The organism is Nocardia jiangsuensis (assembly GCF_042650385.1).
GTDB lineage: Bacteria > Actinomycetota > Actinomycetes > Mycobacteriales > Mycobacteriaceae > Nocardia > Nocardia jiangsuensis.
Genome location: NZ_JBHSAX010000019.1, coordinates 188,222 through 298,133, shown reverse-complemented (window position 1 = coordinate 298,133; position 109,912 = coordinate 188,222). Strand labels below are relative to the sequence as shown.

General features: G+C 72.4%; 121 protein-coding genes, 2 pseudogenes and 1 riboswitch (1 of these 124 only partly in view). Of the genes and pseudogenes, 82 read left to right on the top strand and 41 right to left on the bottom strand.

Translation table 11 applies throughout. From position 1 onward, the window contains the following. Together ACFO0B_RS24370 and ACFO0B_RS24365 are read right to left on the bottom strand one after the other, a co-directional pair. Positions 1-15, bottom strand: partial view of a hypothetical protein gene (locus tag ACFO0B_RS24370; RefSeq protein ID WP_378615298.1) — the start only. It extends 1,110 nt beyond the left edge of the window; 15 of the gene's 1,125 nt are visible here — the first part of the coding sequence; the start codon lies at positions 13-15; the stop codon falls past the left edge of the window. A gap of 30 nt (positions 16-45) precedes the next feature. Then, entirely contained in the window at positions 46-2,406 is a 2,361-nt protein-coding gene (locus ACFO0B_RS24365; protein WP_378614885.1) for a PEP/pyruvate-binding domain-containing protein, read from the bottom strand. A 27-nt stretch (positions 2,407-2,433) separates the two neighbouring features. Between ACFO0B_RS24365 and ACFO0B_RS24360 the strand changes: the two genes are divergently transcribed. From ACFO0B_RS24360 to ACFO0B_RS24340, 5 genes and pseudogenes are all read left to right on the top strand, one after another. After that, positions 2,434-3,015, top strand: coding sequence for a TetR/AcrR family transcriptional regulator (locus ACFO0B_RS24360; RefSeq protein ID WP_378614884.1), 582 nt, complete (start codon positions 2,434-2,436; stop codon positions 3,013-3,015). 181 nt (positions 3,016-3,196) lie between these two features. Beyond that, on the top strand, positions 3,197-3,424 hold the full coding sequence (locus ACFO0B_RS24355; protein WP_378614883.1) for a hypothetical protein: 228 nt from the start codon (positions 3,197-3,199) through the stop codon (positions 3,422-3,424). A gap of 81 nt (positions 3,425-3,505) precedes the next feature. Then, positions 3,506-3,856: pseudogene (locus ACFO0B_RS24350) on the top strand (hypothetical protein); the annotation flags it as partial. A gap of 56 nt (positions 3,857-3,912) precedes the next feature. Continuing rightward, positions 3,913-4,461, top strand: a complete 549-nt coding sequence (locus ACFO0B_RS24345) for a class I SAM-dependent methyltransferase (RefSeq protein WP_378614882.1) — start codon at positions 3,913-3,915, stop codon at positions 4,459-4,461. Between the two features lie 658 nt (positions 4,462-5,119). After that, entirely contained in the window at positions 5,120-6,430 is a 1,311-nt protein-coding gene (locus ACFO0B_RS24340; RefSeq protein ID WP_378614881.1) for a 2OG-Fe(II) oxygenase, read from the top strand. A gap of 62 nt (positions 6,431-6,492) precedes the next feature. Here the strand turns inward: ACFO0B_RS24340 and ACFO0B_RS24335 are convergent, their stop codons facing one another. After that, positions 6,493-6,804, bottom strand: a complete 312-nt coding sequence (locus ACFO0B_RS24335; RefSeq protein WP_233021276.1) for an ArsR/SmtB family transcription factor — start codon at positions 6,802-6,804, stop codon at positions 6,493-6,495. A gap of 135 nt (positions 6,805-6,939) precedes the next feature. Further along, on the bottom strand, positions 6,940-7,299 hold the full coding sequence (locus ACFO0B_RS24330; protein WP_233017753.1) for a hypothetical protein: 360 nt from the start codon (positions 7,297-7,299) through the stop codon (positions 6,940-6,942). 407 nt (positions 7,300-7,706) lie between these two features. On the opposite strand from ACFO0B_RS24330, the gene ACFO0B_RS24325 reads away from it, so the two are divergent. The 3 genes from ACFO0B_RS24325 to speG are packed head-to-tail and all read left to right on the top strand — an operon-like array spanning position 7,707 to position 12,334. Further along, positions 7,707-11,192: an indolepyruvate ferredoxin oxidoreductase family protein gene (locus ACFO0B_RS24325; RefSeq protein ID WP_378614880.1), complete on the top strand. Its 3,486-nt coding sequence runs from the start codon at positions 7,707-7,709 to the stop codon at positions 11,190-11,192. A 47-nt stretch (positions 11,193-11,239) separates the two neighbouring features. Next, positions 11,240-11,791: a dihydrofolate reductase family protein gene (locus ACFO0B_RS24320; protein WP_378614879.1), complete on the top strand. Its 552-nt coding sequence runs from the start codon at positions 11,240-11,242 to the stop codon at positions 11,789-11,791. Positions 11,792-11,827: 36 nt separating this feature from the next. After that, positions 11,828-12,334: a spermidine N1-acetyltransferase gene (gene speG, locus ACFO0B_RS24315; protein WP_378614878.1), complete on the top strand. Its 507-nt coding sequence runs from the start codon at positions 11,828-11,830 to the stop codon at positions 12,332-12,334. A gap of 311 nt (positions 12,335-12,645) precedes the next feature. On the opposite strand, the gene ACFO0B_RS24310 is transcribed toward speG, so the two are convergent. Beyond that, a complete protein-coding gene (locus ACFO0B_RS24310) occupies positions 12,646-13,089 on the bottom strand; it encodes an SRPBCC family protein (RefSeq protein ID WP_378614877.1) in 444 nt (147 codons plus the stop codon). A gap of 118 nt (positions 13,090-13,207) precedes the next feature. Here ACFO0B_RS24310 and ACFO0B_RS24305 point away from each other — a divergent pair, with 118 nt between their 5' ends. Genes ACFO0B_RS24305 through ACFO0B_RS24295 form a run of 3 tightly spaced genes read left to right on the top strand, consistent with a single transcriptional unit; the run spans position 13,208 to position 15,471 of the window. After that, on the top strand, positions 13,208-13,651 hold the full coding sequence (locus tag ACFO0B_RS24305) for a MarR family winged helix-turn-helix transcriptional regulator (protein ID WP_378614876.1): 444 nt from the start codon (positions 13,208-13,210) through the stop codon (positions 13,649-13,651). Between the two features lie 43 nt (positions 13,652-13,694). After that, positions 13,695-14,738: an LLM class flavin-dependent oxidoreductase gene (locus ACFO0B_RS24300; RefSeq protein ID WP_378614875.1), complete on the top strand. Its 1,044-nt coding sequence runs from the start codon at positions 13,695-13,697 to the stop codon at positions 14,736-14,738. 43 nt (positions 14,739-14,781) lie between these two features. Continuing rightward, complete coding sequence (locus ACFO0B_RS24295) at positions 14,782-15,471, top strand: DedA family protein (RefSeq protein WP_378614874.1); 690 nt, start codon at positions 14,782-14,784, stop codon at positions 15,469-15,471. On the opposite strand, the gene ACFO0B_RS24290 is transcribed toward ACFO0B_RS24295, so the two are convergent. Genes ACFO0B_RS24290 through ACFO0B_RS24280 form a run of 3 tightly spaced genes read right to left on the bottom strand, consistent with a single transcriptional unit; the run spans position 15,441 to position 17,347 of the window. Then, positions 15,441-16,070, bottom strand: coding sequence for a GNAT family N-acetyltransferase (locus tag ACFO0B_RS24290; protein WP_378614873.1), 630 nt, complete (start codon positions 16,068-16,070; stop codon positions 15,441-15,443). The genes ACFO0B_RS24295 and ACFO0B_RS24290 overlap by 31 nt on opposite strands. A 13-nt stretch (positions 16,071-16,083) precedes the next feature. Then, positions 16,084-16,731, bottom strand: a complete 648-nt coding sequence (locus tag ACFO0B_RS24285) for an enoyl-CoA hydratase-related protein (protein WP_378614872.1) — start codon at positions 16,729-16,731, stop codon at positions 16,084-16,086. 10 nt (positions 16,732-16,741) lie between these two features. Further along, complete coding sequence (locus ACFO0B_RS24280) at positions 16,742-17,347, bottom strand: TetR/AcrR family transcriptional regulator (RefSeq protein WP_378614871.1); 606 nt, start codon at positions 17,345-17,347, stop codon at positions 16,742-16,744. Positions 17,348-17,396: 49 nt separating this feature from the next. Further along, a riboswitch (cobalamin riboswitch) is annotated at positions 17,397-17,581 on the top strand. Positions 17,582-17,599: 18 nt separating this feature from the next. On the opposite strand from ACFO0B_RS24280, the gene ACFO0B_RS24275 reads away from it, so the two are divergent. The 6 genes from ACFO0B_RS24275 to ACFO0B_RS24250 all read left to right on the top strand — a co-directional run bounded on the left by ACFO0B_RS24275 (position 17,600) and on the right by ACFO0B_RS24250 (position 25,997). Then, positions 17,600-19,177 (top strand): ABC transporter substrate-binding protein, encoded by a 1,578-nt coding sequence (locus ACFO0B_RS24275; protein ID WP_378614870.1) that lies wholly within the window; start codon positions 17,600-17,602, stop codon positions 19,175-19,177. Then, positions 19,174-20,157 carry an ABC transporter permease gene (locus tag ACFO0B_RS24270; protein WP_378614869.1) on the top strand — a complete coding sequence of 328 codons (984 nt, stop codon included), beginning with the start codon at positions 19,174-19,176 and terminating at the stop codon, positions 20,155-20,157. The genes ACFO0B_RS24275 and ACFO0B_RS24270 overlap by 4 nt, the downstream gene beginning before the upstream one ends. After that, the gene (locus tag ACFO0B_RS24265) at positions 20,154-22,337 is read left to right on the top strand and encodes an ABC transporter ATP-binding protein/permease (protein WP_378614868.1); all 2,184 of its coding nucleotides are present in this window, start codon (positions 20,154-20,156) and stop codon (positions 22,335-22,337) included. The genes ACFO0B_RS24270 and ACFO0B_RS24265 overlap by 4 nt, the downstream gene beginning before the upstream one ends. Positions 22,338-22,547: 210 nt before the next feature. Next, positions 22,548-23,087: a hypothetical protein gene (locus ACFO0B_RS24260; RefSeq protein ID WP_378614867.1), complete on the top strand. Its 540-nt coding sequence runs from the start codon at positions 22,548-22,550 to the stop codon at positions 23,085-23,087. 217 nt (positions 23,088-23,304) lie between these two features. After that, a complete protein-coding gene (locus tag ACFO0B_RS24255; protein ID WP_378614866.1) occupies positions 23,305-24,702 on the top strand; it encodes a decarboxylase in 1,398 nt (465 codons plus the stop codon). Then, positions 24,672-25,997, top strand: coding sequence for a pyridoxal-phosphate dependent enzyme (locus ACFO0B_RS24250; protein WP_378614865.1), 1,326 nt, complete (start codon positions 24,672-24,674; stop codon positions 25,995-25,997). The genes ACFO0B_RS24255 and ACFO0B_RS24250 overlap by 31 nt, the downstream gene beginning before the upstream one ends. Here ACFO0B_RS24250 and ACFO0B_RS24245 read toward each other — a convergent pair. Together ACFO0B_RS24245 and ACFO0B_RS24240 are read right to left on the bottom strand one after the other, a co-directional pair. Continuing rightward, positions 25,994-27,034, bottom strand: a complete 1,041-nt coding sequence (locus ACFO0B_RS24245; protein ID WP_378614864.1) for a TIGR03857 family LLM class F420-dependent oxidoreductase — start codon at positions 27,032-27,034, stop codon at positions 25,994-25,996. The two genes, ACFO0B_RS24250 and ACFO0B_RS24245, sit on opposite strands and share 4 nt — an antisense overlap. Further along, positions 27,031-28,095, bottom strand: a complete 1,065-nt coding sequence (locus ACFO0B_RS24240) for a phosphotransferase family protein (protein ID WP_378615295.1) — start codon at positions 28,093-28,095, stop codon at positions 27,031-27,033. Before ACFO0B_RS24240 ends, ACFO0B_RS24245 begins: the two co-directional genes overlap by 4 nt. Before the next feature lie 270 nt (positions 28,096-28,365). Between ACFO0B_RS24240 and arfB the strand changes: the two genes are divergently transcribed. Continuing rightward, positions 28,366-28,794, top strand: coding sequence for an alternative ribosome rescue aminoacyl-tRNA hydrolase ArfB (arfB, locus tag ACFO0B_RS24235; RefSeq protein ID WP_378614863.1), 429 nt, complete (start codon positions 28,366-28,368; stop codon positions 28,792-28,794). On the opposite strand, the gene ACFO0B_RS24230 is transcribed toward arfB, so the two are convergent. Beyond that, positions 28,780-29,241: a MarR family winged helix-turn-helix transcriptional regulator gene (locus tag ACFO0B_RS24230; RefSeq protein WP_378614862.1), complete on the bottom strand. Its 462-nt coding sequence runs from the start codon at positions 29,239-29,241 to the stop codon at positions 28,780-28,782. The genes arfB and ACFO0B_RS24230 overlap by 15 nt on opposite strands. Positions 29,242-29,270: 29 nt before the next feature. Here ACFO0B_RS24230 and ACFO0B_RS24225 point away from each other — a divergent pair, with 29 nt between their 5' ends. From ACFO0B_RS24225 to ACFO0B_RS24210, 4 genes are all read left to right on the top strand, one after another. Further along, positions 29,271-29,798 carry a cupin domain-containing protein gene (locus tag ACFO0B_RS24225; RefSeq protein WP_378614861.1) on the top strand — a complete coding sequence of 176 codons (528 nt, stop codon included), beginning with the start codon at positions 29,271-29,273 and terminating at the stop codon, positions 29,796-29,798. Between the two features lie 24 nt (positions 29,799-29,822). Then, on the top strand, positions 29,823-30,476 hold the full coding sequence (locus tag ACFO0B_RS24220) for an alpha/beta hydrolase family protein (protein ID WP_378614860.1): 654 nt from the start codon (positions 29,823-29,825) through the stop codon (positions 30,474-30,476). 148 nt (positions 30,477-30,624) lie between these two features. Continuing rightward, complete coding sequence (locus tag ACFO0B_RS24215) at positions 30,625-31,449, top strand: hypothetical protein (RefSeq protein ID WP_378614859.1); 825 nt, start codon at positions 30,625-30,627, stop codon at positions 31,447-31,449. A 141-nt stretch (positions 31,450-31,590) separates the two neighbouring features. Continuing rightward, positions 31,591-32,316 (top strand): class I SAM-dependent methyltransferase, encoded by a 726-nt coding sequence (locus ACFO0B_RS24210; protein WP_378614858.1) that lies wholly within the window; start codon positions 31,591-31,593, stop codon positions 32,314-32,316. 34 nt (positions 32,317-32,350) lie between these two features. Here ACFO0B_RS24210 and ACFO0B_RS24205 read toward each other — a convergent pair whose 3' ends face one another. Continuing rightward, the gene (locus tag ACFO0B_RS24205; protein ID WP_378614857.1) at positions 32,351-32,989 is read right to left on the bottom strand and encodes a TetR/AcrR family transcriptional regulator C-terminal domain-containing protein; all 639 of its coding nucleotides are present in this window, start codon (positions 32,987-32,989) and stop codon (positions 32,351-32,353) included. A 52-nt stretch (positions 32,990-33,041) separates the two neighbouring features. Here ACFO0B_RS24205 and ACFO0B_RS24200 point away from each other — a divergent pair, with 52 nt between their 5' ends. From ACFO0B_RS24200 to ACFO0B_RS24165, 8 genes are all read left to right on the top strand, one after another. Continuing rightward, positions 33,042-33,866 (top strand): TauD/TfdA dioxygenase family protein, encoded by an 825-nt coding sequence (locus ACFO0B_RS24200; RefSeq protein WP_378614856.1) that lies wholly within the window; start codon positions 33,042-33,044, stop codon positions 33,864-33,866. Next, on the top strand, positions 33,863-34,687 hold the full coding sequence (locus tag ACFO0B_RS24195) for an SDR family NAD(P)-dependent oxidoreductase (RefSeq protein WP_378614855.1): 825 nt from the start codon (positions 33,863-33,865) through the stop codon (positions 34,685-34,687). Before ACFO0B_RS24200 ends, ACFO0B_RS24195 begins: the two co-directional genes overlap by 4 nt. 132 nt (positions 34,688-34,819) lie before the next feature. Then, positions 34,820-35,599 carry an ABC transporter ATP-binding protein gene (locus tag ACFO0B_RS24190; protein WP_378614854.1) on the top strand — a complete coding sequence of 260 codons (780 nt, stop codon included), beginning with the start codon at positions 34,820-34,822 and terminating at the stop codon, positions 35,597-35,599. Further along, entirely contained in the window at positions 35,599-36,360 is a 762-nt protein-coding gene (locus ACFO0B_RS24185) for an ABC transporter permease (protein WP_378614853.1), read from the top strand. The genes ACFO0B_RS24190 and ACFO0B_RS24185 overlap by 1 nt, the downstream gene beginning before the upstream one ends. A 96-nt stretch (positions 36,361-36,456) precedes the next feature. Next, complete coding sequence (locus ACFO0B_RS24180; RefSeq protein ID WP_378614852.1) at positions 36,457-36,918, top strand: phage tail protein; 462 nt, start codon at positions 36,457-36,459, stop codon at positions 36,916-36,918. Between the two features lie 121 nt (positions 36,919-37,039). After that, positions 37,040-37,282, top strand: coding sequence for a hypothetical protein (locus ACFO0B_RS24175; RefSeq protein WP_233017724.1), 243 nt, complete (start codon positions 37,040-37,042; stop codon positions 37,280-37,282). A gap of 198 nt (positions 37,283-37,480) precedes the next feature. Next, positions 37,481-37,798, top strand: a complete 318-nt coding sequence (locus tag ACFO0B_RS24170) for an ArsR/SmtB family transcription factor (protein ID WP_378614851.1) — start codon at positions 37,481-37,483, stop codon at positions 37,796-37,798. After that, positions 37,795-38,343, top strand: coding sequence for an SRPBCC family protein (locus ACFO0B_RS24165; protein WP_378614850.1), 549 nt, complete (start codon positions 37,795-37,797; stop codon positions 38,341-38,343). The genes ACFO0B_RS24170 and ACFO0B_RS24165 overlap by 4 nt, the downstream gene beginning before the upstream one ends. Before the next feature lie 98 nt (positions 38,344-38,441). On the opposite strand, the gene ACFO0B_RS24160 is transcribed toward ACFO0B_RS24165, so the two are convergent. Then, positions 38,442-39,380 carry an SMP-30/gluconolactonase/LRE family protein gene (locus tag ACFO0B_RS24160; protein ID WP_378614849.1) on the bottom strand — a complete coding sequence of 313 codons (939 nt, stop codon included), beginning with the start codon at positions 39,378-39,380 and terminating at the stop codon, positions 38,442-38,444. A gap of 152 nt (positions 39,381-39,532) precedes the next feature. On the opposite strand from ACFO0B_RS24160, the gene ACFO0B_RS24155 reads away from it, so the two are divergent. Continuing rightward, entirely contained in the window at positions 39,533-40,318 is a 786-nt protein-coding gene (locus ACFO0B_RS24155; RefSeq protein ID WP_378614848.1) for an adenylate/guanylate cyclase domain-containing protein, read from the top strand. A gap of 7 nt (positions 40,319-40,325) precedes the next feature. Here ACFO0B_RS24155 and ACFO0B_RS24150 read toward each other — a convergent pair whose 3' ends face one another. Continuing rightward, on the bottom strand, positions 40,326-40,487 hold the full coding sequence (locus tag ACFO0B_RS24150; RefSeq protein ID WP_378614847.1) for a hypothetical protein: 162 nt from the start codon (positions 40,485-40,487) through the stop codon (positions 40,326-40,328). A gap of 246 nt (positions 40,488-40,733) precedes the next feature. Here ACFO0B_RS24150 and ACFO0B_RS24145 point away from each other — a divergent pair, with 246 nt between their 5' ends. Next, positions 40,734-41,141, top strand: coding sequence for a nuclear transport factor 2 family protein (locus ACFO0B_RS24145; RefSeq protein ID WP_378614846.1), 408 nt, complete (start codon positions 40,734-40,736; stop codon positions 41,139-41,141). A 145-nt stretch (positions 41,142-41,286) separates the two neighbouring features. Here the strand turns inward: ACFO0B_RS24145 and ACFO0B_RS24140 are convergent, their stop codons facing one another. From ACFO0B_RS24140 to ACFO0B_RS24125, 4 genes are all read right to left on the bottom strand, one after another. Beyond that, on the bottom strand, positions 41,287-41,859 hold the full coding sequence (locus ACFO0B_RS24140; RefSeq protein ID WP_378614845.1) for a hypothetical protein: 573 nt from the start codon (positions 41,857-41,859) through the stop codon (positions 41,287-41,289). Positions 41,860-41,870: 11 nt separating this feature from the next. Further along, positions 41,871-43,019 carry a zinc-dependent alcohol dehydrogenase gene (locus ACFO0B_RS24135; protein ID WP_378614844.1) on the bottom strand — a complete coding sequence of 383 codons (1,149 nt, stop codon included), beginning with the start codon at positions 43,017-43,019 and terminating at the stop codon, positions 41,871-41,873. 57 nt (positions 43,020-43,076) lie between these two features. Continuing rightward, the gene (locus tag ACFO0B_RS24130) at positions 43,077-43,529 is read right to left on the bottom strand and encodes a general stress protein (RefSeq protein ID WP_378614843.1); all 453 of its coding nucleotides are present in this window, start codon (positions 43,527-43,529) and stop codon (positions 43,077-43,079) included. Between the two features lie 123 nt (positions 43,530-43,652). Then, positions 43,653-43,997, bottom strand: a complete 345-nt coding sequence (locus ACFO0B_RS24125) for an ArsR/SmtB family transcription factor (protein WP_378614842.1) — start codon at positions 43,995-43,997, stop codon at positions 43,653-43,655. 110 nt (positions 43,998-44,107) lie between these two features. Between ACFO0B_RS24125 and ACFO0B_RS24120 the strand changes: the two are divergent. The 4 genes and pseudogenes from ACFO0B_RS24120 to ACFO0B_RS24105 all read left to right on the top strand — a co-directional run. After that, a pseudogene (locus tag ACFO0B_RS24120) lies at positions 44,108-44,755 on the top strand (energy-coupling factor ABC transporter permease); the annotation flags it as partial. Beyond that, positions 44,729-45,097 carry a PDGLE domain-containing protein gene (locus ACFO0B_RS24115; protein ID WP_378615293.1) on the top strand — a complete coding sequence of 123 codons (369 nt, stop codon included), beginning with the start codon at positions 44,729-44,731 and terminating at the stop codon, positions 45,095-45,097. The pseudogene ACFO0B_RS24120 and the gene ACFO0B_RS24115, both read left to right, overlap by 27 nt. After that, positions 45,094-45,849, top strand: a complete 756-nt coding sequence (gene cbiQ, locus ACFO0B_RS24110; protein ID WP_378614841.1) for a cobalt ECF transporter T component CbiQ — start codon at positions 45,094-45,096, stop codon at positions 45,847-45,849. Before ACFO0B_RS24115 ends, cbiQ begins: the two co-directional genes overlap by 4 nt. After that, positions 45,846-46,559: an energy-coupling factor ABC transporter ATP-binding protein gene (locus ACFO0B_RS24105; protein WP_378614840.1), complete on the top strand. Its 714-nt coding sequence runs from the start codon at positions 45,846-45,848 to the stop codon at positions 46,557-46,559. The genes cbiQ and ACFO0B_RS24105 overlap by 4 nt, the downstream gene beginning before the upstream one ends. Here the strand turns inward: ACFO0B_RS24105 and ACFO0B_RS24100 are convergent, their stop codons facing one another. The 4 genes from ACFO0B_RS24100 to ACFO0B_RS24085 all read right to left on the bottom strand — a co-directional run bounded on the left by ACFO0B_RS24100 (position 46,560) and on the right by ACFO0B_RS24085 (position 51,077). After that, entirely contained in the window at positions 46,560-47,669 is a 1,110-nt protein-coding gene (locus tag ACFO0B_RS24100; protein WP_378614839.1) for a bifunctional 2-methylcitrate synthase/citrate synthase, read from the bottom strand. Further along, positions 47,669-48,586: a methylisocitrate lyase gene (gene prpB / locus ACFO0B_RS24095; RefSeq protein WP_378614838.1), complete on the bottom strand. Its 918-nt coding sequence runs from the start codon at positions 48,584-48,586 to the stop codon at positions 47,669-47,671. The genes ACFO0B_RS24100 and prpB overlap by 1 nt, the downstream gene beginning before the upstream one ends. Further along, positions 48,583-50,088, bottom strand: a complete 1,506-nt coding sequence (prpD, locus tag ACFO0B_RS24090) for a 2-methylcitrate dehydratase PrpD (protein WP_378614837.1) — start codon at positions 50,086-50,088, stop codon at positions 48,583-48,585. Before prpD ends, prpB begins: the two co-directional genes overlap by 4 nt. 158 nt (positions 50,089-50,246) lie before the next feature. Continuing rightward, the gene (locus ACFO0B_RS24085; protein WP_378614836.1) at positions 50,247-51,077 is read right to left on the bottom strand and encodes a DUF3349 domain-containing protein; all 831 of its coding nucleotides are present in this window, start codon (positions 51,075-51,077) and stop codon (positions 50,247-50,249) included. A gap of 145 nt (positions 51,078-51,222) precedes the next feature. Here ACFO0B_RS24085 and ACFO0B_RS24080 point away from each other — a divergent pair, with 145 nt between their 5' ends. Both ACFO0B_RS24080 and ACFO0B_RS24075 read left to right on the top strand, forming a co-directional pair. Beyond that, complete coding sequence (locus ACFO0B_RS24080; protein WP_378614835.1) at positions 51,223-51,540, top strand: hypothetical protein; 318 nt, start codon at positions 51,223-51,225, stop codon at positions 51,538-51,540. Positions 51,541-51,679: 139 nt separating this feature from the next. Further along, positions 51,680-51,844: a hypothetical protein gene (locus ACFO0B_RS24075; protein ID WP_378614834.1), complete on the top strand. Its 165-nt coding sequence runs from the start codon at positions 51,680-51,682 to the stop codon at positions 51,842-51,844. Here the strand turns inward: ACFO0B_RS24075 and ACFO0B_RS24070 are convergent, their stop codons facing one another. After that, positions 51,845-53,743 (bottom strand): AMP-dependent synthetase/ligase, encoded by a 1,899-nt coding sequence (locus ACFO0B_RS24070; RefSeq protein WP_378614833.1) that lies wholly within the window; start codon positions 53,741-53,743, stop codon positions 51,845-51,847. A gap of 89 nt (positions 53,744-53,832) precedes the next feature. Between ACFO0B_RS24070 and ACFO0B_RS24065 the strand changes: the two genes are divergently transcribed. Continuing rightward, on the top strand, positions 53,833-54,210 hold the full coding sequence (locus tag ACFO0B_RS24065; RefSeq protein ID WP_378614832.1) for a group I truncated hemoglobin: 378 nt from the start codon (positions 53,833-53,835) through the stop codon (positions 54,208-54,210). Between the two features lie 74 nt (positions 54,211-54,284). On the opposite strand, the gene ACFO0B_RS24060 is transcribed toward ACFO0B_RS24065, so the two are convergent. Both ACFO0B_RS24060 and ACFO0B_RS24055 read right to left on the bottom strand, forming a co-directional pair. Then, a complete protein-coding gene (locus ACFO0B_RS24060) occupies positions 54,285-54,890 on the bottom strand; it encodes a carboxymuconolactone decarboxylase family protein (protein ID WP_378614831.1) in 606 nt (201 codons plus the stop codon). A 48-nt stretch (positions 54,891-54,938) separates the two neighbouring features. Beyond that, entirely contained in the window at positions 54,939-55,550 is a 612-nt protein-coding gene (locus ACFO0B_RS24055) for a TetR/AcrR family transcriptional regulator (protein WP_378614830.1), read from the bottom strand. A gap of 107 nt (positions 55,551-55,657) precedes the next feature. Here ACFO0B_RS24055 and ACFO0B_RS24050 point away from each other — a divergent pair, with 107 nt between their 5' ends. The 11 genes from ACFO0B_RS24050 to ACFO0B_RS24000 are packed head-to-tail and all read left to right on the top strand — an operon-like array spanning position 55,658 to position 65,017. Continuing rightward, complete coding sequence (locus ACFO0B_RS24050) at positions 55,658-55,948, top strand: 2Fe-2S iron-sulfur cluster-binding protein (protein ID WP_378614829.1); 291 nt, start codon at positions 55,658-55,660, stop codon at positions 55,946-55,948. 10 nt (positions 55,949-55,958) lie between these two features. After that, positions 55,959-56,708: an SDR family NAD(P)-dependent oxidoreductase gene (locus ACFO0B_RS24045; RefSeq protein WP_378614828.1), complete on the top strand. Its 750-nt coding sequence runs from the start codon at positions 55,959-55,961 to the stop codon at positions 56,706-56,708. Positions 56,709-56,728: 20 nt separating this feature from the next. Beyond that, positions 56,729-57,994 carry an aromatic ring-hydroxylating oxygenase subunit alpha gene (locus ACFO0B_RS24040; RefSeq protein WP_378614827.1) on the top strand — a complete coding sequence of 422 codons (1,266 nt, stop codon included), beginning with the start codon at positions 56,729-56,731 and terminating at the stop codon, positions 57,992-57,994. Beyond that, entirely contained in the window at positions 57,994-58,323 is a 330-nt protein-coding gene (locus tag ACFO0B_RS24035) for a hypothetical protein (protein WP_378614826.1), read from the top strand. Before ACFO0B_RS24040 ends, ACFO0B_RS24035 begins: the two co-directional genes overlap by 1 nt. 12 nt (positions 58,324-58,335) lie before the next feature. Then, positions 58,336-59,178, top strand: a complete 843-nt coding sequence (locus ACFO0B_RS24030; protein WP_378614825.1) for a TauD/TfdA dioxygenase family protein — start codon at positions 58,336-58,338, stop codon at positions 59,176-59,178. Between the two features lie 11 nt (positions 59,179-59,189). Further along, positions 59,190-60,452 carry an aromatic ring-hydroxylating oxygenase subunit alpha gene (locus ACFO0B_RS24025; RefSeq protein WP_378614824.1) on the top strand — a complete coding sequence of 421 codons (1,263 nt, stop codon included), beginning with the start codon at positions 59,190-59,192 and terminating at the stop codon, positions 60,450-60,452. Next, entirely contained in the window at positions 60,449-60,781 is a 333-nt protein-coding gene (locus ACFO0B_RS24020) for a hypothetical protein (protein WP_378614823.1), read from the top strand. Before ACFO0B_RS24025 ends, ACFO0B_RS24020 begins: the two co-directional genes overlap by 4 nt. After that, complete coding sequence (locus ACFO0B_RS24015; protein WP_378614822.1) at positions 60,778-62,019, top strand: metal-dependent hydrolase family protein; 1,242 nt, start codon at positions 60,778-60,780, stop codon at positions 62,017-62,019. The genes ACFO0B_RS24020 and ACFO0B_RS24015 overlap by 4 nt, the downstream gene beginning before the upstream one ends. A gap of 11 nt (positions 62,020-62,030) precedes the next feature. Continuing rightward, entirely contained in the window at positions 62,031-62,348 is a 318-nt protein-coding gene (locus ACFO0B_RS24010) for a hypothetical protein (RefSeq protein ID WP_378614821.1), read from the top strand. A gap of 55 nt (positions 62,349-62,403) precedes the next feature. After that, entirely contained in the window at positions 62,404-63,837 is a 1,434-nt protein-coding gene (locus ACFO0B_RS24005; protein WP_378615291.1) for an aldehyde dehydrogenase, read from the top strand. A gap of 10 nt (positions 63,838-63,847) precedes the next feature. After that, positions 63,848-65,017 (top strand): acyl-CoA dehydrogenase family protein, encoded by a 1,170-nt coding sequence (locus ACFO0B_RS24000; protein WP_378614820.1) that lies wholly within the window; start codon positions 63,848-63,850, stop codon positions 65,015-65,017. Positions 65,018-65,020: 3 nt separating this feature from the next. On the opposite strand, the gene ACFO0B_RS23995 is transcribed toward ACFO0B_RS24000, so the two are convergent. Further along, complete coding sequence (locus ACFO0B_RS23995; RefSeq protein ID WP_378614819.1) at positions 65,021-65,620, bottom strand: TetR/AcrR family transcriptional regulator; 600 nt, start codon at positions 65,618-65,620, stop codon at positions 65,021-65,023. 98 nt (positions 65,621-65,718) lie between these two features. On the opposite strand from ACFO0B_RS23995, the gene ACFO0B_RS23990 reads away from it, so the two are divergent. The 11 genes from ACFO0B_RS23990 to ACFO0B_RS23940 are packed head-to-tail and all read left to right on the top strand — an operon-like array spanning position 65,719 to position 77,779. Then, positions 65,719-66,891 carry a spirocyclase AveC family protein gene (locus ACFO0B_RS23990; RefSeq protein ID WP_378614818.1) on the top strand — a complete coding sequence of 391 codons (1,173 nt, stop codon included), beginning with the start codon at positions 65,719-65,721 and terminating at the stop codon, positions 66,889-66,891. A 1-nt stretch (position 66,892) separates the two neighbouring features. Further along, complete coding sequence (locus tag ACFO0B_RS23985) at positions 66,893-67,702, top strand: CbbQ/NirQ/NorQ/GpvN family protein (RefSeq protein ID WP_378614817.1); 810 nt, start codon at positions 66,893-66,895, stop codon at positions 67,700-67,702. Beyond that, on the top strand, positions 67,699-69,366 hold the full coding sequence (locus ACFO0B_RS23980) for a nitric oxide reductase activation protein NorD (protein ID WP_378614816.1): 1,668 nt from the start codon (positions 67,699-67,701) through the stop codon (positions 69,364-69,366). The genes ACFO0B_RS23985 and ACFO0B_RS23980 overlap by 4 nt, the downstream gene beginning before the upstream one ends. A 26-nt stretch (positions 69,367-69,392) precedes the next feature. Then, positions 69,393-70,244, top strand: coding sequence for an MlaE family ABC transporter permease (locus ACFO0B_RS23975; RefSeq protein WP_378614815.1), 852 nt, complete (start codon positions 69,393-69,395; stop codon positions 70,242-70,244). Then, a complete protein-coding gene (locus ACFO0B_RS23970; RefSeq protein ID WP_378614814.1) occupies positions 70,244-71,098 on the top strand; it encodes an ABC transporter permease in 855 nt (284 codons plus the stop codon). The genes ACFO0B_RS23975 and ACFO0B_RS23970 overlap by 1 nt, the downstream gene beginning before the upstream one ends. Positions 71,099-71,102: 4 nt before the next feature. Next, a complete protein-coding gene (locus tag ACFO0B_RS23965) occupies positions 71,103-72,317 on the top strand; it encodes an MlaD family protein (protein WP_378614813.1) in 1,215 nt (404 codons plus the stop codon). Beyond that, positions 72,314-73,351 carry an MlaD family protein gene (locus ACFO0B_RS23960; protein ID WP_378614812.1) on the top strand — a complete coding sequence of 346 codons (1,038 nt, stop codon included), beginning with the start codon at positions 72,314-72,316 and terminating at the stop codon, positions 73,349-73,351. The genes ACFO0B_RS23965 and ACFO0B_RS23960 overlap by 4 nt, the downstream gene beginning before the upstream one ends. A gap of 3 nt (positions 73,352-73,354) precedes the next feature. Beyond that, positions 73,355-74,377, top strand: coding sequence for an MCE family protein (locus tag ACFO0B_RS23955; protein WP_378614811.1), 1,023 nt, complete (start codon positions 73,355-73,357; stop codon positions 74,375-74,377). Continuing rightward, positions 74,374-75,474 (top strand): MCE family protein, encoded by a 1,101-nt coding sequence (locus ACFO0B_RS23950; RefSeq protein WP_378614810.1) that lies wholly within the window; start codon positions 74,374-74,376, stop codon positions 75,472-75,474. The genes ACFO0B_RS23955 and ACFO0B_RS23950 overlap by 4 nt, the downstream gene beginning before the upstream one ends. Continuing rightward, entirely contained in the window at positions 75,471-76,556 is a 1,086-nt protein-coding gene (locus ACFO0B_RS23945; protein ID WP_378614809.1) for an MlaD family protein, read from the top strand. Before ACFO0B_RS23950 ends, ACFO0B_RS23945 begins: the two co-directional genes overlap by 4 nt. Further along, positions 76,553-77,779 (top strand): MlaD family protein, encoded by a 1,227-nt coding sequence (locus ACFO0B_RS23940; protein ID WP_378614808.1) that lies wholly within the window; start codon positions 76,553-76,555, stop codon positions 77,777-77,779. The genes ACFO0B_RS23945 and ACFO0B_RS23940 overlap by 4 nt, the downstream gene beginning before the upstream one ends. A gap of 4 nt (positions 77,780-77,783) precedes the next feature. Here ACFO0B_RS23940 and ACFO0B_RS23935 read toward each other — a convergent pair whose 3' ends face one another. Further along, the gene (locus ACFO0B_RS23935; RefSeq protein ID WP_378614807.1) at positions 77,784-78,617 is read right to left on the bottom strand and encodes an LLM class F420-dependent oxidoreductase; all 834 of its coding nucleotides are present in this window, start codon (positions 78,615-78,617) and stop codon (positions 77,784-77,786) included. Positions 78,618-78,811: 194 nt separating this feature from the next. Between ACFO0B_RS23935 and ACFO0B_RS23930 the strand changes: the two genes are divergently transcribed. Further along, the gene (locus ACFO0B_RS23930) at positions 78,812-79,258 is read left to right on the top strand and encodes a YdeI/OmpD-associated family protein (RefSeq protein WP_378614806.1); all 447 of its coding nucleotides are present in this window, start codon (positions 78,812-78,814) and stop codon (positions 79,256-79,258) included. On the opposite strand, the gene ACFO0B_RS23925 is transcribed toward ACFO0B_RS23930, so the two are convergent. Continuing rightward, positions 79,259-80,137, bottom strand: a complete 879-nt coding sequence (locus ACFO0B_RS23925) for a TIGR03854 family LLM class F420-dependent oxidoreductase (protein ID WP_378614805.1) — start codon at positions 80,135-80,137, stop codon at positions 79,259-79,261. It lies immediately after the preceding gene. A gap of 18 nt (positions 80,138-80,155) precedes the next feature. After that, positions 80,156-80,815 carry a class I SAM-dependent methyltransferase gene (locus ACFO0B_RS23920; RefSeq protein WP_378614804.1) on the bottom strand — a complete coding sequence of 220 codons (660 nt, stop codon included), beginning with the start codon at positions 80,813-80,815 and terminating at the stop codon, positions 80,156-80,158. A 73-nt stretch (positions 80,816-80,888) separates the two neighbouring features. On the opposite strand from ACFO0B_RS23920, the gene ACFO0B_RS23915 reads away from it, so the two are divergent. After that, entirely contained in the window at positions 80,889-81,767 is an 879-nt protein-coding gene (locus tag ACFO0B_RS23915) for a helix-turn-helix transcriptional regulator (protein WP_378614803.1), read from the top strand. A gap of 61 nt (positions 81,768-81,828) precedes the next feature. Here the strand turns inward: ACFO0B_RS23915 and ACFO0B_RS23910 are convergent, their stop codons facing one another. The 3 genes from ACFO0B_RS23910 to ACFO0B_RS23900 all read right to left on the bottom strand — a co-directional run bounded on the left by ACFO0B_RS23910 (position 81,829) and on the right by ACFO0B_RS23900 (position 83,367). Next, positions 81,829-82,113, bottom strand: a complete 285-nt coding sequence (locus ACFO0B_RS23910) for a hypothetical protein (protein WP_378614802.1) — start codon at positions 82,111-82,113, stop codon at positions 81,829-81,831. A 66-nt stretch (positions 82,114-82,179) separates the two neighbouring features. Further along, positions 82,180-82,863: a GNAT family N-acetyltransferase gene (locus ACFO0B_RS23905; RefSeq protein ID WP_378614801.1), complete on the bottom strand. Its 684-nt coding sequence runs from the start codon at positions 82,861-82,863 to the stop codon at positions 82,180-82,182. 135 nt (positions 82,864-82,998) lie between these two features. Beyond that, positions 82,999-83,367, bottom strand: a complete 369-nt coding sequence (locus ACFO0B_RS23900) for an ArsR/SmtB family transcription factor (RefSeq protein ID WP_378614800.1) — start codon at positions 83,365-83,367, stop codon at positions 82,999-83,001. Between the two features lie 107 nt (positions 83,368-83,474). Here ACFO0B_RS23900 and ACFO0B_RS23895 point away from each other — a divergent pair, with 107 nt between their 5' ends. From ACFO0B_RS23895 to ACFO0B_RS23875, 5 genes are all read left to right on the top strand, one after another. Then, positions 83,475-85,400 carry a heavy metal translocating P-type ATPase gene (locus ACFO0B_RS23895; RefSeq protein WP_378615289.1) on the top strand — a complete coding sequence of 642 codons (1,926 nt, stop codon included), beginning with the start codon at positions 83,475-83,477 and terminating at the stop codon, positions 85,398-85,400. Next, complete coding sequence (locus tag ACFO0B_RS23890) at positions 85,397-85,945, top strand: NUDIX hydrolase (protein ID WP_378614799.1); 549 nt, start codon at positions 85,397-85,399, stop codon at positions 85,943-85,945. Before ACFO0B_RS23895 ends, ACFO0B_RS23890 begins: the two co-directional genes overlap by 4 nt. Positions 85,946-86,070: 125 nt before the next feature. After that, positions 86,071-86,700, top strand: a complete 630-nt coding sequence (locus ACFO0B_RS23885; RefSeq protein WP_378614798.1) for a TetR/AcrR family transcriptional regulator — start codon at positions 86,071-86,073, stop codon at positions 86,698-86,700. 6 nt (positions 86,701-86,706) lie between these two features. Continuing rightward, complete coding sequence (locus ACFO0B_RS23880) at positions 86,707-87,786, top strand: saccharopine dehydrogenase family protein (protein ID WP_378614797.1); 1,080 nt, start codon at positions 86,707-86,709, stop codon at positions 87,784-87,786. Positions 87,787-87,870: 84 nt separating this feature from the next. Further along, the gene (locus ACFO0B_RS23875) at positions 87,871-88,374 is read left to right on the top strand and encodes a hypothetical protein (protein WP_378614796.1); all 504 of its coding nucleotides are present in this window, start codon (positions 87,871-87,873) and stop codon (positions 88,372-88,374) included. A 3-nt stretch (positions 88,375-88,377) separates the two neighbouring features. Here ACFO0B_RS23875 and ACFO0B_RS23870 read toward each other — a convergent pair whose 3' ends face one another. Genes ACFO0B_RS23870 through pcaD form a run of 3 tightly spaced genes read right to left on the bottom strand, consistent with a single transcriptional unit; the run spans position 88,378 to position 90,486 of the window. Continuing rightward, positions 88,378-89,028, bottom strand: coding sequence for a nitroreductase family protein (locus tag ACFO0B_RS23870; RefSeq protein WP_378615287.1), 651 nt, complete (start codon positions 89,026-89,028; stop codon positions 88,378-88,380). 29 nt (positions 89,029-89,057) lie between these two features. Then, positions 89,058-89,687 (bottom strand): flavin reductase family protein, encoded by a 630-nt coding sequence (locus ACFO0B_RS23865; protein WP_378614795.1) that lies wholly within the window; start codon positions 89,685-89,687, stop codon positions 89,058-89,060. 31 nt (positions 89,688-89,718) lie between these two features. After that, on the bottom strand, positions 89,719-90,486 hold the full coding sequence (gene pcaD / locus ACFO0B_RS23860) for a 3-oxoadipate enol-lactonase (protein WP_378615285.1): 768 nt from the start codon (positions 90,484-90,486) through the stop codon (positions 89,719-89,721). Between the two features lie 138 nt (positions 90,487-90,624). On the opposite strand from pcaD, the gene ACFO0B_RS23855 reads away from it, so the two are divergent. The 7 genes from ACFO0B_RS23855 (at position 90,625) to ACFO0B_RS23825 (ending at position 96,967) form a co-directional block, all read left to right on the top strand. Beyond that, positions 90,625-91,671 carry a YdcF family protein gene (locus tag ACFO0B_RS23855; RefSeq protein ID WP_378614794.1) on the top strand — a complete coding sequence of 349 codons (1,047 nt, stop codon included), beginning with the start codon at positions 90,625-90,627 and terminating at the stop codon, positions 91,669-91,671. Positions 91,672-91,772: 101 nt separating this feature from the next. Continuing rightward, a complete protein-coding gene (locus ACFO0B_RS23850; protein ID WP_378614793.1) occupies positions 91,773-92,510 on the top strand; it encodes an IclR family transcriptional regulator in 738 nt (245 codons plus the stop codon). A gap of 275 nt (positions 92,511-92,785) precedes the next feature. Further along, positions 92,786-93,853 carry an ABC transporter substrate-binding protein gene (locus ACFO0B_RS23845; RefSeq protein ID WP_378614792.1) on the top strand — a complete coding sequence of 356 codons (1,068 nt, stop codon included), beginning with the start codon at positions 92,786-92,788 and terminating at the stop codon, positions 93,851-93,853. Next, positions 93,850-94,671, top strand: coding sequence for an ABC transporter ATP-binding protein (locus tag ACFO0B_RS23840; protein ID WP_378614791.1), 822 nt, complete (start codon positions 93,850-93,852; stop codon positions 94,669-94,671). The genes ACFO0B_RS23845 and ACFO0B_RS23840 overlap by 4 nt, the downstream gene beginning before the upstream one ends. Beyond that, on the top strand, positions 94,668-95,537 hold the full coding sequence (locus ACFO0B_RS23835) for an ABC transporter permease (protein WP_378614790.1): 870 nt from the start codon (positions 94,668-94,670) through the stop codon (positions 95,535-95,537). Before ACFO0B_RS23840 ends, ACFO0B_RS23835 begins: the two co-directional genes overlap by 4 nt. Before the next feature lie 20 nt (positions 95,538-95,557). Next, positions 95,558-95,872: a hypothetical protein gene (locus tag ACFO0B_RS23830; protein WP_378615320.1), complete on the top strand. Its 315-nt coding sequence runs from the start codon at positions 95,558-95,560 to the stop codon at positions 95,870-95,872. Between the two features lie 159 nt (positions 95,873-96,031). Then, on the top strand, positions 96,032-96,967 hold the full coding sequence (locus ACFO0B_RS23825; protein ID WP_378614789.1) for a TauD/TfdA dioxygenase family protein: 936 nt from the start codon (positions 96,032-96,034) through the stop codon (positions 96,965-96,967). A 59-nt stretch (positions 96,968-97,026) separates the two neighbouring features. Here ACFO0B_RS23825 and ACFO0B_RS23820 read toward each other — a convergent pair whose 3' ends face one another. Then, a complete protein-coding gene (locus ACFO0B_RS23820) occupies positions 97,027-97,452 on the bottom strand; it encodes a DoxX family protein (RefSeq protein WP_378614787.1) in 426 nt (141 codons plus the stop codon). A gap of 164 nt (positions 97,453-97,616) precedes the next feature. Between ACFO0B_RS23820 and ACFO0B_RS23815 the strand changes: the two genes are divergently transcribed. Continuing rightward, a complete protein-coding gene (locus ACFO0B_RS23815; RefSeq protein WP_084505282.1) occupies positions 97,617-97,784 on the top strand; it encodes a DUF4236 domain-containing protein in 168 nt (55 codons plus the stop codon). Positions 97,785-97,842: 58 nt separating this feature from the next. Here ACFO0B_RS23815 and ACFO0B_RS23810 read toward each other — a convergent pair whose 3' ends face one another. After that, complete coding sequence (locus ACFO0B_RS23810) at positions 97,843-98,100, bottom strand: hypothetical protein (protein WP_378614786.1); 258 nt, start codon at positions 98,098-98,100, stop codon at positions 97,843-97,845. Between the two features lie 4 nt (positions 98,101-98,104). Continuing rightward, positions 98,105-99,043 (bottom strand): MerR family transcriptional regulator, encoded by a 939-nt coding sequence (locus ACFO0B_RS23805; RefSeq protein WP_378614785.1) that lies wholly within the window; start codon positions 99,041-99,043, stop codon positions 98,105-98,107. A 115-nt stretch (positions 99,044-99,158) separates the two neighbouring features. Here ACFO0B_RS23805 and ACFO0B_RS23800 point away from each other — a divergent pair, with 115 nt between their 5' ends. Both ACFO0B_RS23800 and ACFO0B_RS23795 read left to right on the top strand, forming a co-directional pair. Further along, positions 99,159-101,240 (top strand): acyltransferase family protein, encoded by a 2,082-nt coding sequence (locus tag ACFO0B_RS23800; RefSeq protein WP_378614784.1) that lies wholly within the window; start codon positions 99,159-99,161, stop codon positions 101,238-101,240. Continuing rightward, positions 101,237-102,121, top strand: a complete 885-nt coding sequence (locus ACFO0B_RS23795; RefSeq protein ID WP_378614783.1) for an alpha/beta hydrolase family protein — start codon at positions 101,237-101,239, stop codon at positions 102,119-102,121. Before ACFO0B_RS23800 ends, ACFO0B_RS23795 begins: the two co-directional genes overlap by 4 nt. Here ACFO0B_RS23795 and ACFO0B_RS23790 read toward each other — a convergent pair. After that, complete coding sequence (locus ACFO0B_RS23790) at positions 102,108-102,815, bottom strand: endonuclease/exonuclease/phosphatase family protein (protein WP_378614782.1); 708 nt, start codon at positions 102,813-102,815, stop codon at positions 102,108-102,110. The two genes, ACFO0B_RS23795 and ACFO0B_RS23790, sit on opposite strands and share 14 nt — an antisense overlap. Positions 102,816-102,823: 8 nt before the next feature. Further along, positions 102,824-103,963 (bottom strand): acyl-CoA dehydrogenase family protein, encoded by a 1,140-nt coding sequence (locus ACFO0B_RS23785; protein ID WP_378614781.1) that lies wholly within the window; start codon positions 103,961-103,963, stop codon positions 102,824-102,826. 101 nt (positions 103,964-104,064) lie between these two features. On the opposite strand from ACFO0B_RS23785, the gene ACFO0B_RS23780 reads away from it, so the two are divergent. Continuing rightward, positions 104,065-104,643 (top strand): TetR/AcrR family transcriptional regulator, encoded by a 579-nt coding sequence (locus ACFO0B_RS23780; RefSeq protein ID WP_378614780.1) that lies wholly within the window; start codon positions 104,065-104,067, stop codon positions 104,641-104,643. On the opposite strand, the gene ACFO0B_RS23775 is transcribed toward ACFO0B_RS23780, so the two are convergent. Continuing rightward, positions 104,640-105,551 carry a manganese catalase family protein gene (locus ACFO0B_RS23775; protein ID WP_378614779.1) on the bottom strand — a complete coding sequence of 304 codons (912 nt, stop codon included), beginning with the start codon at positions 105,549-105,551 and terminating at the stop codon, positions 104,640-104,642. The two genes, ACFO0B_RS23780 and ACFO0B_RS23775, sit on opposite strands and share 4 nt — an antisense overlap. A gap of 425 nt (positions 105,552-105,976) precedes the next feature. Here ACFO0B_RS23775 and ACFO0B_RS23770 point away from each other — a divergent pair, with 425 nt between their 5' ends. From ACFO0B_RS23770 to ACFO0B_RS23760, 3 genes are all read left to right on the top strand, one after another. Next, on the top strand, positions 105,977-106,954 hold the full coding sequence (locus tag ACFO0B_RS23770) for a helix-turn-helix domain-containing protein (protein WP_378614778.1): 978 nt from the start codon (positions 105,977-105,979) through the stop codon (positions 106,952-106,954). Between the two features lie 105 nt (positions 106,955-107,059). After that, positions 107,060-107,812 (top strand): GAF domain-containing protein, encoded by a 753-nt coding sequence (locus ACFO0B_RS23765; protein ID WP_378614777.1) that lies wholly within the window; start codon positions 107,060-107,062, stop codon positions 107,810-107,812. An 8-nt stretch (positions 107,813-107,820) separates the two neighbouring features. Continuing rightward, complete coding sequence (locus ACFO0B_RS23760) at positions 107,821-109,326, top strand: PP2C family protein-serine/threonine phosphatase (RefSeq protein WP_378614776.1); 1,506 nt, start codon at positions 107,821-107,823, stop codon at positions 109,324-109,326. Positions 109,327-109,912: the final 586 nt, after the last annotated feature.

Below are 109,912 nucleotides of genomic sequence, written 5' to 3'. Positions count from 1 at the left end.
GAATACCCCGGGCACGTGCTGCACGTTCTGCTCCTCGGATTCGGTTCAGGGACGGCTGATCAGGGTCACCACGCCGCGGTCGCCGTCGACCCGGACGCGGTCGCCGGTGCGCAGCGCGGTGGTCGCCACCAGGGTGTTCACCACGCACGGCAGCCCGTACTCGCGGGCGACGACGGCGCCGTGCGACACCGAGCTGCCGATGTCGGTGACCAGCGCGGCGATCACCGCGAAGTACGGGGTCCAGCCGACATCGGTCACCGGGGCGACCAGCACCTCGCCGGGTCGGAGTTCGCGCGCCTCGACGACCGAGTGCGCCACCCGGACGACGCCCGCCACCACACCGCGCCCGGCCGGGCGGCCCGCGATCTCCCCGTCGGCCGGGACGGCGACGGCGGCGCGCGGCGGCGCGGGCTCCGGCCGCCCCACCGAGACGTCGGGGAAGTGCAGCGCGGCCTGGAACGGCAGCGCCAGGCGGCGCTGCTCCGCCCGCGGCACGAGGGCGGTGTCGCCGTCGACGAGCCGGGCGAGTTCGGCGCGGTCGAAGAAGAAGACGAGGTCGGCGTCGGGCAGGTCGCCGCGCTCGCTGAGCACCGCGCCGAGGTGCCGGTAGCCGCGCTTGAGCCGGTGCGCGACCTGAGCCATCCGGGACTTCGTCTCCTCCCGGCCCCTGGCCCCGCCCCGGGCGAGCCGGGCGAGAAGCCGCAGCGCGCCGCGGCGCGGACCGGGGGCCGCGGCCGCCTCGCGCTCCGGTGCGGGAGCGCGCAGCATGATCTGCATCATCGAGCCGAGCCCGCCGGGGTCGTCGGCCCAGGAGGGGTCGCGCATGCACAGCTCGCGGTAGCCGCGGTGGCCGTGCCGCGCCAGGAATTCGCGCAGCGCCGCCCCGGCCGGGCTCTGCGCCGCCACCAGCGACTCGACCGCGTCGGCGGGTGCCGCCGAGCGGAACGCCGCGGCGGCGTCCGGGTCGGCGGCGAGCAGGGTGATGACGCCGGTCAGCTGCTCGACCATGACGACGCTCTCCACGTCGGTGGCCCCGGCCAGCAGCCGGATCGCCTCGGCGCGGCCGTCCGCCTCGCTCGCACCGCGCCGCACGGCGGCCCGGACCAGCCGGTCCTCCAGGATGTTGGCCGCCACCGCCGCCCGCGACGAGGAGCGGACGTGGGTGAGCGTCACCCGGCGATACAGCGCGACCCCGGCCTCCAGCTGCGCCAGGACGACCCGCGGATCGCGCCCGGAGATCACCGGGAACCCGTCGATCTCCGCGGGGAGCCTGCGGATGGCCGGGCCGACGCTGAGCGTGAAGGCGCTGAGCCGCACCGTGTTCCGCAACCGCTGCGCGAACGGCTTGGGCGGCGCCGCCTCCAGCTCGTCCACCACGCGGCCGCAGATCGACATCGAGAACTGCTCGCGGGAGTTGCCGAGGATGCCCGAGCTCAGCGCGGTGCCCTCGCTCAGGTTCAGGAACATGTGGCCGTAGAAGTAGCCGACCTGCGGCCAGCGCTCCTCGTACCCCCGCTGCACCCCGCCCATGACCTGCACCATCTGCATGGCGTAGTCGATGGCGTGCCCGCTGACCGCCGCGGTGAGCGGGCAGAACGCGCCCGGCATCATCTCGCCGATATTGCAGCGGGTGTAGACGTGCCCGGCGGAGACGGGGGTGTCCATCTCGTCGAGCTCGCCGGGCAGGGTGGTGATCGGGCGGGCCTGCAGCCACCACAGCGTGCCCGCGCGGTCGATCGCCCACTCCAGGTCCAGCGGCCGCCCCCAGTGCGCGGCGGCGGTCTGCGCGCCGGTGCGGATGGCGGTGAGCTGGTCGGGCGCGAGCACCGGGTGCGGACCGACCTCGCTGGTCACCGAGGCGCCCGCGGCGGTGAGGACGTGGTGGTCCGAGTGCCCCGAGCCGTCGACCAGGCTCTCCCCCAGCCCGTGTACCGCGTCGATCACCAGCAGGTCGCGGCGCCCGGAGACCGGGTCGGCGGTGAAGACCACCCCGGCCGCGGCGGCATCGACCAGCTGCTGCACCACCACGTGCATGGCGCCGCCGGAGCCGTAGTGCGTGGCGCGGCCGGAATCGGCGGAGGCGACGCAGCGGTGCACGGCGGCGACCAGGTCGCGCTCGGTGCCGACGCCGAGCACCGTCTCGTACTGTCCGGCGAAGGAGAGCTCGGCGCCGTCCTCCCCCGCGGCCGACGAGCGCACCGCCACCGGCGTCGATCCGGCGGCCCGCATGCGCGAGAATCGTTCCATGACGGCAGCAGCAGGGACCGCGGCGGCGTCGGCGATCGCGAAGCCGGGCGGCACCGGCAGGCCGAGCCGCATCAATTCGGCGAGTCCGCTCGCCTTGCCGCCGAAGCTGTCGTCCGTGATGTCGCGCAGGTCGGCGACCACGGGTCCGGTAGTGCCCACCGGCGAAACGTTACGCGTGTCACGGAAATGACGGAGCAGAATGGGCGACCCCGCGACACCCGGATCGATTCGGCGGTCCTGAGCGCGGCGGCCGAGCTGCTCACCGAGGTCGGCTACGCCGATCTGACCATGGCCGCCATCGCCGACCGGGCGGGCACCTCGCGGCCCGCCGTCTACCGGCGCTGGCCGAGCAGGGCGCACCTGGTGCACGAGGCGGTGTTCCGCGACGCCGACACCTCGGCCGTCGCCGCCACCGGCGCGCTGGAGACCGACCTGCGCGCCGTCGTCGCCCGCACCGTCGCGCTGCTCACCTCGCCGCTGGCCCGGCTCGCCGTCCCCGGCCTGATCGGCGAGGCCGCCGCCGACGCGACCCTGAACCAGCGGCTGCTCGACCGGTTCGCGGTGCAGGGCTGGCGCGGGCTGGACGGCCACCTCGCCGCCGCCATCGAGCGCGGCGAGCTGCGACCGGGGTTCGACGGCGGCGTCCTGCTGGAGGTGGTGATCGGCTCGGCGCTGGCCGCCCTGCTCATCCGCGGGCCGGACGGGCTCACCGACGCCTGGGTGGAGAGCACGACGCGGCTGCTGCTCGACGGGCTCCGCGCGCCCTGAGGACCGATCGACGGCGGTCTCGCACCGCCTCTTCGCCGCCCGCCTCGCCGACCGCATCCTCTGCCTCGACGACGGGCGCGCCGCCGAATACGGCACCCACGACCAGCTCATCGCCCGCGACGGCCGCTACCGGCGGCTCTACGAGCAGCAGCGCGAGGCGTACGAGTGACCGAATCACCCCGTGACCGACCCCGCGCTGCTCGACCTGGCCCACGACATCGACGCCCGCTGCCGCCTGCACGGCCGGTTCACCCTGCGCTCCGGCGCCACCAGCACCTACGGCACGGGCAGGCTCGCCGAAGGCGGCGAGTTCGCGGGTGCGACGGTAACCCTGATCGAGGATGTCATCACCACCGGCGGCGCCGTCCGCGCGGTCCTCACCGAAGATCTCCTCGACCGGAGCCGATGAGGCCGCCGGAGGCCACGCCGCGGGCGATGGACGCCGCGCTCGAGACCGAGCGGATGTCGTTGCGGCTGTTCGACATCGGGGATGGCGCGGAGTTGCACGGGATCTGTGCGAAGCGCTGGAGGCGGGGGGCCGCGCGTCTGGGCGACCATCCGGCCGCACAACACCGCGTCGATCCGGATTGCCGAGAGCGTCGGGTGCGTTGCCACAGCAGCCGATCCGATGACAAGGGACCGCTTCTCCGCCTCTGCACGGCGTGAATTCCCCTACGGTGGCCGCATGGAAGAGGACAGGGTCCACGACCTCCCGTTCGGCACGGCCGCGGCCGCGTATGCCGAGCACCGCCCCGGCTACGCACCGGAGGCGGTGCGCTGGGCGCTGGAATTCGCACCGGGCTCGCGGGTGCTCGATCTCGGCGCCGGGACCGGAAAGCTGACCGACGTACTTGCCGCACTGGGCACCGAGGTGGTCGCGGTCGAGCCGGACCGGCGATGCTGGCCGAACTGCGGCGCGCACTGCCGGAGGTGCGCGCCCTGCTCGGTAGCGCCGAGGCGATCCCGCTTCCGGACGACTCCGTCGACGCCGTGCTGGCGGGCAGTGCCATGCACTGGTTCGACATGGACGCGGCGGGGCCCGAGCTGACCAGGGTGCTCGCGCCGGGCGGAACGGTGGCGGGGCTGTGGAACGTGCTGGACGACCGGATCGGCTGGGTCGCCGGGCTGGAACGGGTCAGCGGCCGCGTGGTCATCGGCCCCCGGGACACGCACAGCCGCTGGCGCACCGCGACCGGTCCGCTTCTCCCGACGGCAGGCCGGTTCGGCGAAGCGGAGCAGGCCGAATTCCCGCACGGTCAGCGCCGCACCGCCGACACCCTGGTCGCGACGCTGGCAACCCGCGCGGGCGTACTCACCCTCCCCGAACAGCAGCGAATCGCCCTGCTCGACCGCATCCGCACCTACCTCACCACCACCCCGGAAACCGCGAGCGGCGAATTCGTCCTGCCGATGCTCACCGGCGTCCAGCGCGCCCTCACGAGGTGAGCCGAACCGCTTCGCCGTGGCACGCCGACGGCGGGCACCTCGTCGCGGCAGAGATGCTCCGCGAAATTCCCGGCCCGCAACCGGATTCGGTGGTCCGGCGTGCCTCCGCAGTGGTACCGATTCGTCCTCGCCGGCGAGCTCGACCCCGAGCAGCTCTCCGCCTTCCCCGACCTGATCCGGGCGCTCGGCACTGCGGCGGGAACGACGGTGCTCTCCGGCCCCGCCGACACCCCGCGCGACCTGCAGCTCCTCCTGGCCCGCTTCCGCCAGCGCGGCCTGACCGTAGTGGGCAGCTTCCGCCTGCACGAGGCACCGGACTTCGGGACGCTGCCGGGCCGGGAGTGCGGGGGATTTCGGTGCGGATGGCGCCGGGCCGAGCTGCGTAACACATCTCGACCCGGACCACCGGTATCCGACCGCCCGGGTCGTGGCGGCTCAAGCCGAACCCGGACAAACAGAGTGTAGCCGAAAGCTAGGGACTTTGGTCCTTTAAAGGACATCAATGTCGTTGAATTTCGGCGGGTCCCTCGATTCCCGATCCACCTGCGACGATGCCGATGGCCCTGCGGCCGGGCAAGTCCCAGTTCCGGGACGACGCGAACCTGTCACCGGTCCCGGCTACGTTCCGCCGCATGAGATCTGCGCTCCGGGGGCGGCCATGACCCTGCCCGACATCGTCGAATCGCTCCGCTCCACAGTGGCATCCGGCTCCTTCGCCACACACGGCACCCTGCCGACGACCATCGCCGTCGAGGTGGACGGCGTCGGCCCGCTGGCGTTCCCCGTCCCGCCCGAGCAGGCGCGGCAACTCCGCGCGCTGGCGGCGCCCGCGCAGTTCGGCCGGGGCGAGCAGACGCTGCTCGACCCGGCGGTGCGCGACACCTGGAAGGTCCCACTCGATCGGGTCCGGGTCGACGGGGGCGGCTTCGCCGCGGTTCTCGACACCGTCCGCGCCGAGCTGGGGCTTCCCGCCGGCTGCGCGCTGCGCGCGGAGCCGCACTCGCTGCTGGTCTACGAGCCGGGGCAGTTCTTCCGCAGGCACCGCGATTCGGAGAAGGCCGACGGCATGATCGGCACGCTGGTGCTGACGCTGCCGACGGAGTGCACCGGCGGCGAGCTCGTCATCGAGCACGGCGACCGGCGGCTGCACACCGAGAGCGCGGCCGACGCGGTGGGCTACGTGGCGTTCTACGCCGACTGCGAGCACGAGGTGCTCCCGGTGACCGAGGGGTACCGGATCGCCCTGACCTACAACCTGATCGCGACCGGCGACACCCGCCCCGCCGACCCGCCCCCGGCTCCGCAGCTCACGGCCGCGCTGCGCGCCTACTTCGGGACGCCGGTCCCGCTCCCGCACTGGCGGCGCGGCGACGGCCCCGAGCACCGGGCGCCGCAGCGGCTCGTGTATCTGCTCGACCACCAGTACTCGCAGCGCGGGCTCGGCTGGGACCGGCTCAAGGGCACCGACGCGGCGAGCGCGGCGGCGCTGCGGACGGCCGCGGGGACGGCCGGGCTCGCCGTCGAGCTCGCCCTGACCGAGGTGGTCCACCACCACCGCACCGACGCCTTCATCGACGAGCTGGGCATGATGGGCAGGCGCCGCCGGTGGGAGCTCGCCGACGGCGAATGGGCGCTGGTGGACGACGAGTGGGAGTCGATCGAGGGCGACGAGGACGAAGAGGACATGTTCGGCGAGCCGAGCGACCGCTCGGCGAGCGACCACCCGGACGCCAACCGGCCCGGCGCCGAGGAGCCCGAAGTCGTCTTCACCACCCTGACCTGGCGGCTCGATGCCGGCGGAACCGGCCTGGCGGTCTCGGAGCAGGTGCACGACGACGAAATCCGCTGCGCCACACCGACGCAGGCGCTGCAGCCACACGCCTACCAGGCCGAGGGGTACACCGGCAACGAGGGTGACACCATCGAGCGGTGGTACCGGCGGGCAGCCGTCGTGGTGCGCGCCGGATAAGACCCGCCTGCGCCCGGGGCGGTATCGGCGTCCGGCTCCGCGCCGGGCGCCGGTACCTCCGGCTACTTCTCCGCGCTCTCCGGCTCGTCGAGGAGCTGGGCCTGGCCGGTGACGACGGTGGTCAGGATCTCCCGCGCCACCCGCAGCAACTCGGCGACCTGCGGCGAGGTCAGCGCGTAGGTGACCGAGAGCCCCTCGCGGCGGGCGGTGACCAGGCCGGTGCGGCGCAGGATGGCGAGCTGCTGGGACAGATTCGCCGGTTCCACGTCCACCTCCGGCAACATCTCGGCCACCGTGTGCTCGCGTTCGCTCAGCAATTCCAGCACCCGGATCCGCGCCGGGTGCCCGAGCGTCTTGAAGAAGTCGGCTTTCATCCGGTACAGCGGCCGGCGCACACCGCCCACGTCGACCCTCCAACCAGCGCACCGGCACACCGAAGATTTGCCCGCCAACCCTAGCAAATCGCCGATTCCCGGCCCCGCGGCCCCGCTGCCGCGCCGATCCGGCGATCAGACCTCGAGTTCCCTGGTGACGGCCTTGAGGCTGTGCCGGGCCAGCGCCAGGTTGCCGCGGCCGCGATCGAGCACGACGTAGACGAACAGCCCGTTGCCGGTGGGCCGCAGCAGGTGGAACTGGGTGCGCAGGGTGATCAGGATGTCGTCGATCTCCTCGTCCAGCCCGAGATCGCCGATGGTGCGCATCTTGGCCCGCACGATCTCGGTGGTGCCCGCGGCAGCCAGCTCGATGTCGAAGTCCCTGGAGCCGCCTGCCGTGCCGAGCGGCATCCCGCTGCCGTAGTCGACGACGGCCGCGGCGATCGCGCCGTCCAGCATCATCAGATCCTTCAACGCGACTTCCATGTGGGCCACAGCGATTCCTTCCGTCGGTGAGCCCACCGTACGCCAAGAGATTCGCAATTGCAGAGTTACGCAAGCAGGCAACCGAGCCTCCGCCCCTGCGCGCGGCGCGTTCCGAGGCTGATCGCCGCAGCAGGCCGGGGCCGGGTGCCGATCCTCACGATCCACAGGGTTCCGGCCGCGGAGCGAAGCTGTCCACAGCCGGGCGGACCGCGGCCCCGCGCTACCCGTGGCACGGGGTAGCATCGGCCGCTGATCCCGTCGCCTCGCGACCGGACGATTGTGCTCCACCGAGCCGATGAGGGTGCAGGCCCCGTTTCGGGCCGTCGGTTCGTTGATCTCGATGCTTCGTTGACCGGATTCAACCGATATCGATACTGGGGGCGCCAGATGTCGAGTTCTGCCGAGACGGTGCGGATATGACGCACGTCGATGATGTTCAGCCGGTGACCGATTCCGTGGATCTGGCGGACCGGTACCGGAGTGCGACGGGGCCGGTGCTGCTCACCGGCGTGCAGGCCATCGCGCGGCTGCTCGTGGAGCAGCACGAGCGCGATCGGCGTGCGGGGCGGCGGGTGGCGACCTTCGTCTCCGGCTATCAGGGCAGTCCGCTGGCCGGGCTGGATCGCCTGCTCGCAGGGCTGCCGGAGCTGGCCTCCGAGCACGATGTGCGGCTCGTGCCCGGGGTGAACGAGGAGCTGGCGGCGACCTCGGTGTGGGGCAGTCAGCTGGAGTTGCCCAAGGGCGGCAGGACGCACGACGGGGTGATCGGGGTCTGGTACGGCAAGGGCCCCGGGCTGGATCGCGCCGGTGACGCGCTGCGGCATGCCGCCATGTACGGCGCGCACCCGGCCGGCGGCGCGCTGGCGCTGGTCGGGGACGATCCGGCGGCGAAGTCGTCGTCGGTGCCCGCGGCCAGCGAACGCTCGCTGGCGGCGCTGTCGATGCCGGTGCTGTTCCCGCGCAATGCCGAGGAGGTCGTGGCCTTCGGCCTGTCCGCGGTGGCGCTGTCCCGGGCGTCGGGATGCTGGCCCGCGCTGAAACTGGTGGCCGACGTCGCCGACGGGCTGTGGACGCTGGACCGCGATTTCACCGATTTCCGCATCACCGTTCCCCGGCTGGAGTGGGAGGGCAGGCCCTGGACCTACCGTCAGCGGGTGCTCGCCGCCCCGCCGGACAGCGTGCTCGCCGAGGCGGAGCTGTACGGGCCGCGGTGGGCGATGGTGCGAGAGTTCGCCGCCGCCAACGACATCGACCGCGTCGAGGTCGACACCGGGGACGCCTGGCTCGGCATCGTTGCGGTCGGGACCGCCTACGACGCGGTGCGCCAGGCTCTCGAGGAGCTCGGGCTGGGTGCGGACGAGTTGCGGCGGGCGGGGATCCGGATCCTGCGGGTCGGCATGCCCTACCCGCTGGATGCGGGCAAGGTCCGCCGCGTGGCCGCCGGGGTGGAGACGGTGCTGGTCGTGGAGGACAAGACCGCGTTCGCGGAGTCCCAGGTACTGGAGGCGCTGTACGGCACCGCGCGGCCGCCGCGCGTCCTCGGCAAGCGCGCCGCCGACGGGCGCCCGCTGGTCCCCGCCGACGGCGAGCTGACCGCCGCCCGGCTCGTCGGCCCGCTGCGCACCGTGCTGCGCGAACGGGTTCCGCTGCGCACCCCGCTGCCCGCCGCGCTGCCGCTGAGCGTGCTCGACACCAAGCGCACCGCCTTCTTCTGCTCCGGCTGCCCGCACAACCGCTCCACCGTGGTCCCGGACGGTTCGCTGGCCGGGGGCGGGATCGGCTGCCACACCCTGGTCACCATGTCCTCGCGCACCGATTCCCAGGTCACCGGGCTCACCCAGATGGGTGGCGAGGGCGCGCAGTGGATCGGCCAGGCGCCGTACACCGACGTCGGCCATATCTTCCAGAACATCGGCGACGGAACGTATTTCCACTCCGGGCAGCTCGCGATCCAGGCGTGCATCGCGGCCGGGGTGAACATCACCTACAAGATCCTCTACAACGCCGCCGTCGCCATGACCGGCGCCCAGCCCGCCGAGGCCGGGCTCTCGGTGCCGCGGCTGACGCACAAGCTCGCCGCCGAGGGGGTGGTGAAAACCATCGTCTGCGCGGAGGAGCCGGAGCGGCACCGCGGCGCCTCGTTCGCGCCCGGTGTGCTGGTGTGGGATCGCGACCGCCTGGACGAGGCCCAGCGCCTGCTGCGCGAGGTCCCCGGTGTCACGGTGCTGATCTACGACCAGCCGTGCGCGGCCGACATCAGGCGCAAGCGCAAGCGCGGCGAGGCGCCGGTGCGGCGCACGAGGGTGCTGATCAACGAGGCGGTCTGCGAGGGCTGCGGCGACTGCGGCGTGAAGTCGAACTGCCTGTCGGTGCGGCCGGTGCAGACCGAGTTCGGCCGCAAGACCCGGATCGACCAGACCGGCTGCAACACCGACTACAGCTGCCTGGACGGCGACTGCCCGGCCTTCGTCACCGTCGAGCTGCCCGAGGTGCCCGCGCCGCGGGCCCGCACCGCGGCCCCGGCCCCGCCCGAGCTTCCCGACCCGGAGCTGCCCGAGATCGACGGCACCTTCGACGTCTTCCTCGCCGGGGTCGGCGGCACCGGCATCGTCACCGCCAACCAGGTGCTGGGCACCGCCGCGCTGCGCGCCGGGCTGCACGTGGAGGGGCTCGACCAGACCGGGCTCAGCCAGAAGGCCGGGCCGGTCACCTCGCACCTGCGGCTGAGCAGGCGCGCGGTCGACGCCGCCAACCGCATCGCCCCCGCGGGCGCCGACTGCTTCCTCGCCTTCGACCTGCTCACCGCCGCCGACGATCGCAACCTGCGCTATGGCAGCGCCGAGCGCACCCTGGTCGTCGCCTCCACCAGCCGCACCCCGACCGGCGACATGGTGCACGACGCCTCGGTCGCCTACCCGGCGGAGAGCGTGCTGCTCGACCGGCTCGCCACCGTGGGCAGGGACGTGCTCGGCTTCGACGCGGTGGCCGCCGCCGAGGTGCTGTTCGGCGACTCCGCGACCGCGAACTCGCTGCTGGTCGGCGCCGCCTACCAGGCGGGGGCGCTGCCCATCCACGCCGCCGCGATCGAGGAGGCCATCGCGCTCAACGGGGTCGCGGTGCGCGCCAACCGGAGCGCCTTCGCCTGGGGCCGGGTCGCCGTCGCCGACCCGGCGGCCTTCGCCGCGGCCACCCGCGCGGGCGAACGCTCGCACCGCAGCGACGATGCCCCGCTGCCCGCGCGGCTGCTCGCCCCGCTCGGCGTGACCGGCGCGGTCCGCGGCACCGTCGAGCGGCGCGCCGCCCAGCTCGTCGCCTACCAGGGCGAGGCGCTGGCGGCCCGCTATCTCGCGCTGGTGCAGGAGGTCTGGGCCGCCGAGCAGACGATCGGCGCTGGCAGCGAGCTCACCGCGGCGGTGGCGCACGGGCTGCACAAACTGCTGGCCTACAAGGACGAGTACGAGGTGGCCCGGATGCTGGTCGACCCCGCCTTCCTCGGCGCGGTCCGCGAGGAGCTGCCCGGCGCGGAGAATCTCACCTACCAGCTGCACCCGCCGACCCTGCGCGCACTCGGCAGGGACAAGAAGATCGGGCTGCGCTCCCCCGCCGCGCTGCGCGTGCTCGCCCGCGGCCGCGGGCTGCGCGGAACGCCCTTCGACCCCTTCGGGTTCACGCGGATGCGGCGGCTCGAGCGGCGCCTCGCGGCGCACTACGAGCAGACGATCCGCACCCTGACCGCCACCCTGACCCCGGACGGCCACGCGCACGCCGTCGCGGTCGCCGGCGCGGCCGACCTGGTGCGCGGCTACGAGGAGGTGAAGCTGCGCACCGTCGAGACCTACCTGGCCCGGCTGCGCGCGCTCGGCGTCGACACCGCGGGGATCAGGGCCGGTGGCCCCGCCTGATCGACGCGGCACCGATGAGTTTCCGGCGCACAGGAGGTCTACCCGGCATGAGGAAACTGATCTACGGCTTCGGCGTGTCCCTGGACGGCTACATCAACGACCGGGACGGCAGTATCGACTGGTCCGACCCGGACGACGAGCTGCACCAGCACCACAACGACCGGTTCCGCGAGCTCGAGATCGTGCTCAACGGCCGCAGGCTCTTCGAGCTCATGGCCGAGTACTGGCCGCACGTGGCCGCGGACGCGCCGCCGATCGAGCGCGAGTTCGGGCAGCTCTGGACCGCGGTGCCCAAGGTCGTCTTCTCCCGCACGCTCACCGAGGTCGCCTGGAACAGCACACTGGTCAAGGAGAACGCCGTGGAAGAGGTGCGCCGGATCAAGGCCGAAGGCGACGGCGTCGCCGAGATCGGCGGCGCCGAACTCGCCGCCGCCGTCATTCCGCACGGGCTGATCGACGAGTACCACGTCTACGTCTCGCCGGTGGTGCTCGGCGGCGGCACCCCGATGTTCCCGGCGCTGGCCGAGCGCATCCGGCTCCGGCCGCTGGAGTCCAGGCGCTTCGCCTCCGCGCAGCTGCTGCGCTTCCAGGCCGAGTAGCACCGCGCAGCAACTATCCAGCAATAGAATGGGGGCGTGAACATCCGGCTCCGCGCCCTCGAGCGCGAGGATCTCCCCTTCGTCCACCAGCTCTTCAACGACGCGCAGATCATGTCCTACTGGTTCGACGAGCCGTTCGAGGCGCTCGTCGAGCTGCGCGACATCTACGACCGGCACATCCACGACGAGCGGGAACGCCGCTTCGTCCTGGATGTGGACGGCGCGCACGCCGGACTGGTCGAGCTGCGGGAGATCGCGCCGGTGCACCGCAACGCGGAGTTCCAGATCATCATCGCGCCCGGGCACCAGGGGCGCGGGCTGGCGACCGTCGCGACCCGCAAGGCGCTGGACTACGCCTTCGCCGTGCTGAACCTGCACAAGGTGTACCTGATCGTGGACGTGGTGAACGAGAAGGCGATCCACGTGTACCGCAAGCTCGGCTTCCAGGACGAGGGCACCCTGCGCGACGAGTACTTCGCCGGTGGCCGCTACCGGAACGCGCTGCGCATGAGCGTCCTGCAGCACGAACACCTGGGCGGGTGAGCCACGCGAGCTCGCCGAAAGGGCGACACCGGAGTGAAACGTTTCATATTTACCCTTTCGATGCTTGCCCGAAGTTGACTCGACCCGCGAACATAGCAGGCATGTCTACCACCCGGGCAGTCCCGTTGACCGAACAGCCGGATCCGAGGGTCACCGCAGGCGTGCTGCGTTGGGAAGCAGCCCACCGCGCCGCGCTCGCCGCAGGCGACCCCCACCGCGCGGAGGCCACGCGCGCGGTGCTCGAGGGGTACCTGACGGAGGCACGGCGCCGCAGTTCGGGAGCCTGCTGAGCCCGTTCACGGCAGACCACATCAGGTGCGAAGGGCACGATCCGCAGCGGCCAGCACGCGGCCGAAGACGAACGCGATCACCGGCTTCGCCACCACCCGCGTGAGCACCCCCGCGCCGAACGGCACCCGAATCTCGGCGGTGGTGGTCCACACCACTGCCGTCCCACCGGGCACCGCGGTGAACGTGAGCTTTCCGCCCTCGTGCCGGGCGGGCGGAAAACTCCGCTCGACCAGGTACTCGAACTCGTGCGGCGGCCGGTAGGCGGTGACCCGCTCGCGGAACCAGCCGATCACCCAGACGAGTACCCGCACGGCCCCTTCCCCGTACGGCGCGCCCACGCCCGGCCGCACGAGCCGCGCCCGCAGGACGACCGGCGACCGCGGGTAGTTGCCCGCGTCGGCGAGCCAGTCGAACACCTGCTCGACGGGCGCATCGATCACGCGCTCGACCGTGATGACTTCCATTCGAGAACCCCCTAATCGACTACTACAACCTATAGTAGATCCCGGAGGCGGCCCCGGACAGCCCTGCATCGAGGCCCGGTGGCGACACCTGCTCCAGCGCGCTAGTATCTAGTGCACTATGGAATCACGCGCTGGAGAACGAACCGGCGAGCTGGGCAGGCAGCTGTCGTTCGCGCTCTACGGGGCGGCGAACCGCATGATCCGCCACCACAAGCCCATCCTCGAACCGCTGGGGCTGACCTTCCCGCAGTACCTGGTCGTGCTCGCGCTCATCGACGGCGCCCCCCGGACCGTCGGCGCGCTCGGCGCCTGCCTGGAGATGGACACCGGCACCATCACTCCCCTGGTCAAGCGTCTGGAGACGGCCGGGCTGGTGACCCGAAGGCGGGATCCGGGTGACGAGCGCCGCGTCCTGGTCGACCTCACCGAGCGCGGGCTCGCGCTCGAGGCCGAGGTCCGCGCCGTCACCGGCAAGATCGACGAGGTCTGCCCGCACACCGCCGACGAGCTCGAGCACCTCCGGCGCACCATCGACGCACTCGGCCGCCCCACCGGCGGCTGACCACCCACCGGCGACGCCCGCCGTCCGAAGGATTGGTACGACCATGGCACTCACCCTCTCCCTGCTCGACCTCGTCCCGCTGCGCACCGGCCAGACCAGCGCGCAGGCCGTCGCGGCGTCCATGCAGCTGGTCCGGCGCGCCGACGAGCTCGGCGTGCACCGCTACTGGTTCGCCGAGCACCACAACATGCCCGCCATCGCCTCCAGCTCGCCGCCGGTGCTCATCGCCGCCGCCGCGAGCCGCACCGAGCGCGTCCGGCTCGGCTCCGGCGGGGTCATGCTGCCCAACCACTCCCCGCTCATCGTGGCCGAGCAGTTCTCCACGCTGGCGGCGCTCGCGCCCGGCCGCATCGACCTCGGCATCGGCCGCGCGCCCGGCAGCGACCAGGTGATCACCCAGCTGCTGCGCCAGTCCGGCGCGACCAGCGACGTCGACCGCTTCCCGGACAACATCAAGGACATCATCGCGCTCTCGCACCCCGACGGCGCGAACCTGCGCTTCGCCTCCGGCGGCGAGTACACCGTGAGGGCCACTCCGGTCGCGACCAGCACGCCCGAGGTGTGGCTGCTCGGCTCCAGCGACTACTCGGCGCGGCTGGCCGCCCAGCTCGGCCTGCCCTACGTCTTCGCGAACCACTTCGCCGGCGACCACCTGGACCACGCCATGTCGCTCTACCGCACGCAGTACCGCCCCTCCGCCGAGCATCCGGAGCCGAAGAGCTTCCTCACCGCGAACGCCGTCGTCGCCCCGACCCACGAGGAGGCCTTCGAGCGCGCCCTTCCGCACCTGCGCATGATGGCCCGCATGCGCTCGAACAAGCCGCTGCGCGCCGCCGAGACCGTCGACGAGGTACGCGCGAACCCCTCCGACGAGGCCGAGCGGCGGATCATCGACCACCAGGCGCGGAACTGGTTCATCGGCGAGCCCGACGACGTGGCGAAGCGGCTGCGCGCCTTCGCCGCCGAGCACGGCGTGGACGAGATCATGATCTCCGCCGCCGCCGGCCAGTTCGAATCCGAGCCGCTCGACGAGAGCACCGGCCGCATCCAGACCGTCGAGCTGCTCACCGCCGCGCTGCGGCGCTGATTCCGGCGGAGGTGTCCCGGCGCGCCGACGGGGAATGCCCGAAATGGGCGGTTCACCCGCCGCCCGCGACGGAAGGAGCCCCGCCATCGAATCCGCACCGCCCGACGGCCTCGCAGGCTGGGCCGTCGACCTGATGGAACGGCTCGGCGGCCCGGGAGCCGGGCTCGCCGTCTTCCTGGAGAACCTCTTCCCGCCGCTACCCAGCGAGGTCATCCTGCCGCTGGCCGGTTTCGCCGCCCGGCTCGGCGATTTCTCGCTGGTGTCGGCGATCGTCTGGACCACGATCGGCTCGCTGCTCGGCGCCTGGCTGCTCTACGGCCTCGGCGCCGGGCTCGGGCACGAGCGGCTGCGCCGCATCGCTGGCCGCATCCCGCTGCTCGACCCCGACGATGTCGACCGCTCGGCGGCCTGGTTCGGCAGACACGGCGGCAAGGCGGTGTTCTTCGGCCGGATGATCCCGATGTTCCGCAGCTTCATCTCCATCCCCGCCGGAGTCGAGCGGATGAACTTCCTGTACTTCAGCGTGCTCACCGCCGCGGGCAGCCTGATCTGGAACACGGCCTTCGTGCTGGCCGGGTACGCGCTCGGGGCGAACTGGCATCGGGTCGAGCCGTACACCGCCGTCTTCCAGTACGGGGTGATCGCCGCCGCCGTGCTCGCCTGCGGCTGGTTCGTCGTCCGCCGCCTGCGCCGCCGTCGCGATCAGCGCGACGCGCGGACCATCGTGCGCTGATGCACCCGCGCCCCCCGGTAACGCAGGCCGGGGACGAGCGGCGTCGGGCCGTGATCGGTGAAACCCGAGCGCTCGAAGAACTTTCCGGCCCTGGTGTTCTCGACCAGGGTCTGCAGGAAACAGCCCGGCGCGCCCGCCTGCTCGAGCCGCAGGAACCAGCGCGCCATGAGTGCGTCCGCGGCGCCGGTCCCGCGCGCCTCGGGGACGAGGTTGATATGCAGGTGCGCGGGGTAGCGCGGGTCGTCCAGCTCCCCCGCGGTCGGCCCGGGGCGCATGGCATCGATGCCGGCGCGGGCGAAGAACGCCAGTGGCCTGCGCTTGAAAAACAGCCGGTGGTCGCTCATCGCCCGGCGCATGCGCTCCTCCTCGCTCGGGAACGCGGCGGTGTCGACGCAGCCGGCCAGGTACCCGGCCAGTTCCCCGCCGGACACCGCGACGAACAGCGACTCCGGCTCCAGCTCGAAGTACGGGGTGAGATACACCGCTGCCTCGGATTCGGCGTGCCCCCAGATGGATTCGGTCGGCGAGCCCGCCCCGGCGCGGCTGCTCAGCGTGAGCAGTTCGGCCCGGTCGCCGGGCAGGACGGCGCGTATCTCCATGCGCCCACCGTACTCAGCGCAGCGCGGCGGTGACGCTGCCGAACATGGCGGCCTTGATCCCGGCAACGGTCGCGGGATTCTTGCCGGTGAGCGGCGCGAGCCGGGCGAGCGCCGCGGTGAGCAGCTCGGGTTCGGCGGCGGTGCCGTCGACGAGCCCGGCCGCGAGGGCGTCGCCCGCACCGAAGCGGTGGCCGGTCGTCATGGCGGTGAGCGCCGCCTGCGGGGTGAGCTTGGCCTGGATGAGCGCGGCCATGCCCGGGGTGAAGGTGATGTCGATGTCGACCTCGGGGAAGCAGTAGTAGCCGCGGTCGGCGCGCATGAGGCGGTAGTCGTGCGCCAGGCCGAGCATGGCGCCCGCGCCGAAGCTGTGGCCGTTGACCGCGGCGACGGTCGGCATCGGGAAGGTCAGGATGCGGGCGAAGAGTTCCTGGACGCGGGCGAGGTACTCCTGCGCGTGCTCGCCGTTGGCCAGCAGCCACTCCAGGTCGAGGCCGTTGGAGTAGAACTTGCCGGTGCCGATGGTGATCAGGCCGACGGCAGCGCGCTCGACGGCGTCGAGGTGGGCGGCGACGGTGTCGAGCCAGTCCGGGGAGAAGCGGTTCTCGTCGGTGCCGAGGGTGAGGACGGCGATGCCGCCCTCGTAGCGCAGGGTCGCGGTCACGGTGGTTCCTTCACGTCGGTGGGGGCGGAGTCAGGGCGAGGACCGCGCGGACCGCGGCGGCGAGGCGTTCGCGGACCGGCGGGGCGGGTGCACGATTGCCGCGCAGGAGCAGCGCGGTGGGCAGTTCGACCACGCAGTCGCGGATGACCGCGACGGCTTCGCGGTCGTCGCGGGCGAAGACGTCGTGGGACAGGGTGACGAACAGCTCGGTCAGGACCCGGTCGAGGTGGCGGAGTTCCGCGGCGAGGTCGTCCGGGATGTCGCCGGAGCCGAGCAGCTCCTCCCGGGCGACGGCGAGCAGGAAACGCGCCGAGACCGGCTGTCGCACGAGGAATTCCGCGGGCGTGTCGGCGGCCGCGACGACCGCCTCCACCGCGCCGCCCTGCGCGCTGCGCACGGCCTGCCGCTGCAGCGCGAGGAAGCCTCGCGCCGCACGCAGCCACACCCGGCCGAGCAGCGCGGGCCGGGAGCCGAAGGCGTGGTAGATCGCGCCGTTCGAGACCCCGGCGGCCTGCGACAGGGCGCGCACGGTGACCGCGGCGGGGCCCGATTCCACGGCCATGCGCTCGGCGACGTCCATCAGCGCGTCGAGATCGTGCAGGCGGGGGCGCGGCATGACCACACCATAACAGAGCACTCGCTCTGTTATCCAGCGCGCCCCGTTCACCGGTTCGCCCCGGTAACGTTCCGCGACGGAAGGCAGGGAACACCGGTGCGAATCCGGGGCTGTCCCGCAACTGTCACCGAGGAGTGATCCGCCGATTTCGTGGCCACGACCTACCCGGGTCGGAAGGCCGGTGGGGAGCGTCGATCCGGGAGCCAGGACACCTGCGTCCGCGGTACCGGGAACACACCCACGAGGATGGTCATGCACAACTCCACACCGCGCGCCCGCATCGGCAGGCGCGGATTCCTGATCGGCACGGCCGGGCTGACGCTCGGCGGCGCCGCGCTGCTGACCGGCTGCGGCAGCGGCGGCGCGCCGCCGGTGGCCGACGGCCCGCCGCGGCCGGGCGGGCGGCTGCGCACCGCGATCGCCGGCCGCTCGGCCACCGCCGACGTGCTCGACCCGTACGAGGCGGGCAGCTCCGCGGGCGGCGCGGTGGCGAAGAACGTCTGGGACAAGCTGGTCGCCTACAACAACGACCTCACGCTGCGCTACCGGCTGGCCGAGGCGCTGGAGCCGAACGCGGACGGCAGCTCGTGGCGGATCCGGCTGCGCCGGGGCGTGCGGTTCAGCGACGGCTCGCCGCTGACCTCGCGCGACGTGCTGTTCAGCTTCGAGCGCATGCTCGACCCGGCCAAGCCGTCGTCGGGCGATCTGTCGATGATCGACCTGGCCCGCACCCGCGCCGACGGCGAGCACGCGGTGGTGGTGCAGATGAAGTATCCGCTCGCCGATTTCGGCTCGGTGCTGGCCGGCTGGTACTGCTACGTGATCAAGGCGGGCAGCACCACCTTCGACGCGCGCACCCTCCCGGTCGGCACCGGCCCGTTCGCGCTGGCGAACTGGGCGCCGGGCGACCGGACGCTGCTGCGCCGCAACGACCTGCACTGGGACGGCCCCGCCCTGCTGGACGAGGTCGAGATCATCCAGATCGCGGAGACCGAGGCCAGGATGAACGCCTTCCTCTCCGGCGCGGCCGAGGTGGTGCACGAGATGAGCTACCTGCAGGCCCGTACCCTGGCCGGTGACCCCGACGCGCGCGTGATCGTGCCGCCCGCCGGGCTCATGGGCGCCTTCCAGATGCGGGTGGACATGGCACCCTTCGACGACGTCCGGGTGCGCCAGGCCATGCGGCTCGCGGTGGACCGGCAGGCCATGACCGACGCGCTGTACTACGGCTACGGCGAGGTCGGCAACGACATCTACGGCAAGGGCGCCCCCTTCTACAACGACCGGCTGCCGCAGCGCGCCTACGACCCGGAGCGGGCGCGCGCGCTGCTGCGCGAGGCGGGCAGGGAGAACCTGACGGTCACGCTGCCGACGGCGGACGGGCTGCCCGGCCAGGTGGAGGCCGCCACGCTCTTCGCCGAGCACGCCGCGAAGGCGGGCATCACCATCCGGCTCGAATCCGCCCCCGCCGACACCTACTTCTCGCAGATCAGCGGTAAGCGGCCGCTCACCCAGCTCGGCTGGTGGAACTACAGCCTGGACTACTTCTACGGCCAGACCGCCACCAGCACCTCGCCCAGCAACGGCACCGGCTGGCGCCGCCCCGGCTGGGACGCCGGGTTCGCCGAGGCCCGCGCCGCCATGGACCCGGCCCGCCGCACCGCGCTCTACGCCGAGCTGCAGGAGGAGCTCTGGAACGAGGGCGGGCTCATCCTGCACAGCTTCGCCAAGCGCCCGGACGCGGCGCGCGCGAAGGTCGGCGGCATGCGCGACGGGGTGCCCGGCACCGACGACTGGGCCAACTACGCCACCACCTGGCTCGCCGGGTGAGCTGGGCGCTCACCCGGTGGGCGCTGCGCAGGCTCGGCACCGCCGCCGTCGTGCTCGCGGTGGTGGCGGTGCTGGTGTTCGTGCTGTTCGAGGCGCTGGATTCGGATGCGGCGACGGTGCTCCTGGCGCGCCAGGGCGGGGCCGAGCCGAGCCGGGAGCAGCTGGCGGCGCTGCGCGCCGAGCTCGGGCTGGACCGGCCCGCGCCGGTCCGGTTCGCCGACTGGGTGGTGCGGTTCGCGCACGGCGACCTCGGCACCTCGCTGCTCTCCGGGCGGCCGGTGGCCGATGTGCTGCTCGGCCGGTTGGCGAACAGCGCGACGCTGGCGCTGGTGACCGCGGTGCTGCTGGTGCCGCTGGCGATCGGGCTCGGGCTGGTCGCCGGGGCGCGGCCGGGCTCGCGCACCGACCGGGCGATCAGCATGGGTGCGCTGACCGCGGAGTCGTTGCCGCCCTTCGTCTCCGGGGTGGTGCTGATCGCCACGGTGGCGCTGACGCTGCGGCTGCTGCCCGCGGTCTCGCTGCTGCCGACCGGGGCGTCGGCGTGGAGCAGGCCGGAGATCCTGGTGCTCCCGGTGCTGTGCCTGCTGGCCGGGCTGGCGCCGCACCCGGTGCGGATGGTGCGCGCGCAGACCGCGCAGGTGATGGCGGCCCCCTACATCCGCACCGCGCGGCTCAACGGGGTGCGCGGGCCGCGGTTGCTGCTGCGGCACGTGGCGCCGAACGCGATCTCGGCGGCGGTGCATCCGCTCGCCGGTGCGCTGGTCGGGCTGATCGGCGGGATCGCGGTGGTGGAGACGCTGTTCGTGTACCCGGGGGTCGCCCAGGAGTTGCTGCGCGCGGTGGCGGGGCGCGACTTCCCCTTCGTGCAGTCCGCGGCGGTGCTGCTCGCCGCGGCCGGGGTCGGGCTCTACCTGATCGCCGACCTGGTGACCATGCTGACCTCCCCGCGCGCACGCGACCTGGTACTGGAGCGACGATGAGCGGAATCAGAACCGGCTGGGCCGTGCTGGCGGCGGCGCTCCTGCTGCTGGTGCTGGCCGGGCCGCTGCTCGCCCCGCATCCCCCGACCGCGGTGGCAGGCGCGCCGTTCCTGCCACCCGCCGCGGCGCACCCGCTCGGCACCGACGTGATCGGCCGCGACGTGCTCTCCCGGGTCCTGCACGGCGGGCTGCCGCTGGTCTCGATCGCGGCGCTCTCGCTGACGCTCGCCTACGCCGCCGGGGCCGGGCTGGGGGTGGTGGCCGGGCTGCGGCGGCGCGCCGATCCGTGGATCAGCCGTCCGGTGGACGCGATCGTGGTGCTGCCGTGGTTCCTGCTGCTCGCGGTGATCGCGACCGCGCTCGGCGCGGGCCCGGCGGCGGTGGCGACCGCGGCCGCGCTGGCCGCGGTGCCGTGGATCGTGCGGATCGTGCGCACCGCGACGGTGGAGATCGCCGCCACCGGCTACGTGGAGAGCGCGCGGGCCCGCGGCGAGCCGCTGTGGCGGCTGGCGCTGGTCGAGGTGTTGCCGAATCTGCGGCCGGTGCTCGCCGCCGACGCCGGGGTCCGGCTCTCGGCCACCGTGTCGATCGTGGCGGTGAGCAGCTTCCTCGGGCTCGGGCTGCGCCCGCCGTCGGCGGACTGGGCGCTCATGATCACCGAGAACCGGCAGGGGTTCGCCCAGCAGCCGCTGGCGGTGCTCGCCCCGGCGCTGCTGATCATGGTGCTGGTCGTCGCCGTGAACATGATCTCCGACCGGGCGCTCGACCCGGGCGCCGCCGGGCCCGCGCTGCCGCCGGTGTCCGGCGGCGGCGGCGGGGTGCGAGTGCGCGGGTTGCGGGTGCTGGCCGCCGACGGCGCCACGGTGCTCGACGGCATCGATCTCGACCTGCCCGCGGGTTCCGCAGTGGCGGTGGTCGGGGACTCCGGTGCCGGGAAGACGACGCTCGCGCTCGCGATTCTGGGTGCGCTCCCGGCCGGGTTGTCCGCGACGGGGCAGGTGTCGGTGGAGTCCGGTTCGCGCGCGGTGGGGTATGTGCCGCAGGATCCGGGGTCCGGGCTGAACCCCGCCCTGCGGATCGGCACCGCGCTCGCCGAGATCACCCGGCTGCACGGCGATTCCGTCGGCACCGCGCTGCGCCGGGTCGGGTTGCCCGACGACCGCGCATTCCGCCGCCGCCACCCGCACCAGCTCTCCGGCGGCCAGCAGCAGCGGGTGCTGCTGGCCATGGCGCTGCTCGGTGACCCGGCGGTCGTCGTCCTCGACGAGCCGACCACCGGGCTCGACGCCGCCGCCAGGGCGGATCTCGTCCGCACCCTGCGCCGGGACACCGCCGCCACGCTGCTCGTGATCACCCACGACCCGGCCGCGCTCGCTCCGATCGTGCAGCACGTCGCCGAGCTGGAGCGGGGCAGGCTGATCTCCTTCCGGCCCGTGGCCGACCTCGCGCCGGCACCGGAAGTGGCGCGGAAAACGCTGCCGCACAGCGCGCGCGAGGCCATTCTCCGGGTCGACGGCCTCACCACCGGCCACCGGCGCGGGCGGCCCGTCGCCACCGACCTGTCGTTCACGCTGCGCCCCGGCCACTGCCTCGCGCTCACGGGCCCGTCTGGGGCGGGCAAGACCACCGTCGCCCGCACCCTGGCCGGGCTGCACCCGCCCGACCGCGGAACCCTCACCCTGCGCGGGCAGCCACTGCACCCGCGCGTGGATCACCGGCCGATCGCGCAGCGGCGCGCGATCCAGCTGGTCTGCCAGAATCCGGCGACGTCGCTCAACCCCGCGCACTCGATCGGCACGCAGATCGCGCGCCCGCTGCGGCTGCTGCGCGGAATGACCGCCCCCGCCGCCACCCGCGAGACCAGCAGGCTGCTGGCGGCGGTCCGGCTCGCCCCGGAGCTGGCCGCGCGCCGCCCGGACCGGCTCTCCGGCGGGCAGCAGCAGCGCGCCGCGCTGGCCCGTGCCCTCGCCGCCGGACCCGAGGTGCTGCTCTGCGACGAGATCACCGCCTCGCTCGACCGGCGCGCCGCCGAGGTCGTCCTCGACATCCTCGACGACCTGCGCGGCTCGGGCGTCGCGCTACTCGTGATCAGCCACCAGCAGTGGGTGCTCGAGCGGCTGGCCGACGGGATCGTCGACCTCGCGGCCGACCACGCCGCGGGGGCGTGGAGGAAGCCGTAGCCGTCGCGCAGCAGGTGCCCGCCGTCGGACACGACCTCGTACCCGCAGCACTCGCTCGAACGTGCACCGCCGCACCCACCGGCAGGAGTAAGCGTGCCCTGACCCGGCCGCCGGCAACAGCATCGGTGTCGGCCCCGGCGCAACCCCGCCCGGGCGCACCGGCTTACGCTGTCCGGCACGAAGACCGTCCGGCAGGGGGTGGATGCGGCGATGATGCCAGGCGCGGGAGCGCTGCCGGCCGTACGAGTCTGCCGCGCGACGGTTTTCGCGCTGCTCTGCGTCGCGCTCGCCGCCGCGGGGCACGGCTACGCCGCCGGTACCCCGGTGCCGGGTTCGACGACCGTCTCGGCGCTGCTCGCGGTGGCGGCGGTGGCCTGGGTGGTGGCCGATCGGGAGCGCGGGCCGATCGCCATCGGCGGGGGGCTGCTCGGCGGGCAGGCGGTGCTGCACCTGTGGTTCGGCGTCGAGCACGGAGCGCACGGCGGTGCGGCGGGGATGCTCGCCGCGCACGTGCTGGCCGCGTCGGTCTGCGGGCTGTGGCTGTGGCGCGGTGAGCGCGCGGTGTTCGCGCTCGTGCGCACGCTCTTCACCCGGGTCGTCCTTCCCGTGCTCGTCGCGGTCACCGCGGTGCCCGGCCGCGTGCCGGTGGAGTATCCGGCGCCGCTGCGCGGGGTGCGGCTGCGGCACGCGATGTCGCGGCGTGGGCCGCCCGTGGTCGCCGAGTTGTCGCCAGAGCTCGCCGTCCGCTGAGGCAGTGCCGCCCGGGCCGGTGAGCGCAGCGCACCGCGCCGATCCCGGCAGCGGTGTGCGTTGCCCCAGCCGAGGCGCGGGTGGTCGCGCCCGGTACCGCCGCGCGTCGCCGAACCGAGGAGTGCGCCATGACTCCGCCCGACTCCCCCTGTCCACCCCGCCGCACCGGGCGCGCCCGGTGATCCCGCCCGAGGTTCCCCCGCTCCTCGATCCGCTGGTGCGTGAGTTCATCGACACCGCCCTCGTCGCGGTCGCCGGACGCGACGGCACGCCCCTGCACCTGGTGTTCCCGCAGGTCTTCGCCCGCAATGCCGCGGCGCTGCGGAACGTGCTGTCGGCCCGCGGTGTCGAGCACCGGCTCTGCTACGCCCACAAGGTCAACCGCTCGCAGGCGTTCGTGCGCGAAGCCTGCCGGCTTGGCATCGACATCGACATCGCCTCGGCAGGCGAGCTGGACAGTGCACTCGGCGCGGGCTTCCCACCGACCCGGATCGAGGCCACCGGTCCCAAGGGTGAGCGCTTCCTGCGCCGCCTGCTGGCCGAGAACGTCACGATCAACGTCGACAACCGCTGGGAACTCGACCGGATCATCGCCCTCGCCGGACACCCCGCCCCGATCCTCCTGCGGGTCAGCGGCTTTCCCGGCACCGCGGCGAGCCGCTTCGGTATCCCGGCGGACGAGATCGACACACTCTGGCCGCTACTGGCCGCCAACCGCGACCGAGTAGCGCTGCGCGGCCTGTCGTTCCATCTCGACACCGGCGAGCACCGCGACCGCCTGCGCGCGGTCACGACCTGCCTGACCCTGCTGGAGAGCGCCTGGAACGCGGGCCTCTCCCCCGACGTGCTCGACATCGGCGGCGGGCTGCGGCAGGTCTTCACCGCCGACCCCGGCGCCTACGACACCTACACCCGCGTCCTGCGCACCGCGCTCCTCGGCGACGGCCGGCCCCTGACCTGGGCGGGCGCCACCTTCGGCTACCGGGTCGGCGACGGGTCGGTGCACGGCATCCCGGTCTTCCACAAGTACGCCAACACCGTGCCCGCCACGGCGGCACTGGCGGCCCTGCTGGAGGCCGAGATCCCCGGCAACCACCGCTCGCTGGCCGCGATCCTCACCGACAACCTGCTGCAACTCTGGCTCGAACCCGGCAAGGCCATCGCCGACCACGCCGGAATCACCGTCGCCGCAGTCGAATTCTGCAAGGATCTGCCCGACGGGACGGTCCTGGTCAACCTCGACCTCAGCCGCGACCAGGTGACCCCCGCCGACCAGGAGACCCTGGTCGACCCGCTCCTCGTCCCCGCGCAGCCGCCCCCGGAGCACCCCGCACCACTCGGCGTGTTCCTCGCCGGCCGCCTCTGCCTGGAGCGCGACATGATCAGCAACCGCGCGGTCCGGCTCCCCTTCCGCCCCCGCCCCGGCGACCTGCTGGTCTTTCCCAACACCGCCGGCTACCACTCCGACCTCTCCGCGGGCACCGCGGCCATGCACCCGCTGCCGCGCAGGCTCGCCGTGACCCGAGACCGCTCCACCTTCACCGCCGGCCCCGACGCCGGCCACCGCCCCGCCGAGGAGGGCCCGTGCGCGCCTACGACGACATCACCGAACTGATCGGCGACACCCCGCTGCTCCGCCTCGACGCCGCCGTGCACGGCATCGAGCGGCTGCGGCTGTTCGCGAAGCTGGAGTCGCACAACCCCTTCGGCTCGGTGAAGGACCGCGCCGCCTGGGGCATGATCCGCGACGACCTGCCCGAGCTGCGCGGCCGCGGCTTCCTCGAGGCATCCAGCGGCAATACCGCCAAGGCGCTGCGCGTGCTCGGCGCCAGGCACGGCATCGGGCTGCGCGCGGTGACCAACCGGATCAAGGTCGACGAGGTGCGCGACACCCTGCGGCTGCTCGGCACCGAGATCGTCGAGCTGCCCGGGCTCTCCGAGTGCCCCGACCCCACCGCCCCCGACGACGTCGCCGCCGTCATCGCCGCGACCATGGCACGCGAGCCGGGGAAGTGGTACCACGCTTCGCAATACACCAACGAGCGCAATGTCGAGGCGCACTACCGCGGCACCGGAAGGGAGATACGCGACGCCCTCGCCGGAAGCGGGATCGACCGGGTCGACTACGTGATCGGCGGGCTCGGCACCACCGGCTCCACCCGCGGCACCGCCACCGCGCTCGCCGAGCACAATCCGGGGCTGCGCACCGTCGGCGTGGTCTCCGCGCGCGGCGACTTCATCCCCGGCATCCGCTCGGAGACCGAGATGTGGGACGTCGGGCTCTTCCAGCCGGATTTCTACCACCGGATCGTCGCCGTCGCCGCCGAGCACGCGGTCAGCGCCACGCTGCTGCTCGCACACCGCTACGGCGTGCTCGCCGGCCCGACCTCAGGCGCCGCCTACGCCGCGGCGCTCGACGTCTTGCGTCCCGCCGCGGCCGGATTGCGGCCCGGCGACCCCGATCTGGTCGCCGTGCTCATCGTCTGCGACCGGCTCGAGCCGTACCTGTCCTACCTGCGGGCCCGCCGCCCCGAGCTCTTCGACGACCCGTCCCGGCCCGCCCCGCCGCACCCCGCCGAGCTCGCCGCCGTCCCCCGGCTCACCCCCGAGCACCTCGACGAGCTCGACCGCGCCCGGCGGATCACCGTCGTCGACACCCGCGGCGCCATGGCCTACCGCGTCGCGCACATCCCCGGCTCGATCAACCTGCGCGACGACCTGCTCGGCGGGTTCACCCCTGACCAGCTGCCGTTCTGCCGCTCCCGCCCGCTGGTCTTCGTCTGCCCGGTCGGGCGGGTCTCGCAGCACTTCGCCGCGCTCACCCGCCGGGCCGGGTACGACGCCTACAGCCTGGCGGGCGGCATCGCCGCCTGGCGGGATGCCGGGCTGCCGCTGGAGCGTCGGCGTTAGGACGTGGTGCCGTACTCGGCCAGGATCGGCTCGAGCTCGGCGGGCGTGGCGCCGTGCAGGATGACCCGGTCGGCGCCGTACTCGAACTCCTGCCGGATCCGCGCCACGCACTGCGCGGGGCTGCCGGTGGCGGCGGGCTCGAGCCATTCGTCGGGGATGAGCCCGGCGATGTGCTCGATCTGGTCCGGGGTCGCCTTGTGGTCGATGCCGCCGGGCACCGAGGTCACGACCGGGTCCTGCCGGAAGCGGGCCAGCACGGCGGGGTCCCAGTCGTTGGTACGGACCATGAGGTCGCCGTAGCCCTGCAGGTAGGTCGCGAGCCTGGCCACGGTCTTGCGCAGCCGCAGCTCCTCCGGGAGGTGGTCGCCGACGGTCGCGAGGCAGGACCACACTCGCACGTCGTCGGGGTTCCGGCCCGCCCGCTCCGCCGCCTCCTTCACGATCCGCACGCTGCGCCGCAGGGTCTCCGGGGTGAAGAAGGTGTGCAGGACGACGTCGTCGAAGGCGCGCCCGCCGAGGGCGAGGGTCCGTGGACCGAAGGCGACGAGGGCGAGGCGGATGTCCTCGCGGAACTCCGGGTCGAGCACCAGCACCGGGTAGTCGCCGATCGGGCCGGTGTGGTTCACGATCACCTCGCCCTGCCACAGCCTGCGCATGACCCCGGCGAAGTCCTCCATCTGCGCGGTGGTGACCGCGGGCACGCCGAAGGCGCTGTAGACGGCGGCGATGCCGCGCCCGATCCCGAGGGTGAAGCGCCCGCCGGAGAGCCGGTGCATGGTCGCCGCCCAGGCACCGGTGATCAGCGGGTGCCTGGTGTTGTGGTTCGTCGCGGCGGTGGCGATCCGCAACCGCTCGGTGACCGCGCAGGCCGCGCCGACCAGCGAGGATGCCTCCTTGACGTTCCACCGCTCGGAGATGAAGGCGGTGCCGAGGCCGAGCGCCTCGCCGTGGCGGGCCTCCTCGACCAGGGTGCGCGGGTCGCCGGCGCCCGCGAGCAGGTAGTAGCCGAGCTCGTCGAAGGTGCGGGCCGGGCTCATCCGGCGACGATCAGGTCGAGGGTGCCGAGTTCGCGGATGGCGCGGCAACCGCGGTCGAGCATGGTGGCGATAATGTCGTCGCCGCGGTCGGTGGCGGCGGCGAATGCGAAGCCGAGCGCGGTCAGCACCGGGATCTGCAGCATCCCGATCCGGTAGTCCTGCCAGCAGGTTTCCGCCGGGTAGCCGGTGACGCCGTACTCGGCGAGGTGACGGTGGTAGCGCGCGACGAGCGCGCGTTCGCGCTCGGCGCGCACCGCCGGCAGCAGGCTGGTGCCGAGGAAGTAGGCGAGGTCGCGGGCGGGCAGGCCGACGCTCACGGTCTGCCAGTCGACCACGGTGATCCGGGAATCGTCCGGGTGGAACAGCAGGTTGTCGACGCGGAAGTCGCCGTGCAGCACCGAGAACCGCTCCGGCGCGTAGAGCAGCCAGGGCTCGGTCAGCTCGGCCACCCGCGCGAGCGTTTCGCGGTTCGCGGCGCCGAGCCGGTCGCCGAGCTTGTCCAGGGTGATGTCGAGCGCGGTGCGGGTGATCCCGGCGAGCCCGGCGGCCAGGTTCGCGTCCGGTTTCGGCATGGCGGTGCCGGTGAAGGTCAGCCAGGCCGGGTCGCACCAGCGGGGACCGTGCAGCCCCGCGAGCGCTGTGACCGCAGGTTCGGCCTGCTCGGGGGTGCACCCGGCGAGCTGGTCGCCCTGCGCCGCCGGGGCGAGATCCTCGAGCAGCAGCACGAAATCGGTGGCGCTCTCGGTGATGTCGCCGTGGTAGACGGCGGGCAGCGGGACCGCGACCGACCCGGCGACCTCGTCGTAGAAGGCGCACTCGGAGCGGTAACCGAGCGCGCAGCGCTCGCGGATGGCCGGGTCGAGCGCGGGTAGCTTCGCCACCAGCGTGGACGGGAGCTTCGACTCCGGCGGGGCGGTCGGGGTCAGCCGGAAGGTGGCACCGGTCTGGCCGGTGCCGATCGGCTCGACGCGGACGTCGTCGACGGCCACGCCGAGCACGTCGGCGAGCCAGCGCGCGGTGATGTCCTGCGGACCGGACGGGATCGAGTGCGTGTTCGGCATCGAGATGAGCGTCCTTGCTTTCGCGATCGAGGTTCCGATCACGCTACCGAAGGTGTGGCCGATCGTCCAGACAGGTGTCCATTCGCCTTTCCGACGCCCGTGCGCGGCGCGCGATTCCCCTGGTCACGCCGGAACCGGCTCGGCGTTCGCGACCGCACCCGGGCCGCCGGCTACGCGCGCCGCTGCGGACCGCTCCGAATTCGGCTTGCGCGACCCGGCGCGCGGCTGCCACCGTTCTCGAGGAGACCCGGTGCGGAAAGGAGGCGGATGATGGCAGCGGACCTGGCGGTGACGCGGGCGCTGGTCATCCCCGCGTCCGAACTGCGCGAGCGGTTCTCCCGCTCGTCCGGCCCCGGCGGGCAGGGCGTCAACACCACCGACAGCCGGGTGGAGCTCTCCTTCGACCTCGCCCGCTCGCCATCGGTGCCGGAGCGGTTGCGCACCCGGATGCTCGAGCGGCTCGGTTCCCGGCTGGTCGACGGGGTGCTCACGATCGCCGCGTCCGAGCAGCGCGCGCAGTTGCAGAACCGCGCGGCCGCCCGCGAGCGCCTGGCCGCGCTGCTGCGCGCGGCCGCCGCCGCCCCGCCGCCGGTGCGCCGCGCCACCAAGCCCTCGCGCGGCGCGACCGAGCGGCGCATCTCGGCGAAGAAGCGGCGCGGCGTCACCAAACGTAACCGTCGGGCATCACCCGACGACTGACCGATCGGCCTGATCCGGTCGGCACTCCCGCACCGCGGTCCCGGCCCCGGTGAGCAGCCGCCGCAGCTCGGCGACGCCGTCGGCCCCGACGGCCCCGATCACCCGATGTTCCAGCGCGGCGATTCGATCCGCGGCGATCCGCAACGCCGCCCGCCCGGCCTCGGTCGGCACCGCCAACCGCGCCCGCCGGTCCGCGGGATCGACCTCGCGCCGCAGCAACCCCGCCTTCTCCAGGTGGCCGACCAGCTCCCCCATCGACTGCTGCGTCATCCCCGCCGCCTCGGCCAGCGCCCCGATCCGCGACCCGTCGGGCTCGAGGTGGCGGAAGACGGCGAAGTGCGCCGGACGCAGCTCGGGATGAACCCGTTCGAGCAGCTCGCGGGCGAGTTCACGCTCGAACTCGCGGGTGGTCTCGACGAGCAGCCTGAGCAAGGAGGGGGTTGACACAATAGGAAGGTTACCTTTGCATTGACGGTATGTCCGAGGTATTGGAGTTCCGCAACGGCCACCGCGTCGAGGTCGTCGCCGACCTCCCCGAGGTGCTGCGGCTCCGGCACACCCTGCCCGCCCCGGGCAGGCAGGCGGGCCCGCACCGGCACCCGGTGCTCGCCGAGACCTGGACGGTCACCCGCGGCCGGCTCCGCTTCGTCATCGACGGCACCGAGACCGTCGCCGGGCCGGGCGACACCGTGCACGCCCCGCCCGGCGCGGTGCACGCCTTCGAGAGCCTCGATCCCGGCACCGAGCTCGACCACGAGATCCGGCCCCCGCTCCGGCATCTCGACATGTTCCGGCTGTGGAGCGCACTGGACCGCGCGGGCCGCACGACCCGCTCCGGCGTCCCGCGCGACCCCCTCGCCCTGGCTCTGCTCTGGCGGCTCCAGGACGGCTACCTCGCAGGGCCGCCGGAGTGGCTGCAACGCGCGGTCCTCGGCGGGGCGGCGCGGCTCGCGGTCCGGCTGGGGTACCGGCGCAGGCTGCTCCCCGGCCGTGCACCGCTGTAGCGGGAATGCCGTACCGTGGCGGCGGTGGACATTCTGACCCTCGGTCCGGAATCCGCGCGCCGCGCCGTGCTGTTCGCCACCGGCGCGGGCGGCGATCCCCGTCGCTACCTTCCGCTGCTGGAACGCCTGTCGGCCGCGGGCTGCCGGGTGATCGCCCCGCACTTCGAGCAGTTCCGCGTCTCCGGTGCGCCGTCCGGCTCCGAGCTGCTCGCCCGGCCGCTCGGGCTCGTCGATGCCCTGGCCGGGCACGCGGATTCCGGCGCCGAGGTGGTGGCGATCGGGCACTCGATCGGCGCGTGGGCCACGCTCTGCCTGGCGGGCGCGGTGTCGCGGGGGCCGGACGGCAGGCCGCTGCGAACACCGCGGGAACCGCGGATCCGGCGCGCGGTCCTGTACACCCCGGCCGCCGGGTGGTTCACCGCCCCCGGCGCGCTCGACGAACTCACCATCCCACTGCTGGTCTATGCCGGCGGCCGGGACACGGTCACCCCGCCGGAGCAGGCGCTACACCTGCGGGCCGCGCCCGCCGACGTCGAGGTGCGCGTCCTGCCCGAGGCGGGCCACTTCACCTTCATGCACGATCCGCCGCCCGGGCTCGCCGAGGAGCCGCCCCCTGTCCGCGAGCAGTTGCTGGACGGCATCGTCGAGGCCACCGTGCAGTTCACGACCACGTCCTGAACGGGACGCCCCTACGCCTCGCTCCCCTGCCTGAAACGCCGGGCCAGGCTACGCAACACCGCGGACTCCCCGACCGAGAACGAGACCAGCCTGCTCGCCGCCTAGGACAACCGACCGACGACAGCACGACACGATGTCAGGAGGACCCGTGTCGCTGATCTCAGCCGCAGTCTGCCCGCATCCGCCGGCTCTGATACCCGCGGTGGCAGGTGATGCGGCCCCTGAATCGAACACACTGCGCGCAGCGTGCATCGAAGCCATCCGTCGGTTGCGGGTGCCCAAGTTCGGCGACGAGAGCGACGGTTGGGCAAAGGGTCGCTCGAAGGGGTTCGTTGCCGATCCGACTCTGCCCGACCGTCTGGTGATCGTGGGATGCGACGACACGACGACTGCCTACGAGTCAGACAGAGCAATGGGCAGTCTCCGGCGCTACGGCATCGACTGGGACTGGGATATCGCGTGGTGCCGGGGTGAGCCGGGGACGCTGCCACTACCGCTCTCCCTGTCGATCGGATTGTGGCTCGTCACCGGCAACGGCCCACGCGGGATGTTCTTCACAACCTTCTCGTATCAGTCGATTTCATTCGATGCCTCAGCACAGGAGTGTGTGGCACTCGGCAGGGAGTTGGCCACGCAGGGCGAGCGGGTGGCGATGCTCGTTGTCGGAGAAGCCGCGCTGAACGAGCAGTCGCAAGCAGTAGACCGAGCAGAGGTCTACAACAGCACCCTCATCCGCGCCTTCGCGCACGGGGACACCACCGCTCTCGCCCTACTCGATCCGGTGGAATCCCAGACGCTGCACGCGACGGGACGAGCGTCGTGGCAGGTCTTGGCCGGCGCGGCCGAAGGGCGAGAACTCAGGGGGCAGATACTTTCCGATTCGGCTTCCCATGCCCGCGGACATGTCGTGGCCAGCTGGACCAGCGCTGCAGATTCCGAACCCGAACTCACCCCGTCAGCCCGGGAGTCGTGAGGAAGACCCGGGCTCCGCGCTGCAAGCGGGTCGCGCACGATTCACTCCTCCGCCGAGACGCAGTCGCCGAACCGGAGCCGACACGCCGAGCACCGTGATCGGCGTCGAGCCGACTCCGGCCGCGATGCCAGGATGGCGTGCATGACCGATCCGGCACCGGCCGACGCCTACGACAGCTTCGCCGCGGAGTACACGGCCGAGAACGAGACCGGCCTGCTCAACGCGTACTACAACCGCCCCGCACTCCTCGATCTCGCCGGCGAGGTGGCCGGCAGGCGAATCCTCGACGCCGGATGCGGCTCGGGCCCGCTCTACGCCGCACTGCGCGACCGCGGCGCCCTGGTGACCGGCATCGACGCGAGCGAGGGAATGCTGGAACAGGCCCGGCTGCGGCTCGGCGCCGACGCGAACCTGCGGATCGCCGATCTGGCCGACCCGCTCCCGTTCCCCGATGCCGCGTTCGATGACGTCGTCGCCTCCCTCGTCCTGCACTACCTGCGGGATTGGGGTCCGACGCTGACCGAACTGCGCCGGGTCCTGGCGCCGGGCGGCCGGCTCCTCGTCTCGGTCGAGCACCCCTTCGCCAACTTCCTGCAGCAGCGGTTGACCGGCGCGGAGACCAACTACTTCGGCACCCGCCACCGCTCCGCGGAGTGGACGATGGGCGGCCGGACCGCCCGGCTCGTTTTCTGGGATCGCCCCCTGCACGCCATGACCGATGCCTTCACCGCGGCCGGTTTCCGCATCGGGGTCATCAGCGAGCCGCCCGCCCTGCCCGCCGCCCGCGACCTGTTCCCGGAGGGCTACGACGAGCGCACCGGCATGCGCTTCCTGTCCTTCCTGTTCTTCGTCCTGCACGCCGGCTGACGAAACCGCAGCCACTGACCGGCCGCTCGCCGCCCTACCGCGCCAGCACACCCCGCAGGAACAGGTCGACCGCGTGCGTCAGGTGCCGCTGCTGATCGCGCGGGCTGCGGAAGACGCCGAAGTCGGCGAGGCGGGCGGGCAGGATCTCCACCATCGCGATGAAGTGCTCGGCGGTGAGCTCGAGGTCGTCGATGGCCAGGGCGCCCGCCTCGGCGTGCCTGCGCAGCACCGCCATGACCTGCTGCTGGCGCTCCGCCCAGCCGAACGAGCCGGCGGCGGCGGCGAATTCGGGAAAGCGGTGCGCCTCGGTGCGGGCGATGCGGTGCAGCTGGACGATATCGGCGTCGAGCGCGTGCTCGACGGCGGCGCTGCCGATGGCGAGCAGGGTGGCGCGCAGGTCCCCGTCGCCGTCGGCCGGCTCCGCGTCGGGGCGGACGGCGCGGCTCAGCGCCCACGGGATGACGTCGAGGAAGACCGCGCGCTTGTCGGGGTAGCGCGCGTAGACGGTGGCCTTGGCGACCTCGGCCGCCTCCGCGATCGCGACCATGGTCGTCGCGTCGTAGCCGTTGGCGAGGAAGGTCCGGACGGCGGCGGCGCGCAGCCGCTGGTGCAGGGCCGCCGCCTCGGCCCGGTTGGGGCGGCCGCCGCGGCGCGGCGCTCCGTTCGACGTCACGCTCCGACTCTAAGCCGTCCGCAATAACTAGACACCGATGTATAGTTACCGCATGCCGAACGCGCTACTGGAAACCACCGAGCTGACCCCCCGCATCGCCTCCGCGGTGCACGCCGACAAGGACGCGCTGCTCAGCGGCGCGCACGCCGCAGAACTGCGCGACCTGCTCGAACAGCGCGGCGTGCTGGTCTTCCCGCGCATCGGCTTCACCGACTCCGAGCACATCGCCTTCACCCGGACGCTCGGCACCTTCGCCCCCGAACGCAGTGGCGAGGAGGTCTACAGCGTCACCCTCGACTCCTCGGTGAACCGGCAGGCCGAGTACCTGAAGGGTTCGCTGTTCTGGCATATCGACGGCACCATGAACGACGTGCCCATCCGGGCCTCGCTGCTGTCGTCGAAGGTGCTGGCGCCCACCGGCGGCGAGACCGAGTTCTGCAACACCTACGCCGCCTACGACGACCTCGCCGACGACGACAAGCGGCGGCTGGAGCAGTTGCGGGTCATGCACTCGGCCTGGAACACCCTCTTCTACTACGACCCCGAGCCCGACCACCGCACGCTGCGCCGGATGATGGCGATCGGCGACCGTGAGCTGCCGCTGGTGTGGACGCACCGCTCCGGGCGCAAATCGCTGGTGCTCGGCTGCACCGCGCGGCACGTCGTCGACGCCGACTTCCGGGAGAGCGTGAATCTGCTCGTCCGGCTGCGGGATTGGGCCACCGGCCCGCAGTTCGTCTATCGGCACACCTGGTCGGTCGGCGATCTGGTCATCTGGGACAACACCGGCACGATGCACCGGGCCAGGCCCTACGACCCGGAGTCGGGGCGGCTGCTGCACCGGACGAAGCTCGAGGGCGAGGAGCCGTTCGCGTGAGCGGCTTCCGCGAGCGCTACGGCCGCTGGGCGGTGATCGCGGGCGCCTCGGAGGGGGTCGGCGCCCGCTACGCCCGCGCCATGGCCGAGCGCGGCCTCGACCTGGTGCTGCTGGCCCGCCGCCGCGCCGCGCTCGACGAGCTCGCCGCCGAGCTCCGCGCGGACACCGGCGCCGAGGTGCGGGTGCTCGCCGTCGATCTCGCCGAGCCGGACGCGGTGGCGAGCGTCCTGGCGGCGACCGACGGCCTCGCGGTCGGCATGCTGCTGTACTGCGCCGGGGCGGATCCGGACTACACGCCGCTGCTGTCCGGGCCGGTCGAGCCCGCGCTGGCGCTGCTGCGGCGCAACTGCGCGACGCCGCTGCAGCTGTGCCACCACTTCGCCGGCCCCATGGTGGAGCGCGGGCGCGGCGGGATCGTGGTGCTCACCTCGGTCGCGGGGCTGTACGGGGCCCCGAACATGGCCGCCTACGCGGCCACCAAGGCATTCGACCTCGTGCTGACCGAGGCGCTCTGGGCGGAGCTGCGGCCGCACGGGGTCGATGTGCTCGCACTGGTGCTCGGCACCACCGATACCCCCGCGCTGCGCCGGGCCCTCGTGCGCCGCGGCACACTCGACCCCGCGGACACCGCGCCGCTGCCCGGCGCCGCGACCGCGGACGAGGTCGTCGCCGAGGCCATCGCGAATCTGCCGAACGGCCCCACCCGATTCGTCGGCGACCAGCTCCGCGAGTTCGCCCGCAGATTGGGGCTGCGTACCCGCAGCGAGGCCGTGGCCACACTGGCCAGGCACAGCGACAGCGTGGTGGCAGGCGACAGCTGACGAGCCCGGCCCGGCGCCGCGGACGCAATCCGCCCGAGGGGTTGCATATGAGTATGCGTCTACGTACAGTTGCCGCAGGCGATGTGCGTATACATCTACTTATAGAATCACTTCGGGAAAGCGGAGCGTCCCATGACGACACAACACCCCCCGGCCATCCGGGTACACGGCTTGCGCAAGTCCTACGGAGACCTGGAGGTCCTGCGCGGCGTGGACCTCGAGGTCGCCCGCGGCAGCATCTTCGCCCTGCTCGGCTCCAACGGGGCGGGCAAGACCACGGTCGTGAAGATCCTCTCCACCCTGCTCCGCGCCGACGCGGGCACCGCGAGCGTGAACGGCTTCGATGTCGCCGACGACGCCGCCGAGGTCCGCGAATCCATCAGCCTCACCGGCCAGTTCGCGGCCGTCGACGAGATCCTGACCGGCCGGGAGAATCTGGTGCTGATCGCGAAGCTGCGCCACCTGACGGGCGCCGCCGCGATCGCCGACGACCTGCTCGCCCGGTTCTCGCTCACCGACGCGGGCGCGCGCAAGGTGGCCACCTACTCCGGCGGCATGCGCCGCCGCCTCGACATCGCCATGAGCCTGATCGGGAACCCGCCGGTCATCTTACTGGACGAGCCGACCACCGGGCTCGACCCGCAGGCCCGCATCGAGGTCTGGGCTGCCGTCAAGGAGCTCGCCGCGGGCGGCACCACCGTGCTGCTGACCACCCAGTACCTGGAGGAGGCCGAGCAGCTCGCCGACCGGATCGCGATCCTGCACCGCGGCGTGATCATCGTCGACGGCACCCTGGCCGAGCTGAAGGCGCTGCTGCCGCCCGCCGAGATCGAGTACGTCGAGAAACAACCCAGCCTCGAGGACGTCTTCTTCACACTCGTCGGCGCCGAGACCACCTCCGAGGACCAGTGATGACCAAGCATTTCTTCGCCGACACCGCCCTGCTGCTCGGGCGCTCGCTGCGGCACATCGCGCGCAGCGTGGACACCGTCGTCACCACGACGATCATGCCGATCGCCTTCATGCTGCTGTTCGTCTACGTCTTCGGCGGCGCGATCGAGTCGGGGTCGGACTCCTACGTGCAGTACCTGCTGCCCGGCATCCTGCTCATCACCGTCGCGTCCGGCATCGCCTACACCGCGTTCCGGCTGTTCCTGGATATGAAGAGCGGCATCTTCGAGCGCTTCCAGTCCATGCCGATCGCGCGCTCGTCGGTGCTGTGGGCGCACGTGCTGACCTCGCTGGTCGCGAATCTCATCTCGCTCGCGGTCGTGGTGCTGGTCGCGCTGCTCATGGGGTTCCGGTCGGGGGCGAGCCCGCTGGCCTGGCTCGCCGTGCTCGGCATCCTGACCCTGTTCACCCTGGCGCTCACCTGGGTGGCGGTCATTCCGGGGCTGTCGGCCGAGACCGCGGACGGGGCGAGCGCCTTCTCCTACCCGCTGATCTTCCTGCCCTTCATCAGCTCGGCCTTCGTCCCCACCGACACCATGCCGGGCCCGCTGCGCGCCTTCGCCGACCACCAGCCGGTCACCTCCATCATCGACACGGTCCGGGCGCTCTTCGCCGAGCAGCCGGTCGGCACCGATATCTGGATCGCGCTGGCCTGGTGCCTCGGCATCCTCGCGCTGGCGTACCTGTTCGCCATGCGCACCTACCGCCGCAAGATCTCCTGACATCGACCGGAGCAGCCGCCGATCCCCCGGGTCGGCGGCTGCGCCGCTGTAGAGTCCGGTGCGCAGTGACTTCGACGAGGAATCGAGGAGTTCGCGATGGCCCACACCGTTGATTTCGGCACCGTCTCGACCGCGGGGCTGGAGAGTTCGCCGGTCGCGGCGGCGCTCGCCGGGTTGCGTGCCAACGAGGCCCGCTACTTCCGGAACAAGTACGACCACGTCTTCACCGTCGAATCGGCGGCCGAGGCGGGCGAAACCGTCGAGTACGTGTCCCGGATCCTGGCCGAGGAGCGCGGGATCACCATCGCCGCCCGGCCGCTGGAGGCCACCGCGTTCGAGGTGGCCGGCATCCGGTTCGCGTACGTCTTCTACGCGGACGGGCTGGCGGTCAACGTGCTGTACACGCTGGAAGAGGGCGGGAAACGCGCGGTGGGGTTCAAACTCTCGGACGGAATGGAGATCCCGGACGAACTCGGCGCGTTCAAGTTCGCGCGGCAGAAGTCGAAGCTGGCGGGGACTGTTCGCGGCTCCTACTTCGTCATCAGGAACTCCTACTGACGTCGTCGCCACCGGCTACGCGGGCGTGGACACCGACCGCGGCGGAAACTCCGGCGGGACAGTGTTTCCCGCGGCGCGGACCGGGCATTGCCGAACCAGTCCACCCAGCTCAGGAGTCGAGATGCCCACCTTCGCCCGCCGCCGCCCCGCCACCCGCAATACCAGCCTGATCGGTGTGATCGTGCTGGTCTGGCTGCTCATCGGTGTGATCGCCGGAGCACAGCGCAACTACTACGACAGCGCGCCGACCAACTGCGCCAGCACCGGCACCATCGCGCTCACCATCATCGCGGGCCCGCTGAACTACCTCGGCGCGAACCCGAAGGCCGACTGCGATATCGACGTCCCGCAGCCCAGCCAGTAGTTCACCCCCAGCCTCCGGTCCGTGGCGGCCCGGCTCGCATCGAGCCGGGCCGCCCTCGCGTCCGTCCAGCGCCGGACCAGCGACACGAGCACCCGCGCGACCACCGACCGCAGCACCTGCCCCCGAACGTGGCCGGCGTCGCGAGCCGCTCCCATACATGCCTTGCTAGGCATATGCCCGAGGAGGTATGTTCAGGCGGTGACGAGTGACCCGTTCTCGGTGGTGGCCGAACCCCAGCGCCGCCGCATCCTGGAGCGGCTGCGGGCGGGCGAGGCGACCGTCGGCGAACTCGTCGAACACCTGGAGCTGCCACAACCCGCGGTCTCGAAACACCTGCGCGTGCTGCGCGATTCCGGCTTCGTCACCTGCGAGGTGGCCGGGCAGCGGCGGATCTACCGGCTCGCCGCCGCCCCCTTCCAGCAGCTCGAGGGCTGGCTGACACCGTATCTGCGGCTCTGGGACAACCATCGCGATGCCCTCGCCCGGCATCTCGACCGGAAGGATCCACCCCCGTGACCACGAATTCCTACCAGCCAGGCCCGCTCCGGCACGCCGAGGTCGCCCGCGACGGGGACGGGTGGGCACTGATCTTCACCCGCGACTTCCCGCAGCCGCCCGCCGCGGTCTGGGCGGCGCTGACCGACCCGGACGAGCTGCGGAAGTGGGCCCCCTACACCGCCGACCGCCCGCTCACCGCCACCGGCCCGGTCACCCTGATCGCCATCGACGACGAGGAGGAACGGGAACTGCCCGGCGAGATCACCGCCGCCGACCCGCCCGCCCTGCTCGAGTTCACCTGGGACACCGACGTCTTGCGCTGGGAACTCTCCACCGCGGGCGACGGCACCCGGCTGCGGCTCATACACCGGCTCACCGACCGCGCGACCTCGCCGATGCTGGCCGCGGGCTGGCACGTCTGCCTCGACGTGATCGAACTCCTGCTGGCCGGCACCCCGGTCGGCCCGATCACCGGCCCGGCGGCGCTCGAGCACGGCTGGGCCGAGCTCAACGCGCGCTACGCGGAGCAGTTGGGGATCGAGCCGCCGGATACCCCTCGGTAGCGGTCCGGACCGCGGGCACTGCCGCGCCGCGATCGACGAGCTCGTGCGCACCACCGCCGAGCGGCGTCGCGGCCGGCCGACTGCTCGCCGGGCGTGGGTCAGGGCGCGGCGGTGGTGGCGGCCGGGTCGAAGCCGCCGGGGATCTCGTAGATCGAGCCGGTGAAGGTCGCGGCGAAGAGCCTGCCCGCCGCGAAGCCGCTCGACCCGCGGCCGTAGGTGACGACGCTGGTGGAAGGATTGCCGCTGCTCAGCACGCAGTACCGCTGGGGTGCGTCGACCCGGACCACCTGGCCGGCGGTGTTGAACGGGACGATCGGGCGCTGCGCGGAATCCAGGGTCAGCCCGTCGGGTGCGGCGAGCGCGTCGGCGCCGCCGAGGTCGAGCAGGGACTGCGGGGCGCCCGGGTTCGCCAGCGGGATGCGGCTCACGCCGGGGTTGCTGAAGGTGCGGCCGACGTAGAGGTACTCGCCCGCCCGGTCGAGGACGGCGCCGTTGGCGCTGGGCAGGCTCGCCCAGTCCGCCCGCACGGCGCCGCCGGGGGCGACCCGGCCGACGAGACTGCCGAAGTCGTTGGTGGCGTAGATGGTTCCGTCCCCGGCGACCGCCAGGCCGTTGGCGGCGCTGAGCCCGGCGGCGACCGGGGTGGTGGCCCCGGTCTCGGGATCCATGCGGACGATGCCCGCGGCGCGCAGCACATCACCGGCGAGCACCCTGGCGTCGGCGCCGTAGCCGACGAGCAGCCCGCCGTCCGGAGTCCAGGCCAGCGCGCCGCCGCCACCGCTCGGCACCGTGCCGATGGGGACGGGAGCGGCGCCGGGCGCGTCGATCCGGAAGACCCGGCCGGTCAGGATATCGGTGGTGAAGGCGCGCCCGCGGGCGTCGACGGTGAGCCCCTCGAGCGCACCGGCGATCGAAGCGGCGGGCAGCGTCGCCTGCCCCGCGCCCGCGCAGACCGGTGCGGCCTGCGCCGAGGGCGCGATCACCACCGACATCGCCGCGAAGGCACACGCACCGAGGACGACGGCTGCTCTACTCATGACCCCATTGCACACGGTCGCCACGGTGGCCGGACCCGAATGCCGAGGAAACGGGGCTCTTGGCCGGGTCGGTCTGCCGGAGGCGGAGCCGACCGGGGTGCACCGCTAGGGTCGGTGGCGTCCGCGCCCACCTCGACCCTCGGCGGTTGCCCGTGTCGCTCGAACTCCTGCTCGTGCTGATCGCCGCCCTGGAGGCCGCCGGGCTGTTCGTGTTCGGCGTACTGCTGGCCCGCGCCCGCCGCGACCTCGCGGAGGCGCGGCGGCGGGTCGATGCCAGGCAGGCGTGGGTGAGCGGCGGGCGCGAGGCCGTCAAGACGGTCTGGGGTGCGGCGAGCCTGCTGCGGCGCAAGGGTTTCCGCGGCGCGCTGCTCAGCTCGATCGAGGATCTGGCCGGGTGGGCGCAGGTCGAGCGGCCGGATCTGGCGACGCTCGCCCCGGACGGCCACGTCGCCATCGCCTTCTCCGACATCGAGGGCTCGACCGCGCTCAACGAGCGGCTCGGCGACCGCGCCTTCGTGCGGCTGCTCGCCAGGCACGAGCGGCTGGTCGGCAAGCAGGTCGCCGCGCACGGCGGGCACGTCGTCAAGAGCCAGGGCGACGGCTTCATGATCGCCTTCGCCGAGGCCGGGCAGGCGGTGCGCTGCGGGCTCGACATCCAGGCCGCGCTCGCCCGCGGCACCGAGACCGAGGAGCGGGTCCGGGTGCGGATCGGCATCCACACCGGCCGCTCGGTGCGCCGCGGCGACGACCTCTTCGGCCGCAACGTGGCGCTGGCCGCGCGGGTCGCCGGGGCGGCGCGCGGGGCGGAGGTGCTGGTCAGCGCCGCTGTGCGGGACGAGGTGGCGGCGCTGCCCGGGATCGCGGTGACCGGGACCCGGGAGGTCGCGCTGAAGGGATTCGACGGGGTGCACCGGCTGTCGACGGTGGAGCGGGGCTGATCCGGGATCAGAGATGCTCGGCCGTGCGCTTGCCGATGGCCGCGCTCAGCGCGTCGTGCTCCGCGAGCACGTCGGCGGCGGCCCAGACCCGATCGCGCTCGCTCGCCGAGAGCGGTTCGAGCACCCGCGCCTCCACGAGCCTGTCCTCGCCCAGGCCGCGATCGCGCACGCCCAGTTCGAGTCCATACCGCAGCCCGCTTCCAGGCGGACGACGGCGATGACCGCCTTCTCGTGCACGCGGGCGACATCGCGGGTGAGATCCACAGGCAGGGCGCCGATCAGCGGCGGAACCGAGACCTCCACGGTCTTCGGCGTCCGGTCGGCGCGCGAGCCCTGCCGAGGGTGCAAACGTAGTCGACAGCGCCGCTGCCGTACTTCGTGGTCTACCCTCGACCGACCCGATCGAGGAGGTCCGATGCACCCGTTCCGCGCGGCGGTCGAAGCCCGCGACACCGCCGCCATCGAAGAAATGCTCGCCGACGACGTGGTGTTCACCAGCCCGGTCGCGTTCACGCCGTACCGGGGCAAAACGGTGACCGCGGCGATCCTGCGCGCGGCCGTGCGGGTGTTCGAGAACTTCCGCTACGTCCGGGAGATCGCCGACGCGGGCGGGCGCGAGCACGCCTTCGTCTTCGAGGCGACCGTCGACGGGAAGCGGATCACCGGCTGCGACTTCGTGCGCACGAACGAAGCGGGGAAGATCGACGACTTCATGGTCATGGTCCGCCCGCTCTCGGCGGCGCAGGCACTGTCGGTGCGGATGGGCGCGGAGTTCCCACGGATCGCCGCCGAGGCCGAGGCCGCGGGCGACCCGCGGCCGTAGCGCGGCCGCGCCGGAGACGTGCGCAAGCGCCGCCCGAGACAAGCCGCGCTGCTGGACCCGCCCACGGACGACGCACCACGTCCGGACGAACGCGATATCGACGTACTTCACCGCGGCCCGGGCGCGTTCGTGCAGTACCCCGTGATCACTTTCTCAACCGGACCCGCCGCCCGACCGCACGGGCGGTGCGCGCGGCGATCACTCCGCCCGCGATCCACGGCCCCGCCACCAGGATCGGGTCCAGCCACTGATGGTTGCGATCGACGCGGGAGGTGCCGGTGCGCGAGCGGACGCCGCCGTGGGTGAACTCGGCGCGGATGCCGGTCTCGGTGATCGGGTTGTCCGGGCGGGTGGTGGCGAACGAGCGCAGGTGGCTCTCCCAGGCGTCGACCCGGTCGCCGAGGATCAGCAGCAGCCAGTGCGCGGCCCGCGCCTCGCTGTAGCGCCGGTAGGCGTGCCGCCGGATCCGGCCGGAGAGCCCGCGCAGCGGCACCGAGGTGCCGAAGACCGGGGTGAGGAAGGCGTGCTCGATGGAGCGTTCGCGCGGGGTGGTCTCGGGCTGGCGCTCCGGGAAGTCCCAGTGCGCGCCGGTGTCCTCGGTGCGCAGCTTCGGCACCGACGGCCGGTCCTTCGGATCGAGGTCGGCGCCCCAGCCGGGGATGCGGGCGCGGAGCTCGCCGGAGCTCGGGACGGGCGGGTGTTCGCTGGTGTAGGTCACGGCGGGCTCCTTCAGGCGGCGTCGGGCACGATGACCGGCTTGAGGCAGTTGTCGAGCTTGGCAGAGAAGATGTGGTACCCCTCGGCGATGTGCTCCAGCGGGATGCGGTGCGTGATGATCTCCTTCGGGTTCAGGTAGCCGTTGCGGATGTGCGAGAAGAGCCGCGGCCACTGCCGCTTCGCCGGGCACTGGTTGGTGTTGATGGTGAGCCCCTTGTTCATGGCGTCGCCGAATTTCACCGCGGTGTGGATCGGGCCGTAGGCGCCCATCACCGAGACCGTCCCGCCCTTACGCACCGAGTCGATGGCCCAGTTCAGCGCGATCGGGGAGCCGCCCTGCAGCTTCAGCTTGGCCGCGGTGACGTGCGTGAGCAGGTTGCCGTCGGCCTCGGCGCCGACCGCGTCGATGGCGACGTCGGCGCCGAGGTGACCGGTGGTGCGCTTCATCTCGACCACGACGTCGGCGACGTCGGCGATGTCGATGACCTCCGCGTGCGCCATCTGCTTCGCCTTCTCCAGCCGGTACTCGAGGTGGTCGATGACGATCACCCGGCCCGCCCCCATCAGCCAGGCCGACTGCGCGGCGAAGAGCCCGACCGGTCCCGCGCCGAAGACCGCGACCACGTCGCCCTCGCGGATGTCGCCGAGCTGGGCGCCGAAGTAGCCGGTGGCGAGGGCGTCGGTGCACATCAGCGCGTCCTCGTCGTCGAGCCAGTCCGGGATCTTGGACGGGCCGACGTCGGCGAAGGGCACCCGGACGTACTCGGCCTGGCCGCCGTCGTAGCCGCCGCAGGTGTGCGAGTAGCCGTAGATGCCGCCGACCGCGGTGGCATTCGGGTTGACGTTGTGACAATTGGAGTACAGCCCGTTCGCGCAGAACCAGCACGAGCCGCAGTAGATGTTGAACGGAACCATCACCCGGTCGCCGGGCACCAGCGAGCGGACCGAGCCGCCGACCCGCTCGATCACGCCGATGAACTCGTGGCCGAAGGTGGTGCCGACCCGGGTGTCCGGCATCATCCCGTGGTAGAGGTGCAGGTCCGAACCGCAGATGGCGGCGCGCTGCACCCGCACGATCGCGTCGTTGGGGTGTTCGATCGCCGGGATGTCCTTGTCTTCCACGCGGATCTTGTACGGACCGCGGTACACCATCGCTCGCACGGCTCTCCTCCTTCGGGTCGAGCCCGCGCTACCCGTGCCTGCGCGGGCGAAACGAATTCACCGGCCGCCCGCCCGCAGGCTGCGGGTCACCTCGTCGGCGCGCTCCTCGGGAACGCGGACGTCGTAGCTGTGCGCGACCAGGGTGTGCCCGCCGGTCAGCTCGCGGCGGTTCCTGGTGGCGCGGTGCCCGGCAGCGCCGGCGACCGCGCCCCACAGCGCGGCGGCAGGCACCGCGAGGGCGAGCGCCTGCCAGGCGGGGGCCGCGGCGAAGGCCACGGTCAGCAGGACGAGCAGCACCCCGAACCAGGCCCCGGCCGCGGCGCCGGCCCCGGTCGCGCGGGCCGCGGTCATCCGGCCGGTGACCTGTTCGACGGTGCGCAGCCCCTTGCCGACGATCTGCGCCTCCCCGGCCGGGAAGCCGCCATCGGCGAGCCGCTCGACCAGCTCCTGCGCGGGTGGGTAGTCGTTGAAGGAGGCGATGACCTGCTGCGGTCCGGTGGTACCCGTCATGTGCTCGACCTCGTTACGCGCTGGTTGCGGATGAATCGCTGCGATCACTACCCGCGGCACACGGGGCCATGTCGTGACGGGATCCGACGTTTGCCCCAGGACGGACGGGGGATCCGGAGCGGTTCAGTCCGGGCGCGGCGCGGGGGCGTGCGGGGCGCCGATCCAGTGCAGCAGCCGGTGGATGATCTCGTCGGTGAGCCGGTAGCGCATGACCCGCCCGGTCCTGGTCGAGGTGACCCAGCCCTGGTGGCGCAGGATGCGCAGGGCGTGCGAGGCGGCGGTGGCGCTCATGCCGACGGCGGCGGCGAGCTCGGTGACGTTCTGGTCCGGGGTGTGGTGCAGGCACACCAGCAGCCGCAGCCGATTGGCGTCGGCGAGCAGTTCGAAGCGCTGCGCCCAGCCCGCGATCCCGGTGACGTCGATGCCGGGGACGGCGGGCTCGTGGCCGAGCGAGGTGGGGGCGGGCACGGCTCCACTCTGCCGGTCCGGGGGCGGCGAGGCCAGCCCGCCCCGATATCGGTCTGCATGTTCAGATATTCCGAGTAATGTTCCGCCGGGTGAACGTCAGCACCTCAGCCATGCACCTGAGCGACGGCATCGTCGACGCCCCCACCTCCGCGGCCTTCGCCCTGGTCGCTGTCGCCGGGCTCGGCGTCGCGGCCTGGCGGGCGCGGGCGGAGCTGGACGAGCGCGCCGCGCCGATGGCAGGACTGGTGGCCGCCTTCATCTTCGCGGTGCAGATGGTGAACTTCCCGATCCTGCCCGGGGTGAGCGGGCACCTGCTCGGCGGCGCGCTCGCCGCCGTCCTGGTCGGCCCGTACGTCGGCGCGCTGTGCGTGGCGATCGTGCTGGTGGTGCAGGCGCTGCTCTTCGCCGACGGCGGGCTCAGCGCGCTGGGCACGAACATCACCAATATGGCGCTGATCGGGGTGGGTGCCGGGTACCTGGTGGCGCGCGGACTGCTTCCGGTGTTCGCGCGGCGCGGGGGCATCGGGGTGGTCGCGTTCGTCGCGGCGACGGCCGGAACGCTCTGCGCGGCGCTCGGCTTCGTGCTGGAGTACGCGATCGGCGGGGCCGCCGGGTCGACGCTCGGCGCGGTCACCGGATACATGCTGGTCACGCATACGCTCATCGGTATCGGGGAGGGGCTGATCACCGCGGTCACCGTGGTCGCGGTGGCGAAGGCCAGGCCGGATCTGGTGTACCTGCTGCGCAGCACGGGCGCGCCCAGGGTCTCGCTGAACGCCTTCCTGTTCGGCTTCGCGGCGGCGGCCGTGCTGGTGGCCGGGGCGCTGTCGTACCTGGCCAGCTCGCAGCCGGACGGGCTGGACGCCACCACCCAGCGCGGCTGCACCGTGGTCGCCGAGCAGCTGGAGGGCGAGTGCATCGCGCAGAGCGCCGAGGACCACGAACTGGCCGACTCCCCGCTGGCCGACTACACCGTCGGCGGTGATTCCGCGCTGACCGGCCTCGCCGGAATCCTGGGGGCGGCCGCCACCTTCGCCGTGCTGTTCGCCCTGGTCCGCATCCTGCTCGCGGCGCGGCCGAGCCGGAGCCGGGTCGGGTGAGGGCGGACCGGCTGTACCTGCCCGGTGTCTCCGCGCTGCACCTGGCGCCCGCCGAGGTGAAGATCGCCGGGGCGGTGCTGCTGGTGGTGGCCGTGGTGGCGACGCCACGCGAGACGGTCTGGCCGTACGCCGTCTTCGCGGCCGGGCTGCTCGCGCTGTGGGCGGCGGCGCGGATCCCGCTGCGCTGGATCGCGCCGCGGTTGCTGATCGAGCTGCCGTTCCTGGTGCTCGCGCTGCTGCTGCCCTTCGCCGCCGGGGAGCCGCGGACCGCGCTGCTCGGGCTGTCGCTCTCCACGGCCGGGCTCTGGGCCGCCTGGGGCATCGTGGCGAAAGGGACGCTCGGCGTCGGTATCTCGCTGACGCTGGCGGCCACGACCGCGGTGCGCGAGCTGCCCGGCGGGCTGACCAGGCTGCGGGTGCCGGGGCTGATCGTCACCATCGTGGTGCTCATGCTGCGCTACGTCGACGTGATCGCCGACGAGGCCGCCCGCATGCGGCTGGCCCGGATCTCGCGCGGCGACGACCCGCGCTCGCTCGCCCAGGTCACGGCGACCGCGCGCGGGGTCGGGGCGCTGTTCCTGCGCTCCTACGAGCGCGGCGAGCGGGTGCACCTGGCCATGCTCTCGCGCGGCTTCACCGGCAGCGTCCCCGCGCTCGGCGCCCGCCCCGCCGCGCGGCGCGACTGGTTGGCGGCGGGCGCGGCGGTGCTGGCCGCCGCCGGTGTCTGCGCCTGCGCGTGGGTGGCGCGGTGAGCACCGAGCCCGCGGTGCGCCTCACCGACCTGACCTTCGCCTACCCCGACGGCACCCGCGCGCTGGACGGGCTCTCGCTCACCGTGCGGGCGGGCGAGCGGGTCGCCGTGCTCGGTCCGAACGGGGCCGGGAAATCCACGCTCGTGCTGCACCTGAACGGGGTGCTCACGGCGAGCGCGGGCGAGGTCGTGATCGGCGGCACCCGGCTGGAGCGCGGGACCGTGCGGGAGATCCGCAGGCGGGTCGGGGTGGTGTTCCAGGACCCGGACGACCAGCTCTTCATGCCGACCGTCGCCCAGGACGTCGCCTTCGGACCGCACAACTTCGGCGTGCGCGGCACGGAACTCACCGAAGCCGTCGACTTCGCGCTGCGGGCTGTCGCCATGACCGACCGCGCCGACCGCTCCCCCACCCGGCTCTCCCTCGGTGAGCGCCGCCGCGCCGCGCTGGCCACGGTGCTCGCCTGCCGTCCCGAGGTGCTCGTCCTCGACGAGCCCGCCGCCAACCTCGACCCGGTCGCGCGCCGCGAGCTGGCCGCGATCCTGGCGCCGCTGCCCGCCACGCTGCTGCTGGTCACCCACGACCTGCCGTACGCCGAGCGGGTCTGCTCGCGCGCGGTGATCCTGGACGGCGGGCAGATCGTCGCCGACGGGGCGATCGGCGCGGTGCTCGGGGACCACGAGCTCCTGGCCAGGCACCGGTTGCGCTGACTACGCCACGACCGGGCGCTGGGCGACGCCGACGTATTCGCTCAGCGGCCGGATGAGCGCGTTGGACTCGCCCTGCTCGATGATGTGCGCGGTCCAGCCGGTGATCCGGCTCATGACGAAGATCGGGGTGAAGACCTCGATATCGAAGCCGAGCAGGTAGTAGGCGGGGCCGGTCGGGAAGTCGAGGTTCGGTCTGATCCCGGTGGCGTCGATCATGGCGCGTTCGAGGATGTCGTACATGCGCACCCACTTCTGCCCGTCGGTGGCGGCCGCGATATCGAGCAGTGCCCGCTTCATGGTCGGCACCCGGGAGTCGCCGTTCCGGTAGACCCGGTGGCCGAAGCCCATGACCTTGTCCTCGGCCGCGAGCCTGGCGCGCAGCCACTCCGCTGCCCGCGCCGGGTCGCCGATCTCGAGCATGTGGTGCATGACTGCCTCGTTCGCCCCGCCGTGCAGCGGGCCCTTCAGCGCGCCGATTCCCGCGGTGACCGCGCTGTAGATGTCCGACAGGGTGGAGGTGACCACGCGGGCGGCGAAGGTCGAGGCGTTGAAGCTGTGCTCGGCGTAGAGGATCAGCGACACCTCGAACGCCGCGACCAGCTCGCGCGAAGGGACCTTCCCGAAGCACATGTTCAGGAAGTTCTCCGCGTACCCGAGGTGCGAGTGCGGTGCGATCGGGTCCCGGCCGTGCCTGCGCCGGTGGTCGGCGGCGACGATGGTGGGCAGCACGGCGAACATGCGCAGCGCCTTGGCGCGGTTGGCCCGCGGCGAGTTGTCCTCGGCGGCGGCGTCTTCCGCGCCGAGGTAGCTGATCGCGGTGCGGACCACGTCCATCGGGTGGCAGGTGTCGGGCATCTTGGCCACCAGCGAGAGCAGCGAGCGATCGACCCGGCGTGAGGCGCGCTCCTGCTGCCGGAAGCGTTCCAGCTCGGCGTCGCTGGGCAGCTCGCCGTTCCAGAGCAGGTAGGCGACCTCTTCGAAGGAGCAGTTGGCGGCCAGCTCCTGCACCGCGTAGCCGCGGTAGGTCAGCGAGTTGGTCTCGGGCACCACCTTGGAGATGGCGGTGGTGTCGACGACGACGCCTGCCAGGCCCTTGTGGATAACCGGCATCACTGGTTCCTTCCGAGAGCGAAGTCGAAGAGGTCGGAGTCGAACTCGCTGTAGCGCTCGTACTGCAGCAGCTCGTAGAGCCGGGAGCGCTGCTGCATACGGTCGAGCAGGCCCGATTGCGTTCCCTCGGCGAAGATCTCGCGCAGCCCCCGCTCGGCGGCGAACATGGCCAGCCGCAGCGTGGTCACCGGGTAGATGACCGCGTTGTAGCCGATCTGCTCCAGCACCGGGGCCGGGATCAGCTCGGATCTGCCGAACTCGGTCATGTTCGCCAGCAGCGGGATGTCCACCGCGGCCCGGAACTTCTCGAACTCGGCGACGGTGTGCAGTGCCTCGGTGAAGATCAGGTCAGCGCCCGCCTCGGCGTAGGCCTCGGCCCTGGCGACGGTGGCGTCGATGCCTTCGATCCCGGCGGCGTCGGTGCGCGCGCAGATCACGAAATCGGGGTCCCGGCGGGCGGTGACCGCGGCGGTGAGCCGGCGCAGCATGTCCTCGACCGGGACGACGGCCTTGCCGTCCAGGTGCCCGCAGCGCTTGGGGTTGACCTGGTCTTCCAGGTGCAGCCCGGCGATGCCCGCGTCCTCGAGCACGGTGACCGTGCGGGCGGCGCTCATGGGCTCGCCGAAACCGGTGTCGGCGTCGATGAGCACCGGAAGGTCGGTGACCCCGGCGATCTGCTGCCCGCGCCCGGCCACCTCGGTGAGCGTGGTGAGCCCGATATCGGGCAGGGCGAGCTCCGCGGAGAGCACCGCGCCGGAGACGTAGACGCCCTCGAACCCGATCTCCTGGATCAGCTTGGCCACCAGCGGATTGAACGCGCCGGGAAACCGCTGAATCCTCCCCGAGGTCAGCCCCGCGCGGAAGGCGATCCGCTTGTCCGCCGCGGCGGTGGTGCCGGCCGCCGGCAGGCCCGTCACCGGAACAGGCCGTTCGGCGACTTCGGCGCGCGGGCGAGCACATCCGCCGAGACGGTGACGGTGAGCTCCGACAACTCACCCGCGGTGAGTTCGCCCGCGCGCTGGACCACCTCCAGGAAACGATCCTGCTCGGCGGCCTCCACCACACCCTCGGCGAGGGTGCGGAACTTGGCGATGTACTGCTCCCGGGCGAACGGTCGCGCACCGAACGGGTGCGCATCGGCCACCGCGAGCTCGTCGGTGAGCACCGCACCGCTCTTCAGCGTGACCTCCGCCCGCGCCCCGAACGCCTTCTCCGCCGGGTCGGTCGAGTGGTAGCGCCGGGTCCACTCCGGGTCCTCGGCGGTGGAGATCTTGTGCCACAGCTCCACCGTGGACGGCCGCTGCGCGCGCTCGGGGGCATAGGAGTGCTCGTGGTGCCAGGTGCCGTCCTCCAGCGCGACCGCGAAGATATAGGGAACCGAGTGGTCGAGCGTCTCCCGCGAGGCGGTGGGGTCGAACTTCTGCGGGTCGCCGGAGCCGGTGCCGATCACCACGTGCGTGTGGTGGCTGGTGTGCAGCACGATCGAGGCGATCCGGTCCAGGTCACCGATCCGCTCGCGCATCCGCCTGGCCAGGTCGATCGGGGCCTGGCTCTGGTACTCGGCGGAGTGCTCCTTGGTGTAGGAGTCGAGGATCGCGCGCTTGGGCTCCCCCGGACCGGGCAGCGGCACCGAGTACTCGATGTCGGGGCCACCCAGCAGCCGGGCGATCACACCGTCCTCGCCCTCCCAGATCGGCGACGGCGCGCCCTCGCCGCGCAGCGCGCGGTCCACCGCCTCGACCGCCGTCTTCCCGGCGAAGGCCGGGGCGTACGCCTTCCAGCTGGAGATCTCGCCCTTGCGGGACTGGCGCGTTGCGGTGGTGGTGTGCAGGGCTTGGCCGACGGCCCGGTAGATCGTCGCGGGGTCGAGCCCGAGCAGGGTGCCGATGCCCGCCGCGGCCGATGGACCGAGGTGCGCCACGTGGTCGATCTTGTGTCGGTGCAGGCAGATGGCACGGGCCAGGTCGATCTGGATCTCGTAGCCGGTGGCGAGGCCGCGGATCAGGTCGCGGCCGGAGCGCCCCGCGTGCTGGGCCACCGCCAGGATCGGCGGGATGTTGTCGCCGGGGTGCGAGTACTCGGCCGCCAGGAAGGTGTCGTGGAAGTCGAGCTCGCGCACCGCCACCCCGTTGGCCCAGGCCGCCCACTCCGGGGAGTAGCGGCCGCGGGCGCCGAACACGGTCGCGCCCGGGGAGTAGGGGTGCGCCAGCGCCTGGGCGCGGGCATTGGCGACCGGGCGCCGGGTCAGCGACGCCGCCGAGACCGCGGCGTTGTCGATGATCCGGTTGACGATCATCTCCTCGGTCTCGGGGGCGACCTCGACGGGGTCGGTTGCCACCTCCGCGATCCGCCACGCCAGGTGCTGCTCGCGGGGGAAGTCCGCCGCGGAAGGGTGGGTGCGAACGAGATGATTCTGCACGGGCCGATGCCTCCGGTCGTCGCGGGAAAGTCGCTTCGTTCCGAACGCTACAAGCGGAGGACGTGCCGGAAAATGATTTGCACAGCGCGTATTCTGCGGAAGCGATCCAGTGAATCTGCGGAGTCTGCGAAAGGTATTCCGCCCGGTCGAGGCTGCGGCTACCCGGCGCGGCCGTGCACGGCGAGCGCCGCCGGACGGACGAGCGCGGCGGCGTGCTCGGCGAACTGCTCGTAGCAGCGGGCGACCGCGGCCAGCCCTGGCTCGGTGCGGGCCAGCTCGGCGGCGAGCGCGGCCACGGTGGCGTGCCTGCCCGGCAGTGCGGCGCCCGCGCCGGGATCACCGGTGGCGAGCACCTCGGCGCCCGCGCCCGCCATCGCCACACCGAGCCCGCCGAGCCGGACCAGCGCGGGCCGCGCCCGGTGCTCGGGGTGGTCCCGCCGCGTCGCCTCGGCGATCTCGGCCGCCAGCTCCGCCATCCGCCACGGGTGGATGCCTGCGCGCAACGCGGCGACGGCCGCGCGGAGTTCGCCCGGCCTGCGGCGCACCAGTGACCGCACCGCCCCGCGCTCGGCGCCCGCGCGCAGCACCGCTACCTCGGCCGCCAGGTCGGCGGCGATCTCGGCCTGCCGCGGATCCGCCGTCACCAGGGCGACGGTGGCGGTGGCGAGCACCGACCCGGCGCGCAGGCACATGGTGTGCAGCAGCGTGGGCGGCTCGGTGGGTGGCTCGCGCAATCGCCGCAGGACCAGGGCGATATCGGTCTCGCTCGGCAGCTGCCCGGTCAGCCGGGCGATGGCGGCCGCGGCCTCGGCCCGGTCCACGGGTACGCACGCGACCGACAGCTCGGCGGCGACCCGCGCGACCTCGTCCGCGCCGAGCCGGGGGCCGAGCAGGGCGAGCAGCGGAACCCGCCGCTGCGGCGGATCGTTCGGTTCGGCGCGGAGCCAGGCGACGACCTGCGCCGGAATCCGCGGCCATTCGACGTACACGCCTCCACGATGCCCAGCTCGGACCGGCTCAAACCTCGGTGTGTTCGACACGGAGAGCGGGGTCACCGCTTACCGCACTCGCCCCCGGGGTACCCGGTAACGACGAGTATGCGGGCGGGTGTTCCCGTCCCGGGAGGTGGTGGCGATGTCGTGGCGCGATCGGGTGGCTGCGTCGGTGTTCGGGGCCGTGGTGAGCGGCGGGCTGGTGGTGGCGCCCGCGGGGGCCGAGCCGCTGCTCGTACCGACCTACAGCTGCCGGCTACTCGACCAGAACATCACCGGGGTCACCACCGGCCGGGAGAACTGCACCGCCTCCGACGGCGCGCCGTCGGGATCGGTGCGCCAGCCGCTCCGGCTCGAGTTCCCGGCCGCGCGTACCGTCTTCACCTGCAAGGAGGGCGTGGTGCGGCTGCCGGACGACGTGCAGGGGCTGCGCTGCGTGCAGACCGAGGGGCCGTGGTGAGGTAGCAAGCTGGTTGCCACATTTCGGATGAAAGTGCATTTGCACAGTTCGGACCGACCAGTCGGCGTGACAAAACGATTTGCTGCGAAGCCTGCGAAGCGTGTCCCGGCGGAGGTCGAAATGTGTTGTGCTGAACGCGATGAGCACAGCACTGGAGATTCCGATGATCCTGGTCGGCCGCGTCGACCCCTGCGGCGACCACCCCGGCCACGACGCCGAACCGGCGGCAGCGCAACCGGATCCGGAGCCGGCGGCGAGCCACCGGCTGCGCTGGGCGCGCGCCCGCGACACCCCGGAGCCGTAGTCACGCCGAGCGCGGCAGCCGCCTGATACCGGAGCGGCGCGGGCGCGGCTCCGCCGGGGCGGGGAGCTCGGTCACCAGGTGCCGGTCCGGGGCCTCGGAGTAGAGCGTTTCCAGCAGCTCGGCGTAGCGTTTCGCCACCACGTCGCGGCGCACGGTGAGCTTCGGGGTGAGCTCGGGGCTCCCCGGCTCCCAGACGTGGTCGAGCAGCACGAAGCGCTTGATCTGCTCCGGCCGCGACACCCTGGCATTGCCCTCACGCACCGCCTCGGTGATCCGCTGCCGGACGGCGGGGCGCCCGGCCAGGATGGCGACGTCGGCGGCCACCACCCCGTTGCTCGCGGCATCCGCGGCGATGGCGGTGGTGTCCAGGGTGATCAGCGCGGTCAGGAACGGCCGCTGCTCGCCGAAGACCACCACGTTGCCGACCAGGAACGAGGCCGCGCGCACCGCGTTCTCGATCCGGGAGGGCGCGATGTTCTTGCCGGAGTCGTTGATGATCATGTCGCCGCGGCGGCCGACGATGCGGTAGTTGCCCGCCTCGTCGCGCTCGCCGAGGTCGCCGGTGCGCAGCCAGTCGCCGCGGTAGAAGGCGCGGCGGGTGCGGTCCGGGTCGCGGTGGTAGCCGCGCATCACCATCGGGCCGCGCACCAGCAGCTCGCCGTCGGCGGCCAGCCGCACCTCGGCCCCGCGCAGCGGCGCGCCGACGGTGCCGAGCCCGGGGTTGCCGGCGGTGGTCGTCGTGGTGACCCCGGCCGCCTCGGAGAGCCCCCAGACCTCGGTGAGCCGGATGCCGAGGCCGTGGAAGTACGCCAGCACCTCCGCCGGGATGGGCGCCGCACCGGAGGCCGCGAAGCGGATGTGGTCGAGCCCGATCCCGGCGCGGATCCTGCGCAGCACCAGCCGGTCCGCGATCCGCTGCCGCAGCCGCAGCACCGGGCCCGGTCGCCCGCCGGCCAGCTCGACCCTGGCGTGCGCGCTGCCGGTGCGCACCGCCCACCCGGCCACCGCGCGCTTCGCCCGGCGCGGCTCGGCCTCGATGGCGCTCTCGATCCCGGCCCGCGCCTTCTGCCACACCCGGGGCACGCCGAAGAGCACGGTGGGCCGCACCTCGGTCAGCACCTCGCCCATCCGGGCCGCGTCGGCCAGCGAGGTCACCTGGATGCCGCGGGTCATGCCCGCGTAGTGCGCGGTGATCCGGTCGGCGATGTGCGCGGCGGGCAGGTAGGAGACGATCCGGTCGTCGAAGTCGGCGGGCAGGTGCTCGCCGAGCGCGACCAGCTGCGCCAGGATGTTGGAGTGCGTCAGCTCGACGCCCTTGGGTGAGCCGGTGGTGCCCGCGGTGTAGGTGAGGGTGGCCAGGTCGTCCGGGCGCACCTGCTGCCAGCGGGTCTCGAAGTCGAAGTCCGGGTCGGCGTTCTCGATCAGCTGCGCCAGCGAGATCGCGCCCGGCCCCGGCTCGTCGACGCAGACGACGGCGGCGAAGTGCAGGCCGGTGCGGGTCAGCCGGGGCAGCAGCGCGCGCTCGGTGATCACGACGCGGTTGCCCGCGTTGCCGCAGACCTCGGCGATCTGCTCCGGCGCCGCGGTGTTGTAGAGCGAGAAGGGCACCGCGCCCAGGTGCAGCGCGGCGGTGTCGACCAGGTGGAACTCCGGGCGGTTCGCGAGCAGCAGCGCGATGGTCTCGCCGCGCGCCACCCGCAGCGCGGCCAGCCCGCCCGCGACCGCGCGCACGGCCGCGCGGTACTGCGCCCAGGTGTAGCTGCGGGCCGGGTCGAGCCCGCGCAGCGCGACCGCGTCCGGGCGCATCGCGGCGGTGGCCTGGAAGGCCTGCGGCAGCGTCGACACGTGCCTGCCCGAGCAGTGCGGAAAGCTGACGAACGGGAAGCGGCTCGGGTACATCAGTTCTCCACTCTCGACGTCGAGGCAGAATCAACGGTAACTTATTACCCAGATTCTCGGCCTGTTCTTCGTGATCGGAGCATGTTCTCATGCCAGCTTCTATCGGATCTTCCGACAACATCTTCGACCGGATCGGCGGCTACGATGCACTCGAGGTTGTCGTCGCCGACTTCTACACCCGGGTGCTCGCCGACGAGCGGCTGGCCGGCTTCTTCACCGGCGTGAACCTGAACCGGCTGCGCGGCAGACAGGTCGAGTTCTTCGCCACCGCGCTCGGCGGCCCCGACCCGTACACCGGCGCGCCGATGAAGCAGGTGCACCGGGGCCGCGGCATCACGCTGGCGCACTTCGGGCTGGTCGCCGGTTACCTCGCCGACGCGCTCACCGACGCCGGGGTGCCGCGCGCGCTGACCGAGGAGATCATCGCGGCGGTCGCACCGCTCGCGGGCGACATCACCTCGGGCTGATCAGCCGAACGGCACCGGGATCCCACCGCACCCGGCCGAGCCGATGGCGTGCGGCAGGCGCCGACGGCCTCGCTTCACCCGCCGTCGAACTCCAGCCCGGCGGGCAGCGGCTCGGCGGCCGGGTCGGGGCGCAGGTCGGCGCTGTTGGCGACGAGGGCGAGGCAGAGGTAGGAGCCGGCCACGAAGAGCAGCTCCAGCAACTCGGCGGCGCTGCGGTGCGCGGCGAGCTCGCGCCAGGTGTCCTCACCGACCCGGTGCCCGGCGAGCAGCTCGTCGGCGGCGCGCAGCAGCAGGCTCTCCTCGCGCGGCCAGAGCGCCGCGTCGGGGCCGTGCCGCACGGCGGCGACCTCCTCGGGAGAAAAGCCGTGGCGCAGCGCGATTCGCACGTGCTGCTCCCACTCGTAGCGGCAGCCGGTGCGCCAGGCCACGCGCAGGATCAGCAGCTCGCGGGCGCGCGGGTCCATGGCACCGCGCTCCAGCAGCAGCCCGTTGTAGCCGAGCCAGGCCGCGGCGAGCTCGGGGTGGTGGCCGAGCACGCCGAGGATGTTCGGCAACGGTGGGGCATCCGGGGCGCCGGAGAGGTAGCGGTCGGCCATGCCGACCTTGCCGCGGAGTAGTTCGCGGGCGTCGTCGTCCCACTTCTCGATCGGCAGCGGGGGCAGCCGTGGCTCGCTGGGCACCCGCTCAGCGTAGCGGGAGGGCCCGCGTTCGGGAAGCCCGTGCCGCGCTCAGGCCGGCTCACGCGCCCCGCGCAGCACCCGGTCGCCTTCGACCACGCGCAGGAAATCCTCGATCACGGCCACCGTCTCGGCGTGCCCGGTGTCGATGTCGAAGAACTCCTCCATCCGCAGCAGCCGGGAGACGCTGGACATGAGCATGACCACCGTGGTCGCGGTCCACGGCGCAGGCACGTCGCGGTAGCCGGCCAGGATCCGCCCGACCTCCTCGAGTTGCAGCTCACGGAAGCGCCGGGAGGACTCCGCGATCTCGGCGCGGATCGTCCTGCGATGCACGGCCATCGAGATGAACTCCATGGTGAGCGCGGTCTGCGACTGCCCGTGCACGGCCTCCCACAGCCCCCACAGCGGCTGCACGTCCTCGAACACCTCGCGCTGGTGCTGGTAACTGCGCTCGGCGCCGCGCCGGAACAGCTCGACGAAGAGGTTGTCCATGGTGTCGTAGTAGTAGTACACCAGCCCCGGGTTCACCCCGGCCCGCGCGGCGAGGCGCCGCGAACTCACCGCCGCGTAGCCCTCGTCGAGCATGATCTGCTCGGCCGCGTCCAGCAGCGCGACCCGGGTGGCCGCACCATCGGCCCTGCTCGCCCGCTCGGTCTTCATCGCCACCTCCATCAGCCCTTGACATCGGGATCGGGCCCACCCTATAACTTTAACCACCCGATCAAATTAACCGGGTGCTCAAACTCTCTCGCCGATCGGAGGACGCCATGGCACCCGACACACCGGCCAGGGTCACCGTCCGCTGCGGCAGGCGCACCGCCACCGGCGAGCACCGGAACGGCAACACGGTGCTGCAGATCGCCCGCATCCTCGGGCTTAATCCACCCTCCTCCTGCGAGATGGGCAACTGCGCCACCTGCATCGCGCGGGTGACGGAGGGCAGCGCGGTCATGCGCGTCAACGACGCGCTGACCGAGGACGAGGTAGCCGAGGGCTGGGTGCTCACCTGCCAGGCCGTGCCGACGACCCCGCTGCTGCGGGTCGACTACGACGATTAGGAGCCAACCGATGCCCTCATCCCACACCGCCGTCGTCACCGGCGGCGCCTCCGGCATGGGGCTGGCCATCGCGCAGCGCCTGGCCGCCCGCGGCGACCGGGTGGCGATCCTGGACCTGGACGGCGCGGGCGCCGAGCGCGCCGCCGCCGAGATCCGTGACAAGGGCGACACGGCAACGGGTTTCGCCGCCGACGTCACCGACCGCGCCGCCGTCGACGCCGCGCTGGCCGCGACCCGCGAGACCTACGGGCCGATCGACGTCCTGGTCACCAGCGCCGGGCTGGTCGCCTTCCAGCCCTTCACCGAGATCTCGCTCGAGTCCTGGAACCGGGTGCTCGCGGTGAACCTCACCGGGACGTTCCACTGCGTGCAGGCGGTGCTGCCGGACATGCTGGCCGGCCGCTGGGGCCGGATCGTCACGATCTCCTCCTCCAGCGCACAGCGCGGCTCGCCGGGCATGGTGCACTACACCGCGTCGAAGGGCGCGGTGATCGCCATGACCAAGGGGCTGGCACGCGAGTATGCCGCGCGCGGCATCACGGTGAACACCATTCCGCCGTCCGGGATCGACACCCCGATGTCGCGCTCCTCGCAGGCCGCGGGGCATCTGCCGGACAGCGCCACCATGGCGAACGCGATCCCGGTCGGCTTCCTCGGCACCGGCGACGACATCGCCGCGGCCTGCGCGTTCCTCTGCTCCGACGACGCCCGCTACATCACCGGCCAGGTGGTCGGTGTCAACGGCGGCACCGTCATCTGACCCGACGAAGGAGTACCGCGATGACCGATTGGCCCAAGCCCGCGGCGGGCAGCTGGACCGAGCACTACCCGGATCTGGGGACCGGGCCGATGTCCTTCGAGGACTCGGTCTCCCCGGAGTTCTACGAACTCGAGCGCACCGCGATCTTCGAACGCGCCTGGCTCAATATCGGCCGGGTGGAGCAGCTGCCGCGCGTCGGCAGCTACTTCACCAAGGAGATCGCCATCGCGCGCACCTCGATCCTGGTGGTGCGCGGCCGCGACCAGGAGGTGCGGGCGTTCCACAACGTCTGCCGGCATCGCGGCAACAAGCTGGTGTGGAGCGAGTTCCCGCGCGAGGAGGTCTCCGGCACCTGCCGCCAGTTCACCTGCAAGTACCACGGCTGGCGCTACGGCCTGGACGGCGGCTTGAACTTCGTGCAGCAGGAGGGCGAGTTCTTCGGGCTGGACAAGGGTGAGTTCGGGCTGGTCCCGGTGCACTGCGAGATCTGGGCCGGGTTCGTCTTCGTGAACCTGGCGCCGGAGCCGCCGCAGACGCTGACCGAGTTCCTCGGCCCCATGGTCGGCGCGCTCGCGGACTACCCGTTCGACCGGATGACCGAGCGGTACGACTTCAAGGCGGAGAACGCGAGCAACTGGAAGCTCTTCGCCGACGCCTTCCAGGAGTACTACCACGTGCCCGGGCTGCACTCGCAGCAGGTGCCGGGCGCGGTGCGCAAGCCGGACAATGGATTCACCTGCGCCCATTACCAATTGGACGGCCCGCACCGGATGGTGAGCACCGGCGGCGCCCGGCGCTGGACGCTGCCGCCGGAGTTCATGTACCCGATCGAGCGGGTCACCCGCAGCGGCCTGGTCGGCCCGTGGGAGTCGCCGGACATCGGGGAGCTGCCGCCCGGCATCAACCCGGGCCGCATCGATCCGTGGGGCATCGACAACTTCCAGATCTTCCCGAACGTCGAGATCCTCTTCTACCGCGGCTGGTACCTGATCTACCGCTACTGGCCGACCTCGCACAACACGCACACCTTCGAGGGCACGCTCTGCTACCAGCCCGCCGACTCGGTGCGCAAGCGGATCGAGCACGAGGTCTCCTCGGTGGTGTTCAAGGAGTTCGCGCTGCAGGACGCCGGCATGCTCACCGGCACCCAGACCGCGCTGGAGCAGGCGTACCGCACCGCGGGGATCACCGACTACCCGGTGAACGACCAGGAGATCCTGGTGCGCCACTTCCACAAGGCGGTCGCCGACTGGGTCGGCGCCTTCCACGGGGCGGCGGCGCGCTGATGCCGATGCTGCCCGCGGCCTTCGCCGAATTCGAGCGCTTCGCGCCGATCTGGTGCCTGCCCACCGAGTCCGAGCGCTGGAACAAGCGCCTGGCCAGCACCATGGCCGAGCTGACCGACTTCTACGACGCCTTCTTCCCGCGGCTGGACGACGCCATCGTCTACTGCGACAAGTTCCCGCTCGACGACCTGCCCGACGACGCGCTGAACCTGCTGCACCTCGTGTACTCGCTGGTCCAGGCGGCGATGGCGGTGGAGATCTTCTCCCAGCCCGCCCCGGTGGACAGCGCCGACGCCTATCTGGACCGGGTCGGCGAGCCGACCCCCTGAACGGAGACCACCATGACGACACTCACCGTCGAGAAGCTGGGCCGCGAGGTCGGCGCCGAGATCATCGGGCTCACCCCGGAGCGATTGCTCGGCGATCCGGGCGTGCCCGCCGCCATCCGGCAGGCGCTGGAGGACAACGGGGTGCTGGTCTTCCGCGGCCTGCACCTGGACCCGGAGACCCAGGTGGAGTTCTGCCGCACGCTGGGCCCGATCGACACCTCCCCCGGCCACCACCCGGTCGAGGGGATCTACCGGGTCAGCCTGGACACCGCGAAGAACTCGTCGGCGAGCTACCTGCGGGCCACCTTCGACTGGCACATCGACGGCTGCACGCCGGAGGACGACGCCTACCCGCAGATGGCGACCATGCTCTCGGCCAAGGCGGTCGCCGAGTCCGGCGGCGAGACCGAATTCGCCAGCACCTACTCGGCCTACGACGATCTCGACCCCGCCGAGCAGCAGCACCTGGCCGGGCTGCGGGTGGTGCACTCGCTGGAGGCGTCGCAGCGCCGGCTCACCCCCGACCCGACCCCGGAGCAGCTCGCGGCCTGGCGGCGGCGGCCGGTGCGCGAGCACCCGATCGTCTGGACGCACCGCTCCGGGCGGCGCTCGCTGGTGCTCGGCGCCTCGGCGGGCGAGGTGGTCGGGCTGGATGCCGAGCAGAGCCGGACCCTGCTCGACGGGCTGCTGGATCGCAGCACGACGCCGGAGCGGGTGTACCGGCACGAGTGGACCGTCGGCGACACGGTGATCTGGGACAACCGCGGCGTCATCCACCGGGCCGCCCCCTACGACGCCGGGTCGCCGCGCGAGATGTTGCGCACCACCGTGCTCGGCGACGAACCCATTCAGTGAGGAGTACGACCATGCCGCGTTGGCCCAAGCCCCCCGAGGGCAGCTGGACCGAGCACTACTCGGAGCTCGGTACCGACCCCATGTCCTACGAGGACTCCATCTCCCCCGAGTTCTACGAGCTGGAGCGCAAGGCCATCTTCGAGCGGGCCTGGCTCAATGTCGGCCGGGTGGAGCAGCTGCCGAAGGTGGGCAGCTACTACACCAAGGAGATCGACGCCGCGCGCAGCTCGGTCATCATCGTGCGGGACCGGGAGAAGCAGGTCCGCGCCTTCCACAATGTCTGCCGTCACCGCGGGAACAAGCTGGTGTGGAACGAGTTCCCGCGCGAGGAGACCTCCGGCACCTGCCGCCAGTTCACCTGCAAGTACCACGGCTGGCGCTACGGCCTGGACGGCGGGCTGAACTTCGTCCAGCAGGAGGGCGAGTTCTTCGACCTGGACAAGGGCGCCTACGGGCTGGCGCCCGTGCACTGCGAGGTCTGGTCCGGGTTCATCTTCGTCAATCTGGCGCCGGAACCGAGCCAGACCCTGCGCGAATTCCTCGGCCCGATGGTCACCGACCTGGAGGGCTACCCCTTCGACCGGATGACCGACCGCTTCACCTACCGGGCCGAGGTCGGCGCCAACTGGAAGCTCTACATGGACGCGTTCCAGGAGTTCTACCACGCACCGGTACTGCACGCGAGCCAGTCGCCGGACAACTACGCCACCGCCGCCCAGACGGCAGGCTTCGAGGCGCCGCACTACCAGCTGCAGGGCCCGCACCGGCTGGTCAGCACCTCGGGCGTGGTGACGTGGGAGCTCGACCCGAGCATGCGCAAGCCCATGGAGGACATCACCCGCAGCGGGCTCTTCGGCCCGTGGCAGCAGCCGGAGCTCGGCGAGATGCCGAGCGGGCTGAACCCGGCGAAGTGCGACCCGTGGGGGCTGGATTCGTTCCAGCTCTTCCCGAACTTCACCATCCTGATCTGGTCGGCCGGCTGGTACCTGACCTACCACTACTGGCCGACCGCCTACAACCGGCACATCTTCGAGGGCAACCTGTACTTCGTCCCGGCGAAGACCCCGCGCGAGCGGGTGGCGCTGGAGATGGCGGCGGTGACCTTCAAGGAGTACGCGCTGCAGGACTCCAACACCCTGGAGGCCACCCAGATCTCGCTGGAATCCCGTGCCGTGCGGCGCTTCCCGCTGAACGATCAGGAGATCCTGCTGCGGCACCTGCACAAGGTCGCCGGCGAGTGGGTCGGCGAGTACCGGAGCGAGGCGGTCCGATGAGCACACTGCTGCCCGCCGACTTCGCCGACCTGGAGCCGTGGGCCGAAACCTGGTCCCTGGCAACCGAACCCGAGCGCTACGACCGCCGGATGGCCAGCTCGATGGCGGAGATGCAGGCCTTCTACGACGCGATCACCCCGCGCGCCGAGGCCGCACTGACCTACCTGGACCGGTACACCCTGGACGACCTGCCCGACGACGGCCGCAGGCTGATGTGGCTGCTGCACTCGATGATCATGGTCTCCTTCCCGGTCGAGGTGTGGAGCCAGCCGAGGGTGCCGGATTCCGGTGCGGCCGCGCTGCACTGCGTCCTGGAGCCGCGCTCGTGACGGTCGTCCTGCGCGCCGCCAGATGGCTGGACGTGGAGACCGGGGAGCTGCACTCGCCCGCCGTGCTCGTGGTGGACGGCGAGCACATCGCGGCGGTCGACCCCGACGTCGTCCCGGAGGGCGCGGTGCTGCACGACCTCGGCGACGTCACGCTGCTGCCCGGGTTGATGGACATGGAGATCAACCTGCTCATCGGCGGCCCGGAGACCCCGACCGGGCTGCCGCTGCCCATGCACGGCGTGCAGGACGACCCGGTCTACCGCACGCTGCGCGCCACCGTGAACGCGCGGATCACCCTGGAGGCCGGGTTCACCACGGTCCGCAATCTGGGGCTGATGGTGAAGACCGGCGGCTACCTGCTCGACGTCGACCTGCACCGGGCCATCGAGCAGGGCTGGTTCCCCGGCCCGCGCATCCACTCCGCGGGCCACGCCATCACCCCCACCGGCGGGCACCTGGACCCCACCATGTTCCAGCGCCTCGCCCCGCACATCATGCCGTTGGCGGTGGAGGAGGGGATCGCCAACGGCGTCGACCAGGTGCGGCACGCGGTGCGCTACCAGATCAAGTACGGCGCACAGCTGATCAAGGTCTCCGCCTCCGGCGGGGTGATGTCGCACAGCACCGCGCCCGGCATCCAGCAGTACTCGGACGAGGAGCTGGCCGCCATCGTGGACGAGGCGCACCGGGCCGGGCTGCACGTGGCCGCGCACGCGCACGGCGACGCCGGGATCCGCGCCTGCATCCGCGCGGGGGTCGACTGCATCGAGCACGGCTCGCTGGCCAGCGACGACACCATCGCCATGATGGTCGAGCACGGCACCTACCTGGTGCCGACCAGCTACCTCTCCGAGGGGCTCGACGTGTCGAAAGCGCCGGCCGCCCTGCAGGAGAAGGCCGCCGTGGTCTTCCCGCAGGCCAGGCGGATGCTCGGGAAGGCGATCGCGGCCGGGGTGAAGATCGCCTGCGGCACCGACGCGCCCGCCGTCCCGCACGGCGACAACGCCAAGGAGCTGTGGGCGCTGGTCGACCGCGGCATGACCCCGGCGCAGGCGCTGCGCGCGGCCACCGTGGTGAGCGCCGAGCTGCTCGGCGTCACCGACCGCGGCAGGCTCGAACCCGGGCTGCTCGCCGACATCATCGCCGTGCCCGGCGACCCGACCACCGACATCACCCGCACCCAGCACGTCGCCTTCGTCATGAAGGGCGGCGTGGTGCACAAGAACACCACCGCCTGACAGGAGTCACCATGCCGACCGGAATCCTCTTCGTCGAGTCGAGCCCCAAGTCCGCGGACGAGGCCGCCGCCTACCACGACTGGTACGAGAACACGCACCTGGCCGAGATGTGCAAGCTGGACGGCGTGGTCGCCGCGCGCAGGCTCGCCGTGGTCGGCGAGGACAGTTTCGTCGCGCTCTACGAGATCGAGGCCGACGATCTGGACGCCGTGCGCGCCGGGCTCGGGGCCGCGTCGCGCTCCGGGCAGATGTCGCCGCCGGTGGGGCTGTGCACCGACCCGCCGCCGACCGTCCGGCTGCTCCGCGACATCGCCTCCTACCGGGCCTGACGTGACCGCGCATTCCGAGCTGCCCGCCCACGCCCCGCGCTCCGGTCGGTGGGACATCGACCGGCTCTACCTCGGGGGGCGCTGGCAGCCCGCCGGCGGCAGCGGCGTCATCGAGGTCGTCTCCCCGCACACGGAAGCGGTGGTCGCCCGGGTCGCCGCGCCGACCGCCGCCGATGTCGACGCCGCGGTCCTGATCGCCCGCGAATCGTTCGACCACGGCCCGTGGCGGCACACCCCGGTCGCCGAGCGGGTCGCGGTACTCCGTGACCTGGCCGACCGCTACACCGCCCGCGAACCGGAACTGGCCGGGCTGGTCACCGCGGAGATGGGCGCACCCGCCCGCTTCGCCCGCTCCGCGCACGCGAAACTGCCCGGCGTGATGATGCGCGCGCTGACCGACGTGGCGGCGACCTTCCCGTGGGAGGAGACCCGCCCCGGCTACCTCGGGGCCGACGTGCTGGTCACGCACGAGCCGGTCGGGGTGGTCGCAGCCATCGTCCCGTGGAACATGCCGGTCTTCCTCACCGTGGCCAAGCTGATCCCGGCGCTGCTCGCGGGGTGCAGCGTCGTGCTCAAACCCTCGCCGGAGACCCCGCTCGACGCCTACCTCATGGCGGAGCTGCTCGCCGAGAGCGGGATTCCGCCCGGCGTCGTCTCCATCCTGCCCGGCGACGGCGAACTCGGCGCCCACCTGGTGGCGCACCCCGGCGTGGACAAGGTGTCGTTCACCGGCTCCACCGCGGCGGGCAGAAGGGTGGCCGCGGCCTGCGCCCCCGCGCTGCGCAAGGTGAGCCTCGAGCTCGGCGGCAAATCGGCCGCCGTGGTGCTCGACGACGCCGACCCCGAGCAGGTCGCCACCGGCGCCCAGGTGGCGGCGCTCATGAACGGCGGCCAGGCCTGCGTCGCGCAGACTCGGATCCTGGTGCCGCGCAACCGCTACCGCGAGCACGTCGAGGCACTGAGCGAGATGGTCTGGAAGCTGCGCGTCGGCGACCCGGCCGACGAGGCCACCGATATCGGCCCGCTGGTCTCGGCCAGGCAGCGCGACCGCGTGCACGGCTACGTCGAGGCCGGGCTCCGCGAAGGCGCGAAGGCCGTGGTCGGCGGGGTGGGCGCACCGCCCGGCTGCGAACGCGGCTGGTACGTCCGGCCGACGCTCTTCACCGAGGTCGAGCCCGGGATGCGGATCGCGACCGAGGAGATCTTCGGCCCGGTGATCACCGTGCTCGCGCACGACGGCGACGACGACGCCGTGGCGCTGGCCGACGCCACCGAGTACGGCCTCTCCGGCTCGGTCTGGTCGGCCGACCCGCGGCGGGCGCTGGCGGTGGCACGCCGGATCCGCAGCGGAACCGTCGGGATCAATGCCGCCTACAGCATGGATCCGGTCGCCCCCTTCGGCGGCGTCAAGGCCAGCGGGATCGGCCGCGAGTTCGGCCGCGAGGGGCTGGCCGGCTACCTCACCACCAAATCCGTGTCCGGAATCTAGAGGAGACGCTGTGCAGTTGTCGTTCGGCCCCGAGGTGGAGGCCTTCCGCGCCGAGTTCGCGGCGTTCCTGGACGCGAACCTGCCCGAGGCGCCGGAGGAGCGCTCGAAATCGAGTGCGGACGTGCCCGAGTGGGCCCGGCGCTGGCAGCGGCTGCTCTTCGACAACGGCTGGCTGCTGCCGGCCAACCCGCCGGAGTTCGGCGGCCGCAACGCCTCGGTGCTGCAGCAGTACGTGCACCTGGAAGAGCTGTCCAAGCGGCGGATCTACCACTCCTTCAACCCGCAGGGCGTCGGCATCATCGCCGCCTCGCTGCTCTCCTTCGGCACCGAGGAGCAGAAGCACCGGTGGGCGGTGCCCATCCTGCGGGCCGAGCTGACCGCGTCGCTCGGCATGAGCGAGCCGGGCGCGGGTTCGGATCTGGCCGGGCTGCGCACCCGCGCGGTCCGCGAGGGCGACGAGTACGTGGTGGACGGGCAGAAGGTCTGGACCTCCGGCGCGCACGACGCGGATGTCCTGCTGACCTTCGTCCGCACCGACCCCACCGCGCCGAAGCACAAGGGCATCAGCGTGCTGCTGATCCCCACCGACACCCCCGGCGTCACCCGCCGCCCCTTCCCCTCGATCTGCGCCCCCGACGACCTGGACTTCAACGAGGTCTACTTCGAGGGCGTCCGCGTCCCCGCCGCGAACCGGATCGGCCCGGAGAACGGCGGCTGGACGGTCGCCAACGGCTCCCTCGGCCACGAGCGAAACCTGCTGTGGCTCAGCCACGCCGACCGCCTCGCCGACCTCGTCCGCGACTTCACCCCGCACACCGGGCACGACCGCGACGCCTACGCCACCAGCGTCATGGACCTGCACGCCCTGAAACTCCTCGGCTCCGCCGCCCTGGCCCGCGCCGCCCGCGGCGAACCGGATGTCGCCGCGCTCTCCGTGCTCAAGGTGATGGGCTCCGAGGCGGTGCAGGCCGGCACCGAGCAGGCCCTGTCCAGCATGGGCGCCGACGGCCTGATCCACCCCGCGCTCAGCGCACCCCCGGGCGCGCACACCATCGGCCACTTCGCCAGCGGCTGGTTCGAGCGCTACACCAGGACCTTCGCGCACACCATCGCGGGCGGCACCTCGGAGATCCAGCGCACCATCATCGCCCAGCGGGTGCTCGGGCTGCCCCGGAGCTGACGCTCAGGGCAGCTTGATCACCGACATGTACATCTCCAGCACGGGCCGATGAAGGTCGATGTCGTCGAGCTTGGTGCCGAGCACCACGGAGTCGGTGGTGTGCACCAGGATCCGCGCGAAGGTCAGCGGCGGGATGGCCAGGGTCGCGCCGACCTGCGCCATCCCCTCGGTGATGAAGCGGGCCAGCGCCTCGACCACCTGCTCCCGCCTGGCCGCCACCCGCTCCCTCGCCTCCGGATTCCGCAGCAGGTAGAGCGTGAACTCCATGCCGAGCGCGGCGTGCTCGGCGCCGCGGTCGTCGCTGAGCCGCTGCCAGAGCTCCGCGATCCGGTCCAGCTCGTGCGCGCCGACCTGGGCCGCCGACACCACCTCGGTGAAGGTGTCGAAGTAGCGCTGCCAGTACCACTCGTTGACCGCGAGGAAGAGCTCCTCCTTGGTCGAGAAGTGCTTGTAGATGGCGCCTTTCGTGTATCCGGCGGCGTAGGCGATGTCGTCGAGGGTCGCGGCCGTGAAGCCCTTCTCGGCGAAGACCTCCTGTGCGGCCTCCAGCAGCAGCCCGCGCGTGTGCTCGAGCCGCCGCTCCCTGGTCCATCGTTCCGCCATAGCAGCGAGTATGCCATCGGATCTGAGAAACTCTTCCCCTACCGAGATACTCATTGGTATCTTGAGGACTGCTGAGTCACCAAACTAGGGGTCCTGCGATGAGCGCACCAGCAGAGAACAAGAAACCCACCACTGTCACCGAATCAGTCGGCGCGACAGCGGATCTGGGATCGAAGACACCATCCGCGTCCAGACCGGTGGTGATCTGGGCGATCATCGGCGGGCTGATCCTCGCCTTCCAGATCTACATCTGGGCGAGCTGGGCCATCGGGCCGCACTTCGAGCGGGTACCGACCGGGCCGAGCGACCCGCCGACCTGGATGAAGATCATCCTCGGCACCTGGACCACCGTCATCCTGGCCGGCTGGCCGGTCGGCGTCTGGTGGTTCATCGTCCGGCCGTGGCGCCGCGAGCGCCGGATCACCCTGGACGGCATGCTCCTGGTCGCCTGCGGGCTGCTGTTCTTCCAGGATCCGCTGCTCAACTACTTCAATACGTGGAGCACCTACAACACCTGGATGTTCAACCGCGGCTCCTGGGTCGCGGAGATCCCGGGCTGGCGCTCCTACGCCGAGCCGGGCGCCATGATGGCCGAGCCGCTGCTGATGAACGCGGCGGGGTACTCCTACGGCGTGCTGCTCTGCACCATTCTCGGCTGCTTCATCATGCGGCAGGCCAAGAAGAAGTGGCCGAACATCAACAACTACGGGCTGATCGGCATCCTGATCGTCTGGACGTTCTTCTTCGACCTGGTCATCGAGGGGCTGTTCCTGATGCCGATGGGGCTCTTCACCTACCCCGGCGCCATCCAGTCGCTCTCGATCAACGCGGGCACCTACTACCAGTGGCCCATCTACGAGGGGCTCATGTGGGGCGGGGTGCAGGCGGGGCTGTGCGCGCTGCGCTACTTCACCGACGACCGCGGCCGCACCTTCGTCGAGCGCGGGCTGGAGCGCACCGGCGGCGGCTTCGTCCGGCAGCAGGGCACCAGGTTCCTCGCCATCTTCGCCGCGTGCAGCATCTTCTTCTTCGTCTGCTACAACCTGCCGGCGCAGTGGTTCGCGATGAACGCCGACCCGTGGCCGGAGGACATCCAGAAGCGCTCCTACTTCGACATGGGCGTCTGCGGCGACGGCACCGGCCGGCTCTGCCCCGACCCGGCGCTGCCCATCCCCGGCCGGGACACCGCCTACATCGACCCCGACGGCAAGCTCGTCCTCCCCGAGGGCGTCGAGCTGCCGAAGATCGTCCCCCACGAGCGAGGTAACTGACATGACCCTGACCACCGAACCGCGTATCACCCGTGCCCCGTTCTACCGCTCGGTCGGCGACGAGACCGAGGTCTTCCGTGCCGCCGCACGCCGCGGCTCCCCGGTCCTGCTCAAGGGCCCGACCGGCTGCGGCAAGACCCGCTTCGTCGAGGCCATGGCGCACGAGCTCGGCCGCGAGCTGATCACCGCCGCCGGGCACGAGGACATGACCGCGGCCGATCTGGTCGGCCGCTTCCTGCTGCAGGGCGGGGAGACGGTCTGGGTCGACGGCCCGCTGACCCGCGCGGTGCGCTCGGGCGCGATCTTCTACCTGGACGAGGTGGTGGAGGCCAGGCAGGACACCACCGTTGTCATCCACCCGCTCGCCGACCACCGGCGCGAACTCCCGATCGACCGCCTCGGCACCAGCGTCCCCGCCGCCCCCGGCTTCCAGCTGGTGATCTCCTACAACCCCGGCTACCAGAGCGTCCTGAAGAGCCTCAAGGAGTCGACCAGGCAGCGCTTCGTCGCCATCGAGCTGGACTTCCCGCCCGCCGAGATCGAGACCGATGTGGTCGCCTACGAGGCGGGGATCGACGCCGAGACGGCGGGCACGCTGGTGCGGCTCGGCCAGGCCATCCGCCGCATCGACGGGTCGCCGCTGCGCGAGGCGGCCTCCACCCGGCTGCTGATCCTGGCCGGTGGGCTGGTCGCCGAGGGGCTGCCGCTGCGCGCCGCCGTGCAGTCGGCCGTGGTGCGGACGCTCTCCGACGACGCGGATGTGGTGCGGGCGCTCGGCGAGCTCGTCGACGCCGTGCTGCCCCGGTCATGACCGGCACGGACCGCTTCCGGCTGCTGGCGTCGTTCCTCGCGGGCCGGAGCGTCGAGGTCGCTCCGGCCCCCGCGGGCGAGGGCGCGTTCACCGACGGACGGGTGGTCTTCGTCTCGGCGGGGCTGACCCCCGCCGAGCAGCGCAGGGAGGTGCTGGTGCAGGCCGCGCTGCTCGGCGCGGGCAGCCTCGATCCCGATGCCGTGCGCCCGCTCCGGGCCCGGCCCGCGGTGGCGCGGCGCTACCTGACGCTGGAGGGGCGCCGGGTGCTCGCCGCGCTCGGCGAGTCGCTGCCGCTCGCGGCCGGGCTCACCACCGGGGCCACCACCGCGACCACCGCGGCGTCGCTCGCCCTCGCCACCGGCCGCGAGCCGGTGCCGGATCCGCCGGAGTGGTTCGGCGCGATCAAACCGTCCCGGCTGCTGACCCAGCAGCCGGGGGCGGGCGGGAAGGCCACCGCCAAGGAGCTGCGCCTCGAGTTCGACCCGATCGACATGCCCGAGGGCGAGGAGGACGACGACGACGGCGGCGACCAGGTCGGCGGCAGCAAGATCCTGAAGCTGTTCGAGAACCCGCTCTTCAACTCCCGGGCCCTCTCCGACCAGCTGCGCAAACTCTTCGGTAACTCCCGCTCGGCCGGCGACGGCCCCGCCGGGGCGGAGATGCAGGTCCGCGCGGTGCGCAAGGTACAGCGGGTGGGCGCCAACGCGCAGCCGCTGCCCACCAGGATCCAGTTCACCGACGACGGGAAGCCCGGCGCGGCGCTCGGGATCGGGGGCGCGCTGCACCCGGAGTGGGACGTGCACGGCCAGCGCTACAAACCGGACTGGTGCCGGGTGCTCGACTTCCCGCTGACCGTCGCCGCCGATATCACCGCCGCGGGCGTCGCCGACGACGACGTCCTGCGCCGCCGCCTCTCCCGGATCGGACTCGGCCCCAAGGTGCTGCGCAGCCGCCCCGATGGCGACGAGCTCGACATCGAGGCGCTGATCGACCTCGTCGTCGACCTGCGCTCCGGCCACTCCCCCGCGGAGAACATCTACCTCGAGCGCCGCAAACTGGAGCGCAACCTCGGGGTGCTGATCCTGCTCGACGCCTCCGGGTCGGCCACCGACACCGACACCGACGGCCTCGCGGTGCACGACCACCAGCGCCGCGCGGCCGCCACCATGGCGCACACGCTGGAGGAGCTCGGCGACCGGGTCGCCGTCTACGCCTTCCGCTCCCAGGGCCGCCACGCCGTGCACCTGCCCGCGATCAAGACCTTCGACCAGCGCTTCGGCGCGGCCGGGCGGGCCAGGCTCAACCAGCTCCAGCCCGCCAGCTACACCCGCCTCGGGGCGGGCATCCGCGGCGCGGGCGACATCCTGAAGAACCAGGCGGGAACCCAGAACCGGCTGCTGGTGGTGCTCTCCGACGGCCACCCCTACGACGAGGGGTACGAGGGCCGCTACGCCGAAGCCGACGCGCACAGAGCGCTGGAGGAGCTGCGCGCCGACGGCGTCGCCTGCCTCTGCCTGACCATCGGCGCCACGACCACCGACGACGCCCTCGCACGGGTCTTCGGCTCGGCCGGGCACGCCAGCGCCACCACCCTGGGCGAGCTCAGTCCGCGCATGGACGAGCTGTTCCTCTCCGCGCTGCGCGAACTCGCCGTCTCGCGCTGACCGACCTTCGACAAGGAAGGCCCGGAATGACCCCCGATCCGGTCCCGATTTCCCCGCCCGCCACCGAGATCACCGACTGGGCCCGCGGTTACGCCCGCAGGCACCCCGTCGCCGCGCTGCAGACCGTCGGCAGGCAGGTCACGCTCGGGCAGCGGGCCGTCCGGCACCTCGTCACCGATATCGCCGCCCGGCGTTTCCCGTTCGGCGAGTTCACCGCCCAGGCGGCCTTCATGGTCAAGACCTCGCTGCTGCCGACGGTGGCGGTCGCGCTGCCGATCAGCGCGACGCTGTCGATCCAGTTCGGGCTGCTCGCCGGTCAGGTCGGCGCGACCGCGCTGGCCGGGGCGGCGAGCGGGCTCGCCGTGATCCGGCAGTCCGCGCCGCTGGTCACCGCCATCCTGCTCGCGGCGGCGGTGGGCTCCGCGCTCTGCGCCGACCTCGGCTCGCGCAAGATCAGGGACGAGATCGACGCGCTGGAGGTCATGGGCATCTCGGTGCTGCGCAGGCTCGTGGTGCCGCGGCTGGCGGCGGGCGTCATCGTCGCCATGGCGCTGACCGGGGTGAGCTGCTTCGTCGGGTTCCTGGCCGGCTACCTGTTCAACGTCTACGTCCAGGACGGGACGCCGGGCAGCTATCTGGCCACCTTCTCCTCCTTCGCGACCTCGGGCGACCTGTACCTGGCGATGGTGAAGGGCGCCGTGTTCGGGGTGATCGTGGTGGTGGTCGCCTGCGAGAAGGGGCTGAACACGAAGGGCGGGCCGGGCGGGGTCGCGAACTCGGTGAACGCGGCAGTCGTCGCCTCGATCGTCGTGCTGATGGTGGTGAACCTGGGCTTCACCCAGCTCTACACCATGCTCTTCCCGAGGACGACGCTGTAATGGCCAGCACCTACCGCCCGCCCGGCGTGCGCACGGTGGTCGCGGTGGCCGGGCCGCCGTCGCGGGGGATCATCCGGCTCGGGCACATGGTCACCTTCTTCACCCGCGCGGTGCTGGCGATCCCGCTGACGCTGCGCCACTACCGGCGCGAGACGCTGCGCATCATCTCCGACGTCACCTGGGGCAACGGCTCGCTCATCGTCGGCGGCGGCACCGCGGGGATCATGATCATCCTGGGCGCCGCCGCGGGCGGCATCGTCGGCATCGAGGGGTTCAACGCGCTGAAGCTGCTCGGCATGCAGCCCGCCACCGGCATGATCGCGGCCACCGCCGCCACCCGCGAACTGGCCCCGATCATGGCCTCGATCGCCTTCGCCGCGCAGGCGGGGTGCCGGTTCACCGCGCAGCTCGGCGCCATGCGGATCGCCGAGGAGATCGACGCGCTGGATTCGATCGCGATCCGCCCGGTCCCCTTCCTCGTCACCACCAGGCTGGTCGCCGCCGTGGTGGCGATGGTTCCGCTCTTCCTGGCCGCGCTGGCCGCGGACTACCTGGCGGTGAAGCTCTTCGTCGGGATCGCGGGCGGCCAGTCCTTCGGCACCTACGACCACTACTTCGACCTTGTGCTCAGCGGAACCGACATCGTCTACTCGCTGCTCAAGGCCATCGTCTTCGTCATCGTCACCACGACCATCCAGTGCTACTACGGCTACTACGCGCGCGGCGGGCCACAGGGCGTCGGCATCGCGGCCGGGCGCGCGATGCGCGCGAGCATCACCGTGATGATCACGGTGAACCTGCTCATGACGCTGGCGCTGTGGGGTTTCGACGCCGGCTCCAGGATCAGTGGGTAGCGCCGTGGCGATCGTTTTCGAATCCGACGACCGGAATCTCTCCCCTGCCGGGCTCTTCGTGCGCGGCCTGGCCGTGCTCGCCGTCATCGCCGCCACGGCCACCGCCATGATCGCCCGCTCCGAGGGGGCCTTCGCGCGCACCGTGGAGGTCACCGCGGTGCTGAGCGATGTCGGCGACGGGCTGCCCGCCCGCTCCGACGTCAAGTACCGCGGCGTGCTGGTCGGCAGCGTCCGGGAGGTGGTGCGGGCGGACGCGGGCAACGCGGTGCACATCGACCTGCTCCCCGCGCACGCGGACGGGATCCCGGCGACGGTGACCGCCCGCGTCGTCCCGAGCAATGTGTTCGCCGTCCCGTCGGTGCAGCTCATCGACAACGGCCCCGGCCCCGCGCTGACCGGGGGCGCACGGATTCCGGAGGACCACAGCCGGGCGGGCGTGCAGTTGCAGACCTCGCTCACCGCGCTCAGCGAGCTCGCCGCCGCCGTCGGGCGTCCCGGCAACGACCCCACCGTCGGCATCCTGGAGACCGTGGAGCGCGCCACCCGCGGCCGCGGCGACGAGGCGCTCGCCGCCGCGAGCCAGTTGGAGCGGATCGTGCGCACCTATCAGGCCGAGGCGACCGCGCCCGGTCGACCTTCCTATCTGGCAGCGCTGCTGGAGGCGGTGACCGGGCTGCAGCAGTCGTCCCCCGACCTGCTCACCGCCCTGCACGAGGCGGTCGTCCCGCTGCGCGCCGTCGCCGAGAAGCGCGCCGACCTGACCGCCCTGCTGACCGGTGCGGGCACCACCACCTCCACCCTCGGCACCGCGCTGACCAGGCACGGCGACACCCTCATCGGCATGAACAGCCGGATGGGCCCGGTGCTGCAGCTCCTGGCCGCAGGCAGCGGCAACTTCGTGCAGATGACCACCTCGCAGACCCGCGTGGCGCACGTGTTCACGAACGAGTTCTGGAATGCCGAGGACCAGAGCGGCACCGCCAAGGTGATCGTGGAGCTCACCCCGCACAAGGAGTACACCCGCACCGACTGTCCCCGCTACGGCGAGCTGGCCGCCCCGAGCTGCACCGCGGGTCCCGCCGCAGGCCCCTCGGTGATCGACTCCCTGGACAGCCCCGAGCAGCGGCGCGAACTCACCGATCTGCTCGGCCTCCCGGCCGAGTCCGGCGCGCTCGCCGAACTGCTCGGTGTCGCACCGCCCCCGGAGGAGCCACGATGACCCACCGCCGCGACCTGATCGGGCTGACCGCGTTCCTGCTCGTCGCCGCCGTGCTGACCTGGATGGTGCACGTCACCCTGCAGCGCGACGTCACCGGCGAGACCGACACCTACTCGGCGCTCTTCAGCGACGTCTCCGGGCTGCGCGTCGGCGACGACGTCCGGGTGGCCGGGGTGCAGGTGGGCCGGGTGGACGCCATCGTCGTGCACGGGCAGCTGGCCGAGGTCACCTTCCGGGTACACCGCGACCAGACCCTGCACGGCGACACCCTCGCCTCGGTCACCTACCAGAATCTGATCGGCCAGCGCTACCTCGGGCTGAGCCGCGCCGACTTCGGCGACCCCGCACCGCTCGCCCCCGGCGCCCGCATCCCGCTCGAGCACACCCAGCCCTCCTTCGACATCTCCGGGCTGCTGAACGGTTTCCAGCCGCTGTTCAGCACGCTCGACCCCGCCGACGTCGACAACCTGACCTCCGCGCTGATCCGCGCGCTGCAGGGCGACGACGGCGCCGTCACCGCCCTGATCGCCAGGACCGCCGCGCTCGCGCAGACCTTCGCGGGCCCGGACCAGATCCTCGGCACCCTGATCGACAACCTCGCCGCGGTCATGACCACCCTGGCCGCCCAGAGCACCAACCTGCAGGACACCCTCGCCCAGACCCGCGCCCTGCTCGACGGCCTCGCCGCCCACCGCGACGCCCTGCTCGACCAGACCGACCGCATCGCCACCGTGGTCACCGACGCCGCCACCGTCGTCGAGGGCGCCGCCCCCGCGCTGACCGAATTCATTGGCCGCGAGCCGGGATTCGCGCACCACTTCGTCGAGGGCAGCGACCGCTTCGCCTACCTCGGCTTCAACCTGCCGCCGCTGCTGCAGGCGATGGTGCGCGCCGTCGACAGCGGCGCCTTCGTCAACGCCTACGTCTGCGACATCGGCTTCAGCCTGATACCGGGCATCGATCCGGTGATCGCCCAGGTCCTGGCCGGCTCCTCGCCCACCGGTCGCCCCCAGCACTCTCCGATCTGCAGGTGAACCATGAAAAGCTCTCGCCCCGAGATCGACTCCGCGCTGCGGGTCGGGATCGCCGCCGTCGCGGCACTGGCTGTGGCGCTCACGGCGCTGGTGGTGCTCGGCACGCTGCACATCGGCGCCCGCACCTACCGCGCCGACTTCGCCCAGGCCGCCGGGATCAGCGCGGGTGACGCGGTGACCTGGGCGGGTATCCCGGTCGGCACGGTCACCGACACCCGGCTCGCCGGCGACCACGTCGAGGTGACGATCCAGATCGAGGACGACGCCGTTGTCCTCGGCGCCGACACCCACGCCGCGATCAAGCTCACCACCCTGCTCGGCTCCCGCTACCTCGAGCTCACCTCCTCCGGCGCGGGCACGCTGCCCGGCGACCGGATCCCGGTGTCGCAGACCACCGTCCCCTACGACCTGGAGACCGCGCTGCAGGACGTCACCACCACCTTCGACGGCATCGACGCCGACCGGATCGCCGAATCCATGACGACGCTCTCCCGCGAACTCGACGGCGTGCCCGCACTGATCCCCGGCGTCCTGCGCGACGTCCGCGCGCTCTCCGGCATCATCGCCCAGCGCCGCGACCAGATCGGCGCGCTGCTGACCAGCACCGGCGAGGTCGGGGCCGTCATCGACCGGCAGCAGGCCGATCTCGCCGCCGTCATCGGCGAGGGCCGCACCCTGCTCCAGCAGATCAATGCCCGCCAGGCCGCGCTGAGCCGATTGCTCACCGCGACAACGGGGCTGGTGCAGCGGCTGGAGCCGATCGCGGTCGGCGAGCAGGCCGAGATCGAGCAGCTGCTGACCGATCTGCGTGCCATGACCGCCATGATCGCCGCGCACGACGACCTGCTCCGCAATATCCTGCAGATCCTCCCGGTCCCGTGGCGGCTCTTCGCCGACGCCACCGGCAGCGGCCCCGAACTCGACGCCAACGCCCCCGACGGCGCCTTCGTCGACTCCTGGATGTGCGCGCTGAGCGCCACCGCCGTCGCCGCCGGCCGCGACCCCTACCTCGAGGACTGCCGATGAGCCGCACCCTGACCATGGTGAAACTGGCCGCGGTGACGCTGAGCGCCGCCTGCCTGGCCGGCTGCGGGACCGGCACAGGCGACACCACGACGGTGACCGCCCGCTTCGCGAATGCCAACGGCCTCTACGAGGGCAATGCCGTCGCCGTGCTCGGCATGCGGGTGGGGAAGATCGTGCGGATCACCCCCCGCGGCACCGACGTCGAGGTGGAGATGCGGATCGAGGACGGGATCACGCTGCCCGCCGACGTGCAGGCGGTGACCATCTCCGACTCCATCCTCACCGACCGCCACGTCGAGCTCTCCCCCGTCTACCGCGGCGGCCCCACCCTCCCCGACAAGGCCGTACTCGGCACCGACCGGACCAAGACCCCGGTCGAGTTCGACGCCCTGCTCGCCATGGCCCGTGAACTCTCCACCTCGCTCGGCGGCGACGGCGACGGCGCGGGCCCGATCGCCGACCTGATGTCCCTCGGCACCGCCACGACCAGCGGCAACGGCCCCGACATGCGGGCCGCGCTCAGCGAGCTCGCCCGCGCGCTGCAGCTCGGCCCCGACAACGGCGCCGCCACCCGCGACGCCATCACCACCGTCGTCACCCACCTCGACACGCTCACCGCGACCGCCGCGCGCAACGACGCGACCCTGCGCGACTTCGGCTCCGCCGTCGCCCAGCTCAGCGACTTCCTGGCCGGCCAGCAGCTCGGCTCCGGCGACACCGGCGCCGCCCTGAACCGGATCATCGCCCAGGTCGCCGAGCTGCTCACCCGGCACCGCGACACCATCGCCGGGCTCACCACCGACGCAGGCACCCTGGCGGGCACGCTGGCCGACTACGACGGGAACCTCGCCGAATTCCTGGACGTCTTCCCCCTGGTCACCGACAACGCCTACAACGCCATCGATCACAATGTCGGCGCGCTGCGCGCCGCGATCGACATCAACCGGTTCCTGCTCGACGGCCAGATGGTCAAGGAGATCTGCAATCTGCTGCAGCTGCAGAACCTCGGCTGCGCCACCGGCACCATGCGCGACATGGGCCCCGACTTCGGCATCACCGCCATCCTGGCGGGCCTCGCGGAACGGAACGGCCGATGACCCGCTACCTGCTCCCCCTGCTCACCGCCGCCCTCACGCTGACCGGCTGCGCCGCCGGCCTGGACCGGCTCCCGCTCCCGGCACCGGGGCTGAGCGGCGAAACCTACAGCCTGACGGCCATTTTCAGCAATGCGCTCAACCTGCCCGCGAAAGCGAAGGTCAAGCTCGACGGCGTCGACATCGGCCAGGTGGACGCCATGACCGCCCGCGACTACACCGCCGTGGTGACCCTGCGGGTCACCGCCGACGCGCGGCTCCCCGCGGGCACCTCCGCCGAGCTGCGCTCGGCCACCCCCATGGGCGACGTCTTCGTCGCGCTGCGCCCGCCCCCGGATTCCGGCACCGCGTTCCTCGCCGACGGCGACACCATCCCGCTGACGGCGACCTCGGCCGCCAGCACCATCGAGGAGCTGCTCACCCGCGCCTCGTTCCTGGTGAGCGGCGGCGCCATCGAACACCTGACGTCGGTGATCTCCGCGCTCGGCGAGTACGCGGGCGGGCGCGGCGAACGCCTCGCGACGCTCCTCGCCGAAACCCGCGCCCTGCTCGACACGCTCACCGCCCGCACCGACCGGATCGACGAAATCCTGCACGCCACCGCCGATCTCAGCACCACCCTCGCCGCCGGACAGACAACGCTCACCGACGCCGTGACCGCCGCAGGCCCGGCCGTGCAGACGCTCGCCGAGAACACCGACGCCCTGCTCACCGTGGTCGACCGCATCGACGCCCTCACCACCCAGCTCGCCCGCTTCCCCAGCGTCGCAGGCACCAACACCACCTCGATGGCGGCCAACATCAACCAGCTCGCCGCCGGGCTGAACGCCGCCGCGCTCAACCCCGAGGCCGACCTGAACGAGCTGAACACCATGCTCGGCATCGTCATCAAGATGATCAGCGGCCCGAACGGCCACGTGAACGCCGACATCACCCAGATCGCCGTCGGCGCCGTCCCCGACCCCGGCTTCCCCGGCACCGCGGGCGCCAGGCTCCCCGACCCGACCGACTGGACCGCCTTCGTCGGCTCGCTGCGGCACATGCTCGACCGCCTCGGCCCCCGGCTGCAGGAGCCGCCGCGATGATCGCCCGGCTGCTCGTCGGCGCCGTGCGGCGCGCGCATCGGCAGCGGCTCGCGCTCTCGCTGGCCGGGCTGCTCGTGATCCTCGCCGGGTCAACCGCCTACCTCGGCATCGGCACCCTGCGGATGGACCCGTTCGACGAGCCGTACCGGGTGCGGGTGGAGCTGGAGCAGTCCGGCGGGCTGCTGCCCGGCCAGGACGTCACCCTGCGCGGGGTCAGGGTGGGCAGGGTCGAATCCGTCGAGGTCGCCGGGGATCGGGTCGTCGCCGTCGCCGCCATCGGCGAGCGCGACCGCATCCCCGCGGCCGGGCTCGTCCGGGTGGCCGCCCTCTCCGCGGCGGGTGAGCAGTACCTGGACTTCCAGCCCAGCACCAACGACGGCCCCTACCTCGCCGACGGCGCCGTCATCACCGCCGACCGCACCGCCACCCCGGTCCCGCTCGCGGACATGCTGGAGAGTCTCAGCGGCACCCTGGCCCAGATCGACCCCGACCGGCTTGCCGCCATCTCCCGCGAGCTCGGCGTGAGCCAGGCCGGCCCCGACAAGCTGGCCGCCATCATCGACGGCGGCACGTTCCTGGTCTCGACCCTGGACACGGTCCTCCCGCAGACCGTGAACCTGCTGCACAACAGCAGGGTCGTGCTGGCGACGCTCGGCAGCCCCGCCCTCGAATCCACCGCCGCCGACCTGGCCGTCACCGCGGGCGGGCTGGGGGCCATGACCGGCGGCTACGAACAGCTCCTCGCCCAGACCCCGCCCATGCTGACCACCGTCGACGCCGTCCTCGCGCAGAACTCCCCCACCATGGTGCAGCTGCTCGGCGACCTGGTCACCGTCTCCCAGGTCGCCTACACCCGCATTCCCGCGATGGAGGAGTTCTTCTTCCCGCAGCAGCGCGCCGGCTCCGCGCTCGACGCGGTCGCCTCGGCCTTCCACGACGGCGGCGTCTGGGCGCTTGCCAGCATCTACCCCCGCTACGCCTGCGACTACGGCACCCCGCGCCGCCCCGGCTCGGTTCCCGACTACGCCCCGCCGTACCTGAACGCGCAGTGCCCCGACCCCACGCTCATCCCGCGCGGCGCCGCCAACGTCCCCCGCCCGCCGAACGACCCCGTCCCCCCCGACCCGCCCGGCGATCCCCTGCAGACCGCCGACCCGCCGCCGGTCGGTCCGCAGTCGATCCCCACCCCCTACGGCGGCCCGCACGCCCCGGTGCCACGCTGAACCGCTACTCGGTCGGCAGTACCTCGGCCAGTGCGCGCAGCGCCGCGACGTAATCGTCGTCCAACGCCTGGATCGCGACATGGTCGGCGCCCGCATCCAGATGCGCCAGCACTCCGTCCGCGACCTGAGCCGCCGAACCGTGCACCGCCAGCGAGTCGATCAGCCGATCACTCCCCGGCTTGGTGAGGTCTTCCTCGGTGAACCCGAGGCGCCGCAGATTGTTCACGTAGTTCGTGAGCCCCAGATAGAACGGAACCATCCGCCGGGCGACCTCCCGCGCCCGCTCCGCGTCCTCGTCCAGCACCACCTTCTGCTCGGCCACCAGCAGCGAACTCGCGCCGAGCGTCGCGCGGGCATTCCGCGTGTGCTCCGGCGGCGCCAGATACGGCAGCGCCCCCGCCGACCGGTCCCGCGCCAGCTCCAGCACCCGCGGCCCCAGCGCCGCCAGCGCCCTGCTCTCCACCGGCACGCCCGCCGCGTCGAGCTCGTCCAGGTACCGCACCAGCGCCTCGTACGGCTTGATCGCCCCCGACCCGTCGTTCTCTCGGTGCCCGACCCCGATCCCGAGCAGGAACCGTCCCGGGAACCGGGCCTCGATCCGATGGAACGACTCCGCGGTGGCCTTCGCCTCAGCCGCCCAGATGTTCACGATGCTCGTGCCGACCGTGAGCGTCTCCGTAGCCTCCAGCAGTGACTCCACCACCGGCAGCTCGGCCGGCGGAGAGCCGCCCAGCCACAGCGCGCCGAACCCGAGTTTCTCCAGCTCCTCGGCGTCCTCCGGGGTGAACCCCTGGTAGCCCCGCCACACACCGAACTTGCCGAGATCGTATTTGGCCATAGTCGGGCCAACCCGGGGGTCGAGCGGATCTATTCCACCGTCGATTCACGGCTCGAGGAACAGGCCCTCGTTGGGCAGCCGAGGTGTGTGGATGTCGCCCTGCGCCGAGACCTGGATTGTGTCGCCGCAGCGGTGGCGTTCGAGTGCCGAAGTGCGACAATGACGACGCATCCATTCGGCGAGGAGAAGAGCTGATGGCGGAGACCTTCACGACGCGGGTCGAGCTGGACGGAAAGACGGCGACCGGGCTGCCGGTGCCGGACGAGGTGGTCGAGGCGCTGGGCGGCGGAAAGCGGCCCAAGGTCTCGGTGACGATCGGCGGGCACACCTATGCGAGCAGCATCGCCGTCCGGGGCGGTGGGTACAAGATTCCGCTGAGCTCGGCCAATCGGGCGGCGGCCGGGATCGCGGCGGGCGACACCGTCGAGGTGACGATCGAGCTGGACACCGCCGAGCGGACGGTGCAGATCCCGGAGGAACTGGCGGCGGCATTCGCGGAGAACCCCGCCGCGCGCGCCGCCTTCGACGCGCTGTCGTACAGCAAGCAGCGGCAGCGTGCCGAGCCGGTGGCGGCGGCGAAGCAGCAGGAGACGCGGGACAGGCGGGTGGCGGCGATCATCGCCGAGCTGAGCGGCGCCTGATCAGTTCTGCCTGGGGGCGAGTTCGGCGACGAAGCGGTCGACGAAGCCGTCCACCGGTTTGCCGCTCGCGGGCACCACGACGAACTTGGTGAGCCCGGCCTCGAGGTAGCCGTCGATGAGGCGGTGCAGGTCGGGCCAGCTTCCTGCGATGACGTCGGCGGGGTCGGTGTCGGGGCGCTGGCTGCGGATGCGGGAGGCGAGGGGGCCGGGGATGCCGTCTTCGGCGAGGAGCACAGTGATGCCGAAGTGGTCCGCTTCGATTTCTCGTGAGGCTTCGGCGGCCTCCCGGTCGATGGCGACAACTCCGGCGGCGGCTTCGGCGGGGGTGAGGAAGCTGCCGAGCCAGCCGTCCCCGTATCGGCCGATGCGGCGGAAGGCGGCGGGGGCGCGGCCGCCGAGCCAGATGTCGAGCGGGCGGCCGGGGCGCCTGCCGACCCCGGCGCCGCGCACGGTGAAGTACTCGCCCTCGAAATCGACATCGTCCGAACGCAATACGGCGCGCAGCAGCGAAAGGGATTCGTCGAAGACGTCACCGCGGCGGCCGTCGACCGGGAACAGGTCGCGCTCCCCCGGTCCGGCCGGTTGCAGGCCGAAGACGGGGAGCACGCGCTTGGGGGCGAGCGCGGCCAGCGACGCGAGCTGCTTCGCCACCAGGACCGGGTGCCGGCCGGGCAGGATCGCGACCGAGGTGCCGACCTTCAGATTCCGGGTACGCGACAGCGCGAACGCCATGCCGACGACCGGGTCGACCGCCGGTGAGTAGATCAGCTCGGAGAACCAGAGCGAGTCGACGCCGGCCTGCTCGAGCCCGTCCACCAACCCGGCCAGCTCCTCCGGATCGGTGTTCGCGCCGATGCCGACGCCGAATCGAATCTTCACTCCTGCGACAACACGCGATCAGCGCTCAGCATTTCCGGGGCGGGTGGCGCGGTAGTAGGTGACGCGGCCGAGGGCGCGGTGCGGGTGGGAGAGCACCTGCTCGGTATGGAAGCCCGCCGTGCGCAGCACCGACAGCGGCGTGTCGCCGAGATTGCCGCGAACGTGCGCGCTGCGCAGGTGCAGGCGAGCGGCGAACCCGTCGGCGGGGGTCATGGGCCCGCCGATGTCGGCGATGTGCAGGCGGCCGCCGGGGCGAAGGACGCGGAAGGCTTCGGCGGCGACCGCTGCCTTCGTATCGGCGTCGAGGTGGTGCAGCATGAGCGCGGAGAGCACGCGGTCGACGCTGCCGTCGGGGTGCGGCAGGTCTTGGGCGTAGGCGCGCTCGAAGCGGAGGGCGGGGGCCTTGCGCTCGGCGCGGGCGAGGGCGCGCGGGTCGGGGTCGGTGCCGGTCACGTCGGCGCCGGGCACCGCGCGCTGCGCGAGGATCGTCAGGTTGCCGGTGCCGCAGCCGATTTCGAGCACGGCGTGGCCGCTCTCGATACAGGCCTGGGCGAGCAGGGTGTGGTGCACGGCAGGGCTGCCGAGTGCCCGGCTGAGCAGGTCGTAGAACGGCAGGAACAGGTCGTTGCCCGCCGCGGGCAGGTAGTCGTGGTCGTTGCCGAGGGTGCGCGAGGTCATGACTCCATGGTGGCGAGGACGACGCGGCGGAAGTCGGGAGATATTCGGCAGAAGTAGGACTATCTTCGGTTCGGTGTCCGATGTGCGACCGCGGGCCACGCGGCTGATCCGGCAGCATCGGGGCGTGCCGGTGTACGGGTACCGCTCCGATCCGGGCACACCCCCGGTCTCGCTGCTGCGGTTGCACGGGCCGGACGGGCTCGAGCAGGCGCCGCACATCCACGACTTCCCGGTCCTGGTGCATCTGCCCACCGAGCACGCGGTCTACGTGGTCACGCCGGGCCGGGTGGTCGATGTCGGGCATGTTCCACTGCCGGACCCGAGCGTCACGGTGTTCTTCGACCCCGGCGCGCTCGGCATCGACAGCCGCTCGCCGTGGCCGACCTGGAATCGGCACCCGCTGCTCTCCGCCTTCCTGCACGGGCAGGCGAGCGGGTTGCTCCGGGTCCCGCTGCCGCCGGGGCACACGCTGTGGACCGACACCGTGGCCGCGATCGAGGCCGAACTCGAGCACCGCCGTGACGGGTTCCAGCAGGCGGCGCTGGCGCACCTGACGCTGCTGCTGATCGATCTCGCCAGGCTCACCACCGACATCCCCGGCGAGTTCCGGCTGCTGGGTGAACCGCTGCTCGCCGACGTCTTCGAGGTGATCGATCGCCGCTTCGGCGAGCCGCTCTCGCTGCGCGACGTGGCCGCCGCGGTCGGCGTCACCCCCGGCCACCTGACCACGCTCGTGCGCCGCCGCACCGGGCGCACCGTGCAGGACTGGATCACCGAGCGGCGGATGGCGCACGCGCGGGAACTGCTCGGCGGCAGCGACTTACCGATCGCGGTGATCGCGAACCGGGTCGGGCTACCGGACCCCTCGTACTTCGGCCGGGTGTTCCGGCGGGCGCACGAGCTGTCACCACGCGCGTGGCGCAATCAGTTGCACGGCGATAGCCACGGCTGAGCCGCGGACGTAACCTCGATACCGGTGCACCGCCCGCACCCCCGACCGGGCGGTGCGCCACCTAACGGCGCGGCGGGGAGAGCCTGCGCCACCAGCCGCGCACCCGGTCGCGGGCGCTGACCAGATCGACGGCGGCGCGCGGCGCCAGGTAGTAGCGGGTGCTGCGCTCGTGGGCGGTGTAGACGCGGCCGACCACATTCTCCGCGTCCGGGCCGAGCGCGCTGACCAGCGGTTCGGTGAGCTCGCGGTACGGGTCGTCCAGCAGCGCCGATTGCGCGTCGGGGCCGAGGCGGGTGAACCATTCGGGAGCCCCGCCGCGCCGAGCCAGTCGCTTTCTCGAACCCATCACACCTCACCCTGTCGCTGTCGTGCACTCCGCCTACCCCGGCCGGGGCGATCCAACACGGCTCGGTCAGGGAACGCGGAATCCGCGGAAGGTGACCGGGGTGCGGGTGCGGAAGCCGAGGCGTTCGTAGAGCGCGATGGCGCCGGTGTTGGTCTCGGCGACGTGCAGGAAGGGGCGGTCGCCGAGCGCGGTGATCCGGGCGACCAGCTCGCCGATCAGTTGCGCGGCGTAGCCGCGGCCACGGGCCTCGGAGGCGGTGCAGACGGCGCTGATCTCCGACCAGCCGGGCGGGCGCAGCCGCACGCCCGCCATGGCGAGCAGCAGGCCGTCGTCGCCGCGAATGCCGAGGTAGGGGCCGAGCTCGTGGGTGCGCGGCCAGAACGGGCCGGGGCGGGTGTTCGCGACGAGGTCGAGCATCTCGGCGGCGTCGGGGGCGCCGAGCTCGACCACGTCGGCGACCTTCGGCGTGTCGGCGAGGGCGCCGGGCAGGATCAGCTGCCTGCCCGCGAGGTGGAAGGACTCGGTCCAGTGCGGGGGCGGCGGGACCGGGCAGCTGAACAGGTCGGCGTCTGCGCCGGGGCCGAGCAGCCGGGCCAGATCGTCCCATTCGCCGCCGTCGCCGGGGTCGACCGCGGCGAAGGTGGTGACGTCCGGGAGGTAGGTGACTGCCCGGCCGATGCGGCGGGCCAGGTGGGCGTGGTTGCCGTGCAGCGACCCGCCGACCGGGTCGTCCAATGGGGTGGTGTCCACGCGTGTCGTGCCTTCCGGTCGTGCGAGTGCGACCGTCAGTTCAGCATGCACCGGCCGGAGCCACCGCACCCGGCCTCAGTCGTCGACGACCCCCGGATCTCCGACCCTGAATTCTCCGGGCCGCAACAGCTGCGCTCAGCCCGCGTCGCTGTCGCGGAGCCGGTCCGGCTGGCCGAGCCGGAGGTGCTCGCTGTGGTAGACGGCCTCGTCCAGCAACTGCGCCACGTGCGCGTCGTAGAGGCTGTAGACGATCGAGCGGCCGCTGCGGTTGCCGACCACCAGGCCCAGGTTGCGCAGCAGCCGCAGCTGGTGCGAGACCGCGGACTGCTCCATGCCGACGGCCTCGGCGAGTTCGGAGACCGGGCGCGGGCCGTGCCGCAGTTCGGTGAGGATGAGCAGGCGGCTGGGGGTGGCGAGGGCCTGCAGGGTGGTGGCGACATGGGCGGCCGCGGTGGCGTCGAGGCGTGCGGCCGGTCGGCTGCGGCCCTCGACTCCGTGTCCCATGAGGGGGCATCTTACTCCGAGCTCCATGTATGAATACATGTTCATCTCTTCTGTTAGTCTCGGGTCGGTCCGCTTCGCCCGTCGCTTTCGGAGGTTCGCTCGTGGTCGTGCTGTCCCGCTCATCGCCCGCCGCCGTGCCCGTGCGGCGTACGGGGTTGCTCGCGCTGGCCGAGGTGCGCTGGGCCGCAACGGCTCTGGCGCTGTTCCTGATCGGGCTGGCGGCGCAGCTCAGCGGCGCGCCGCAGTGGCTGTGGTGGGGGTTCCACCTCGCCTGTTACGCCGCCGGGGGCTGGGAGCCGGGGCTCGCGGGGTTGCGGGCGCTGCGGGAGAGGACGCTGGACGTGGATCTGCTGATGGTGGTGGCCGCGCTCGGGGCGGCGGCGATCGGGCAGATCACCGAGGGGGCGCTGCTCATCGTCATCTTCGCCACCTCGGGGGCGATGGAGGCGCTGGCCACCGCGCGGACCGCGGATTCGGTGCGCGGGCTGGTCGATCTGGCGCCCGACACCGCCACCCGGCTCGGCGCCGGGGGTGAGGAGACGGTCCGGGCGGCCGATCTCGCCGTCGGGGACGTGCTGCTGGTGCGGCCGGGGGAACGGATCGCCGCCGACGCGACGGTGCTCTCCGGGGGGAGCGAGGTGGACCAGGCGACGATCACCGGCGAGCCGCTTCCGGTGGACAAGACCGCTGGTGACGAGGTGTTCGCCGGGACGTCGAACGGCACCGGCGCGCTGCGGATCCGGGTCGACCGGCGGGCCGCGGATTCGGTGGTGGCGCGGATCGCGACGCTGGTCGAGGAGGCGAGCCGGACCAAGGCGCGGACGCAGCTGTTCATCGAGAAGGTGGAGCAGCGGTACTCGATCGGGATGGTCGCGGTGACGGTGGCGGTGTTCGTGATTCCGCTGCTGCTCGGGGACCCGGTGCGGCGGGCACTGCTGCGAGCCATGACGTTCATGATCGTGGCCTCGCCGTGCGCGGTGGTGCTGGCGACCATGCCGCCGCTGCTGGCCGCCATCGCCACCGCCGGGCGGCACGGAGTGCTGGTGAAGTCGGCGGTGGTGATGGAGCGGCTCGGGGGGACCACGCTCGTGGCGTTCGACAAGACCGGGACGTTGACCCGGGGTGCTCCGGAGTTGGTCGAGATCGTCTGCCTGCTGCCGGAATTCGATGCCGATGCGGTGCTGAGGCCGGCGGCTTCGGTGGAGGTGCCGAGTGAGCATCCGCTGGGCGCGGCGGTGGTGCGGGCGGCTCGTTCGCGCGGGCTGGCGCTGGCCGAGGCTCGGGGGTTCGCCGCGCAGCCGGGGCACGGGGTCGAGGGGGTGGTCGACGGTCGGCGGATCACCGTGGTCTCCCCCACCGCGTTTCCCGGTCTCGCCGAGGTGACCGCGTTGCAGGAGCAGGGGCACACCGCGGTCGTGGTGACCGTGGACTCGGAGCCGGTCGGGGTGCTCGGGATCGCCGACCGCACCCGGCCGGAGGCGGCTGCCGCCGTGGCCGCGGTGACCGCGCTGACCGGGAGCGCGCCGGTGCTGCTGACCGGGGACAACCGGGTGACGGCGGAGCGGCTCGCCGCCGAGGTCGGGATCCGCGATATCCGGGCTGAACTGCTGCCGGACGACAAGGTCGCCGCGGTACGCGAGCTGGCGGCGGCCGGGGCGCGGGTCACGGTGGTCGGGGACGGTATCAACGACGCACCCGCGCTCGCTGCCGCGCACGCCGGGATCGCGCTCGGCGGGGCGGGGTCGGATCTCACGCTGCGGACCGCGGACGCGATCGTCGTGCGCGACGATCTCGGTACGGTCGCCGCCGTCATCGCGCTGTCGCGCCGGGCGCGGCGGGTGGTCATCGCCAACCTGGCCATCGCCGCGACCTTCATCGTCGTGCTGGTGACCTGGGATCTGGCGGGCACGCTGCCGTTGCCCCTCGGCGTGGCCGGGCACGAGGGGTCGACGATCCTGGTCGGGTTGAACGGGCTGCGGCTGCTGCGCTCGTCCGCGTTCCTGTCGGAACCCCGTGCGAGAGTGCGGGAATGACCGAAGCCGTCGCCGCGCTCATCTCCTCGATCGCCCCCGCCGACGATCTGGAGCGCGCTCATCTCCACGAGGCCGCGGCCTGGGTCGCGCGGACGGCGGACATCTACCGGCGGGTGAAACCGGCGACGCCGCCTCGCCATCTGGTGACCTACGTCGTGGTGACCACGCCGGAGCGGGACGCGGTGTTCCTCGTCGACCATCGGAAGGCCGGGAAGTGGCTGCCGCCCGGCGGGCACGTGGAGCCGGGTGAGCATCCCGGAAACACCGCTCGCCGGGAGGCCGAAGAGGAACTCGGGCTGCGTCCCGAACTCGGGGCGGGTAGCGCGCCGCTGTTCCTCACCATCACCACGACGGTGAACGTGGACAGCGGGCACGAGGACGTCAGCCTCTGGTATGTCACCACAGCCGCGCCGGATGCGGAGTTCACGCTGGACGAGGAGGAGTTCCGCGGTGGCCGCTGGTGGACCCGCGACGAGATCGCCGCCGCCGACCCGGCCCTGTTCGACCCGCACCTGTCGCGCTTCCTCGCCAAGCTGGGGCGCTGACGCGTTCATTCCAGCACGGGGTGGCCGAGTTCGGATGCCGACTACCGACCAGTGGCGCGCTGGATGTGAACGCGACGCCGATTTCTGGAAGGCCATCCAGAATTGGAATGGGTTATAGTCACCCCGTGACCGCCACCCCCTCGCGGATGACCCGCAAGACCGCGGCGACGCGGGAGGCGATCATCGGCGCGGCGCGGGAACTGCTGGACGAGGGCGGCCCGGAGGCCCTCACGCTCCCCGCGGTCTCGGAGCGGGCCGATGTGGCCGTGCAGACCATCTACAACCGGGTCGGCGGGCGCGATGCCCTGCTCATGACGGTGGCCGAGCGGGCGATGGAGGCGAACCGCGTCTACCTGGACGCGGCCTACGCGCAGCCGGGCAGCGCGGTGCAGCGGGTGCTCGGCGCGGCCGAGGCGTATGTGCGGTTCGCGAAGGAACGCCCGCACGAATTCCGGCTGCTCACGCAGACCTCCTCCGGCAGCCCGGCCTTCGAGCGCATCGCCGACCTGCTGGACGAGCAGACCGGCAGGCTCGCCGACGCCATCGCCGACGGCATCGCGGAGGGCGCCGTCCGCCCCGACATCGACCCGCGCACCACCGCGACCGTCCTCTGGGCCGCCGTGAGCGGCGTCATCGCCCTCTCCTGGCGCGCCGACCGGCACCGCGCCGACCCGGACGTCCTGCTCCCGCTGCTCGCCGCCGCGGTCGGCGAGGGGCTGCTGAACCCGAACCCCGACGAACAGAAATGCAGGTGACGGCAGATGCCGAAGATCGTGTTGTTCGGCGCCACCGGTTACACCGGTCGGCTGACCGCCGAAGCGCTGATCGCGCAGGGCGCGAGCCCGGTGCTGGCCGCGCGCAACCCGGACGCGCTGGCGAAGCTCGCGGCCGATATCGGCGGCACCGAGACCGCGGTGGCCGATGTGACGAACCCGGATTCGGTGCGGGCGCTGCTCGGCAGGGGCGATGTGCTGATCACGACCGTCGGCCCGTTCCTGCGGTTCGGGGAGCCCGCGCTGGCGGCGGCGCTCGCGGCGGGCGCGCACTACTTCGACTCGACCGGTGAGGGACCGTTCATCCGCACCGTCTTCGACCACGACGCGCAGGCCCGCACCGCGGGGGTCGGGCTGCTGAGCGCGTTCGGATTCGACTACGTGCCCGGCAATCTCGCGGCCGCGCTGGCGCTCGGGGAAGCGCCGGCGGCGACGCGAGTCGATGTCGGCTACTTCGTGGAGGCGCCGGGGACCAGCGGCGGAACCCGCGCCTCGATCGCGGGAATGCTGTTCGAGCACGGGTTCGCGCTGCGCGGCGGCCGGGTGGTGCCGGAGCGCTCGGGATCGAAGATCCGGAGCTTCGACGTGGTGGGCGGGCAGCGCACCGGCGTCTCCATCCCCGGCTCCGAACACCTCGCGCTGACCCGGGTGCATCCGGGGCTGCGCGAGGCCGATGTGTTCCTCGGGCTGCCGTCGCCGGCGGCGCGCGGGCTGCAGGCCGGCTCGCTGGTCGCGGGGTTGCTCGGCAAGGTCGCGCCCGCCAGGGCCCTCGCCGAGGGGGCGCTGGCGAAGGTCGTGAAGGGCTCGACCGGCGGCCCCGGCCCGGAGTCGCGGGCGCGCACCCGGTCCTGGGCGGTGGCGGAGGCCGCCGATGCGAGCGGGAAGGTGCTGGCCACGGTCACGCTGAACGGCAACGACCCCTACGACTTCACCTCGGCCATCCTGGCCTGGGGCGCCACCACGGTCCTTGGCGGCGGGCTCAGGGGCACCGGCGCGCTCGGCCCGGTCGACGCCTTCGGGCTCGAGGCGCTCACCGCGGGCGCGGCGGAGGCGGGCTTCCGACGCTGACCGGCACCGCCATTCGAGTTGCCACGGGTTTGCCTTCGCCGGTTCCGGACACTACGTCCCAGCAGGGTCGGGTGGACGGAGCAGGTGGTGGTGGAGGAGCGGTTGTCGGCGTGGCTGACCGAGCGCGTCGGCTCCCGGGTGCGGGTGCAGCGCGAGCACACCGGTGAGCTGCGGCTGAACTGGGTGGACGGGCCGACGGAGCCCCGGATGCGGGACATGCTCGGCGATTTCGGCAAGCACGCCGATATCGCGCTGCCGGACACCGCGTGCGCGCGCGACCTCAGCGAGCTGGGCCGGACGGTCGCGGTGCTGCTGTGGCTCGACCGCGACCCGGACCGCACCGAACTACTCGAACCGGAGATCGTCGACCGGGCGAGCACCGAGATCGGCTACCCGGAGCGGGCGCACCCGCGCTGGCAGCGCCGGGCGCGGAACCTGCGCTCGGTCATCGAGGTCGAGCGGGACGACCTCGTGGCAGGCGTCCGGCTGCTGCTGCACCGCAGCACCGCCACCGGCTGGGACGCCGCACTGGCCTGGCTGGACGATCTCGAGCACCGCCCGCCGCGGCACCTGCAGTCGGTGCCCTGAGCGTCACCAGCTGTCGACGTGCACGATCCGATCGAGGTCGCTGCGGGCGGCGGGCTTGAAATCGGTGCCCTTCGTGTACGCGACCGGGAGCAGCGCGCCCTGCGACACCTTCTCGTACGGGATGCCGAGCACCTCGGCGGCCTCCCTCTCGTAGCCGAGATGCAGGGTGGTCCAGGTGGTTCCGAGCCCGCGCGAGCGCGCGGCGAGGCAGAAGTTCCAGACCGCGGGGAAGAGCGAGCCCCAGTAGGAGGCGCTGGCGGCGCTCGGCGCGTTGTCCACCCGGCCGGACAGGCACGGCACCAGCAGCACCGGGACCTCGCCCAGCTTCTCGGCCAGGTACTCCGCCGAGCTCGCCACCCGGCGCCGGGAGGCATCCACCTCGGGATCGCCGCTCACCTTCTTGCCGAGGTAGCCGGGATCGGCCTGGTACGCCTCGAAACCGCGCCGGTACAGCTCGCCGAGCGCCTTGCGCTTGGCCGGGTCGGTGACGACCACCCAGTGCCAGCCCTGCCGGTTCGACCCGCTCGGCGCCTGCACCGCCAGCTCCAGACACTCGCGCACGACCTCCAGCGGGACCTCGCGGTCCAGGTCGAGCCGCTTGCGCACGGCCCTGGTGGTGGAGAGCAGTTCGTCCGGGGAGAGGTCCAGTTCGATCGGCATGGTCTCGACCGTACCGGTCGGGCTCAGCGGCGGAAGTGGCCCGGCCAGCGGTCGTAGGGGATGCGGCTGATATCGAGCACCTGTCCGATGGTCGACCACTCGTCGCGGCCGAGGCGGGCCAGCGGGCGCAGCCGGTCGATGGCGGGCAGGGCGGTGCCGCGCTCGTCGGTCTCGAAGACATCGGCGTCGATGGCGGCGTGCAGCACGCGGCCGATCACCACGGTCGAATCGCCGAGCGAGACGGTCTGTTCCAGCCTGCACTCCAGCGCGACCGGCGACTCGGCGACACGGGGCGGCGCGACGGTCCTGCTCGGCTCCGGGGTCAGCCCGACCTCGGTGAATTCCGACAGCTCGGCCGGGAAATCGGTGCCGGTGGCGTTGATCCGCTCGAAGGCGGGCTCGGTGGCGAGGCAGACCACGAACTCGCCGGTGTCGAGGACATTGCGCAGCGAATCCTTGGCTCCGACCGAGGTGAACTGCACCATCGGCGGGCGCACGCAGGACACGGTGAAGAACGAGTGCGGCGCCAGATTGTCGACGCCGTCGGCCGAGCGGGTCGAGACCCAGGCGATCGGCCGCGGCACGACGACGCTGGTCAGGATGCGGTAGAAGCCGCCGAAGCCGAGTTCGCCGGGGTCGATGTCGGTGCGCACGGCTCCACCGTAACCGGCTTGCCCGCGGCGATCAGGAGGTCGAGCCGGGGTTCCCGTGGCGCCGGGCGATGAGCGCCGAGACCAGGCGCGGGTGCTGCAGGGTCGGCAGGTGCGCGGCGTCGTCGAGCACGACGAACTCGGCCCCGGCGATCCCCTCCGCCACCTCGGCGACGACCGGCGGCGGGGTGCCCGGGTCATCGGCGCCCGCGACGACCAGAGTGGGCGCGGTGATGCGGGCGAGGTCGGCGCGGCCGTCCCACTCCCCCAGCGCCGCGCAGCATCCGGCGTATGCCTCGTCGTCGGTGTTCGCGATCATGGCGGTGCAGCGGGCGGCGATCTCCGGGTGCGCGACGGCGAAGCCGGGGGTGAACCAGCGGGTCAGGGCGGATGCGGCCAGGCTCGCGGTGCCGTCGCGGCGGACCAGCGCGGCGCGCTCGGCCCACATGGGCTGCGTGCCGAAGCGGGCGGCGGTGCAGAACAGGCTCAGCGCGGAGACCCGATCCGGCTCGTTGGCCGCGATCCACTGGGCGACCGCTCCGCCCAGCGAGAGCCCGACCAGGTGGGCGGCGTCGATCCCCCCGCGGTCCAGCAGCTCGATCACGTCCATGGCCAGCTCGGCGACGGTGTACGGCCCGGCGGGAGCGGGTGAGCCGCCGTGCCCGCGCAGGTCGACGGCGAGCGCGGGGCCGCCGAGCTCGTCCAGCTGGGGCTGCCACATGCTGCGGTCCGAGGCGATCGAGCCGAGGAACACCAGCGGGATGCCATCGCCGGGCAACACGGTGTGCGCGAGTTCGACCATCACGCCCCGACCGGCACGACGACGAGATCCGGCCGCGAGATCTGGAGCACCGCAGCCGCGCGGAAGAACACGGACACGGCGCCATGGTATCGCCGCCATTCCGGGTATACAGCCCCGGGAAAGCAGAGGAGGCGGTCGGTGGACCCTGTGGTGTTGCTGGTGGCGGGCTGGGCGACGGCGGTATTCGGCGCGGTACGGATGCGCCGCGAACCCCGTCGCCTCTCCACCGGATTCCTGCTGCTGGTGGCGCTCTCGCTGGTCCTCGTCGGCGCGGCGACGGCGGCGGCGCGGGTGGCTGCCCCCGCCGTACTCGACACCGCCTCCCTGCTGGTGACCGCCCTGTTCCTGCTCGCCGTGCTCGCCACCGGGCTCGGCCTGGCCGGCAACGGAATCGCGGTCATGCTGCGCGAGGGCGTCCGGCCGATCACCCTGACCCCGGTACTCGCCGGAGCCGGCCTGCTGGTCCTCCCGGTCGCCGCCGCGCTCGCCCTGCGCCGCGGACCGGAGGTACCGCCGTGGCTCCTGATCGTCGCCACCGCGACCACGCTGGCCGGCGTGTACCTGCTGGCGCACCTGCTCGCCTTCGCCGGGCACGCCGTGGTCTACGACCAGCTCCCGGACGACACCGGCCCCGACGCCATCGTGGTGCTCGGCTGCGGGCTCAACCGCAACAGGGTCACCCCGCTGCTCGCCTCCCGTTTGAAGCGGGCGCTGCGCGTGTATCGGGCCGAGACGGCGGCGGGCCGCGGCCCGCTCCTCGTCACCTCCGGCGGCAAGGGCAGCGACGAGGCGCTGAGCGAGGCCGACGCCATGGCCACCTACCTGATCCAGGCGGGCGTCTCGGACGAGTCGATCGTGCGCGAGCGGGAATCCCGCAACACCGAGGAGAACCTGCGCAACAGCCTCGCGCTGCTGCGCGACCGCGGCATCGACATCGGCACCGCGCGGATCACCGTGGTCACCAGCAACTTCCACGTCCTGCGGGCAGCCGCACTGACCCGCAGGCTCGGCGTGGAGGCGCACGTGGCGGGTGCCCGCACGGCGCTGTACTTCATCCCGGCGGCGTTCCTGCGCGAGTTCGCGGCGGTGCTCACCACGCACTACCGCCGCGCCCACGTCGCGGTGGCGACGGCCGCCGCGATCGCGATCTCGGCCTCGGCGGCACAGGCGTACCTGATCACCTGACGCCGAGGGTTGTGCGCAGACCGCGTCGAACGATTGCCGGTGCGGGCGCCGTGCGGAACAGTTCACCGCGACACAGCCCAACCGGACCCGAGGACGGTGCCATGGCCCCCACCGACCAGACGCGCACCGGCTCCCAGGCGGTCGAGCGCGCCATCCACCTGCTGAACTGCTTCGAAGGAGACGACCCCGAGCTCTCCGTCAGCGAGCTGGCCGAGCTGGCCGGGGTGCCGGTGAGCACCGCGCACCGGCTGGCCAGGGCGCTGGTGCGCGGGCGGCTGCTGGAGCAGGATCCGCTCACCGACCGCTACCGGGTCGGCCACGGGCTCGCCACGCTCGCCCGGCCCGCGCTGACCAGGCTGGGGCTGGATTCGGCCGCCCCGCACCTCTACGCGCTGGCCGCCGGGATCAAGATCACGACCAGTCTGAGCGTGCTCGACGACGACGCCGCACTGACCGTCTTCCAGGCCCGCCCGCCGGTGCGCTTCTGCGCGCACCAGGTGCCGCGGCAGCGCAGGCACCTGCGGCAGAGCGCGCCGGGGCAGGCGCTGCTCGCCTGGTCCGGCGCGGGCGACGGGCTGCGCACCGACCTCGATGTGGTGCGCAGGAAGGGCTTCGCCTCGGAGGAGTTCGAGTTCGCCGAACTCGACGACGACGACCCCATCCGCTCGGTCGCCGTCCCGGTGTTCGACCGGGACCGCAAGGTGTGGGGCGCGCTCGGGGTGCAGGCGCGCTGCGCCCGGCTGGACGACACCCTGGTCCGCGACATCCTCCCGGCCATGCGGCAGGTCGCGGCGCGCATCGGAACGGTTGTCCGGCAGAGCGGCTGTCCCGCAACATAATTCGGATCACCGTGATTTCCACATGGTGGAAAGACTGTTGTCGGAGCCGCTGCCCGGCACCCACGATAGGGCCCAGACAACCCCCGTAACTCGACCGAAAGGCGCCGACGTGTCGTCTCGCACCACGCTGATCCGCCGCCGCGCCCTCGACCTCGTGCGCACCCCGCACGGGACCTGTCGGCGCTGATTCCAGCGCCCTCCCTTTCTCTCCCGCCCCGGGAATTCCCCCGTTCTCCCGGCGTGCCCGCACGGGCCCGCTCCCCGAAGGAACAGCCATGTTCTCCACCGCAAGACAACGAATCGCGGCCGCCGCGCTCGCCGCCCTGGCCGGGCTCTCGGTGCTGACCGCCTGCGGCGACTCCGGCACCACGACCACCGCCGACGGCAAGACCGTGCTGCGCTATCAGGGCTCGACCGGCCAGGTGACCCCGTTCGAGCTGGCCCAGGAGCTCGGCTACTTCGAGAAGATCTCGCTGCAGTGGGAGGGCGACACCACCAGCGGCCCCGCCAACATCCAGGCGGCGGCGACCAACCAGGTCGAGTTCGGCAGCGCCTTCAACGGCGCGGTGGTGAAGCTGATCTCCGGCGGCGCGAAGGTCACCTCGGTGCTCAGCTCCTACGGCGCCGACGACAAGTCGTTCAGCGGCTACTACGTGCTGGACGGCTCGCCGATCACCGGCGCCCGCGACCTGATCGGCAAGAAGGTCGCGGTGAACACGCTCGGCGCGCACCACGAGTTCATCACCAGGGAGTGGCTGCACCAGCAGGGGCTCTCCGAGGCGGAGATCGAGCAGGTGCAGCTGGTCGTCGTGCCGCCGGCCAACACCGAGGACGCGCTGCGCAAGGGCCAGGTCGACGTCGGCACCCTCGGCTCGGTCTTCCGGGACACCGCGCTGGAGCGCGGCGGGCTGCGCCCGCTCTACACCGACAAGGCCATCTTCGGCGAGTTCGACTACGGCACCTACGTGTTCCGCGACGACTTCATCGGCAAGAACAAGGACGCCGTCGCCGACTTCGTGCAGGGCACCGCCCGCGCCACCCGCTGGCTGCAGGTGACCCCGCGCGACGAGGTGGTTGCCCGGTTCGCCACGATCATCGAGAAGCGCGGCCGCCAGGAGAACACCGAGCTGCTGAAGTACTGGAAGAGCTCTGGCCTCCCGGTACCGGGCGCGGTGATCGCGGAGAAGGAGCTGCAGATCTGGATCGACTGGCTGGTCCGCAACGGCGAGCTGAAGGACGGCCGGCTGAAGGCCACCGACCTGTTCACCAACGAGTTCAACCCCTACGCCAACGGCACCTACCGGCCCGCGAGCGGCCCGGCCGGGGAGGTGCTCGCCGAGTGAGCACCGCGACCAAACTCGCGCTGAGCGGGGTCGGCAGGCAGTTCTCGGTGCGCGGGTCGGCGGAGAAGTTCACCGCGCTCGACGACATCACCCTCGACGTCCGGGCGGGCGAGTTCCTGGTCCTGGTCGGGCCGAGCGGGTCGGGCAAGTCGACGCTGCTCGACCTGCTCGGCGGGCTGAGCAAGCCGACCTCGGGGCAGATCCTGCTCGACGGCGCCCCGGTCACCGGGCCGGGGCTGGACCGCGGGATCGTCTTCCAGCAGTACGCGCTGCTGCCCTGGCGGAGCGCGCGCGCCAACATCGAGTTCGGGCTGGAGGCCAAGGGGCTCCGCAGGAAGGAGCGGCGCGCGATCGCCGACCGCTATCTGGAGCTGGTCGGGCTGACCGGGTTCGGCGACCGGTACCCGCACGAGCTCTCCGGCGGGATGAAACAGCGCGTCGCGATCGCCCGCAGCCTGGCCTTCGACCCCGAGGTGCTGCTGATGGACGAGCCGTTCGCCGCGCTCGACGCGCAGACCAGGGAGGCGCTGCAGGACGAGCTGCTGCGCATCTGGCGCGCCACCGGCAAGACGATCCTGTTCATCACGCACGGCATCGACGAGGCCGTCTACCTCGGAGAGCGGGTCGCGGTGCTCACCTCGCGGCCGGGGCGGATCAAGGCCGTCGTCGAGGTCGAGATCGACCGGGACAGCGGCGAGGACATCCGCTCCACCGAGACCTTCCGCGCCTACCGGCACGAAATCTGGTCGCTGCTGCGCAGCGAGGTCGAGCGCGCCCGGGACCAGGAGCTCCAGTACACCGAGAGGCCGAAGTCATGACCAGCGCAGCCCAACTCGTCCGCGCGGCCGCCCCGGCGGCGCCCGGCACCGCACCGGCGGCCGAGCCGCGCACCGCCCGCATCCGGATCGCCGCGCCGGTGCTCCGCACGCTGTGGCGGGTGGCCAAACCGCTCATCGCCATCGTCGCCTTCCTCGCGTTCTGGGAGGTCGCGCCACGCACCGGGCTGGTCGACGAGGTGTTCCTGCCGCCGTTCAGCACGGTCGCGCAGGCCTTCGCCGACCTGCTGGGCAGCGGTGAGCTGTGGATCCACGTCGAGGCGAGCCTGGGCCGGTCGCTGAGCGGATTCGCCATCGCGCTGGCCATCGCGGTGCCGCTCGGCATCGCCATCGCCTGGTACAAGCCGGTGGCCGAGCTGCTCAACCCGATCCTCGAGCTCTTCCGCAACACCGCGGCGCTGGCGCTGCTCCCGGTCTTCGTGCTGATCCTCGGGATCGGCGAGACCTCCAAGGTGGCACTGGTGGTGTATGCCAGCGTCTTCCCGATCCTGCTGAACACCATCACCGGGGTGCGCACGGTGGATCCGCTGCTGATCAAGTCGGCGGCCTCGCTCGGGCTGAGCCCGCTGCGGCTGTTCCAGAAGGTGATCCTGCCCGCGGCGATCCCCTCCATCTTCACCGGGCTGCGGATGGCCGCGGCCAGCTCGATCCTGGTGCTGCTGGCCGCCGAGATGGTCGGCGCGCGGGCCGGGCTGGGCTACCTGATCACCGCCGCGCAGCAGAACTTCCAGATCCCGAACATGTACGCGGGCATCCTGGCCATCTCGCTGCTCGGCCTGTCCTTCAACGGCCTGCTGGTCACGCTGGAGCGCCGCTTCTCGCGGTGGCGCGTCCAGCACGACCGCTGACCCCGCGGGAGCTGTCCACCATGTCTGCGAGACAGTTTCACCTGAACGCCTTCCCGATGGGCGTCGGCCACCACGAGGCGGCCTGGCGGCACCCGCGCACCGAGGAGCACCGGGTGCTCGACGTCGCGCACTTCCAGGAGTCCGAGGCGCACGTGCTTTCGCCCCGACGCCCGAGCAGTCGCCGACGAGCTGCAGAGCTGGTTCGGAAACGGCGCCGCCGACGGCTTCGACATCAGCGGCGCGGGCTCTTCCGCACCGAGTACACCGCCGACACGCTGCGCGGGCACTACGGCCTCGACCGGGTCGAGAGCCGGTTCGCCGGAGCGAGCGCATGAGCTCGTGCGCCGCTGCCCTCCCGCCCGATTCGCTGCGCCCGCCGGCCGAGACCTTCGAGGAAAGGGTGATCCGATGACCGACCCGACCGATGTGCCGCGGCGCGACTGTCGCCCCGGCCGCCCCGCGACCCGAATCCCTTCTCCCCGAGTGAGCCTCCCATGACCGCAGTACACGAGAACCCGACCAGCACCGCCGTCCGCGCCGAGCCCGTCGCCGGGCACATCGGCGCCGACATCTCCGGCGTCGACCTGCGCGAACCGCTGACCGACGAGCAGGTGCGCGCCATCACCGAGGCGCTGCACACCTACAAGGTGCTGTTCTTCCGCGACCAGCACATCGGCCACGCCGAGCAGATCGCCTTCTCCCGCCGCTTCGGCGCGGTGACGCCGTCGCACCCCTACGACACCGACGCGCCCACCGAACACCCGGAGATCCTCGCCGTCGACAGCAGGCTCTACGAGAAGCGGTTCGGGGTGCGCAAGTTCAGCTACACCAACCACTGGCACACCGATGTCTCGGCGCTGATCAACCCGCCTGCGGCCTCGATCCTGCGCGCCGAGATCGCTCCGGAGCGCGGCGGCGACACCCGCTGGACCAACCTGGTCGCCGCCTACGAGCACCTGCCCGACGCGCTGCGCACCTTCGCCGACGGGCTGCGCGCCGAGCACCGCTTCGGCGGCAGCGAGCCCGCGTGGTCCGACGACAGCGACTACGCGCGCAAGGTGGCGGCGGCGCCGCTGGTCACCGTGCACCCGGTGGTCCGGGTGCACCCGGCGACCGGGGAGCGCGCGCTCTTCGTGAACCCCGGCTTCACCACGCGGATCATCGGGCTGAGCCCGGCCCAGTCCGACGCCGTGCTGAAGCTGCTGTTCGACCAGATCGCCGAGCCGGCCTTCACCGTCTCGCTCCGGTGGCGGCCGGGCACCATCGCGTTCTGGGACAACCGGGCGACCGCGCACCTGGCACCCAGCGACCTCGACCACCTCGATGTCACCCGGGTGCTGTACCGCACCACGCTGGAGGGCGACATCCCGGTCGGCGTCGACGGGGAGGCGTCGGTCGCCATCTCGGGCGATCGGTTCACCGCCGCCTGAGCCCCGGCCACGGCGGAAGGCCGGCGATCGGGTGATCGCCGGCCTTGCGCGTGGACGGTTCAGCGGGAGAGCGAGTTCCGCAGCTCGGTGACGGTGCCGCGGCGCTCGTAGGCGATCCAGGCGAAGATCGCGGCCAGGACCAGTGGGAAGATCGCCATGCCCGGCTTGTCGGCGATGAAGGCCTGGGTGCCCGCGGCGAGCACCGTGAGCACCGAGAGCCCGGCGGCGGCGAGCGCGCTGACCTTGGGCACCATGAGGCCGATGCCGCCGGCGACCTCGGCGACGCCGATGAAGATGATCAGCGCGAACGGGATCGAGAGGTTCGCGGAGGCGTTCTCGCTCAGCGCGCCCGGCATGATCAGCTTGGGGGCGCCGGAGGCGATGACGAAGAAGAGCCCGAGCAGGATCTGCAGGGTCCACAGGACGCGGTTGCGGACGGTGCCGGGGCGGGTGGCGGTGGCGGCGGAGAAGGTGGCGGCGGTCATCTCGGGTCCTTCGGGTCGGTCGCGCCGGTCGGTAGCGCGTTCAGCAGATAGGACGGAGCGCCCGCGCCGAAGTCATCGCCGCCGGGCAGAAGAATTTTCGGTGGGCGAAACCCGTTTGGCTCAGCGACTATTGGCTATCCCCAGTCCGAACCAGGGAGGTAGCCATGCCCATCAAGTACCGTCAGCGGAAGTCCTTCGGGCCGCTGAAGTTCAATTTCACCCAGAACGGGATGTCCTCGTGGGGGATCAAGATCGGCCGCTGGTCGTGGAACTCCCGCACCAAGAAGAACAGCGTCGATCTGCCCGGCCCGCTGAGCTGGCGCCAGCGCTGACTTCCATCCCCGCGCACCGGCCCGGAGGCAGCTGCCTCCGGGCCGGTACTGCATCCGCTCACGCGGTGAACCACGCCGCGAGCAGCAGCACCGACACCACGGCGTAGACCGGCAGCGCGATCCGCCGTGCCCGGGCAGGCAGCGCGAGCGCGCAGATCAGCCCGGCGGGCAGCGAGAGCACCGTGCCGAAGATCAGGGCGTAGCCGTGCGGGTCCACCGCCGGGCCGGTCGCGAAGCGCGACTCCAGCACCCGGTACCCGCACAGCAGCCAGAACGCCCCGGAGAGGGCGGCGACGATCCCGGCCACGATGCGCACCGCATCAGCCTGCCACGGACGATCGCAGTGCCGCGGCGAACCAGGCGAAGACCGGTGCGAGGTCGGGCATGGGCGGCAGGCCGTTCACGATCTCCACCAGCTGCCAGTAGCGGATTGTGCGCGGGTCGTTCGCGACCGCCAGCCGCTCCAGCATCCAGCCGCGCAGGGCCGCGTCGTCGGCCCGGCTGAAGGTGCCCGCATAGCGGGTTGCCAGTTCGCCGACGATCGCGGCGGCCTCCGCGGAGTCCGGCGCCACTCCGGCGGCCAGTGCCGCACCGACCTTCTCGGTCACCGCGGCACTGAGTTCGCCGTGCAACCCGGTGTCGTCCCCGGCCGCGCGCTCGGCCGCCTGGTACTCCGCCATCCGGCGCACCGCGGCCCGGAAATCGGCCCCGCGCACCAGCTCCACCAGCTCGGCCCAGGCGCGCAGCTGCTCCGGCGCGGGGTCGTCGGGCAGCTCGGGCATGGTGGCACGCAGCAGCTCGACCAGCGCCGGGTTGGCGTCGACGCCGCCGAACGCGCTGCCGATGAAGTCGTCGAGGTGGCGGCGGCGTTCGGCCTGCGAGCCACGGGCGAGTTCGTGCATGATCTCCATCTCCTCGGCATTCGATCCGTGCGCGGCCACCGCCCGCAGCACCGCGCGGTTGAGCCGCAGCGTCCGGATCTGGGTGTCGAGCGCGGCGGCGTGGACGGCGGCGACCTCGGCCACCGACATCTCCCTGGCCAGCACGGCGCGCACCGTCACCAGGTCGATGTCGAGGGAGCGCAGGGAGCGCACCAGGCGCAGGCGGGCGGCCGCGTCGGGATCGTAGAGCCGGTGCCCGGCAGGGCTGTGGGCGCTCGCCGGGACGATGCCGCGGTCGGCATAGAATCGAATCGCCTTGACGGTCAGACCGGTCCGGCGGGCCAGCTCACCGATCGGGAGCAGTGGGGGGTCGTCCATGTGCTCCAGCCTGGAGCCTCCTCCCGGGGGAGGTGCAAGGGCATCCGTTCCTACCGGGATAATCGGGAGAGACAACTCGGCGTGTGCCGAACCCGAACCCGACCAGGGAGGTGCCGTGGGCACACGCCAGGAGCCACCGGCGATCGCCGGTGCGCCGGCGCCCGCGGCGCGCAAGGCCGGGTACCGGGAGGATCTGGACGGGCTGCGCGGCCTCGCCATCGCGCTGGTCGTGGTGTTCCACGTGTGGTTCGGCCGGGTCTCCGGCGGCGTCGACGTGTTCCTCGTACTCTCCGGGTTCTTCTTCACCGGGCTGCTGCTGCGGCGCGCCGAGCGCCCGGAGCCGCTCGGCGCGGGCGCGATCCTGCGCCGCACGGCCTGGCGGCTCCTGCCCGCGCTGGTGGTGGTGCTGGCGGCGGTGGTGGTCGCGACCGTGGCGATGCGCCCGTACACACAGTGGTCGACGCTGGCGGCGCAGACGCTGGCCTCGCTCCTGTACTACCAGAACTGGCAGCTGGCCTGGTCCTGGTCGGACTACCTGGCCGCCGACCCGTCGGTGAGCCCGCTGCAGCACCTGTGGTCGATGGCGGTGCAGGGCCAGTTCTACCTGGCCGCGCTGCTCGTGGTGGCGGCGGTGGCCTGGGTGGCGCGGCGCAGGGGCGGGGCCGCGCTGGTGCGGGCCGCGCTGCTGGCGATCGTCGCGGTGCTCACGCTGGCCTCGCTGCTGCACGCCACCCGCGGCGCGGCGACCGCGCAGGGCTGGAACTACTACGACAGCCTGGCCCGCGGCTGGGAGCTGTGCGCGGGCGCGGCGCTCATCCTGCTCGCCCCGGTGCTGGCGCCGCCGCGGCTGCTGCGCTCGGTCCTCGCGGTGGCCGGGGTGCTCGGCGTGGTCGGCTGCGGCTGGTTCATCCTGGACGGCGCGAACCGCTTTCCGGGCCCGGCCGCGCTGCTCCCGGTGGGCGCGGCCGCCGCGGTGATCATCGCGGGCAACGGGCTCGCCGCGCCGGAGCGCCCGTGGCCGAACCGGCTGCTCGCCTCGCGCACGGCCCGTCGGCTCGGCGACATCGCCTACCCGCTGTACCTGTGGCACTGGCCGATCCTCATCTTCTACCTGGCCGATCGCGGGCAGCCGCGGGCCGGGTTCGGCGACGGGCTGGTGATCATCGGGGTCTCGCTGGCGCTGGCCTGGATCACGCACCGGTGGATCGAGGAGCCGCTGCGCGAGCGCGCGGCCGCCGCCCCGGCCGCTCCGGCGCGGGGGCGCGGCGGCGTGCTGGTGCTGGCGGGCGCGGTGCTGGTGGCCAGCGGCGGCTGGCTGGCGATCACCGAACGGCTGCACCCGGGTTCGGCGGTCGAGGTGCTGGACGCCCGGCTCTACCCGGGGGCGGAGGCACTGGTCGCGGGCGCGGCCGTGCCGGAGATGCGGATGCGCCCGACCCTGCTCGAGGCGCCCGCGGACGGCCCGCCGCCCACGCACGACGGCTGCATCGCGGACTGGGACACCCGCGAGGTGGTCAGCTGCACCTACGGCGATCCGGAGGCCGGGCGCACCCTGGCCGTGGTCGGCAGCTCGCACGCCGAGCACTGGCTCCCCGCGCTGCAGGTGCTGGCCGCGGAGCACTCCTTCCGGATCCAGGTGTACCTGAAGATGGGCTGCCCGCTCACGCTCGACGACAACGTCACCTACAAGGGCGAGCCGATCCCGGACTGCCGCGACTGGTCGCGCGAGGTGATCGACCGGCTCGGCGCCGAGGCGCCGGACTGGGTCTTCACCACCGGCACCCGCCCGCGCGCCGACCTCGGCGACGAGACCCCGGCCGAGTACCTCGACGTCTGGTCGGCGCTCTCGGATCGCGGGCTGCGCACGATCACCATCCGGGACACCCCGTGGCTGCGCCGCGACGCCGTCCGCTACAAGGCGGTGGACTGCCTCGCCGGCGGCGGTAACCGGCTGAGCTGCGGTATCCCGCGCGGCGCCGCCCTGGACGAGGTGAACCCGCTGCTGGAGCCCGCCTCGCACTACCCGGCGGTCTTCCCCATCGACCTCACCGACGCCGTCTGCGAGCCGGAGATGTGCGCGGTGGTGGAGGGCAATGTGCTCGTCTACCACGACGAGCACCACCTCACCGCGAGCTACTCCCGCTCGCTGGCCGGCCCGCTCGGCCGGGAGCTGCAGCCCGTCCTGAACTGGTGGTGAGCGTGCGCAGGCGCCGGGTGCTGGTCTCGGGGCTGCTCACCGGGGCCGCGCTGGTGATCGGGTACGGCCCGAGCGAGCCGGAGGCGCCCGCGGAGGTCGGGGCCGAGCTGCCCGCCGGTGGCGCGCCGGTGCGCATCGACTACGGCCCGGCCACCGACACCTTCGGGCAGCTGTACCTGCCGACCGTGGGGCGCGGGCCGTACCCGGTTGTGGTGCTGGTGCACGGCGGCGGCTGGTCGCAGTACCGCAACCTCGGCGAGTCGGCGCCGCAGGCGGTGGCGCTGGCCGCGCACGGCGTCGCGGTGTGGAACGTGGAGTACCGGCGGGTGAGCGGCGCGGGCGGCTGGCCGACCACGCTGCACGACGTGCGCGACGCCGTGAACGCGCTGGCCGGCCCGGTCCGCGAGCGGGTCGGCGGCGCGCTCGACCTGCACCGGGTGCACCTGGCCGGGCACTCGGCGGGCGGGCACCTTGCGGCCTGGGTGGCCGCGCAGCCGCTCGACCCCGAGCTGAAGGTGCGCAGCGCGACGCTGATGGCCGCCGTGCTCGACCTCGATTTCGCCGTGCGCAACGGCCGCGACCGCTTCGTGCGCGGGCTGCTCGGCGGCGCACCGGACGAGGTGCCGGAGCGCTACCATCTGGCCTCCCCCATCGAGCACCTGGCTGTCGGGGTCGCGCTCACCGCGGTGCACGGCGACGCCGACCGGGTGGTCTCCCCGGAGCAGAGCCGCCGCTACATCGCCGCGGCGCAGCGCGCGGGCCGCCGCACCGAGCTGCACATCCTGCGCGGCTCCGGGCACGCCGACTTCATCGACACCACCTCGCCCGCCTGGCAGACCGCCCAGCGGGCCATCCTCGGCTACGCGGCTACCCTGCGCTGACCACACCGCACACGGGGTTGTGATCGGAGAGCCCGTCGGCGTCGAGCACCCGCACCCCGGCCGCGACCGCTCCTCGCGTGACGATGTGGTCGATGAACTGCGATTTCCCCGCGCCGCCGGTGCGCGGGCGGGTCGGCAGCTCCGGCGGCAGCCCGGCGACGGCGAACTCGGGGCCGAGCGCGGCGGCGACCGTCGCGCGGTCGGCGTTGAAGTCGCCGAGCAGCACCGCGGGGCCTGCCGCCGCGAGGTCGGCGAGGGCCCGCAGCTGGCCGGGACCGCGCCCGTCACCGGTCACATGGGTGGCGATCACGGTGCACTCCCCGACCCGGACCACCAGCGCGCCCTTGCCCGGGTCGTCGGCGAACGCCGCGCCGAGGACCGGGACGCTCGCCGGATCGGCCAGGATCACCAGGTACTCGTCGCGGTCCCGCAGCACCGTCGGGACGCGCTTGGGCCGCGGTACCCGGGGATAGCGCAGCGTGTGCACGGCCCGATCACCGGCGATCGCGCGCAGCGCGGCCAACTGGTCACCGCTGACCTCCTGCAGCGCGATCACCTCGGCGTCCAGCGCGGCCACCCGCTCGGCAACGGCCGCGCTGCGCGCGGCCTCGTCCGGCCAGCGCGCCGCGACCTCCTCGTACCAGTTCTCCGCGTGCACGCGGTGCAGGACGTTCCAGGAGGCGACGGAGAGCACGAGCCACCCTAGCCCGCGAGGTGCCTGCTGATCACCAGCCGCTGGATCTGGTTGGTGCCCTCGAAGATCTGGGTGATCTTGGCCTCCCGCATGTACCGCTCGACCCGGAAGTCGCGGGTGTAGCCGTAGCCGCCGAGTACCTGCACCGCGTCGGTGGTGACCTTCATCGCGGCGTCGGTGGCGACCAGCTTTGCCACCGAGGCGTGCCGGGAGTAGGCCAGCCCGGCATCGCGGCGGCGGGCGGCGTCGAGGTAGGTGGCGCGCGCGGAGTCGACCGCGGCGGCCATGTCGGCGAGCAGGAAGCCGAGCCCCTGGTGATCGATGATCCTGCGGCCGAACGCCGTTCGCTCCCGCGCGTAGGCGACGGCCTCGTCCAGCGCGGCCTGGGCCAGCCCGACCGCGACCGCGGCGATCCCGAGCCGACCGGAATCCAGTGCGCTGAAAGCGATCTGCAGCCCCTGCCCCTCCGCGCCGATCCGCCGCTCGGCCGGGAGGAAGGCGCCGTCGTAGTGCGCGGAAGTGGTCGGGACGGCGTGCAGCCCCATCTTCTCCTCCGGCTTGCCGAAGCTCAGCCCGTCCAGCTCGCCCGGCACCAGGAAGCAGGAGATGCCCTTGGAGCCGTCGCCGGTGCGGGCGAACAGGTTGTAGAAGTCGGCGATGCCGCCGTGCGTGATCCACGCCTTGGCCCCGGTGATCCGGTAGCCGCCGTCCTCGGCGACCGCCTTGCAGGCGAGCGCGGCGGCGTCCGACCCGGCCTGCGGCTCGGAGAGGCTGTAGGCGCCGATGGTGCTGCCGCCGAGCATCTCCGGCAGCCAGCGCCGCTTCTGCTCCTCGGTGCCGAAGGCGAGCAGCGGGTGGCAGGCGAGGCTGTGCACACTCACCGCGACCGCCACCGCGGCCCAGCGCGCGGCCAGCTCCTCGAGCACCTGCAGGTAGACCTCGTACGGCTGGCCGCCGCCGCCCCACTCCTCCGGATACGGCAGGCTCAGCAGCCCGGCCGCGCCGAGCGTGGCGAAGACACCGTCGGGGTAGGTCTCGGCCTTCTCGTGCGCGTCGGTGATCGGGGCGAGCACCTTGTCCGCGAGATCGCGGGTCAGCCCGATCAGCTCGCGCGCCTCGTCGGTGGGCAGGAGTCGGTCGACGGCCACGGACTCTCCTCGAACTCGATACGGGTACCAGTACTCGATATCAGTCGAGAGTACTGTCAGCGCAGACAGTACTACAAGAAGCCGCACAGTACTATCGCCGCATGGAGCACGCATCGGCCTTCGCGACGGCCCGCCGCACCGAACTCTTCGACGAGCTGCTCGCGCTCTTCCTCGCCGAGGGTTTCGCGCACCTGACCCTGGACGCCATCGCGGCCAGGCTGCGCTGCTCGAAATCCACGCTCTACACCCTCGCGGGCAGCAAGGAGCAGCTGGTCACCGCGGCGACGGTGCACTTCTTCAAGCGCGCCACCGACGCCGTCGAGGCGAGCGTGGCCGGGGCGATCGGGCCGCGCGAGCGGATCGCCGCCTACCTGACCGCGGTCGGCACGGCGCTGGCGGTGGCCTCGGAGCGCTTCATGGCCGACCTGGACGCCTTCGCCCCGGCCCGCGCGGTGTACGAACGCAATACCGGGATCGCCGCCCGCCGGGTGCAGCAGCTCATCGACGACGGCGTCGCGACCGGCGACTTCCGCGGCGTGCACGCCGCGTTCGCCGCCGAGCTGGCCGCCACCATGATGGTGCGCATCCAGCAGGGCGGCGTCCGCGCGGGGACCGGCCTGGACGACGCCGCCGCCTACCGCGAGCTGGCCTCGATCCTCACCAACGGGATCAGTGCCTAGGGCTTGGTCGGGTCCAAGGTGTCCTTGATCTTGCCGACCAGACCGCCCTCGGTACCCAGCGCCGTCGAGCGGGGCTTGCCCATCGACCCGTCGTACGTGGCATACAGCAACGGATCCGGCGCGGGCGCCGACCCCTTCTCCCCCAACGGCTGCGGATCGGCCAGGAACCGATTGGTGTGCTTACCGTCGGGTGCGGTCCCGGACGCCCACCGACCCTGATCCGAAGCGGTGCCGTCGGACAGATGCCAGAGCGTCTCGGCGTGCTCGGTGTACTCCTCGTCCTGCAGGGCGCTCGGCACCACGACCTCCTCCACCCCGTCGGCCTTCAACTCCTCGATCGCCGCCAGCCACATGTTCTGGTGGTAGGTGTCGCGGGCGAGATTGAACCGCAGCATGTCCTTCACACCCGGATCATCGGTCATGTTGTAGAGCCGCGCGGTCTGCAACCGGCCGTGCGACTCCGCCGCCACATTCGCCCGGAAATCAGCCAGCAGATTCCCACTCGCCACGATGAAACGGCCGTTCCACGGAACACCATTGGAATCAGCAAGCGTAGGACCACCACCGGAGACGATCGCCTGCTGCGGATCCATCCCCGCCAGCACCGCCGCCACCACCGGATCCCCGGCCGCCGCCTCGGTCGAATGCGTCGCGGGCGCACCCTCGAGCAACCGCGCGACCATGACCGCGAGCATCTCCACGTGACCGATCTCCTCGGTCGCGATATCCATGATCAGATCCTTGTACTTGCCCGGCATCCGACAATTCCAGCCCTGGAACAGGTACTGCATCGTCACCGTCATCTCACCGTAGGCACCTCCGATCAACTCCTGAAGCTTGCGCGCGTACACCGGATCCGGCTTCTCCGGCTTGGCATCGAACTGCAAATAATCCGTATGACGGAACACGGGGGACCTCCCTCTCGAAGACCAGGTTGTCTCGGAGGCGCGGCTACCTCGGGCCCACCCCCGCAAACTGGAAAAGAACGGGGTGTACCAGCCTCGATGCGGGGCATTCGCGCCGCACCCCGACCCCGCGAGGAGAGAACATGTGCGGTAGCAGATTGAGCGCCAGCGCCGTGGCGCGGATCCGCTCGACCGACGAACCGGCGCCCGCCCCGGCGCTCCCCGACCAGCGCGCCGCCGTACTCCGGCACCCGGTCGACACCCGCCCGGCCCGGAGCCGCGCGCGATAGACCCCCGCCGGCACGGCAGCCGGAATCCGATTCGTCCGCTTCGCGAATCGTCTCGCCGGATCGGCATCCGCCGCGCCCGGGCCGAGTACCGTGGTCGGCATCGCGTGCTCGCAATCCGTACAGGGCAGGAGAACGGTCGTGGATCTCCCGGCGCCGCTGCCGATCGAGCGCGCGGAGTTCCGCCCGCACGACGCCGACGCGGCGACCGCCGTCTTCGAGCAGCTCTACGGGCGCAACCGGACCCGGTTCGACGAGGTCGGCGCGGACGCGGCGCTCGAGGTGTCCGCGGTCAGCAACCCGCTGCTCGCCACCGACCGGATCCGCTCCACCATCGGCTACCGGGTCGACACCGAGCCGCTGGACTACCTGTTCGTCACCCGGCTCGGCGCCGGGCGGATGACCATCACCGGCGACGGCACCGAGATCAGGCAGCGCGCGGACGGCATACCCGCGCTCCTCCCGCTCGGCACGCCGCTGCGCTTCGACGCCGACCGGATCGACCTGACCGGGTTGCGGCTCCCGCTGGCCACCGTGCTCACCGCCGCCGAGGAGCGCGGCTGCCCCGCCACCGATTTCCGGTTCCTCGGCTTCCAGCCGCTCTCGGACGCGGCGGGCCGCTGGTGGACCGGGCTCTTCGGCGCGGCGCGGACCGACCTCGCCGCCGCCGACTCGGTGCTGAGCAACCCGCTGGTCGCCGCCGAGTTCGCCGCGACGCTGGCCGCAACGGCGCTGGTCGTCTTCCCGAACACCACGATGGTGCACAGCGCGCTCGAGCCGGGCGCCGCACCGGATTCCGCGTTGCGCCGCGGCATCGACTACCTGCACGCGCATGCCGCCGAGGTGGTCGGCGTCGCCGATATCGCGGCCGCCGCCGGGGTCACCCCGCGCGCGCTGCAGTACGCCTTCCGCACCCACCACGACACCACGCCGCTGGGGTACCTGCGCGGCATCCGGCTCGACCGGGCCCACGCCGAGCTGCTCGAATCCGCCACGGGCAGGGAGCGGCAGACGGTCGCCGCCGTCGCGCTCCGCTGGGGTTTCAGCAATCCCGGCCGCTTCGCCGCCGCCTACCGGAAGCGGTTCGGGCAGCCGCCGACACGCACCCTGCGCGGCTGACTCCGCGCGCACCGGGCGCGAAGCCGTGGTACATCCTCTGCCGGGAATGAACGGGGTCCGGCGGGGTAGGAACGCCGCGATCTGCTAACGGGAGGAACAGCAACGATGGCACCGGACGATCCGCGGGACGAGGGCACAGTGGCGACCGATCTCGCGGCCGAGCAGATCGCGGCGGCGTTCGCCCGGATGTCGGGGCTGTTCCTCACCGCGGAGACGGTCGAGACCGCGCTGGCGATGATCACCGCGCTGGCGCGGGAGATGGTCCCGCACACCGCGGGGGCCGGGCTGACGCTGGTCGCCGCCGCGGGCGAGCGGACGAGCGCGGCGGCCACCGACGAGGTGGTGCGGCGCGCCGACGCGCTGCAGTACGAGCTCGGCGCCGGCCCCTGCCTCACCGCCTGGGCGGATCGCGTGGTGGTCCGGATCGACGACCTGGACACCGACGAACGCTGGCCGGTCTGGGGGCGCAGCGCCGTCGAGCTCGGGCTCCGCTCCACGCTCAGCGCACCGCTGGTCACCGGTGGCAGTGCCCTCGGCGCGATGAAGGTGTACGCCACCGAGCCCTTCGCCTACGGCAGCCGCGAGAAAAATATCCTCGCCATGTTCGCCGCGCAGGCGGCGCTGCTGCTCGCGCACCGGATCGCGGCCGCCGACGCGGAGCAGGTCAGCGCCAGGATCGCCGCGAGCCTGCGCGGCCGGGAGGCGGTGGCGCTGGCCAAGAGCATCGTGATGGCGCGCGACGGCGTCGACGAGCGGGCCGCGTTCCTGATCCTGGCCGCCGCGGCGCGCAGGCAGCGCAGCACCGTGCTGCAGGTGGCCGAGCGGCTGGTGGCCTCGACGGCGCACCGGCGACGGTGAGCAGGCGGATGAACGACCGCTCCGACGCCGAACGCGCCAGGGCACAGCAGCGCAGCCTGGTCAAGGCCATCGAGGGCGCCGCGCTCGCGCCGGAGGAGCTCTGGATGGGCTACTTCACGATGGGCGGTGACACCGGCTTCCTCGAGGTGGACGCCTACCTGCACGGGCTCGGCGAGCTGCCCGCGCTCGACCGCGACATCCTCGCGCACGTGGTCAACGAACGGCTCGACCAGCGAGCCTGGTCCAGCCGCGCGGGCTACAGCCGCACCCTGCGCGATGCCGAATCCCGCAGCGCCCCGCTGGCGGCGCTGGTCGAGCTGATCGACGGCAGCCATCTGGCCGCGCCGGACCGGCTGCCCGCCGTCGCCGAGGCGGCGGGGCGCGCGCTCGGCGTGCACCTGACGATCTACCTGGTCGACTACGCGCAGCGCTACCTGCGGCCGCTCCCGAGCACGACGGACAGCACCGGCCAGGCACCCGCGGAGACCGCGCTCGACGTGGACAACACGCTGCCCGGCCGCGCCTTCCGCACCGTGCGGACGCTGCCGTCGCAGGCCGGCGAGAAGCCGGGGCTGTGGGTGCCGCTGCTGGACGGCAGCGAGCGCCTCGGGGTGCTCGAGGTGCGGGTGGACGACTGTGACGACATCTACGACCCGGCGCTGCGCAGCGAATGCCGATGGGTCGCACGGCTGCTCGGCCACCTGATCTCCGCGCTGAGCGCCTACGGCGACGCGCTGCAGCGGGTGCGCCGCGGCGCGCCCCGGACCCCGGCAGCCGAGCTCATCTGGTCACTGCTGCCCCCGCTGACGGCCGGGGTGGACGGCTTCGTCGTCACCGGGGTGGTCGAGCCGCGCAACGATCTCAACGGCGACGCCTTCGACTACGCGCTCAGCGACACCACCGCGCAGCTGCTGGTGCTCGACGCGGTCGGGCACGACCCGCGCAGCGGGCTGATCGCCGCCTCCGCGCTGGCCGCCTACCGGGCCGCCAGGCACGCGGGGCACGGTCTGATCGAGCAGGCGAGGCTGATCGACGAGACGCTGGGGCGGCAGTTCGGCGGCTCGCTGTTCGCCACCGCGGTGCTCGCCGAGCTCGATCTGCGGACCGGGCGGCTGCGCTACGTCAACGCCGGGCACCCGGAGCCGCTGATCATGCGCGGCGGCAAGATCGTCAAGCCGCTGGCCGCCGGGAAGCGGCTCCCGCTCGGCCTCGGCGCGGGCGAGCTCACCGTCGGCGAGGAGACCCTGCAGCCGGAGGACTGGCTGGTGCTCTACACCGACGGGCTGGTGGAGGCGAGGGACAGCGCGGGCGCGCTCTTCGGCGAGGCCAGGCTGGTCGACTTCCTGCGCAGGGAGGCGGCGGCCGGGCACCCGCCGCCGGAGACCGCGCGCCGGCTCGTCCGGGCCGTGCTCACCCACCAGCGCGGCGCCCTGCAGGACGATGCCACGGTGGTGCTGGCCCGCTGGACGACCCCGCCGCGCAACCCGTCGGCGATCGCCGGGAGCGAGGGGTAGCGGCCGGGTAGGCACCGCGCGCCGCGCACGCTCCAGCCGCCCTGCGCTCGGGGCGTGCGGCAGCCCGGTGCGGACCGGCGCGGTGACCGCGCTATCGCGAGATCGCCACCTGAAGAACGGGATTCGGGTCACCACCGCCCGGATGGCGCACCACCCCGCGCCCGGCGCGTCGGGCCGTGCCGCCGCATCGCGATCACCTCCGTCCGGGTACCCGCGCTACCCGGCCGAAGCGGGTCCCGGTTCGCCCCCGGCCGCGCCGGGATACCGATAGCGAACAGAACGCTCGCGCGTTGGTGCACAGAACGAAAATGATCGTGGCGGCCCGGGTGCACGGCGTCCCCCGGCGGTAGGCAGAGCACATCGCTCGCACCTCCGCGCTCCGTCGGCGCCATGCACCGAAAGCGAGTTCGCCATGACGCTCCCGACCCGCCAGGGCACCACCACCGCCCGCCGCGTCAACCGCGGGCACGACAGCTACGACGGCATCGAGCCGCTGCTGACAGAGCTGGCCGCGATGGCCGGGCACGACCCTCGCAGAAACGCGCTGCGCGAGCTCTGCCTGCGCCGCTGCCTGCCGCTGGCCGAG

Bases quoted from the DNA above. Each gene is read 5' to 3' on its own strand.
- ACFO0B_RS24360 (WP_378614884.1), top strand. From the start codon at position 2,434: ATGACGGAGCAGAATGGGCGACCCCGCGACACCCGGATCGATTCGGCG.
- ACFO0B_RS24345 (WP_378614882.1), top strand. From the start codon at position 3,913: ATGCTGGCCGAACTGCGGCGCGCACTGCCGGAGGTGCGCGCCCTGCTC.
- ACFO0B_RS24340 (WP_378614881.1), top strand. From the start codon at position 5,120: ATGACCCTGCCCGACATCGTCGAATCGCTCCGCTCCACAGTGGCATCC.
- ACFO0B_RS24335 (WP_233021276.1), bottom strand. From the start codon at position 6,804: ATGAAAGCCGACTTCTTCAAGACGCTCGGGCACCCGGCGCGGATCCGG.
- ACFO0B_RS24325 (WP_378614880.1), top strand. From the start codon at position 7,707: ATGACGCACGTCGATGATGTTCAGCCGGTGACCGATTCCGTGGATCTG.
- ACFO0B_RS24320 (WP_378614879.1), top strand. From the start codon at position 11,240: ATGAGGAAACTGATCTACGGCTTCGGCGTGTCCCTGGACGGCTACATC.
- ACFO0B_RS24310 (WP_378614877.1), bottom strand. From the start codon at position 13,089: ATGGAAGTCATCACGGTCGAGCGCGTGATCGATGCGCCCGTCGAGCAG.
- ACFO0B_RS24305 (WP_378614876.1), top strand. From the start codon at position 13,208: ATGGAATCACGCGCTGGAGAACGAACCGGCGAGCTGGGCAGGCAGCTG.
- ACFO0B_RS24300 (WP_378614875.1), top strand. From the start codon at position 13,695: ATGGCACTCACCCTCTCCCTGCTCGACCTCGTCCCGCTGCGCACCGGC.
- ACFO0B_RS24295 (WP_378614874.1), top strand. From the start codon at position 14,782: ATGGGCGGTTCACCCGCCGCCCGCGACGGAAGGAGCCCCGCCATCGAA.
- ACFO0B_RS24290 (WP_378614873.1), bottom strand. From the start codon at position 16,070: ATGGAGATACGCGCCGTCCTGCCCGGCGACCGGGCCGAACTGCTCACG.
- ACFO0B_RS24280 (WP_378614871.1), bottom strand. From the start codon at position 17,347: ATGCCGCGCCCCCGCCTGCACGATCTCGACGCGCTGATGGACGTCGCC.
- ACFO0B_RS24275 (WP_378614870.1), top strand. From the start codon at position 17,600: ATGCACAACTCCACACCGCGCGCCCGCATCGGCAGGCGCGGATTCCTG.
- ACFO0B_RS24265 (WP_378614868.1), top strand. From the start codon at position 20,154: ATGAGCGGAATCAGAACCGGCTGGGCCGTGCTGGCGGCGGCGCTCCTG.
- ACFO0B_RS24260 (WP_378614867.1), top strand. From the start codon at position 22,548: ATGATGCCAGGCGCGGGAGCGCTGCCGGCCGTACGAGTCTGCCGCGCG.
- ACFO0B_RS24245 (WP_378614864.1), bottom strand. From the start codon at position 27,034: ATGAGCCCGGCCCGCACCTTCGACGAGCTCGGCTACTACCTGCTCGCG.
- ACFO0B_RS24240 (WP_378615295.1), bottom strand. From the start codon at position 28,095: ATGCCGAACACGCACTCGATCCCGTCCGGTCCGCAGGACATCACCGCG.
- arfB (WP_378614863.1), top strand. From the start codon at position 28,366: ATGGCAGCGGACCTGGCGGTGACGCGGGCGCTGGTCATCCCCGCGTCC.
- ACFO0B_RS24225 (WP_378614861.1), top strand. From the start codon at position 29,271: ATGTCCGAGGTATTGGAGTTCCGCAACGGCCACCGCGTCGAGGTCGTC.
- ACFO0B_RS24210 (WP_378614858.1), top strand. From the start codon at position 31,591: ATGACCGATCCGGCACCGGCCGACGCCTACGACAGCTTCGCCGCGGAG.
- ACFO0B_RS24200 (WP_378614856.1), top strand. From the start codon at position 33,042: ATGCCGAACGCGCTACTGGAAACCACCGAGCTGACCCCCCGCATCGCC.
- ACFO0B_RS24190 (WP_378614854.1), top strand. From the start codon at position 34,820: ATGACGACACAACACCCCCCGGCCATCCGGGTACACGGCTTGCGCAAG.
- ACFO0B_RS24185 (WP_378614853.1), top strand. From the start codon at position 35,599: ATGACCAAGCATTTCTTCGCCGACACCGCCCTGCTGCTCGGGCGCTCG.
- ACFO0B_RS24180 (WP_378614852.1), top strand. From the start codon at position 36,457: ATGGCCCACACCGTTGATTTCGGCACCGTCTCGACCGCGGGGCTGGAG.
- ACFO0B_RS24175 (WP_233017724.1), top strand. From the start codon at position 37,040: ATGCCCACCTTCGCCCGCCGCCGCCCCGCCACCCGCAATACCAGCCTG.
- ACFO0B_RS24160 (WP_378614849.1), bottom strand. From the start codon at position 39,380: ATGAGTAGAGCAGCCGTCGTCCTCGGTGCGTGTGCCTTCGCGGCGATG.
- ACFO0B_RS24145 (WP_378614846.1), top strand. From the start codon at position 40,734: ATGCACCCGTTCCGCGCGGCGGTCGAAGCCCGCGACACCGCCGCCATC.
- ACFO0B_RS24130 (WP_378614843.1), bottom strand. From the start codon at position 43,529: ATGACGGGTACCACCGGACCGCAGCAGGTCATCGCCTCCTTCAACGAC.
- ACFO0B_RS24100 (WP_378614839.1), bottom strand. From the start codon at position 47,669: ATGCCGGTTATCCACAAGGGCCTGGCAGGCGTCGTCGTCGACACCACC.
- ACFO0B_RS24080 (WP_378614835.1), top strand. From the start codon at position 51,223: ATGTCGTGGCGCGATCGGGTGGCTGCGTCGGTGTTCGGGGCCGTGGTG.
- ACFO0B_RS24075 (WP_378614834.1), top strand. From the start codon at position 51,680: ATGAGCACAGCACTGGAGATTCCGATGATCCTGGTCGGCCGCGTCGAC.
- ACFO0B_RS24070 (WP_378614833.1), bottom strand. From the start codon at position 53,743: ATGTACCCGAGCCGCTTCCCGTTCGTCAGCTTTCCGCACTGCTCGGGC.
- ACFO0B_RS24065 (WP_378614832.1), top strand. From the start codon at position 53,833: ATGCCAGCTTCTATCGGATCTTCCGACAACATCTTCGACCGGATCGGC.
- ACFO0B_RS24055 (WP_378614830.1), bottom strand. From the start codon at position 55,550: ATGAAGACCGAGCGGGCGAGCAGGGCCGATGGTGCGGCCACCCGGGTC.
- ACFO0B_RS24050 (WP_378614829.1), top strand. From the start codon at position 55,658: ATGGCACCCGACACACCGGCCAGGGTCACCGTCCGCTGCGGCAGGCGC.
- ACFO0B_RS24045 (WP_378614828.1), top strand. From the start codon at position 55,959: ATGCCCTCATCCCACACCGCCGTCGTCACCGGCGGCGCCTCCGGCATG.
- ACFO0B_RS24040 (WP_378614827.1), top strand. From the start codon at position 56,729: ATGACCGATTGGCCCAAGCCCGCGGCGGGCAGCTGGACCGAGCACTAC.
- ACFO0B_RS24035 (WP_378614826.1), top strand. From the start codon at position 57,994: ATGCCGATGCTGCCCGCGGCCTTCGCCGAATTCGAGCGCTTCGCGCCG.
- ACFO0B_RS24030 (WP_378614825.1), top strand. From the start codon at position 58,336: ATGACGACACTCACCGTCGAGAAGCTGGGCCGCGAGGTCGGCGCCGAG.
- ACFO0B_RS24025 (WP_378614824.1), top strand. From the start codon at position 59,190: ATGCCGCGTTGGCCCAAGCCCCCCGAGGGCAGCTGGACCGAGCACTAC.
- ACFO0B_RS24020 (WP_378614823.1), top strand. From the start codon at position 60,449: ATGAGCACACTGCTGCCCGCCGACTTCGCCGACCTGGAGCCGTGGGCC.
- ACFO0B_RS24010 (WP_378614821.1), top strand. From the start codon at position 62,031: ATGCCGACCGGAATCCTCTTCGTCGAGTCGAGCCCCAAGTCCGCGGAC.
- ACFO0B_RS23995 (WP_378614819.1), bottom strand. From the start codon at position 65,620: ATGGCGGAACGATGGACCAGGGAGCGGCGGCTCGAGCACACGCGCGGG.
- ACFO0B_RS23990 (WP_378614818.1), top strand. From the start codon at position 65,719: ATGAGCGCACCAGCAGAGAACAAGAAACCCACCACTGTCACCGAATCA.
- ACFO0B_RS23985 (WP_378614817.1), top strand. From the start codon at position 66,893: ATGACCCTGACCACCGAACCGCGTATCACCCGTGCCCCGTTCTACCGC.
- ACFO0B_RS23980 (WP_378614816.1), top strand. From the start codon at position 67,699: ATGACCGGCACGGACCGCTTCCGGCTGCTGGCGTCGTTCCTCGCGGGC.
- ACFO0B_RS23975 (WP_378614815.1), top strand. From the start codon at position 69,393: ATGACCCCCGATCCGGTCCCGATTTCCCCGCCCGCCACCGAGATCACC.
- ACFO0B_RS23970 (WP_378614814.1), top strand. From the start codon at position 70,244: ATGGCCAGCACCTACCGCCCGCCCGGCGTGCGCACGGTGGTCGCGGTG.
- ACFO0B_RS23960 (WP_378614812.1), top strand. From the start codon at position 72,314: ATGACCCACCGCCGCGACCTGATCGGGCTGACCGCGTTCCTGCTCGTC.
- ACFO0B_RS23955 (WP_378614811.1), top strand. From the start codon at position 73,355: ATGAAAAGCTCTCGCCCCGAGATCGACTCCGCGCTGCGGGTCGGGATC.
- ACFO0B_RS23950 (WP_378614810.1), top strand. From the start codon at position 74,374: ATGAGCCGCACCCTGACCATGGTGAAACTGGCCGCGGTGACGCTGAGC.
- ACFO0B_RS23945 (WP_378614809.1), top strand. From the start codon at position 75,471: ATGACCCGCTACCTGCTCCCCCTGCTCACCGCCGCCCTCACGCTGACC.
- ACFO0B_RS23940 (WP_378614808.1), top strand. From the start codon at position 76,553: ATGATCGCCCGGCTGCTCGTCGGCGCCGTGCGGCGCGCGCATCGGCAG.
- ACFO0B_RS23935 (WP_378614807.1), bottom strand. From the start codon at position 78,617: ATGGCCAAATACGATCTCGGCAAGTTCGGTGTGTGGCGGGGCTACCAG.
- ACFO0B_RS23930 (WP_378614806.1), top strand. From the start codon at position 78,812: ATGGCGGAGACCTTCACGACGCGGGTCGAGCTGGACGGAAAGACGGCG.
- ACFO0B_RS23920 (WP_378614804.1), bottom strand. From the start codon at position 80,815: ATGACCTCGCGCACCCTCGGCAACGACCACGACTACCTGCCCGCGGCG.
- ACFO0B_RS23910 (WP_378614802.1), bottom strand. From the start codon at position 82,113: ATGGGTTCGAGAAAGCGACTGGCTCGGCGCGGCGGGGCTCCCGAATGG.
- ACFO0B_RS23900 (WP_378614800.1), bottom strand. From the start codon at position 83,367: ATGGGACACGGAGTCGAGGGCCGCAGCCGACCGGCCGCACGCCTCGAC.
- ACFO0B_RS23890 (WP_378614799.1), top strand. From the start codon at position 85,397: ATGACCGAAGCCGTCGCCGCGCTCATCTCCTCGATCGCCCCCGCCGAC.
- ACFO0B_RS23880 (WP_378614797.1), top strand. From the start codon at position 86,707: ATGCCGAAGATCGTGTTGTTCGGCGCCACCGGTTACACCGGTCGGCTG.
- pcaD (WP_378615285.1), bottom strand. From the start codon at position 90,486: ATGGTCGAACTCGCGCACACCGTGTTGCCCGGCGATGGCATCCCGCTG.
- ACFO0B_RS23850 (WP_378614793.1), top strand. From the start codon at position 91,773: ATGGCCCCCACCGACCAGACGCGCACCGGCTCCCAGGCGGTCGAGCGC.
- ACFO0B_RS23845 (WP_378614792.1), top strand. From the start codon at position 92,786: ATGTTCTCCACCGCAAGACAACGAATCGCGGCCGCCGCGCTCGCCGCC.
- ACFO0B_RS23835 (WP_378614790.1), top strand. From the start codon at position 94,668: ATGACCAGCGCAGCCCAACTCGTCCGCGCGGCCGCCCCGGCGGCGCCC.
- ACFO0B_RS23830 (WP_378615320.1), top strand. From the start codon at position 95,558: ATGTCTGCGAGACAGTTTCACCTGAACGCCTTCCCGATGGGCGTCGGC.
- ACFO0B_RS23825 (WP_378614789.1), top strand. From the start codon at position 96,032: ATGACCGCAGTACACGAGAACCCGACCAGCACCGCCGTCCGCGCCGAG.
- ACFO0B_RS23820 (WP_378614787.1), bottom strand. From the start codon at position 97,452: ATGACCGCCGCCACCTTCTCCGCCGCCACCGCCACCCGCCCCGGCACC.
- ACFO0B_RS23815 (WP_084505282.1), top strand. From the start codon at position 97,617: ATGCCCATCAAGTACCGTCAGCGGAAGTCCTTCGGGCCGCTGAAGTTC.
- ACFO0B_RS23805 (WP_378614785.1), bottom strand. From the start codon at position 99,043: ATGGACGACCCCCCACTGCTCCCGATCGGTGAGCTGGCCCGCCGGACC.
- ACFO0B_RS23780 (WP_378614780.1), top strand. From the start codon at position 104,065: ATGGAGCACGCATCGGCCTTCGCGACGGCCCGCCGCACCGAACTCTTC.
- ACFO0B_RS23765 (WP_378614777.1), top strand. From the start codon at position 107,060: ATGGCACCGGACGATCCGCGGGACGAGGGCACAGTGGCGACCGATCTC.
- ACFO0B_RS23760 (WP_378614776.1), top strand. From the start codon at position 107,821: ATGAACGACCGCTCCGACGCCGAACGCGCCAGGGCACAGCAGCGCAGC.